Origin of the sequence: Bacteroides neonati, from assembly GCF_000499785.1 — a bacterium.
Classification (GTDB): Bacteria; Bacteroidota; Bacteroidia; order Bacteroidales; family Bacteroidaceae; genus Bacteroides; species Bacteroides neonati.
This window is the reverse complement of the sequence record NZ_HG726027.1, coordinates 1-115,343: the sequence shown is the minus strand read 5'-3', so window position 1 is coordinate 115,343 and position 115,343 is coordinate 1. Positions and strand designations below refer to the sequence as shown.

Sequence of the window (115,343 nt, the reverse complement as noted above, 5' to 3'; positions counted from 1 at the left end):
GTATCGGCATTCCAACGAATGAGCAGAAAAAGCTATTTAAAATTCACTTCAGGGGAAGCAATGCGATCAACTCAATGGTGACCGGCAGCGGAATCGGACTTATGCTGGTTTGGAAACTAGTTCGTTTGCATAGAGGTAAGATTACGATGAATAGTATTGAACACCAAGGATCTGTTGCTAAAATTGTTTTCCATAAAGACAGTAAATACTACCATAAAGCTCGATTAGCAAATAAAAAGAGTAGTTCGATGCTACCTACTCAATCACCGATTACAAGCACTTCGGCTACCTTTTATAAGGAGGTCAAAAAGGAAAACACAGAGAGTAACCAACGCATCCTGATTGTAGAAGACAATGATGAGTTGCGTAATTATTTGAGTCATACCTTATCAGATAAATATAATGTAAAAACTTGCAGTAACGGCAAAAAAGCTTTAGTGATTGTCAAGGAATACAAGCCTGAGTTGATTATTTCGGATATCATGATGCCGGAAATGAGAGGAGACGAGTTATGTAGTATACTTAAAAGTGATATTGAGACCTCGCATATCCCAATTATCCTACTCACTGCCCTCAATGATGAAAACAACATTTTGGCAGGATTGAATACCGGTGCTGACGAGTATGTAGTAAAGCCATTCAATATTGGTATTCTAAAAGCAACCATTGCAAGTTTACTTACCAATAGAGCCTTACTAAGAAATCGATACGCCAATCCGGAAGCTGTATCTTTGGGAAATGATTGCATCAATTGTTCCACCGATCTTGACTGGAAGTTTATTGCTACCGTAAAGAAGAGTGTAGAGGATAATTTAGATAACTCAGCGTTCACAGTTGATGTTCTTTGCAACTTAATGAGTATGAGCCGCACAAGCTTTTACAATAAAATAAAGGCACTGACCGATCAGGCTCCGGGCGACTATATACGAATTATTAGATTAACACGCGCCGCACAACTACTCAAAGAGGGTAAGCATAATATCACAGAAGTAGCGGAGTTGACCGGATTTAACGATGCGAAATACTTCCGGGAGGTATTTAAGAAACATTTTAAAGTTAGCCCTAGTAAGTATGGCAAGGGAGAAACAGCCCCCGAAGCCACTGAAGACAAACCACAGCCGGAGCAAGAAACCTAGATATAACAATATCATGAATATATACATTGAGGCATTTGGTATCTTCTTTAAAATAGGAGCTTTCACCATTGGTGGGGGATATGCTATGGTACCACTAATAGAGAATGAGATTGTGACCAAACGTAAATGGATTTCGCAAAGTGATTTCATCGATCTGCTTGCCATATCTCAATCAGCACCAGGTATTTTGGCAGTCAATATTTCTATCTTTATCGGATACAAACTTCGCGGTATTTTCGGTAGTATCATCACAGCATTGGGTACTGTATTACCCTCATTTCTGATTATACTCTCTATTGCTTTATTCTTTCATCGCTTTCAAGATAATCATACGGTCGAGTGTATTTTCAAAGGTATCCGTCCGGCTGTTGTAGCTTTGATAGCAGCACCAACATTCGGCATGGCAAAGTCGGCTCGGATTAATCGTTATACGCTTTGGATTCCGGTAGTATCGGCTCTTCTTATTTGGCTTATGGGCTTCTCGCCTATCTGGATTATCATAGGTGCAGGCGTTGGAGGCTTTCTTTGGGGAAAAATCAGTTCATACTTTTCGTAACCTATAACCTTTAACTCATCTACCTCATGCTTTATCTTCAACTCTTCTATACTTTCTTCAAAATAGGGCTCTTTGGCTTCGGAGGCGGATATGCTATGCTTTCCATGATTCAGGGCGAGGTGGTAACACAATACGGGTGGCTCAGTTCGCAAGAGTTTACCGACATCGTGGCCATTAGCCAAATGACACCGGGACCTATCGGTATCAATGCAGCAACCTATGTAGGCTATACAGCCAGTGGGAATGTATGGGGATCTGTCATCGCTACTTTTGCGGTGATACTTCCTTCCTTTATCTTAATGCTGACAATCAGTAAATTCTTTTTAAAGTATCAAAAACATCCCACAGTTGAGTCTGTTTTCAAAGGACTACGACCGGCAGTTGTAGGCCTACTCGCATCGGCTGCTTTGGTATTAATGAATACGGAAAACTTTGGTTCACCCTCGACCGATATGTACTCATTCGTTGTGAGTGTTATCCTCTTTTTGATTGCATTTATTGGTACACGCAAATTTCGCATCAATCCTATTCTCATCATCGTCGCTTGTGGTATAGCCGGTCTATTGCTTTACTAACAAAAGTTACCTTATACAAGAAAGAGCTTAAAAACGAGTGGTTATTACCCGTTTTTAAGCTCCTTCTTTTTAATGGCTATTGTTATAAAGTTTACAACTTTATCTTCTTGCTAACCGATTTTGATTCATTGTGTATTCTATCAAGTGCCGTTACTACATACCGATATTTCTTCTTTCCATCTTGATAAGGAAGCTTATAGAAGGTATCACGGGTAATGGCTACAATGTGCGAAGGATCTTCGACATTCACTTTCTCTCCGGAATCAAAACGATAAACAACGTATTGCACCGCTTTATCCATCTCATCCTTAGCTTTGGGAGCCGTCCAGAAGAGCATATAGCCATCAGCTGTCCAAACACCTTTCACTTTTCGAACCTTATCGGGAGCTTCATTGTCCATAAAGTCAAATACCGGAACCAACGCCGGATATTTGTGATACTCCTGCACCAAAGCGTCACGATATTTACCGGCATTCTCGACCACAGCACTGGCAGGCCATTGGCAACTACCTCCAATCGTCTGATAAGCACGCTGCAAAGCCATCTTGCGAGGCAACTGGTTCATCGACGGATAGATAGGATCGGCATGTTCCACCGTATTCATCACTGACTGTCCAATAAAGAGTGGACGATTCTCAGAGTTCTTTGCCCACCACTTGACCAAGGTCTCATAATCGGCACGCGAATGTCCAATCTCCCAGTAGATTTGTGGAATATTGTAGTCAATCCACCCCTCACGTGCCCAAAGAAGCACATCGGCGTATAGATCATCGTAATTTTGGAGCCCATTGGTTTTGCTTCCCAACGGATCTGTTTTTTCATTACGATAGATACCGAAAGGAGAGATTCCGAACTTCACCCAAGGCTTTGCCTCACGAATGGTTTCATGAATCTTCTTAATAAGAATATTCACATTGCTTCTGCGCCAATCGGCTTTGTTGCTGAATCCGCCGCCGTAACGAGCAAAGCTGGCATCATCCGGAAAATCTTTGCCCGGTGCCGGATAAGGATAGAAATAATCATCCATATGGATTGCATCCACATCATAACGAGAAAGAATATCGGTAATGACAGTGCAGATATGGCGACGGCTCTCGGGAAGAGCCGGGTCAAAGTAAAGCTGGTTGTTGTACGTCACAAACCATTCGGGATGCGTATTGTACAGATGATCGGGAGACAGGGTGCTACTCAAATTCGTCTTCACACGATATGGATTGATCCAGGCGTGAAACTCCATTCCCCGTTTATGACACTCGTCGATCATAAACTGCATCGGATCCCAGTAAGGCGAAGGTGCCTGACCCTGTGTGCCGGTTAAGAAACGACTCCAAGGCTCTATCGACGAAGCATAAAGCGCATCTGCCTCCGGCCGTACCTGAAAAATAATGGCATTGATACCGGCACCTTGCAGTGAATTTAACTGTTCAATCAGTGTTTGCTTTAGCTTTTCGGTAGGCATTCCTCGAAATTGTCCGTTTACCGCCTGTATCCATGCAGCGCGAAACTCACGCTTAGGTGCCAATTGACTAGGCATGGTCTGTGCTCCTACCCCTATGCTAAAGAGGAGAGACAGCAAGAAAATAAAGTTTTTCAGATTCATAAGTATTTGTTCGCAATCTATAATATTGGCCACAAAGATAATACAAATAAAATTGTTACCTTTGCCGACTATCATAAAAAAGGAGCATATTTATGTCAGAAAGCAACCATATATCAATCAAAGGAGCCCGGGTGAACAACCTTAAGAATATTGACGTAGACATTCCCCGCAACAAACTTGTCGTGATTACCGGACTCTCCGGTTCGGGCAAGTCGTCACTAGCCTTTGATACTCTTTACGCCGAAGGGCAACGACGCTACGTAGAGAGCCTCAGTAGTTATGCCCGCCAGTTCTTGGGGCGAATGAGTAAACCCGAATGCGATTTTATCAAAGGAATTCCCCCGGCTATCGCCATTGAGCAAAAGGTAAACAGCCGTAATCCCCGTTCTACCGTCGGTACCTCAACCGAGATTTACGAATACCTACGCTTACTGTATGCGCGGGTAGGCAAAACATTCAGCCCCATAAGCGGGTTGGAAGTTCGCAAGCACTCCACAGAAGACATCGTCAACACCATGCTTTCCTACCCGGAAGGGACACGCTATACCGTATTAACGCCGATCTTACTACACGAAGACAGAAACCTGCAGCAGCAGTTGGAGATTGACCTGAAACAAGGATTCAACCGGCTCGAAGTCAATGGAGAGATGGTTCGCATCGACGAATACAAGCCGGGCAAAAACGATGTGGTCTACCTTCTGGTTGACCGTATGACGGTGGGGACGAGCAAAGATGCCATCAGTCGTCTTACCGATTCGGCCGAAACAGCCATGTACGAAGGCGCGGGTACCTGCATGCTTCGCTTTTACGAAACAGACGGTACTACAAAACTCTATACCTTTAGCAATAAGTTTGAGGCCGATGGCATGGTTTTCGAGGAACCGAGCGATCAGATGTTCTCGTTCAACTCTCCCATCGGGGCGTGCCCTGCATGCGAAGGATTCGGTAAGGTCATTGGTATTGATGAACACCTGGTGGTACCCAACCGTTCGCTCTCCATCTACGATGGTGCAGTGGTTTGCTGGCGCGGTGAAAAGATGGGCGAATGGAAAGACATGGTAATACGAGGAGCCGAAAAAGCCGGTTTACCTATCTTTACACCTTACTTTGAGCTCACCGAAGAACAGCGGCAGATGCTGTGGAAAGGAACTAAATATTTCGAAGGAATCAACCAGTTCTTCAAAATGCTGGAAGAGGGGCAGTACAAGATACAGAACCGGGTAATGCTGGCACGTTATCGTGGCAAAACCCTTTGCCCGGTCTGTCACGGAACCCGGTTAAAGCCCGAAGCGAGTTATGTACGCGTAGGCGGACGAAGCATATCCGAACTGGTCGACCTACCCATCACCGAACTGCAACGCTTCTTTCAGGCACTGGAGCTGGACGCACACGACACCGCAGTGGCTCGACGTATTCTGCTCGAACTAAATAGCCGCATACAGTTTCTGCTCGACGTGGGTCTGGGATATCTCACACTGAACCGTCTAAGCAACTCTCTTTCGGGTGGAGAGAGTCAACGTATCAACCTGGCTACCTCATTGGGTAGTAGTTTGGTAGGTAGTCTGTATATTCTCGACGAACCGAGTATCGGATTGCACAGCCGCGATACCGATCGGTTGATACACGTACTGCGCCAGCTACAATCGTTGGGCAATACCGTAGTCGTGGTAGAACATGATGAGGAGATTATTCGTGCGGCCGATTATATTATCGATATCGGCCCCAATGCAGGACGTCTTGGCGGAGAGGTAGTGTATCAGGGTGATATGAAAGACCTGAGTAAAGGAAGCAACAGCCACACAGTACGTTATCTGTTGGGCGAGGAAGAAATTCCCGTACCTCTGCACAGACGCCCTTGGAACAATTATATCGAACTGACCGGAGCCCGGGAAAACAACCTCAAAGGAGTCGATGTACGGATCCCCCTCAACGTAATGACCGTAGTAACCGGCGTTTCCGGATCGGGCAAAAGTACCCTGGTACGCGATATCTTCTATCGGGCACTGAAGCGGGAGCTGGACGAATGTAGTGATCGCCCGGGAGAATTTGTATCCATCGGTGGAGATATCCGCAACCTGCGCAATGTAGAGTTTGTCGATCAGAACCCCATTGGTAAATCATCCCGTTCGAACCCCGTGACCTATATCAAAGCGTACGACGAAATTCGTAAGTTATGGGCCGAACAACCTCTGGCCAAGCAGATGGGCTACACGGCCGGACACTTCAGCTTCAATAGCGAAGGCGGACGCTGTGAAGAGTGTAAGGGCGATGGAACCATCACTGTCGAGATGCAGTTCATGGCCGATCTGGTATTGGAGTGTGAATCGTGCCACGGCAAACGCTTTAAAGCAGATACCCTGGAGGTAAAGTTCCACGATAAGAATATCTACGATGTATTGGAGATGACCGTTAATCAAGCAGTCGAGTTCTTCACCGAACACGGGCAAAAGAAAATCATCAAGAAACTGATTCCACTACAGGATGTCGGGTTGGGATACATTAAACTAGGACAATCCTCGTCTACACTCTCCGGTGGTGAGAATCAACGGGTAAAGCTGGCCTTCTATCTTAGCCAAGAGAAAGCAGACCCTACCTTATTTATCTTTGATGAACCCACCACAGGGCTTCATTTTCATGATATCCGTAAGCTACAGGATGCTTTTGATGCCCTGTTACGACGCGGACACACCATCGTGATCATCGAACATAATATGGATGTGATTAAATGTGCCGACCACATCATTGATCTGGGTCCCGACGGAGGCGACAAAGGAGGATATATCGTAGCAACGGGCACACCCGAAGAGGTGGCTCAGTGCAAAGAAAGCTATACCGGCCAATTCTTGAAAGAGAAGCTATAAATTGGGGATTCACCACAGAGTACACAGAGGGCACAGAGGGTCTATTAACTAACTTAATAACCTCTGTGCCCTCTGTGTACTCTGCGGTGAATAAAACCTGATATGGTGACTTAGAAGTAAAACCCGAAACCGATCTTTACACCGAACTTCGACAGGTCGCTATCATTGAAACGCCATTTATAATACACTGCCGGCTCCACAGTCACTGTCCGGGATAGAAAATAAGCATATCCTGCTTCGATTCCCAATCCCCATTCGGTTAAATGCTCGCCACCTTTCCAGCGAAAGCGGTTCAGATCGAGACCTCCACCCAGATATACGCCCGTGCTATTGAAGTAGTAACGCACACCGGTTCCCAGCGTATACGCATCGACCGGCTTGCTCCAGTCCGCACCGGCTTCTACCATCAAGGCAACGCCGTCTACCAGGAATGTACCGGCTTTGGCTGCAATCCCAAATTTCACTTTATTATCTTTGCTATACGAAAAGTCGAGCCCTGTCAGCGAGGGATTAATGATCCATTTGCCTTGCTCAAACTGTGCCTTTGCAGCCAATGAAGCTACTAACAGGCAAATTACTAATGCTACTTTTTTCATACGTTTATTTCTTTAATTGACGATAATGATCCTCTTCTTTGCGCTTACGCTGCATCTGTTCCTTCTTTCTCAACACGAGCCAAAGCAGAAACACAATGACATAAGATACACCCAATGTCAGGTATTTCTCCGTGTTGCCCATCTCCATATTACGTGGCAGCAGATACGCTCCGGTAGCCGTAACATAGATAAATAAGGCAGTACAAACCCAGGTTGATTTCTTTACTTTCTTCATTCAACTTTCTTTATTTTGATAATAGATAATTAGCCACACGCTTTTTCCAGACGATAAACCAGACAATGGCAATCAAGGTACACACCCCACCAATACTATAAGCTGTTATTTGCGAAAGAGCCAACCCTTCGGGAGCAATGCAAATATACGTAGAGCAAACAGCAGTCATGAACAGAGCCGGAACCAGTGTCAGCATGTATGGTTTGCGAGCAAGTGTCAGAAAAACGGTAAGCGCCCAAAGCGTAAATACAGCCAGTGTCTGATTCACCCACGCAAAATAACGCCATATCATATTGAACCCCTCTGCATCGCGCAAACTATACAGCAGTAAACCGATAGCCGCCAAAAACATAGGAATACAAATATACAAACGACGGCGAATACTCTTTTGTTCTACCCCAAGAAAATCGGCTACGATCAAGCGAGCCGAACGGAAAGCCGTATCGCCCGACGTGATCGGTGCAGCAATCACACCCAGCACAGCCAGTACTCCTCCTACCGTACCCAACCACTCTTTGGTGATCGAATCGACAATGACAGAGGCATTGTTCTCACCCATTCCGTTCTCATGAAAAAAGTAAGTAGCCGCAGCCGCCCATATCAGTGCCACAATGCCTTCGGTAATCATAGAGCCATAAAACACAGGACGACCGTAACGCTCGGAAGTCATGCAACGAGCCATCAGCGGACTCTGCGTAGCATGAAACCCCGAAATAGCTCCGCAAGCTATGCTTACAAACATAATCGGAAAGATCGGCAATACCGCTGCCTGAGGGTTGGTATTCTGCAAACCGTCCCACAACTCGGGTAATGGCGGATGGTGCACATACAGCATGACAACAATACCCACAGCCATAAACAACAAAGCGACAGCAAACAGCGGATATATCTTACCGATAATCTTGTCGATAGGTAGCATCGTGGCCAGTATGTAGTAAATGAAAACGACAATAATCCAGAAAGTAGCATCGAGAGCCTGCGGCGTTAACTTGGCAAGCAATCCCGCCGGTCCGGCTACAAAGACAGCTCCTACCAATATCATCAACAACACGGTAAAGCCACGCATCACCTGCTTGGTCGTCACTCCCAGGTAGCGGCCGATGATCTCCGGAAGGCTCTCGCCACCATGCCGCAACGACAACATTCCTGCCAGATAATCGTGTACTGCTCCCGCAAAGATGCTTCCCAACACAATCCAGAGATACGAAGAAACTCCGAACTTAGCTCCCATAATGGCACCGAAAATAGGACCCAATCCTGCTATGTTAAGGAACTGAATCATAAAGATCTTCCAGGTAGGAAGGGGTATATAGTCTACTCCGTCGGCCTTTGTCAAGGCAGGAGTCTGCCGATCGTCGGGACCAAAGATGCGTTCGATCAAACGTCCATAGGTAAAGTAACCTATAATAAGTGCCACCAGACACAAAGTAAATGTAATCATAGCGTGTTTCTTGTCTACCAATAACTGCCACAAATGTAACATAATCTCACGAAACAGCGCAACAATACCGCCACTTTTGCTAACTTTGCCGCAATTTAAAACAAAACTAAAGAAGCCATGCGCCACACTATACTCTTTTCTTTACTTCTCTTTTTTCTGTGTGCCTCTGCGCAGGCACAACCTAAGTACGAAGTTCGTGCTGCTTGGGTAACAGCAGTCTACGGACTCGACTGGCCCCAGACCAAAGCAATCACTCCTGCAAGCATTCGCAAACAGCAGGCGGAACTCATAGAGATACTCGACAAACTCAAGGAAGCCAACTTTAACACCGTTCTGTTTCAGACGCGCACCCGGGGCGATGTGCTCTATCCTTCGGCTATCGAGCCTTTCAACTCCATCCTCACAGGCAAGGTAAACGGCAATCCCGGTTATGATCCCTTGGCTTTTGCCATCGAAGAGTGCCACAAACGGGGTATGGAATGTCATGCTTGGATGGTAGCCATCCCACTGGGCAATAAGAAACACGTTGCCTCCTTGGGTTCTCAATCGGTTACGAAGCGTCAGCGCGATATCTGTGTGCCTTATAAAAACGAATACTTCCTCAATCCCGCGCATCCGGGAACCAAAGAGTACTTGATGAAACTTGTCCGTGAGGTAGTGAGCCGTTACGATATCGATGGGGTACACTTCGACTACCTGCGCTATCCCGAGCATGCACCTCGCTTCCCGGATAGTTACGACTTCCGCCGTTACGGTAAGGGACGGTCACTGGCAGAGTTTCGGCGAGACAACCTCACTGAAATCGTTCGCTATATATATAAAGGAGTAAAAAGCCTGAAACCTTGGGTGAAGGTTAGCACCTGCCCCGTAGGGAAATACCGCGATACATCCCGCTATTCATCGCGTGGGTGGAATGCGTTTCATACCGTCTACCAAGATCCGCAAGGATGGATGGGCGAAGGAATACAGGATCAGATCTATCCGATGATGTACTTTCAGGGCAACAGCTTCTATCCCTTCGCCTTGGATTGGCAAGAGCAGAGCAACGGCCGGCAGGTGATTCCCGGTCTGGGCATCTACTTTCTCGATCCGAGAGAAGGCAACTGGACACGCGATGAGATAGACCGGCAGATGTACTTCACCCGCAAGCACCAGCTGGCGGGTCAGGGCCATTACCGAATGAAATACCTGATGGACGATACACAAGGCATCTACACCGAACTGGCGGATAACTTCTACGCTTATCCTGCCTTGCAGCCTGCCATGCCTTGGTTGGACAAGGTAGCACCCAGTGCCCCTTCGCAACTCACGGCAACCACCGCCAACGGATACACCGAACTAAGCTGGACGGCGGCAACGGACAATGATCCGAAAAATGCACCGCTCTATGTTATTTATGCCTCAAACACTTATCCGGTAGATACCACCCTGCCCGAGAATATTGTGGCACAAAGCATCCGAGGCACCGGTTATACGTATGCAAGCCTCTACCCGTGGAGGAACAAACGCTACTTCGCCGTTACGGCCATCGACCGCTACGGCAATGAAGGACCTGCCGTACAAGCGGTCAAATAGGCGGGTCGATACGTATCCAAGCCGTATATAAACTGCGAGCCGTAACGGGCACCAACGGCAGATAGCCCGAAAGTACTCTTCCCCCGCCAATGCGTAAAGGATATTCTGTTGCCATGCGTTCATGCTCCGTCAACGCTTCTCCGGGTGTAGCATGATAGGCGACCCGAAACACACCTTCTCCGCCCGGTACTACATAACGATCGTAGAGGCAACGGGCAACCATGCCCATGTTCATACGCAAATTGATCTCGACACACGGATGTATCCGATACAAAGGATCCGCATCGGCAAAGCGACAAATCATCATATCTACTCCCAGAAATCCAACGTAATCGAAACCGATCAAAGCGGCCAACTCTTGTTCCAACCGCTGCCTCAATTGCTTGATATCGGATAGAGGCACATAAGCCGACAACCGCTGCTCAATCGCCTCATCGGACAGAAGCAGATTGCCTTCGTAAGCTCCGCTTGCCGTGGTGGCAAAGAGCGAATAACCAGCAAAGCACACAGTACCCTTTCCATCGGCTCGAAACTCCATGGCGAAATCTTCGACCTTGTCATACACCGGTTCTGCCACTACCCCACCCTGCGTATGCGCCACTCGCGCACACCAGCCCGACACAAAGGAGCTAAACACCCCACGACAGCGGTTCAGCCCCTTGCCACTTCCCGACAAAGGGGCTTTGAGCAACGAATGATCGTGCGTTTCAACAAAATGTTTCCACGCCTCTGCATCGGTTAGATAGGCCGATTGGCCGCAGAAGCCGGGGCTCATTTGCAACCGTGGCAACAGCTCGACTGCCCGTTGGCGGTGTGATAGGTAGCGGAGCTTCACGATTGCTTCGGGCGCAGGCAGTTCGTTGTCCGATATACCTCCCTGCCCCAACTGTTTGCGCAAGGCTGCGTTCCACCCCCAAGGCATCGGGTGAAGAGAGGGCGTAGTAGCCAGTTCGCTGGCGGTCATCAAGGTAACGGGGAGTGGCAAAGCAGCCTGCATCTCCTTTAAAAAAGCTTGATTATAAGCCGAAGGGGCGAGAACGAAACTCTCCGCCTCGGCATACCAAACGGGTAGAAGAGCCAAATCGGCCACCATCTGCCTAGCCGAAGCAGGGGGCATGTAGTTGGTATCGCCATTGGCCAGAGCCAAGTCATTGTCGGGGTTGAAGAGGTAGAGTCGCTGAGAGGACATAGCATGTTTGTTTACTCGGGTGAATATTATTCGGCAAACTTACTTATTTTTTCAGTACCAAGATCTCTATCGCGACGTTTTTCCATTACACAGAGGTGCGTTCTTCATCGGTTTGCTCGGGGGAAGTTGCGCATTTCGACGGTAGATAACGCCTGTTTGCTCTGCTCATTTTTGCTTTCTCACCTAGGTGGGGAGATATTCTCACCCGTGTGGGGAAGTCTACCCACCTAGGTGAGAAGACTTCCCCACATAGGTGAGAAGGTGGTTTACTCGGCATCAAAAAGGAAAAAGGAAAGGTATCAATCAGCTTTTTGAGTACTTCTTTTGAAAAAAGCCCTTATTGTTATCACCGTAATCACCCCATACAACCCAATCAGCAGGTGAACGGCTACGGGTGCTTCGGTGCTTCCATAAGAGTGCAGCCCCGCCAGGTAGTAATTCACTCCAAAGTAGGTCATCAACACAGACGATAGCGCATATACGGAAAGGACGGAGAATGCCAGCATGGTGCGGAAGCGCTTCACCAAACGGGCATGCAGCACCAGCGCATAGACAATCATTGTAATCAGTGCCCAAGTCTCTTTCGGGTCCCATCCCCAATAGCGCCCCCAGGATTCGTTCGCCCAAATGGCACCGATGAACGTGCCTGCCGTAAGCAGGCACAACCCGATGGTGATACACATCTCATTGATGATGCGCAGCTCTTGCAATTTCGGTTCCAACGCTTGCAGGCGTTTGCTGAAAGCCAACGTACCGATCGTGAGCGAACCGATAAGAAAGCTGATACCGAAGAAGCCATAACTGGCTGTAATCACGGCTACGTGAATCATCAGCCAATACGATTGCAGTACAGGTACCAAGGGTGTAATCTCGGGATCCATCGAATTGAGGTTCGCCACAAAGAGAATGACACCCGCCAGAATGGTTGCCAGCGACAACGTAATGGGTGAGCGACGAATGAAAAGCAGTCCGCCCAATGCCGAAGCCCAAGCCACATAGATCATCGACTCGTAAGCATTGCTCCAGGGAGCCTGTCCAGAGATGTACCACCGCATACCGATTCCGGCCGTATGTGCCAGAAAGACGAGAACGGGCAGACCGATAAAGAAGTATCCTGCCAGCCTCCATTTGCGTTGTTGGGGGTAGAGAATACCAAAGATAAGCAAAATAAGTAGTACGACCCCACTCATCAGATAGGCTTTGGAAGCGTGTGCAAAAAGATTAAGACGGTTGTAGCAGAGCTCTGCCCGGATGCGCCCTTCGTTAATCAGCGATTGATGTGCCTGTGCATGCTGATAGGTATTGATCATCCCGATCACCTCTTTGGCTGGCGCATAGTTGCCCGTATGCTGCGCTTCGACCAGTTCTTGGACGTACCAACCGAATATCTTGGCGGCAAACAGAGAGTCGCGTCCCGAAAATGCAGAGAGGTCTTCGCCGGGCGAATACCACTTATGTGCAGCATCGTCCTTGAGTGGAAGTATATTCATCATTTCTCCTTGCTGAAGAGCATAGAAGATATTGACCCGTTCGTCGAGCTTCACAAGGTCTTTTTCTAATTTTGTTCGTTGTGCCGAGGGGCGTTCGTAAAGTTTCTGCAAGGGAAGAGTGAGTTTATAATTCCCCTCTTCGTCGAACAGGGAGTGAAAGGTGACATACTTACCCGAAGTAGCACCACCCAAGAGCGTATGTATCTCTTCGTTGCCCAAACGAATGAGCGGTTCGTTTTGCCATTGTTCGGGGTTGGCAATGATGCCCAGTATGACTTGTGTTCCGCTCAGTCCGCGGTATGTATCGTCTCTGTAGAGTTTGCGCAGTAGTTTGGTAGCATAGGTATCAACCGGTTCAATTCGCCCGCTGGCACATTGAACGAGTAGTTTACCGTATTCGCGAGCATGATCGGCATTGATCACTGTTTGGGGTGCATCGGTCGGTTCGGCAACGGAAGGGTTGACCGTAGCGGCAGAAAGAGCGGGAGCCGAGCACAAGGCAAACAGCATCCATATCATAGCTTTCGAATGCTTATCCGTCAGCTCCTTCAGCTGGCGGTTGAGCATGGCAAAGCGGGAAGAACGTCCTAACAGTATCCACAGAATACCGATAAGCAGTATGAAATAGCCGGTATAGGTAATGGTGCTACCTACCGTATCGTGGTTCACGGTGAGCACCGTACCTTGTTCGTCCTTATCGAACGAAGATTGATACAAGCGGTAACCATCTTGTTGCACCACATTGTTCATGGATATTACTTCAGCGCGTTGACCGTCGGTGCCGGTAATCACGACATGACTTTCGTAGGCCGATGGGCTTTGCGAACCCGGATAGCGCATCAGTTTAAAGTCGTTGAGTTTGATTTGAAAAGGAAGAACAGCCGTCTGTGACTGATCGGCACCGGGCTGTGTACCCGGTTTGACCACCCACATGGTAGTGGTTGCTTCGCCTTCGCGTAAGTGTATCACTCCTTCGGTAGAGAAGGTAGCGGTGACCCATGCACCAACAAGAATAACGATGAGTGCCAGATGAAAAATCAGCATGCCCGTCTTTCGGTTCTTCTGTTGCGCAGGTTGTCTTAATTGCTTCACTGCCACTGCAATGAAGTTGACAGCCATCAGCCCTTGCAGCAGATAGAAAACATAGTTGTTGTAAATCAATTCGCGAGCGGTGGTGCTCCCTTGGTATTTTTCGATAAACGTAGCCACTGCCAGCAGAAAGGCATAAAGCAGTAACAACCAGAGGGTAGTAGCGAAGGAGGATATTATTTTCATTTAGGTTAGGGTATGACCGTTAAAAACAGAGGAGGGTATGTACCTTGTGTGTACATATCCTCCTCTTCTATTACATATTAGTCTTCGATGATAAGCCTTACGCCTACATTGAATACCGATTGCCAGGGATAGAATGCCTTTCGGGCTGCGGCAATGGCGTGTTTGGGATGATCGATGTACGAACCTCCACGCACCACTTTACGATCGCCCGTGCCTTGCAGCTTCTCCTTATACGGATAAGGCAAGTAGTCGCTTCGTGTCCATTCTGCCACGTTTCCGTGCATATCGTACAGGCCGAATGCATTGGCGGTATATCCTCCGCACTTGATCGGAAGCATAGCACCATCATCTACATTCTCTTCTTTGGGATGCCAGGTATAATAAGGATAAACCCAACTCTTCTCTGAAACCGGTTGCGGATTAACACCCGAAACAGCTAGCTTATTGAGTTGTTTATCGCCCATATTCTCCTTATCGCCAAAGTCGGTGTTGAGCGAACCGTACCAGAAGTCGGTATCAGCACCTGCACGACAAGCCCACTCCCACTGCACCTCGGTAGGCAGGGTGATGTTGAGTCCGGTTTTAGCCGATGCCTTCTTGCAATACTCCATCGCTTCGTCGTAGCTAATGCGGATGGCAGGTTGCTCGGGATTGTTGGCCGGATAACCTTCGTTCACGTGATCTTTCCATTGCTGATCGTAGAAGCGGGAGTTGTGCTCGGGCAAGAAAGCTCTTACCTGCTCGTTGGTCAACTCGGTTTCGCTCATCCAGAAAGCCTTTTTCACTTCGGCTTTGTGTTGCGGAGCATAGTTGCTATTGGCCTTGTTCTTACCCATGGCAAACTTGCCGGCAGGAACACGCACAAAGGTTACTTTCACACCGGGAGCTACTTCGACTACTTTCTTTTCGGGAGTCGGTACAACCGATGCAAAGGGGAAGCCTTTGACCGAAACCGTTTTGTATTTAGTCGGTTTCTGTTCGGGTTTTACCGCTTCTTGTTTAGGCTGTTTCTCCAAGTAGGCAGCGTAGTCTTTCAACTCTTTTTTCCAGTCTACTGCCGTACCGTTGCCGTATTTATCGGCCAACTGCATGCGTCGGGCATACTGGTCGTTGCCTTCCCACTCGCTCAGGTTCTCGAACACACCTTTATCGGGTGCATTGAAATCGATCCAGTTGTAGAGTGTTTTCCACTCCTTATCTGTCAGCTTCACTCCGTAGTGTCCGTTGCGCAGCAATTGCAGCAAGGGGCTCACTTCGGCAAAGTATTCGTAAGGCTTCAATACCTTCATACCAGCCTCCGGACCCTGACGGTGCACATAAGGATGAAGAGCCAGGTAACTGCGGCTATACAGCTTGGGATTCTTCTTATCATCGTTGTCGCGACGACCTCCTCGGAAGTCGATCTTCGCCTTTTCGTTGTGGCAGGCAACACAAGCGCGGTCAAGCACCGGCTGTATCTCCAGATCGAACGTAAAGGAGCGCACACCGCCTTCGGGTGTTTGCAACTTATGAGGTGCCATAGTCGAAGCCATCACCCGTTTAGGGATAGGAATCTGATTCTGGTCTTCGTGACAACCTACACACGATACGGTTTCGCCGGGCATACCGGTAAACCAGCTACGCATCCACTGAATGGCGCGACCTTCGCTATCTAACGGCTGCACCGAGATAGGCATATTGGCAGGCACTTTGAAGAGTACCGAACCATCTTCCTCTACGGGTACTTCGCCCAGGTTACGTTTCAAGTCCCAACCACTTTGCACGCCTTGTGCCGTATGATCCGAAGGAGACTTGATATAGGAGTATTCATAGGTGAGCACACGAAGTTTCTTCACGGTTCCACGAGGTACATTGGGCAACCCTTCGCCTTCGTAGATATCTTGGATAAAGACAGTGGCTTCTTTGTTGGCCATGTTCGTCTTATCGGGGATGGCAGGAGGCGTTTTTGTTTTACGCAAAGGAATGGCGTGAATCAATCCTTCGTCTTCGTACTGCGCAATCAACGTCATGTTATCGTATACATCGACCAAATATAGCCCCCACAAAGATTTAGGACTTAGCTTGACCGATACCAGGAAGTAATCGTTATCTACCGGATAGGGTTTTACAAACTGTGGCCATACACCATCTACCAATCCATCTTTTACCAAAGGGATAATGGGACGGTTGCGGTAAGGAATTTCCTGCACCATACCCTTCTCTTCCTTGCGGCTTTTGGCAGGATCGAAGATAATCAAACGGCCGGCACGTACCACACCATGATGACCCGATATCACTCCGACAAAGCGGGTTGAATGATTGGGCAATGGCTGCATATCGAAGATGGAATTGGGGAACACAGAGCCGCTACCATAGAGTGCTTTCTGTTCGGTTCCGTCGGGATTCATGTGCATAACGAAACGCGAAAAATAGTGCGTCAAGTCTTCGTACTCCCAACGAGTGTACATCACCTTACCGTTGTGCATCATCACAGGACCCCAGTTGGCATCCTGATCGAAGGTAAGGCGGCGCATCTCTTTGGTTTTGGGGTCGAAAAGACAAAGGTTACCTACCTGGTCGCTTCCGTTCACACAGGGCACTCCCTGTCCGCCTACGTTAGACAGTACCATAATCTTTCCGTTGGGCAGATAGCAGGCATCAAAATAGTCCAAATCTTCTTTTGATCCGTTGGTGATTTGCTTCAGGTTCTTTCCGTCGATCCCTACTTCGTATACTTGCCAGTGATGGTCGCCGGGCTCGTTCATGGTAAACATGACACGATCGGCATCCCAGTGCAGGCGTAAATCAGGCACAGACGACCCGTTGGTCGGTTTAAAGATGGTGCGGATAGTCGGTTCGCCTGTCAAGTTGCTCATCTCGATAATATCCGCATCGAATTTATCTCTGCGTGCCGAGGTCTGGTTGCTCCAGTTATTGGGAGGCGTTCCCAACTGTCCCGGATTGATCGAACGTGCTTTCTCACCTACCTTGTAGCGGGCAAGGATAATACGATCGAGTTCCGGATGCGAAAGGAGTATCTGGCGCTTTAACAAAAGAGCTCTTTGAGCCGAAGCAACAGCCGATGGTTGAGCAGCATCAATGCCGTCGAACCCTTTATTGACAAGCGACTTTAGTTCGTTTATCTTACTTTGATTACCAACTGCATCATATCCTTTCAGGGTTTTAAGGTGCTGATAGGATTCGTCAATAGCACGCAGGTTAATGAGTGATATCTGTTCTTTCAGGTTGACAAGTCCGATAGAGTCAATCTTGCTCTCCCGGTTACCGGGAGGACTGACAGATGGTTTCTTACTTTGAGCAGATAGCATCATCGGTACTATGCACAGAAGCATGAATATCTTATTTCTCATGATTAATTAGATTGTTTAATTCGTTTTTCAACTTCTTAGCGAAAGGATAGCTGGCTACTGCCGATATCTTTCCTATTTCTTTATTCTCTTTTAGTTTCCAAACCACTTGGTTGTTCGAGTCGACCTCTAGTAAAGAGGGTTGAATGGTTTGGTTGCTCTTGAGGTGACCGTTCCAGTTACACACAAGAAGGTTCTTGTTGCGAAGCTTCTCTATTTGTGCCACAAAATTGAATTCGCATCCCGACGACGCAATCTGTTCGTTGGTTACCTCTCGTACAATGGTTCCGTTTTTGCGATCTATCTCTACATAGATATGTGCATCACCACAAGCCACTATCAAGTTACCATTCGGTTGTTCGAGCACAGAAAAGGGATTTCCTTTCACACTCCACCGGTTCAGCTCTTTCCCTTGCTTGTCTAGTTCGACCACTGCACTCTTTCCCATCAACGGAACGATATAGGTTCCTTTCTTCGATTTAATCGCCTGACGAAACTGCCCGTGCACAGAAGGAATGCCTGTTTCAAATTCAACTTCGTTTTTCACAGCTCCTTTCGCATTTAATTCAATAAGACGAGCCGGATGCCCACAGTAGCCCAGCAGGAAACCACCTCCCGGAAGATTCGTAGCCGTGAACAGTTCGGTGCCTTTAGGGGCGGGATAGTCCCACAGCACGTTGTGATTCAAATCAATCAACTTGGCTCCGTTCTTGTACGAATAAAGTATATGACCGTTGGGAGCAGCGGCTACCGCATTGTTCTCTTCCGCAGGGCCAAGATCGTGGGTCCAAACAATATCCGCACTTGATTTCTCAATAAGGGCTATCTTATTCCAGCCCGAGCCGCCTACCAGGAGATAACTCTCCTGAGCAGACAGCATCGTAGCTACCAGTAATCCAAATGAAATGAGTATTTTCTTCATTGGGGAATGTCTAAAAGCGTTTTTATTTCTTCAGGTCATTGAACAGTTCAAAAGCCTTGTGAGGATCTAAACCTTCGTGCACCACAGCATGAACGGCTTGAATCATTGCAATGGGCGATTCGCTTTGGAATACATTGCGTCCCATATCCACACCGGCTGCACCGTCGTTGATGGCACGGTAGCAAAGATCCAACGCTTCGAGTTCGGGCAGTTTCTTCCCGCCTGCTATAACCACAGGCACAGGGCAAGCTGCTACCACATTAGAGAATCCATCGCAATAATAGGTCTTCACGATGTTGGCGCCATTCTCGGCGGCTACACGTGAAGCTAAACCGAAGTAGCGTGCATCGCGTGCCATCTCTTTACCCACAGCCGTTACTCCCATCACCGGAATACCATACTTGGCACCCTGATTGGCAGCGTGATAAAGGTTGGCAACGGTTTTGGCTTCCATTTTCGGATCGCCGATGGCCAACATCACTGCCATAGCCGATACATTCATGCGTACGGCATCTTCAATATCGATCACTACATTGTCGTTCAATTCGGTAAGAATGGTCGAACCGGCATCGGCACGCAGACAGATCGGTTTATTGATGTTGGCGGGTACGGATGTTTGCAAAATACCGCGACTGCACATCAAGCAATCAGCATACTCCATCAACGGAGTGATCGTTAGGTCAATGCGCTCCAATCCGGAAGTGGGTCCCATGATAAAACCATGGTCAAACGCCAACATAACGGATTTTCCTGTTTTTGCATTGAAGATACGGGTCAAACGGTCCTTCATTCCCCAACCCAGGTGACTGGCACCTTTGATGTGAAATGCCTGGTTTTGTACGGCAATATCGGTATTGAACTTACTGCCTTCTCTTAAATCATCTAAATCTGCCATTTGTTTTTTTATTTAGTGTGATACGTTCTTAATTGATTAAAGTTCCGAAGCAAATGATTGAAACATACAAGCCCAAGAGGTAGCACCTGCATCGGGATGCCCAATGGTTTTATCGCCCAGATTGCGTGCTCTACCGAAATTGGCTTTCATCGGAATGGTGTCTTCGACTCCTTGCAAGGCTGCTTGAGCTGCAACATTGAATAACTCTTTGACATCGTTCGAGTCGGTTGCCTCCATTGCCTCTATGGCAGGAATCAAAGCATCCATCATGGTTTTATCTCCACGCTTGGCCTTAGTGTTTTTAACAACACCTTCGAGTCCGCCACGAAACATGGCTTTGACTTGTTGTGCATCGATCTCTGTTGCAGCAGGTACACAGTCGCTCATGCCCAACAGAAAACCACCCAAGAGTGTCGAAGTAGATCCACTTGTTTCGAGCATAACGCCAAAGCCCATATCGCCCAAAAGGGTTTTGAAATCTTTGCTGCCGGTAGCCGATTTAGCTATCACTTGAAAAGCCGTCGAGATGGCTTCGCCATGATCGCCATCACCGAGAACGGCATCCAGTTGCGAAAACTCATCTGCCCGTTCGGTTATGTTCTTTGCGGCACTTTCAATCATTCGCTGAAAATAGTCGGTTGTTAGTTTTTCCATAAAATTTAGTTTAATAATGTAATTAACGTGTCCAATAGGGTGCTTTTGAGGGATAGTTCTTCAGGTAATCTACGTGATCGGCATCCAGTTTGGCCAGAATCATCTGGAAACCGGCTTGTTCCTGCACAGTAAGTAGTTCGCCTGCATATCCGTCAACAATCTCAATACCGGCAGCTTCTATCTGCTTAGCGGCCGCACGATATACGATCAGTTGTTCCATCAAGGTAGAAGCTCCTACCCCATTGATATACAGCAACACCTTATCGCCTTTGGCTACTTGCAGTTTCTTCATCAGTTGGGCAACCATGAATTCGGCTGTTTCATCCGCCGACACCAAGGGTTGTGATCCGCCTGCACCGGCTTCACCGTGTTGTCCCATACCGATCTGCATCATTCCTTCGGGAAGCGAAGTAATAACAGCACCGTTTTGAGGATGTGTACAGCTGCGCATAGCAACGGCAAGTGTCGCAATGTTCTCATTGAGTCTCTCGCCTATCTCGACAATCTCTTCGAGTGATTTGCCGGCTTCGGCAGCAGCACCCAAGATCTTGTACATGGCAACGGCACCTGCTAAACCGCGTCTGTCGTCGTTGGCAGCATCCAGTCCGGCCGAAATATCATCGTGAGTCATGATAGAGGCTACCTTGATGCCCACACGTTCGGCCAGTTGCTTGGCCATATTGCCACTCATTACGTCGCCCGAGTGGTTGAGGACTAACAACAGAATACCCGCTTCGCGCTTCATCAATTGCAGTCCTTGAAAAAGGCGTTGAGCACCGGGAGCAGCAAAGATATCTCCTACCACCGAGCAGTCCAACATACCTTCGCCTACAAATCCGCTTACGGCAGGTTCGTGACCCGATCCACCGAAAGCAACAATGGCTACTTTCTTCTCGTCTTTGGGTTGTGCCCGCACCACAATATTCTCGGAAGCCAATTTTACTTTATCCTTAAAAGCCATTACGTAACCTTCAAGTAGTTCGGCAGTAATATTCTCGGTATCGTTTATAAATTTTGTTTTCATACGTGTTGTTCTTTATTATTGGTTCCACATTAATTCAATAGCAATGCCTTCTTCTTCAATAAAGGCAATCCAAGCTCCTCCACCCAGATCGGTAGGAGGAAGCAATATGTTTTTTCCCTCCATCTCAGCTTCGGGATCGGTAACCTGATACGCAATGTGCGTACGCTCCTGAATCAGTTTAGGCATCCAGCTATCGCTCTCAAACCGCAACCATTCGATGCGGTTCGTACTGTCGGCATAGTTGGTCAGAAAAACTTTCATTCCTTCTACATACACTTCTCCGGCCTTAGGCTCGGTAGTAGGTATGCCAATGTGGTCTATTGTTCTCATAATTCGATAAGGTATAAATGATTGATTTAAAGTTTCGCTGCAGACTGAGTGAAACGAAGTCCCGCATTATCGTGATAGTTTGCATATTCGTGTACAATTGCTCCCTGATTACCGGCATATAAGAAGTGCCAGGTTCCGATAGCAGGCAAGTGGATTACTTCACCTACATGCTGCTCTACGCAGTGTTTGCAAATAGTTGTTGCCTGCTGAGAGGTGGGAACAACGGGTGCATTGGCAGTAGGTTCGCCTACTTCGCTAAAATTATAACACATACCGTTGCGTACCATCCAGCTTTCCATCTTAGCAGGGAACTTGGTTTTTACATGCGAGTGTTCGGGAATCATCTGACACGGCAACAAATAAATGTCGTGTGAGAAGTACTGGTTTACCGAGTCGTTTACCCAAAAGATACCGCCCATACCACAATGCTCAAAATCGCCTAAACCGAAATCGGTGTACCAGGCTTCTTTCTCGATTAATTCTGTGACCGGATATCCGTAGTATTCAAACATTTCATAATACGCTTTTTTAGCAACCTCTGGTTGAAATACGCCGTCTTTATAGAAATCGGCATTGGTGTACTTTTTCTGGAACATAGCTTTTGTTTTAGTTTTAGTTTCTACTTTGGTATTACAATTAGTATTACAACTTGCCAGCATGATGCACATTGCGGCGATAAATAAGTGTTTAATAGTCATAAAAACTGATATTTAATTAATTAGTGATAATGGATATTCCTTCAATTTCTATTAAAAGCTCTTCACGACATACATCGGCCTGCAAGTAAATGGCGGGCAGATTAGGGTAGAGTTGTTCAATAATACTTCGGGCACCTTCAAGTTCGCCAGTATTTTTCAAGTAAACACGAATAACTGCCAAAGGCTGGTTACCGGTTAGCACATTGATATTCTCAATCGTAATGCGTGTTTGCTCTTCGATACCTACTTGTTCTAAACTAAGCTCTCCACGTATAGCAGCTGTTCCGGAGACGTATAGCACACCATTGCCTCCTTGAAGCACCTGTTTGGCACGTTCAAACTTAGGGGTTGTTTTATGCGATAAACGTTCGTCGGCTTTGCCCAAGAGTTGTGTTTGCGAATAAGCATGGGCAGCTACCTGCAAGGGATTATCGATCGCCGTAATATGAGTTTGATCATTGTAGGCAAGCGTTGCATTGAGATCAATCATCACCCCTCCCCATTGTGTACCGATACCTGTTGCAGCAGGAAAACCGTGCTCCCAGGTAGACTGATCATAATAAACAGAGCGGGCATCGTTAAAGGCCTGGTAGTTCTGTCTGCCTTGGTTGTATTCGGTAATTTTCTCTATGTAGTTCCATTGTCTCACAATCGAGTAAATAGGCATCGATTCGGCCTCCATGATGGTTCGAATGGTATCGAACACCTCTTCGGATTGTTTTGCAATGGGTTGGTACAGGTCTTTCGAGATAACTCCTCCCAAAAAGAGACGTTTGGTAGAGTCGTCCTGTAACATAATGTAAGGCGTGTTGTTTTGTTGTTTGTATTGCAACGATTCGTTAGAAAGAATTTCCATTTCATGTACCTCGACTGCCAAACCAACCTTGTTCAATGTGTTTTGTGCTACAAGGCTAATGACCGGTGCTTGTGAGCCGAACATATTGCGTACTTTTTCTTGAATAAGTGCCAGACATTCATTGTAGTGCTTATTGGAAGAAATCGTAGCAAAAAAGACCAGTCGTATGGGAGTATACGTACAAGTCAGTTCTGTAAGCAGCTGATTCAGCATCTCCTCAAACGATTGAGGAGAAACGGTAATGTATTTGTAGTGCAGTTCTCTGTACATAATTAATATAAGTGTATTTTAGATCGTATTAAAGCGAATTAACGTATTCTGTGAGTTCTTCAATTTCCTTTTTTGATATTTTTTTCTCAATGCCATGCTTGTGCGTTTCAAACACATCCTGCAAGGTAGCGGCTCTGCCATCGAACAAGTAAGGAGCAGTTCGCCATACTTCGATCAGCGTAGGGGTATCCCATCCTTTCTCGAACTCAACATTTTCGCCTATCCGATACGTTTTCATATCGGTAAACAAAGGACCGGAGTGGCAACTGCTGCAATTATATTTCTCAAATACCTTTTGTCCTCTCTGTGCCTTTTCGCTCAACTTGCCATCGACCAGATAGGGGCTGACGACGGGGCGCAATGACTTCAGGTAAGCATCTACGCATTGGGCATATTCTTCGGGCATTTCGACAAACTGAATGAAAGCAAATCCTTTTCTGACAGCCAACTCTGCCGTAGCACGTATGCCCGAGATCATACTGGGAGGGGTTACGTGAGAATAGAGCATACTCTTACAGTTCTTGGGGTTGCCAATGCCATCATTCATCAAATCCCAATTCATACCGTCCGTGCGTGCATCGCCGGGGTGGCAACCATTGCACGACTGCCATTGCTGAAAACAATAGGTGGCATCGTTGAAGTACTTTTCGCCTTTGAGTTCGGCTGTCTCCATGCGGTTGGTTAGTAGCGGATAGTCTTTACTTGTTTTTTCACTTAAGTCGAAACAGTGCACCACATCCGAGAAAAAGGTAGGAATGATCACCTGATTATTATTCAGGATAAAGTCTCTGGGCGAATTGCCACGAAGCGGATAGCGCGTACGAAGACCATATAAGAAGCGAAGGTCGTAGGCTAGCGACATTTTATTGACATAGCTTTTATAAGCTTCGAGAAATCTCGGATAATCGATCAGGCTTAACTCGTGCGTACCCGAATGCGACACAATGATATACTCGGGTGTACACTGTATACCCCATATACCGGCTGCCCCTTGTTCGGGTTCGTCCAGTAAGACACTGCCACTAAACGATTGGGTCTGCGTGTCAATCACACTCATGGCACTGGTGTTCATCCACCCCTGTTGTAACTGGCTGGTAGGTACTTGAAAGCGGCCTAAGTTATGCGTAACAAAGACATAGTTGCCATCCGGGCTTAAAGCGATTCCGCGCAAGGCATTGCTCCCATTGTACAATTGAATATCTTTAACCCGCTCTCCACTTATTAAGTCGATGACAGAAACGCAGGCAGATACCGTATCTACATCGGCTCTTTGCGCAGGCAAGAAGTTGTTGACGTACATATAACGTCCCTCTTTATCAATGACCGCAGCTTTGGGCTCACGCAATACCTGAAAGGTTCGCCGGCAACGCAAAGAGGCCACGTCAATCTCCGAAACGGTATTGGCAAATTGATTGAGTACATAGAGCTTCTTATGATCGCTCGAAAAGAGAGGAGCTCTTGCTCCGGAACCGACGGGTATGGTCGCCTTTATTTGCTTACTTTGCGGGTCGACAACAAGCAACTGTCCTTTGGCGTTATCGAATGTAGTGACATAGCACAGCCCATTGTTCGTGGCCAAGCCTGTAGGCGAAGCCGGCAATTTGATAACCGACAAGGGGGTCTTGAATGCACGATCATAAACGCGAATACTCGACTCTTCACGAGAGGTCAGTGCGAAAGTCTGATCCGTAAGTTGTTTTAAGTCCGTAACGCATAAAGCGTTGCATTCCTCTTGCGCAGAAAGCGAACAGAAACAGGTAAAAAGTATCGTCAGTGTAATGTAGAATGAATTTTTCATGGTCCTTTGTATGATCAATTAGTTAACTTGGTTCATAGCCCAGTTCATATGATATAGTTTGCGTTGTATCCAATAACATCGCCGCATATTTATCAATAACGGCATCACTCAACCTGCTTCGTGGACCCGAAAGCCAGATAGCCCCGACAGGAATACCGTGGCAATTAATAATGGGTGCCCCTAAACACACCACCCCGATCATCTCTTCCTCCCTGTCAAGCGCGTAACCACATTGAGCCACTTGAACGAGCTCTTTCAACAAATCAGCTTCGTTGGTAATTGTGTTTTCGTTGAACTTTTCGTAAGTGATTGTCTTCAGGTAAGTTTCTCTTATCGAGGGATCCATAAAAGCCAATACAGCTTTGCCCGGTGCCGAACAGTGCAGATCGATCACCTTTCCGGGGGTAAGAACAAAACAGAAAGGATGCGTTCCGATGGCTTGCTCAATGAAAAGAATTTTCTCACTGCCTATCACTCCGTAACATACCGTCTCTTTGACTTGGTTGCGAAGATCGCGTATATGCGGCAGAACCGATTCAAAAATATCATGCTCTTCTATTGCCCGCAACCCCATAGCAAGTAATTTCTTACTCACCCGGTATTTCTTCACCTTATCGCTATAAAGCAAATAGCCCAAACGAACCATGGTGTTGAGTATGCGGTAAGCAGTAGTCTGAGATATCTCCAATTCGATTTTAATCTCCTGAAGCGTCATCCCACTGTGCGAATAGGAAAGCAATTCAAGCACAGCCAATCCTTTTTCTAAATTGGGTACTTTATATTGTTCTTCAATGATCGGATTCAATTCTTTCTTTTCCATATTTGGAATATGTTTTCATATATGGAACAAAAGTAATTGTTTTGGAAAGAAAACAAATAAGAATATAGTTAATATACCATAACAAAAGAAATATTCAAAACAATTTAAAGCATCGGTAAACATCTCTACTGCATCACTCTTTAACGATGCAGACAATTTACATGCGCCTCACCATACGCGCTTTATTTTAACACTGTTAACTACTTTTCATTTGTCGAAACAAGCTATATAATAAGAGTACGTACTTTAAGCATGAATGAATACGTATTCTTGAATCAAAACATTACGTAGTTAACACAACGTTAATATACTAGTTCTTTAAACCAAGAAAAGCAGGATGGTAAAGCATCGAAAAAAATATTTTTAATCTATTAATATGCAACCACTTAATCACTTTATTTTTCTATTCTCTCCTAACTACAATCCCGACATCCGACCCTTCCTTTTAGCTAAGTCCACAACTCTTCCCTGCAAGGATAGTTATGTATTGATCAACTTCATGCCTCTCACCACCCGCCCTTCAATTCTTTTAAAGAAATGCTTTGCTACACCTTATATATATGATCAGCAAAATTACACCCACCCCTTATTTATAGGTTCTAAACGCAGGGCTTCATCGTTTAATAAATAAAAAAAGAACGCCCACTCCGTTAATATACGTAAAAACAATCCCCATATCTGAGCCTTCCGGACAATTTACAATATATTTGCAGACAGTTTTCATCAAAGGTACAAAAGTATTTTTGTTAGATAAAACAGGTAAATCCGCCTCTACCCACACCGACCCATGCACCGACAGCCAAAGTCCGGGCATTGAAAAATAGCATTTTAATATACCGGCAAGAGCAATATCCCCCCGTCTGCTACGGACTTAAATCAAGTGACGAATAATACAATTTTGCAATCTCTACTTTGCAAATTACAAATAAATACGTATCTTTGCGATTCGAAAACCAAGAGATAAAGAAATGGAATCATTCTACCGCACACACGCTTATCTGCTGGAGCACACCAATGCGCCTGTCCGTCGAGACTTGATGGACGAAATTGACTGGAGCGACCGCTTGATTGGTATAAAAGGTACACGTGGCGTTGGAAAAACTACTTTCCTGCTTCAATATGCCAAAGAGAAATTCGGCACTGATCGCTCTTGCCTTTTCATTAATATGAATAACTTCTACTTCTCGGGACACAGTCTGGTTGATTTTGCCTACGAGTTTCAGAAGAGAGGCGGCAAGGTTCTACTCATCGATCAAGTTTTCAAACATACCGATTGGAGCCGTGAACTTCGTTCATGCTACGATCGCTTTCCCAATCTAAAAATCGTCTTTACCGGATCGTCAGTAATGCGACTCAAGGAAGAAAATCTGGAGTTGCGCGATATCGTTAAGAGCTATAATCTACGTGGATTTTCTTTCCGCGAGTTCTTAAATTTGCATACCGGTATGAAGTTTCGAGCCTATTCGCTCGAAGAGATCCTGAGCAACCACGAACAGATAGCCAAAGGGATCCTATCCAAAGTACGTCCACTCGATCATTTTCAAGATTATCTGCACCACGGATTTTATCCGTTCTTTCTCGAAAAGCGTAATTTCTCCGAGAATTTACTCAAAACCATGAACATGATGGTAGAGGTCGATATCTTGTTGATCAAACAAATAGAACTGAAATACCTTACCAAGATAAAAAAACTGCTATATTTGCTCGCGCTTGACGGGCCTACAGCTCCCAATGTGAGCCAGCTGGCAACTGATATACAAACCTCGCGTGCTACCGTAATGAATTATATCAAATACCTGGCCGATGCACGATTGATTAATTTGGTTTACCCCAAAGGAGAGGAGTTTCCGAAGAAGCCCTCGAAAATCATGATGCACAACTCCAATTTGATGTATTCCATTTATCCTGTAAAGGTAGAAGAGCAAGACGTGCTCGAGACTTTCTTCGTCAATACTTTGTGGAAAGACCACAAAGTACATAAAGGCGATAAAAACGTCTCGTTTATGGTAGATGGGGTAATGCCTTTCAAAATATGTGCGGAAGGTACAAAAATTAAAAACAATGCAGGCGTAACCTACGCTTTGCACAAAGCAGAAATAGGGCGAAACAACCAGATTCCACTCTGGATGTTCGGCTTTCTATATTGAGATTTTATTTACTTAAATATTTATTTTAGTTATGACTAAACAGAAGAAATTCATCACTTGTGATGGTAACCAAGCTGCAGCACATATCTCGTATATGTTCTCTGAAGTAGCAGCTATCTACCCCATCACCCCTTCTTCGACTATGGCCGAGTACGTAGACGAATGGGCTGCCGCAGGACGTAAGAACATCTTCGGCGAAACGGTATTGGTACAAGAAATGCAATCGGAAGGTGGCGCCGCAGGTGCTCTTCACGGTTCTCTTCAGGCAGGTGCTTTGACAACCACCTATACAGCTTCTCAGGGTCTGCTCCTGATGATTCCTAATATGTACAAGATTGCCGGTGAATTCTTGCCTTGCGTATTCCACGTATCGGCTCGTACACTTGCTAGTCACGCTCTTTGTATCTTCGGCGACCACCAAGACGTAATGTCTGCCCGTCAGACTGGTTTTGCTATGTTGGCAGAAGGTTCCGTACAAGAGGTGATGGACCTTTCGGGTGTAGCTCACTTGGCTACCTTGAAGTCTCGTGTACCGTTCATGAACTTCTTCGACGGTTTCCGTACTTCACATGAGATCCAGAAGATTGAGACATTAGAGAACGACGACTTGGCTCCATTGATCGATCAGGAAGCATTGGCCGAGTTCCGTGCCCGCGCATTGAACCCCGGTGCACCGGTAGCTCGTGGTATGGCTGAAAACCCAGACCACTTCTTCCAACACCGCGAATCGTGCAACAACTACTACGATCAGGTTCCTGCTATCGTAGAAGAATATATGAACGAAATCTCTAAATTGACCGGTCGTAAATACGGCTTGTTCGATTACTATGGTGCCGATGACGCAGAACGTGTTATCATCGCCATGGGTTCAGTTACAGAAGCTGCCCGCGAAGCTATCGATCACTTAGTGGCCGAAGGCGAAAAGGTAGGTATGGTTGCTGTACACTTGTATCGTCCATTCTCTGCAAAACACTTCTTGGCTGCTGTGCCTAAGACTTGCAAAACAATTGCCGTACTTGACCGTACCAAAGAACCGGGTGCTACCGGCGAACCATTGTATCTTGACGTAAAAGACTGTTTCTACGGCGAAGCCAATGCTCCGGTTATCGTAGGCGGTCGTTATGGTTTGGGTTCGAAAGATACCACTCCTGCTCAGATTCTTTCTGTATTCGAAAACCTTGCGTTGCCAATGCCGAAAAATCACTTTACAGTAGGTATCGTAGACGATGTAACCTTTACTTCACTTCCTCAAAAAGAAGAAATTGCATTGGGCGGCGCAGGCATGTTCGAAGCTAAGTTCTACGGATTGGGAGCTGACGGTACAGTAGGTGCAAACAAGAACTCAGTAAAGATCATTGGTGATAACACCGATAAATATTGTCAGGCATACTTCTCTTATGACTCTAAGAAGTCGGGAGGTTTCACTTGCTCGCACTTGCGTTTTGGCGACACAGCTATCCGCTCAACTTATTTGGTAAATACACCTAACTTCGTTGCTTGCCACGTTCAGGCGTACCTTCACATGTACGATGTAACTCGTGGTCTGCGTCAAAACGGTACATTCCTGTTGAACACCATCTGGGAAGGCGAAGACTTGGCTAAGAATCTGCCTAACAAGGTGAAGAAATATCTTGCACAAAAGAACGTAACCGTATACTACATCAACGCTACACAGATTGCTATGGAGATTGGTTTAGGTAACCGTACCAACACCATCCTTCAATCGGCATTCTTCCGCATCACAGGCGTTATCCCTGTTGATCTGGCAGTAGAGCAGATGAAGAAATTCATCCAGAAGTCTTATGGCAAGAAGGGTGAAGATATCGTAAACAAGAACTACGCAGCCGTAGACCGTGGTGGCGAATACAAACAACTTCCTGTTGATCCGGCTTGGGCTAACCTTCCTGACGAGAAAGCTGTTGAGAACAACGATCCTGCTTTCATCAACGAGGTAGTTCGTCCGATCAATGCACAAGACGGCGATTTATTGCCTGTATCTGCATTTAAAGGCATCGAAGACGGTACTTGGTATCAAGGAACAGCCAAATACGAAAAACGTGGTGTGGCTGCCTTCGTTCCCGAATGGAACCCTGAGAACTGTATTCAATGTAACAAATGTGCGTATGTTTGTCCTCACGCTTCTATCCGTCCGTTCGTACTCGATGCCGAAGAGCAGAAGGGTGCTAACTTCGACATGCTGAAAACCGTAGGTAAGGCATTCGACGGTACTACTTTCCGCATTCAGGTATCTGTACTTGACTGTTTGGGTTGTAGCAACTGTGCCGACATCTGTCCGGGCAATCCGAAGAAGGGTGGCAAGGCATTGACCATGAAGCCTCTTGAAAGCCAATTGGGCGAAGCTGCCAACTGGACTTACTGCGTAGACAACGTGAAGAGCAAACAACACTTGGTTGACATCAAGGCTAACGTGAAGAATTCTCAATTCGCTACTCCATTGTTCGAGTTCTCGGGTGCTTGCTCGGGTTGCGGTGAGACTCCTTATGTGAAACTGATTACACAACTCTTCGGAGATCGTGAGATGGTGGCTAACGCAACCGGTTGTTCTTCTATCTATTCAGGTTCGGTACCTGCTACTCCTTATACAACCAACGAAGAAGGAAACGGTCCGGCTTGGGCTAACTCACTGTTCGAGGACTTCTGTGAGTTCGGTTTGGGTATGGAACTTGCTAACGAGAAAATGCGTGAGCGTTTGGTGAAGATCATGAACGAAGCAATTGCTTCTGACTGCACTCCTGCCGACGTAAAAGAACTGTTTGCCGAATGGATCAATAACATGATGAACGCAGACAAGACCAAAGAATTGGCTGCTAAGATCATCCCAATTGTAGAAGCTGCGCAAGACAAGTGCGATCACTGCAAGCAAATCGCTTCACTGAAACACTTCCTGGTGAAACGTAGCCAATGGATTATCGGTGGTGACGGTGCTTCTTACGATATCGGTTACGGTGGTCTTGACCACGTAATTGCTTCGGGCAAGGACGTTAACATTCTGGTACTCGACACTGAGGTTTATTCAAACACCGGTGGACAGTCATCGAAAGCAACTCCGGTAGGTGCTATCGCTAAGTTTGCTGCATCGGGTAAGAGAATTCGCAAGAAAGATCTTGGTTTGATGGCAACGACTTACGGTTATGTATATGTAGCTCAAATTGCCATGGGTGCCGATCAGGCTCAGACCCTTAAGGCTATCCGCGAGGCAGAAGCTTATCCGGGACCATCATTGATCATTGCTTACTCTCCTTGTATCAACCACGGCCTGAAATCGGGTATGGGTAAGAGCCAAGAAGAGATGGAAAAAGCAGTTGCTTGTGGTTACTGGCACTTGTGGCGTTACAACCCAGCTTTGGAAGCAGAAGGAAAGAATCCATTCACACTCGACTCTAAAGAGCCGGAATGGGAGAAATTCAATGCCTTCCTGAAAGGTGAGGTTCGTTACGCTTCTATGTTGAAACAATATCCGGCAGAAGCTGAAGAGTTGTTCCAAGCTGCTGAAGCAAATGCTAAATGGAGATTAAACAACTACAAACGTCTGGCCGCTCAGGCTTGGGGTACAGCTGAATAATCACATTCCTCATAATTAAAAAACAGGCAGGACTCCGAAAGGTTTCCTGCCTGTTTTATTATAAAATAGCCTCTGCAGAGGCTTATCTCTCATTATTACAATGTACCCTTCTCCATTCCGTTTTTATTCTCCCGAATAACCAACATCGACGGTAATTGCTCCCATAAAGACTCGTCTTCATACAGCTGCGTGTAAACCGTATGACTTATTACCAGTAATTCACTTTCAGCATCTTGAGGAATCAACTGCTGAACTGCGGTAAAAGGTTGTACTATTAGCCAACCGACGTGTCGGGACAACAGTTGCTCAGCTTGCAAAGCAAACTCTTCATCGGCAGCATCAAAAAGAAATAAATTCACTTTTCTTCCACTTGAAACAATCTGCTCTATATAAGGGAACAGAAATTGATCCATTATACCGCCCAACACAAAACCGATGGAAAGATCCTCGCGATAATTGCGGTCAATGAGCACAGCTACCGTACAAGGTACTTGTGTCATCACCTCGTCTACTTTATCTCGAAACAGAGAAAGCCACGAGAGCGTTCCCATACTCATCGTTTCGGGCTTGTATCTGTTGCCTGCTCCTAGCAACAGCATATCCGGCTGTTCTTTACGAATCAGCTGAATCATCTCCTGTACCAGTTTATCAGTGACCCGATAACGATTTTCAACACTTACCCCCAATTCGGAAGCTCGTTGGTTAAGCAGGGAAAAACTATCGCGTGCATACTGTTCGGCATTCATCGGATTGACATCAGTTCCTACCGTATAATGCGCCCCAATCACTTGCTCCTTTTTCAATCGTTTACCGTACAATAATGAATAGATTGAAAGTAGATTTCGTCCCGATTCGGGACGACCAAAGCAGAATAGTAATTTATGCTTTTGAAGGAGCTTCTCTTCCCGACGGGCAAAGAAGCGCTCAACTAAATCAAGTAACGGTGTGGTCATAAACGTAGTAACCAACGCCATAATAACCAATATGACAAAAATTGAAGGTGGCAGTACCCCCATTTCATATCCTATATTCAAGGCAACCAACTCCATTAGTCCACGGGTATTCATCATCGTACCTATCGTCAAACTATCTTTCCACGATTCGCCTACCAAACGAGCAGCAATAGCGCATCCTCCCAATTTACCGGCAATGGCTACTGTAATAAGCAGCAAACAAACACCCCACAAAGCAGGACTGTTGATCAATCCGATCTCTGTTCTCAATCCGGTAAAAGCGAAAAACAACGGAAGAAAGAAAACGAGTGCTATGTCTTCGACCTTTTCCATCATTACCTTACGGAAACCCATATTGGGGGGCATGATAACACCAGCCATGAACGCACCGAACAAGGCATGAATACCAATTACCTCTGTCAACGTAGCAGAGATTATTAGAATCAATAAAATAAAGGCTACAAACGACTTGTTGATCACTTCTTTATTTGCATACACCGCACCTACCTTCTTTAAAAACGGACGCACCACGGCAAACATCACCACAATGTAAATCACCGTTAGCCCGATGGAGTAAAGTGCGCTTGCAAATGTACCTGCCTGAGCAATCGCAATAACGACCGCCAATAAACACCATGCCGTTACATCATCATTGGCAGCCGAAGCAATAGAAAGTATACCGACGGGAGTCTTGGTGAGGTTTCGCTCCTGAATGATACGAGCAAGAACAGGAAAAGCGGTAATACTCATCGAGATACCGATAAACAGAGCAAAGGGAATAAAAGAGGTGTACGAAGAGGCATATTCCTCGTAGATCCAAAAGGAGGATACAACACCCAAAAAGAACGGAACAAGAATACCGGCATGACTGATAACGAGTGTTTCATTGATTTTATTTTTCAATACACTGAAATCGAGTTCCATACCGATCACAAACATAAACAGAACCAATCCTACCTGACTCACTAACTCTAAATTGGTCAATGATTCGGGAGGAAACAGAAATAAAAATGCATCCGGAAAGAAATAGCCCAACAACGAAGGCCCCAGTACAATACCTGCCACAATCTCTCCAATAACACCGGGCTGTCCGATATATTTAAATAAGAAGCCGAACAAGCGAACTGTAATCAATACCGCTATCACCTGAATCAACAACGTACTAAGGGGATGATGCAGATTGTTACTGATAAATTGACTAAACATCTCAAAAGGAGTACTCTGTACGGCAATCTCGTTAGGTGAATAATGAGCGAAACGGCTACCGGACTCAATGGCAAGATAAATCAACGCTCCGAAAAGGAGCAACATCATAGCGTATATGATATAATTCTTTTTGGCTCTCTGCATATAGTATGCGGGGATTTGATAGATTAATGTACAAATATAACAAATGGAATTAACAATTAGTTTATTCTCCCAACAGATTTTGCACAAACATAGAGATTATTTACTCATTGCATACTTGATTTGAAAAGATATGTCTATTTTATTTTTTTTTGAATAATATTATGAGCTATTTTCCATACATTTGCACCAAACCTAAAACATACTTACACATAGTAACCTAGGGTAGAAAACCCCAATAAATAAAATGAAAACAAAATGAAATTACTGACAGCATTAGCCGCTGCAATGTTCTTATGCAGCAACCTATCGGGCCAGGAACAAGGGTTCGACCTAACAACACAACGATCAGAAAATCAAGACATTTATTCCGTTCCGGGGAATGTACTGAATCACGGAGGACTACTTATCAACCCTACCCCACATACTCTTCGGGTAGCAGAAAAGGGACAGCTGGACATATCCAAAGGTTTACACTTGAAGGATATAAAAAAGAGATTTTCTGAAGACTTCAGCTTTATCACTCTCACTAAAAAAGGAGTTAAACTAACCATCGATTACGGCAGCAAAGCAGCAGCAAAGCATGGGGTGAAGAATATATCCGGAGCCTATGCCATGAACATCGACGATAAAGGAATATCCATCATCGGATACGATGAGAAAGGTGCTTTTTACGGTATTCAAACACTGAGACAGATTGTTGAAAGCCCCATTAGTGCGGAAAAGAAACTTCCGTACCTGACAATTAACGACTACCCCGACCTTTCGTACAGAGGCGTTGTCGAAGGCTTTTACGGCACTCCTTGGTCTCACCAAGTCAGAATGTCATTGATCGACCTATACGGTAAGTTCAAAATGAACTATTATTTGTACGGACCCAAAGACGATCATTACCACAGTTGCCCCAACTGGAGACTTCCATACCCGGAGAAAGAGGCAAAAAACATCAAAGAACTAGTCGAAGCCTGCAACCGCAACAGGGTTGACTTTGTATGGGCTATTCACCCGGGACAAGACATTAAATGGAACAACGAAGACTACACCAACCTGGTGAATAAATTCAATATGATGTACGATCTGGGAGTACGCTCGTTTGCCATTTTCTTTGATGATATCGACGGAGAAGGTACCAACCCCAGAAAACAAACCGAACTGCTCAATAGGCTCAATGAAGACTTTGTCAAAGTAAAGGAGGGCGTAGCTCCCTTGATTGTATGCCCTACAGACTATTCCAAGCTTTGGGCCAACCCAACTCCTCAGGGAAGCCTCAGCATCTATGGCAATACACTCGACCCTTCTATCAATGTATTCTGGACAGGAGATGTAGTTTGCAGCGACCTGACAAAAGAAACCATGGATTGGGTAAACTCCAGAATTAAAAGACCTGCTTTGTATTGGTGGAACTTCCCCGTTACAGACTATGTTCGTCATATCATCATGCAAGGGCCTGTGTACGGACTTGAAACCTCACTCACCTCCAACGACCTTTGCGGACTGATAAGCAACCCGATGGAGCACGGAGAAGCATCTAAACTGGCGCTTTACGGAGTAGCCGACTATTCGTGGAACATGGCCGATTACAACCCGATAGACAATTGGGAGCGCGGACTTGCCGAACTAACTCCCGAAGCAAAAGAGGCTTACAGAACCTTTGCCATTCACTCGTGCGATACGGAAACCGGTTATCGCAGAGCAGAATCATGGGAGACAAAAACGTTTAGCATCCACAACTATACAGAGGCAGATTTTAACGCCCTACGCAAAGAGTTTGAGAAAATAGAGCAAACACCGGCAGAATTACAGAGTAAATGTGCCAATAAAGCACTGCTTAACGAGTTGCAACCGTGGCTTGTTGAGTTTGGTAAACTGGGTACAAGAGGCAAACGTGCGCTAGAGGTTCTAAAGACTTACCAAACAGCAGATGATGCGACATTCTGGGCAGCATACGTCAATAACCTGATGAGCGAAGAGGACAGAAAAGCCTTCAATGCCCATAAATCAGGTACCATGAAGCTTCAACCGTTTTACGAGAATACAATGAACGATCTTGCCTATGAGTTTCTTAAGAAACTGACAGGAGAGATGCCATCGGTATACAAAGGAATAGGTTCATTCAATAACCTTGGAACTACTTTGAGCAAACTAATGCTCGATAATGATTCGACTACTTTTTATACCTCGGGAACTTCACAAAACAATCAAAGCTGGATTGGTGTCGACCTCGGTTGCGTAAGAACCGTTTCCGAAGTCTCTATTCTGCAAGGAAGAAACTCAATCAACGACGTTGATTACTTCGACCATACTGTATTGGAATACTCGGAAGAAGGCAAAGTTTGGAAAGCACTCACCGACAGCCTCAAGAACCAATACGTAATAGCGTGGAAGGAAACGCCCGTTAAAGCCAGATACGTCAGACTTAAGAAGCTTCCTTCCGCCAAAACCAATTGGGCTGCCATTCGTTCGTTCGAAGTAAACCCTATTCGCTTGGAGAGCCTTCCTTTTCAAGTCGAAGCCAAAGACCGGGAGAAAGCCTTGTTCGCATTCGACAAACATCCGGATACTTCCTACGCCAATAGCGGCACCCTTTCTTTCACCCTTCCGGAGAAAGCAACCGAATGTACCCTGCTGATGAAGCCTGACGCATCAAAAAGCCCCGTTCAACTTCGACAATTGGCTGCTGACGGTAAGGTACTATCGACAACAACCATCGACACTCCTTTTGTGAAAGTAAACTTCGTGAAGGGAGCAACCAAGGTAGAGGTAGAAGGCAAAGTAGAAATTTTTGAGATTATTCTCAATTGACACAACCAAGCACCTGAATAGATAGATATACCTATCTTTAAATCATCATAACTGCAAGGTTACGTAAGTGTTCTTACGAATCTTGCAGTTACTTTTTGAAACAAGTTCGACATATTTCGGGCGAATTAATTATCTTTGTCCACATAAATATCCTAATTAACAATAAAATAATAATGAAAAAGGTACTACTCCTCGCAGCACTTAGTGTTTGCAGTCTAAGCCTACTGGCACAAGACAACAAAGAAGAAGGTTTCGTATTCACTACCGTCAAGGAAGCCCCGATTACATCTGTTAAGAACCAAAATCGTTCAAGCACTTGCTGGAGCTTTTCCAGCCTTGGTTTCCTTGAATCAGAGTTGCTACGCCAAGGCAAAGGCACGTATGATCTATCCGAAATGTTTGTGGTTCATCACACCATGGTCGATCGTGCCGAGCGTTATGTTCGTCTGCATGGCGATGCTTCATTCTCGCCCGGAGGGAGCTTCTACGACATTATTTATTGCTTGAAGCACTATGGTTTAGTTCCTCAAACAGCTATGGAGGGTATTATGTATGGCGATACACTCCCCGTACACAATGAGCTCGATGCTGTAGCCGGTGCTTATGTCGATGCAATTGCCAAAGGCAAACTAACCAAACTCTCTCCGGTATGGAAGAAAGGAGTAAGCGCGATTTATGACACTTACCTCGGACAATGCCCCGAAAAGTTCACTTACAACGGTAAGGAGTATACCCCAAAGAGTTTTGCACAATCATTGGGACTGAACCCCGACGACTATGTTTCGCTGACTTCATACACGCACCATCCTTTCTACACAGAGTTTCCCCTCGAGATACAAGATAACTGGAGAGGTGGCAATTCATGGAATCTACCAATCGACGAACTGATGGCTGTAATGGATAATGCCGTAAAGAATGGCTATACCTTTGCATGGGGTAGCGATGTAAGCGAACAAGGTTTTACCCGTGATGGTATTGCCGTTATGCCCGAAGCCAATCGTACAGACCTTTCCGGTTCGGATATGGCTCGTTGGACAGGGTTGACTGCTGCCGATAAACGCAAAGAGTTAACCTCTAAACCTATGCCCGAAATGAACATCACACAAGAGATGCGTCAAAAAGCTTTCGACAACTGGGAAACGACCGATGACCACGGCATGGTGATCTATGGTATTGCCAAAGACCAAAACGGAAAAGAATATTTCATGGTGAAAAACTCTTGGGGAGATAACAGCAAGTACAAAGGTACCTGGTATGCATCCAAGCCATTTGTAGCCTATAAAACCATGAATATTTTGGTTCATAAAGATGCATTGCCTAAAGAGATCGCTAAAAAACTTGGTTTAAAGTAATCTAATTAAATACCATAAGCACAATGAAAACACTTTATTTATACCTTACCCTATTACTTATAGGAATACTTCCGGCACAGAGTGCCTATCAACCTACTTACTCCGTGGCCGGTTTCTATCCGATAGAAAATACCGGCCGCGAGGTATACTCCATGAACCCTGCCTGGCGATTCTACAAAGGAGCACAACCCGAAGCTTGGCAACCCAACTTCGATGACAGCACCTGGACAGTGGTTTCGCTGCCCGATGGTATGGAGTATCTGCCTACCGAAGCCAGCGGATGCGTCAACTATCAAGGCGAGGCATGGTATCGCAAACACTTTACTCCCGACAATCAATTGAAAGGAAAGAAACTGTTCCTGCATTTCGAAGCCATCATGGGCAAATCGAAAGTATGGATCAACGGCAAGCTGGTCAACGAACATTTCGGTGGTTTCTTGCCCGTCATTGCAGATATCACTCCTTACATTCAGTTTGGGCAAGACAACGTGATAGCGGTTTGTGCCGACAATAGCGACGATCCCTCGTACCCTCCGGGTAAACCACAGGATGTGTTAGACTTCTCCTACTTTGGAGGTATCTACCGCGATTGTTGGCTGATTGCTCATAACAATGTATTCATCACCGACCCTAATTACGAGGACTCAACAGCCGGTGGCGGACTATTCGTTGCCTACGATCGTGTCAGCGAACAATCGGCCGATGTACTGCTCAAGCTGCACGTTCGCAACGAACAGCCCACTTCATTCTCGGGCAAGGTGATTTATGAACTTCACGATGCCAACGGACAGAAAGTGGCCGGTACTACCCAATCGATCAGCATAGGCAAGCAAAAAGCAACCCATGCTTCTCAGAAACTGAAACTGTCGAACCCACATTTGTGGTCGCCCGACGCTCCTTATTTATATCAATTGCATGTATTGATCAAAGATAATAAAGGAAACATCGTCGACGGCTACCGTCGCAGAATAGGTGTACGCAGCATCGAATTCAAAGGGAAAGACGGCTTCTGGCTCAACGGTAAGCCCTACGAAACGCCATTGATCGGCGCCAATCGCCACCAAGACTTTGCCGTAGTAGGCAATGCGCTTTCCAACAGTTTGCACTGGCGAGATGCTAAAAAGCTTCGCGATGCAGGTTTAAAGGTAATCCGTAATGCACACTATCCGCAAGACCCTGCTTTCATGGATGCTTGTGATGAGCTTGGTCTTTTCGTGATTGTTAATACCCCCGGCTGGCAGTTCTGGAACGAAGCTCCCATCTTTGCCCAACGTGTCTATTCGGACATCCGCAACATGGTGCGTCGCGACCGTAATCATCCTTCGGTGTGGATGTGGGAACCGATCTTGAACGAAACCTGGTATCCTGCCGATTTTGCCAAGAAGGTACAAGACATCGTCAACGAAGAGTATCCATACCCCTATTGCTATACAGCCTGCGATGCCACTGCAAAAGGAAGCGAACACTATCCCATACTTTTTACACACCCGCAAACAGGTGATAAAGGTTGGGGAGTCGATGTGCTCGATCCGAAGATTACCTATTTCACCCGCGAATGGGGCGATAACGTAGACGATTGGAATTCGCATAACTCACCCAGCCGTGTGAATAGGGCTTGGGGCGAAACACCGATGTTGATTCAAGCCGAAGGTTATGCCAAACCCACCTATCCGTATACTTGCTACGAGTCTCTCTACCTCACCACACGCCAACACGTGGGAGGATGTTTGTGGCATTCGTTCGACCATCAACGCGGTTATCATCCCGATCCTTTCTACGGTGGACTGATGGATGTATTCCGCCAACCGAAATATTCGTATCAAATGTTCAAGGCACAACGCAGCCCGGAGAAAAGTGATTTGATAGCCGAAACCGGTCCGATGGTCTACATTGCTCACGAAATGACTCCTTTCTCACCGAAAGACGTAACAGTATACTCGAATTGCGACGAGGTACGCCTCACCATGTTTCAAGGTGGCAAGCAGTATCTCTATAAGAAAGAGGTACGCGAAAAAGGAATGCCCTCGCCTACGATCATCTTTAAAGATGTGTTCAATGTGATGGATGACAAAAACCTGTCGCGCAAGAAGAGACAAAGCGAAGTATTCATGCTGGCCGAGGGAATCATCGACGGTAAGGTAGTGGCTACCCATAAGGTAACACCCGCACGTCGTCCGTCGAAAGTGATATTGTGGGCTGACAATGAAGGTATGAATTTCGAGGCGAATGGCTCTGACCTCGTTACTGTTGTAGCAGCCATAGCCGATGGCAATGGCAACATCAAGCGATTGAACAACTACTTCATCCGCTTCGAGATAGAAGGAGAAGGAACCATCTTGGGAGACGAAAGCATTATGGCCAATCCGCACCCGATACAGTGGGGAACGGCACCTATTCTGGTTAAGTCGACCACTCGCCCCGGTAAGATACGTATCAAAGCATCCGTACTACTCGATGGAAAGCAAATGCCGGTTGCCGGAACCCTCGAATTGGAAAGCACTCCAACCACTCGTCCGTTAGTCTTTAGCGAACAAGAAGAGGCTCAGACCAATTTGCATTCGACCAAGCAGGAAAGCACACTCAAGCAAAAGGAAAACTGTGCCGACGAGATCAAGAAGCTACAAATGGAGCTTAACCGCTATAAACTCAAAGAAGTAGAAAAGCAACAAACCGAGTTTGGCGAAGGAATCTAGCATAAAGCAGCTCAATATGTAACCATTTATCCCATCCATTCCGGATGATATAAAGAGCAGAAACAAGAGTACGTATTTAACAGTGTGTTAAATACGTACTTTTTGTTAGAATAAGTACGTACTCTTGGATGTAAAGAGTACGTACTTTTTCATTGTAACAAATACACATCTGTTAATTGCTCAATAATCAACCTATTGTGCATTTTTAGGCCGGATTTCTTGTCAGAACCAACTGTTTGCGTAAATTTGCAACTTTGTAGAAAATACTAATACTAAAATTAATAGCATGAGTTTGAAAATTGTTGTATTGGCAAAACAAGTTCCCGACACACGTAATGTTGGGAAAGATGCCATGAAAGCCGACGGAACTATTAACCGCGCGGCACTTCCTGCCATCTTCAACCCCGAAGATCTTAATGCTCTTGAGCAAGCTCTTCGACTGAAAGATGAACATCCCGGTTCTACTGTTACCATCCTGACGATGGGACCCGGTCGCGCAGCCGATATTATTCGTGAAGGACTTTTCCGTGGTGCCGATAACGGCTATCTGCTAACCGATCGTGCCTTTGCAGGTGCCGATACCTTAGCAACGTCGTATGCGCTGGCAATGGCCATCCGCAAAATAGGTGAGTGTGATGTAATTATCGGTGGTCGTCAGGCAATCGATGGTGATACGGCGCAAGTAGGTCCTCAGGTGGCCGAAAAGCTGGGACTCACTCAAATTACGTATGCCGAAGAGATTTTGAAAGTAGCCGATGGCCGTATTACTGTGAAACGCCATATCGATGGTGGTATCGAAACAGTAGAAGGTCCGTTGCCTATCGTGATTACCGTCAATGGTTCGGCAGCCCCCTGTCGTCCTCGCAATGCGCGACTCATCCAGAAGTTCAAGCACGCCAAAACCATTACCGAGAAGCAGCAAGGCAATTTGGATTATACCGATCTGTATGACCAACGCGATTACCTTAACCTGGCCGAATGGAGTGTATCGGACGTAAACGGTGACTTGGCACAGTGTGGCCTCAGCGGTTCGCCTACCAAAGTGAAAGCCATTCAGAACATCGTGTTCCAGGCTAAAGAGAGTAAAAACATCAGCGGTTCAGACCGTGAGGTGGAAGATCTGATTGTTGAACTATTAGCTAACCACACCATTGGATAATCACATGAATAACTTATTTGTATATTGCGAAATAGAAGAAGGCAACGTCTTAGATGTAAGCCTTGAGCTACTTACCAAAGGTCGTTCACTAGCCAATCAGCTAGGGTGTCAACTCGAAGCGGTAGTAGCCGGAAGCGGTTTAAAGAATATTGAGAAACAAGTACTTCCGTATGGGGTAGACAAGCTACACGTATTCGACAGCGAAGGGCTTTATCCCTATACCTCCTTGCCTCATACAGCGATTCTGGTCAACCTCTTCAAGGAAGAAAAGCCTCAAATCTGCCTCATGGGTGCAACGGTAATCGGTCGCGATCTGGGTCCACGTGTTTCTTCTGCTTTAACCAGCGGATTAACAGCCGACTGTACCTCGCTCGAAATCGGAGATCACGAGGATAAGAAGGAAGGAAAAACATACAAAAACCTGCTGTATCAAATTCGTCCTGCTTTTGGCGGCAACATTGTGGCTACCATTGTAAACCCTGAACACCGCCCTCAAATGGCAACCGTTCGCGAAGGTGTTATGAAGAAAGCCATCCTATCGGCCGATTATAAAGGAAAAGTGATTCGTCACGAAGTAGCAAACTATGTAGCCGACAGCGACTATGTGGTAAGTGTCATCGAACGCCACATTGAGAAAGCGAAACACAACCTGAAAGGTTCGCCTATCGTTATTGCAGGTGGCTATGGAGTAGGTTCAAGAGATAATTTCAACTTACTGTTCGATCTTGCCAAGGTATTGAATGCCGAAGTAGGTGCCAGCCGTGCTGCCGTAGATGCAGGGTTTGCTGACCACGACAGACAGATCGGTCAAACCGGTGTAACGGTTCGCCCGAAACTCTACATCGCTTGCGGTATCTCCGGACAAATTCAACACATTGCCGGTATGCAAGAGAGTGGCATTATCATCTCTATCAACAACGACCCCGAAGCGCCGATCAATACGATTGCAGATTATGTAGTCAACGGAAGCATCGAAGAAGTAGTACCTAAGATGATTAAATTCTATAAACAAAACAGTAAGTAACATATGGCTAACTTTTATTTAGATACCCCGGAACTCAAGCATCACTTGAACCATCCGTTGATGAAAAGAATTGTTGAGCTTAAAGAGCGCAACTATACCGACAAAGATACTTTCGAATATGCACCCATCGACTTCGAAGATGCAATGGACAGCTACGACAAAGTATTGGAAATTGTAGGTGAAATCTGTGGAGACATCATTGCTCCCAACTCCGAAGAGGTAGATCATGAAGGTCCTCAGGTTATTAATAACCGAGTGAAATATGCCGGCGGAACAGCAGCCAATCTCGAAGCTACGACGAAAGCCGGGCTGATGGGTATGGCTATGCCACGTCGCTACGGTGGATTGAATTTCCCCATTGTACCTTATATCATGGCTGCCGATATTGTAAGCCGTAGCGATGCCGGGTTTGAGAACCTTTGGGGATTGCAGGATTGTGCCGAAACCATCTACGAATTTGCCAACGAAGACCAGAAGCAACGCTACATCACCCGTGTATGTCAAGGCGATACCATGTCGATGGACTTGACCGAACCCGATGCAGGTTCGGATCTGCAAGCAGTGATGTTGAAAGCAACCTATAGCGAAAAAGACCAGTGCTGGTACCTGAACGGCGTGAAGCGTTTCATCACCAATGGCGACGCCGACATTCACCTTGTACTGGCTCGCTCGGAAGAAGGAACACACGACGGACGTGGCCTATCAATGTTCATCTACGACAAGCGCAACGGTGGTGTCAATGTACGCCGCATCGAAAACAAGATGGGTATCAAAGGCTCCCCTACCTGCGAGTTGGTATACAAAAATGCCAAAGCCGAGCTTTGTGGCGATCGTAAGTTGGGTCTTATCAAATACGTAATGGCGTTGATGAACGGTGCTCGTTTGGGTATTGCTGCTCAATCGGTAGGTATCTCTCAGGCTGCTTACAATGAGGCATTGGCTTATGCCAAAGACCGCAAACAGTTCGGCAAAGCCATCATAGACTTTCCTGCCGTAGCCGAGATTTTATCGGTGATGAAAGCCAAATTGGATGCTACCCGTGCTTTGCTATATGAAACTGCCCGCTTTGTCGATGTATACAAAGCACTCGACGACGTAGCCAAAGAACGCAAGCTGACTCCCGAAGAGCGTACCGAACAGAAGGTATTCTCGAAACTGGCCGATAGTTTCACACCACTGGCCAAAGGTATTGGCAGTGAATTTGCCAATCAGAACGCCTATGACTGTATTCAGATTCACGGTGGTTCGGGCTTCATGAAAGATTATGCCTGCGAACGCATTTATCGTGATGCACGTATTACTTCCATCTACGAAGGTACTACTCAGTTGCAAGTAGTAGCTGCCATCCGTTACGTGACGAATGGTGCTTACCTGGCACGCATTAAAGAGTACGAGGCCATGCCGGTAGCTCCCGAATTCGAAGGTTTACAGAACCGTTTGAAAGAGATGGCGGCCAAATATGCGGCTTGTGTAACTCAAATCACCGAAGCAAAAGACCAAGAGTTGCTCGACTTCTGTGCCCGTAGATTGGTAGAAATGGCTGCTTACACGATCATGGGACACCTGATGGTACAAGACGCTTCGAAGAGCGATCTATTCTCAGAATCGGCACAAGTATATGTGCGTTATGCCGAAGCCGAAGTAGAAAAACATATCAACTTTATCCGCAAGTTCGATAAGGACGATCTGGCTTATTACAGAAAGTAACCGCATAAAATAATAATGATATTAAAAAAGAGAACTCTGGAATTCCAAAGTTCTCTTTTTTAATATCATTTATAACAGAAATACCTGTTTCAATACCCAATTAATGTCAAAAAGTTTGGCAATATCACTGCTTTTCACGAATATTGCACTAAAATTGAAGAAATAAAAGTCACAATTAAAACTGAACACAAAATTTCAACAAATAATCTAATCAAAAGAAAAGCAAATGATGCGAAAACTTACATTAAGTCTGGTATTATGCAGTATGGTTAGTCTGTGTTTTGCACAGAAAAAACCATTGGATGGATTTAACTATGCCTCCATCACCAGTCCAACAGGAAACGAGTGGGAGTCTCCCCAAAGCCTGGCTCTCAACAAAGAGCAACCTCGAGCTTGGTTCTTTAGCTTCCAAGATGCAGCAAGTGCACGAAAAGTGTTGCCCGAAAACAGTAAATACTGGCTTTCACTAAACGGTAACTGGAAATTTAATTGGGCTCCCGATCCCGATTCACGTCCCAAAGATTTTTATCAAACCACATTCGACGTTTCAAACTGGGATAACATCCCCGTTCCTTCCAGTTGGAACATTTACGGCATTCAGAAAGACGGTAGTCTGAAGTATGGTGTGCCTATTTACGTCAACCAACCGGTCATCTTTCAACATAAGGTGCAAGTAGACGATTGGCGTGGAGGGGTGATGCGTACCCCACCAACAAACTGGACCACCTACAAGCATCGCAACGAAGTAGGTTCCTACCGTCGTGACTTCGATATTCCACAAGATTGGGACGGACGTGAAGTCTTTATCAGCTTCGACGGTGTCGACTCGTTCTTCTATTTATGGATCAACGGTCAATACGTTGGCTTCTCGAAAAACTCGCGCAATACAGCCAATTTCAATATTACCCCGTATCTGCAAAAAGGAAAAAATACCATCGCTGCCGAGGTATATCGCAGTTCGGATGCCTCTTTCCTCGAAGCGCAAGATATGTTCCGCCTGCCGGGTATCTTCCGTACCGTGGCTCTTTACAGCACACCCAAAGTACAAGTGAGTGATTTGGTAGTCATCCCCGACTTGGACGAAACATATACCAATGGTTCGCTTGCCATCACTGCCGACGTCCGCAACTTCGGCAAGAAAGCAGCCAAGGGATACCGAATCGATTACACTCTGTATGCCAATAAACTGTATTCGGACGAGAACACACCTGTAACCAATGCCGTAGCTTCGGCCAGTGTTCAGTTGGTAAACCCGAAAATGACAGTAACAACAGAGAAAACGATAGTGAATGTACAGGCTCCCCATAAATGGTCGGCCGAATATCCTTACCTTTATACACTGCTAGCTGAGCTAAAAGATAAGAAAGGAAGAACCTTGGAAGCTGTTTCGACTACCGTGGGTTTCCGCAAGGTAGAAATCAAAGATACACCTGCCTCGGCAGATGAATTCGGATTGGCAGGTCGTTATTATTATGTAAATGGCAAAACAGTAAAACTCAAAGGAGTCAACCGCCATGAAACCAATCCGGGAGTAGGCCATGCCATTACACGAGAGATGATGGAGAAAGAAGTCATGCTGATGAAGCGTGCCAACATCAATCACGTACGTAACTCACACTACCCCGATGATCCGTATTGGTATTACCTATGCAATAAATACGGGCTTTATCTGGAAGATGAAGCCAACATCGAATCGCATCAATACTACTACGGTGCAGCTTCGTTGTCACACCCCATTGAGTGGAAAGAGGCACACGTAGCTCGTGTGATGGAGATGGTTCATGCCAATGTAAACAATCCATCGATTGTAATCTGGTCGTTGGGCAACGAAGCAGGTCCGGGCAAGAACTTCGTAGCTGCCTACGATGCATTGAAAGCCTTTGATACCTCGCGCCCTGTTCAGTACGAACGCAACAACGATATCGTCGACATGGGTTCTAATCAGTATCCATCGATCGGTTGGATGCGTGGTGCAGTCAAAGGTGGCTATAACATCAAATATCCTTTCCACGTTTCGGAATACGCACACTCTATGGGTAATGCTTGTGGCAATCTGGTCGATTATTGGGAAGCCATCGAGTCAACGAACTTCTTCTGCGGAGGGGCTATTTGGGACTGGGTAGACCAAGCCATGTACAACTACGACAAGAAAACCGGCGAACGCTACCTAGCGTATGGAGGTGATTTTGGTGATACTCCAAACGACGGACAGTTCGTTATGAACGGTATTGTGTTTGCCGATCTGGAACCCAAACCTCAATATTACGAGGTCAAAAAAGTATATCAACACATTGCCGTCAAAGCAATCGATGTACAGAAAGGTTTGTTCGAGGTATTTAATAAATACTATTTCAAAGACCTTTCGGAGTATGAGGTAAGATGGGCACTATACGAAAACGGCAAAGAGGTGCAAGCGGGAATCGCTCCTATTAATAAGGTTGCTCCACGCCAACGCACCACCATCAGCCTCCCCTATTCATTCGGTCAATTAAAGAACGAATCAGAATATTTCGTTAAAGTTCAATTCTTATTGAAAGAGAATATGCCATGGGCAGACAAACAGTTTGCACAGGCAGAGGAGCAAATACTTATCAAAGAGGCAAGCGATCGTCCTTCAATCAGCACGGTGAGCGGTTCCAAAGCAGAAGTAACCACGAGCAACGATTTAGTGACCATCAAAGGCAACGGATCTGAGGCCACATTCGATAAGAAGACAGGAACCATCTATCGCCTGACATACGGCAATGAAACCATCATCAGTGACGGTAATGGTCCGAAGCTCGATGCGTTGCGTGCATTTACCAATAACGATAACTGGTTCTACTCTCCATGGTTCGAAAATGGATTGCACAACCTGAAGCACGTAGCCACAGGATACAGCATGATGACCAAAGAAGATGGCACCGTTGTTCTCTCTTTCAGCGTAGAGTCTCAGGCTCCCAACGCTGCCAAAATACTGGGCGGAACCAGCAGTGGTAAAAGCAGTATTCAGGAGTTGACGGACAAGAAATTCGGCAATGCCGACTTTAAGTTCACCACCAACCAAGTATGGACAGTCTACAAAGACGGCTCTATTGAACTTCAATCAAGCATCACCTCCAACCAACCGAGCCTTGTATTGCCTCGCCTGGGATATGTGATGCGCGTGCCTCAACAATACGAGAACTTCACATACTACGGACGCGGCCCTATCGACAACTATGCCGACCGTAAGACCGGACAGTTCATTGAGCAGCATAAAAACACAGTGACGGGAGAGTTTGTGAACTTCCCCAAGCCACAAGATATGGCTAATCATGAAGATGTGCGCTGGTGTGCACTGACCAATAAAGCCGGCAACGGAGCTGTATTCGTAGCCACCGACCGTTTATCAGTTTCGGCACTCCCCTACTCTGCGCTCGACCTGATCTTGGCTTCGCACCCTTACCAGTTACCCGCCGTAGGCGATACGTATCTGCATCTGGATGCTGCTGTAACCGGATTGGGAGGCAATAGCTGCGGACAAGGCGGACCATTGGAACAAGACCGTGTATTTGCCAACCACCACAACATGGGCTTTATCATCCGTCCGGCAACGAAAGACCTTGCTGCTACAGCCAACGTAGCTCCTGCCGGAGAGATGCCGCTTTCCATCACTCGCAACCGTGCCGGAGCCGTATCGATTACGTCGCCCAAGGCAGGTGCCGTCATCTGTTATACGATAGACAAGAGCAAGATGAAAACATACGATGCTCCCATCGCTTTACGCAACGGTGGCACAATCACTGCCTGGTTCAAAGATGCACCCTATATCAAAGCAAATATTACTTTCGAAAAGATAGAGAGTATTCAAACAGAGGTTATCTATGCCAGCAGCGAAGAGTCGGACGGAGGAGAAGCGAAGAACCTGACAGATGGTGATCCGAATACCATTTGGCACACGATGTTCTCCGTAACCGTAGCCAAACATCCCCACTGGGTCGATCTGGATGCAGGAGAAGTGAAGAGCATCAAAGGCTTCACCTATCTGCCCCGTCAGAACAGCAGCAATGGTAATGTAAAAGACTATACCATCCACATCAGCCAAGATGGCAAAGAGTGGGGTGAACCGATAGCCAAAGGCACTTTCAAAGGAGACTTGAAAGAGAAGAAAGTCGTATTCGACCAACCGGTTAAAGCGCGTTACATCCGCTTCACTGCTTTGAGCGAACAACGCGGACAAGACTATGCTTCGGGTGCTGAAATTACCATTCTGGCAGAATAATTCTTAGTAAGCTCAACACATAGTTTACCCAATAGTTAAGCCTTCGTATTCTTGATACAAGATCCTAACGATCAAATCAAGAATACGAAGGCTTAACTTATATTGCCCGACAACTGTTTACTATCAAAAGCAGTCTTGGCGGTCACTTATCTGTCTTGGAACCCGGTTGCAGTTTCAAACACTCCATTCGATATGGTTTCTCCGCTCTTTACAGACATCAAAGACAACACGGAGTTATCATTGGCTCTGTTAGCATCAAAAGCGACTACTTTATCTCCGGTAGATGTTATTTTAAACCAAATAGTTCGGGCATTTTGATAGGTTGATGGTATGGATGATGAAATTCCGGTATATGACCTTAAATAAAGATCATTGGTACTTTCAAAACAGACATACAACGGATTAGTATCAGATAGTACTGCCCCATTAAGGCGTGTTGACGGAGGGATAGAAAAACGAAGATTAAACGTTTCCCAATATGCAACCGCCGACAATGACACCGGTGTATCTGAATTTTTGATGGTCAATACCGGACGATTTTCATATCCCGGAACATTGCTGCCAAAAGTAAACTTTCCCGGAATTACATTCTTAGCAAAGTAATCTTTGAAGTTGGCACTTGATATTTTAATCGTTTCCGCTTCTCCGACCGGCAAGTCTTTGTTAAGAATAAAGCTCGCCGTTTTAACGCCTCCGGATGATACGGACATCTTATACTCATTGGCAATTCCCGTTGATACCATACCACTTCCTACAGCGGGTGTAAGATACTGGGTATTGAAATACACATCACCTCCACCTGCTATATAGCGCGTACCTGCCTCATCAACTGATAAGGTGATATTTGCCGCACTTCCTGCTGTTTTTCCCGAAACATCAACCGATACATCTTTAAACTCGCCTAGTAAAGTCGTTCGCCTAACGGTTATTGCAGCAAACCGATCACCATCTATGCGTACGTACCCGCTACTCTCCGGCTGCTTTGTCTTAAATGATATCCGTTGATTGCCTGTCGTATTGGTGGTGTAGATGTATACTCCCAACTCTTCATCCCAAACACAATCCAAACCGGTAGCCGTTGAAACATATGCCAAATAATCCGTATGGATACGTATATGATATGGCAGTGTGTTATCCGCCACCACGGGGATATCAAAGGTCAATTGTACCGGCTCATCTTTCAGTTTGAAAACCGGATTAGGATTAAAGCTTACGTTGCTTAACGCAGGAATACTGGCCGACCTCAGGTTAATTGTTACATCATTGAAGTAATCGGAAGTAAGAATGACATCTTCATTAGAGGAAGTCGTAGAACTGACAAGATAGATCGTATGTGTATGAGGTACGTCATTTGCATCGTTGCCCTTGTACGGAGCCATATATACATACCGGAATGTATTATTTGGCAGAGGATCTATCGAAAGCGCATCAACTCCCATCTTGGTAGGATCGGGTGATAGCTTTTTGGAATAGACATATACCGGTAGAGGAAATACGGCCGGCGAAATGTCAGGTGGGAAAGCAAAGGTAATCGTAACGGGTTGTCCCACCATATTAGCCACTACGCAGTCGGTAGATCCGTTGTTCGGTGTCGATGACACATTAACAAAATTCATAGGCTTTCTTAGACGCACGGTAATTCTACGAGATAGATTACTGTTATTGGCCGCTACAATAAAGGTTGCCTGATAGATATCGTTATTCACCGGAATAGCAGCAGTACGAGCCGAAATAACTCCATTTTGAGTATCGGTAAACGAACCGTCTGCTATCACCTTCATTGCCGCATCTTGCTCCAGCGTAACGGTCACTTTACTATTGTCTACCGTACCTGTAGAAACATCGTAGTAAGAATAGTTTATCTGAAAGTCCTGACCCGGCTTTACAAACGAGAAAACAGTCTTTTCGACCTGGAGTACATACGTACCATCTGATACAGAGGTGTACTCGGCAACCTGAATGGCTGCATTGATATTGTTCGATGCCGGATTATCAATAGCCTCCTGTAAGGTTGGATATCCCTCCATCGCCACATTGTTCACCTGTATAATATAGTGATAGTTACGTTCAATATCTAACAGTTCTTTGGCCGCATGACTATCGACAAGATCTATCTTATAGTACGACACCCGTGTGCTATTACTCGGAATGGAAGTTTTTTGATAATATCCTTTTAAAATTACATAAGTTTGGTCGCGAGCCGTAGAATTCTTTCGTTCATATATGTTTTTTGCAACAGACTGGCTACCGATAGAACCATTCTGTGCAGATACAAAATCACTTTCGTCGGTAATAGAGACAGTATGCCCATCCAAAGCCTCCGTTATGGCACCTTTTATAAAGCTATAGTGCGAAGTCGAATACGGAGCAACCGTACCTCGATTCAGGTAACCACCCACTGCAAATGAAACATCAGTCAGATAACTATTCTCCACCGGTTCGTTGGTTAGGTTCGTCACAGTAATTTTGGCTATATTTCTGAGTAAACTCACATCGTCTTTCAGGGTTATAGTACTGTTCTTTGCTCCAACTAATCCGCCGGGCAACTCAATACGTTGCCAATAAGCCACAGTACCGCTCGTTACGCTAAGCGTGTTCATGACCTCGGCTTCGCTCTTACCCACATTGCCTGCATCCGGAAAGCTCGTCCAATCATAGTTAGCAACAAAATGGAGAATAAGCAATTCGCCCTCTTTAGTGGTAGGAATGCTTCCGAATTTATAATTTGCCGTTGTCGTCGTACTCGAAACAAGCTCTCCGTTATGCTTGGACAGATATAGCCCGTTCTTGTCAAAGACTAACACATACAAAGACGACAACTCGTCGGTAATACCCGCTCTTGTTTTCGCTACCACAGGTGCAGGAATATCAAGATGCACCATCAGCTCCGATCTACCGTTGCTATATGGAACATCGACATCGAATGTCTGGCACCCCAATAGTACGAGTGCAGAAAGTATAACTAATATAATTTTATTTTTCATTTTCATTCAAATTAATCTCTCCATACATCGCGTACACAACGTACAGAATTGCTCTGTTGCGGTTGATTGATTCGTATGGCATTCTCCTCATTGGGTTCGCCCAATATGATTGAAGAGCCGTACTCTGCCGTCCACCAACCAAAATCGGCTCCGCCTGTTGTCTTGGATTGGAACAACTCCTTAATTGCACTATTCGGATCGAGTTGAATGCGGCGTACCAGTTTGAGTTCTGAGAGCGTGGGCATACGCCATGATCCGGCAGCATATTGCGACTCCCGATAAGTGGCACATCGCTGCTGGGCTACCTCCCAAGACTTTGTCGAAAGCGTGATACCACGCTGCGTAGCAATAACAAATTGCGGAGATACCATCTTGTTATGAAGCATATCCGTCTGCGTCTGAAAATACGGAGACACCACACTCCAATCGCTTAGATTTTGACCTGTGACCACCGCATCTCTATTATCAATGCTACCACTCGTACTACCCTTATGATTTAATGGATTAGTGGGATCTCCGATCGTCATTCCATTGTGTTCATCTTCGATATCGAGCGAAGTGACGTGTACGGTGAAGAAATTAAAATTCTTCTGTGGAATAATGTCTGCTACATTGCCATTGGGATTATTGCTCCCTGCATCGGGAAGCGTTCCGCTTGGCGTGGTATATGAACCTGCCAACCAGATTCTCTCTCCGTTTATATCTTGGTATGCTCTATTGGCGGGAATAATACCCCGGTCGTCCGGATTAACCACCTGATTAGCATATCCTCCATAAGAGTACGAAGCGGTAACGTATATTTTAGGATAAATCGTAAGCGACACATTGGCAGACAATCCTGTTCCATTGGTTACCGTAGCCTTAATATACAACGGAACGTAGTTGATAGGAATCATTGACTGAAAAGTGAAATACGTTCTATCTCCAATCTTCGATTCCGTGACTGTTGGATATTGCGGATCTCCACTTGTATATATTCTTTCATTGATTCCACCATCGGTATCATACTCATTGCAATATACTTTGGTCATCGTTACGGTTATGGGGTGTTTGGACGACTTATATTCCCACACATTGGCATAACGATTGTAAATCTCTACGTTTGGGTTATAGACAAACAAGAAATGATATTCGAGAATCGAAACTTCCACCTTTTTTGTCGACCAATCTAATAAATCAAAATTAGCCGAAACATCTACTGCCTCTGCCGGATCAAGACCACCCAAACGAGTTACATTGACCGCAAACTGGTATACATAGTTGCGCCTTATTTTATCTCTGTTGGCAGCTACATCTCCTGTTGCCCGAATATACGAGAAAGGTATTCGATAATAATAGGTTTTCGTTATCCCATCGGTTCGCTTGCGCCAATCAATGGCTATCAAGAGGTATGTCTCGTTACCGCTATCGGTTGCCCAGTTATTGGCGTAAGTGTAAATCGGATTCCGGGCATCAATCGAAAAAGAGTTTGCAGCATCATTATTGGCAATCAGTGTTTTGGTTGCCGATTTATAGTCTCCTTCTTGGGCAGCATACAGATATTCACTGCCAAGTTTCGTTTGATCTAAATAATTGACCACCATCACGCGAGCCTCCATAGGAGTATATCCGGTTATCTTCGCACCCGTAATATCTACCACTACTTTGGCTGCTGCACGTCTAAGACTAACCTTACCCAAGTTTGACGGCGGATTAGCTGCATTGAATGTAACATCGAGCTCTTCACTATCCATCAGGAAGTCAACCGGAGGAGTATTCAAATTAAACTTTTTAGCATCAACATTATTCATGGAAAGTTGCTTTATACCATCGAGCGTTTTGCCCTCGAGCAAAGTTCTTTCCAACTGGCAATTTGCCAACACATAGACCTTACAGGCACCCGTGCTATATAGTGTTTCCATCACATCCTCGGGCACTCTGACAGTTACTTTATCATTATCAATCGTAATTTGGCTTGTATCGGGATAAAAAACTACGTTTCCACCGGTAGCGTCAAAAAAGAAAATATCGATACGATTAATCACCTTCTCATTGTCAAGCATATCATCCGCTGCACGAGTAGCCCTTGTTGCCTCGGCAGGTGCAGATGAGTTGAAGATAGTGAATGTGATTACATTTTTGGTTTGCGGATGCAAATCAGTTACCGGTTCTTCTACGCAAGAATTCAGTAAAACCACACATAGTGCTATATAGAATAATGATATACGTTTCATTGGCTTAATTTGGATTTTGTTTGATAATAAACCGGTTACCTTCTCCTACCGTACCGTTGTTGGTCAAATCTAATTCAACGGTTTCAAAACCGTTGAAGACAGTGATATAAAACTCGGTTGTCACATCATTGGTAGACACCACGGTGCGGGGCCTGACTTTTATTCGTTTTACAACCCCCTCTTCGGTAACTCCACTGCGTACTCCATTGTTATGTAAGTCAAAGTCAAAATCACGGATATTGGTCAGTTGAGCCGTCCACGTTGCTCCGGGAGGGAAACTGAGTGTAAACTCATACGTTACCGATGTGTTGTTTGACACCTCGATGATCCGGTCATTCATAGATGTACCGTATTCCCAAGCACCCGTAAAAGTAACAGCACCTACTTCAAAACTTCCATCACCCGCACTTTGCCATTTAAGCACTTCATACTCGACGATGATTGGTGTTATCAATTCAGCCGACTTTGTTATGGTGGCTGTGATATTATAATGACAATTTCGCGTAAGGCTATAATCGGCCGCATTCCATCCTAATACCGGAACTGTATAGACAACCTCGCGTGCTGTTCCGCCCAACTTAGTATAATCGGCAGTAATGACCAATGTTGCCGCATTGTTGGCAGAGGCAGGTGTCGATAAGATATATTCGGGCACAATGTAGTCGCTGAATAGTAGTTGACTCTCACCATTGGTCGAAAATGATATCCGCGGACCGCTAAAAGGCAGTTGAGTTTGCAGCACCCCCGTATATGCCATTGAAGAGGTCAGATAACTATCCGCAGGAATATTGATCAACTCAACCTTTTTAATAGTGAATACGTCTGTGGGTACAGCCGTCTCTTTTTTAATGGCAAACGAGATTTTTGCTGCCACTCTCTTCAACTCCACATTGACTATGGGAGGCGATACCCAGGTAGTACCCCCATTGACCGATACCTCCGCCTGCTGTGAATCGGAAGCCAACGGGCGAAGCATGATGTCTACCGATTGGTATAAAACCAATTGGCTCTCCATTGCAGGAGTGACTACCTGTATGGCATTCAAGTCCGACAGTTTGCCGGCGGCATCGAATGAAGCCGTCATTGCTGCCGTTTCATTGGCTACTACACAGATTTTATACCCACCTTGTTGAAGTTTGAACACATAATCGCCCGACTGAGTGTTAATCAACCTGTTCTCTACTATTATATTCCCCCAATTCGGGTTTACGATTAAGATTCTGAGCGAACTGATTGTTACCCCTTCCTCCGTATCTCCGATAAGGGCTTTCGTGCTGATTCTGAAAGCCATTTTCGTATTGCCGCCAGTGTGTTGCTGAACTTCCTCCTTCGTACAGCCAAGAAGATACATCAGCACCCATACAAAAGCCAAAAGCAGAGATGGTACATATAAGATTTTTCTCATAATTATTGTAATAACAGTTTCTAAACCTCAGGAATCACCGGGGTAATTTCCCATCCTTTGACAAATACAGTCACATTCAGATCGGTATCTATCTTTATTTCTATCGGATGTTCATATTCGCGGTCGAAGTCCGCCTGATTATTGTAGATATAATTTCCGCGTACATCTTTCGCCTGCATCAAGGTATTGACTATATCAATCGGTTTGCCCGGAAACTTTTTCAGTGTAACAGGATCTTCGATGGTCAGATACATGGGTTGTGCCGTATGCTTTTCGACATCTATTCGCAACATCTTTATATCAACCATTATCCGGTTTGCTTCCAACTGCTCGGTATGTGGCACATATCGGATAGAGCGTGCCCACTCGCCGATTGAATTATCAAGTTTGTATCGACCGTTTACCGCTGTAACCCATACGTTAAGTGGCAACGAAGCGTTGGTTCTTTGCGATGCAGCGAGTATGTTCTCGTAACCGGTAATGGTTACTTTGAGCACGTTCGTATTCTTAATCAGATCGATCTTCTCTTCTGTAACCGTACCATTCTTAACAATGACCTCTTTCATTGTATATTTGCTGGTAATCTCGTTTCGAGTACCACATGCACCATACCACAAATCATCAATTTCGGTAACCGTCGGTACAATATCTTCGGGCAGATCCGGTGCCAAATTGTATCTGATGAACATTCGAAAATCTTCCATCCGAGTCTGCCCGATGATTACCCCTTCAGAATAATCATGTGTCATCGGATTGTTCATATGAGCATGAAAGAACGTGCTCTCCGTATCTTTTGCACTACCTCCCCATGCCACCACTTTATACTTACCGGGTGCAACATCCAGTTGCATCATGTAATCCTCAGGCAGCGCTCCCACGAGATTGGCTTTTGTTACAGTTCTGAGCTGACCGTTTTGCATATAACTGTACTCAATGGTTCTACTATCATCCAACGCATAGAGCTGCAACACCCCCTGTTCATCGAACAGATAAACACGTACCCGGTTAACTTCCTCGCCAAACAGGCTACCGCCATTATTGTGAAGCGTAAAGCTAAACTTAAGCCTGAGTCCCGAAAAACAATCATCCGTATTCTCTTTGGTACAGCCACTTACCAGAGTAACCAATACAAATAGAATGAGAGATAGGAAGTGCTTTTTAAAAAACATAATTCAATTTTATTATCTTATTACTATTTTCCGGTAGCACAGACTACGGAAGTACAGGAGTTACCTGAATGATGGTCCATTTATTGACCGTTACATTGGCTACCAAGTCATAATAAACGGTGTTATCATAAGGCTCATCACCGATCTTATCGTAAGTAAGAGCAAGTGCTCCCAAATCTACGTCATAAATCTTTCCTTTTTCGACAGCTAAATCACCTGCCGTTACCGAACCGTAGGTAAACTTCTGAATGGTAACAAAACCTGTATGAGAAGCCTTAGCAGCACCATCTACACTTGTGTTATAGGTTATTTTTACAATCACGTGGGGTTTGCTTCTATCGAAAATCTGATAACCGAAACCGGTACCGCTATCTTGCATTGAGAATAACGCACCTCCGGTTTGAAACTCACCGGTATCTTCCCAATCATTCGTTCCATTTCCACGAGGTGATACTAAAATATCATTGCTGACAACATTGTTGATGAACACGTTTTGAACCACAACATCGGAGACTGTGATTACACTTGTTCCCACTGTTTTTTCCTCACCGGTCGGTGTACCTTTTACCTGCACACGCCCCAGTTCGGGAGTAATACTTACATTCGCATTCAAAAGGATATGTGAGTCTGCATTAATGCCGCTTTGAACAATAGGAGCTTCGCCATAGTAAGGTACATTCAAAAAACCTCCGTTTGCTTGGTCTTTTTGCCATAGGTTAATGTTTTTTTGAGCTGTAGCAAGTGCAGGCAGCACTTGGGGAGCTACAGAGGTTAAAGTACCCCAGCCATTACCCACAGTTACTCCATATATGGTAACTTTACCACCAATAAGATTTGCATTATCCGTTTTCTCGATCAGCTCAACATTGATCGTAGTAGCATCTAACCCTGAGGATATCAACTTCTCCGTAACATAACTACCACTTTTGTCTGTTACCACAAGTAGCATGGAGCCTAATTCAGGGGCTGCCGTTACATTGGCATCACCACCCCTTGTAAATGGAGACATATCTATTTTTACTGAAAGACTTGATTTTCCACCAAGATTAGCGTTATCGTATTCTTCTTTCGAACAAGACATGATTGTCAAGGCCACAAGAGCCATTAAAAGAATTTTCTTCATCGTTTTGTTTTTAAATTATTCACTATTTATTTTATCTATTCTCTCTATTTATTGATTCAATTTCGTAGCTATTTGCTCTCTTGCGGGTTAGCTCTTCCTTATTCTGCTTTGCCGCTGCCAGCCCCATGACTGAAGCTTTATCAAGCAATATCTCGGCCTCATCGTAATTGCCACGAAGCATTTGCAACACACCGGCAGCATTGTAATATTCGGCAGAGCCCGTTCTTCCCTTTACCTTCGACAGATACCGTTGGGCTGAAGGCACATCTTTGCGGGCAAGTGCTGCTGATGCTGCATTTACGTTGGCCGTAACATCATCAGGAAATAATCTGACTGCAGTTTCGAATAGGTCGATAAACTCCCGAGAGCCTTCCTTATACGTATTTGCCAACAAAAATATTTCATTCAGGCTGAGGTTCTGAGGACGTCTTTTCATCACCTCTTTCGCCTGTTCTATATCGAAATTCCGAACCTCGAAATCAATCTTACATATCGCTTTACGCAACGAAGGAAAAATTTCTTTGAGCATATATCGGTATGGCACCCCACCCTGCAAATCCATCAATGCCTTTTTACGACTACTCTTTTGAGCATAATTTATTTCGGCCGGAATAGTATCTATGATTGCCAACACCTGATCACGATATGGCAATGAAGAGCTTTCTACACGCTCACGCAACCCACTCCAATTCTCGCCTCCAAAAACAACTTTATATAAATCTCTCGGATAATCGAATCTTGTAGAGAGATACTCGGCCAATGCATTTGCACGTCCCTCAGAGAGCCGTCTGTTAGCCTCAAGAGTCCCCTCGGGCGAGGCATAACCCATTACATTGATTGCACGCAAGGTGATGTCTTTATCTCTTTTCACCTCAGCTATCAAGTCGGTAATTTTCTTCAATTCACGCGGATTATTCATATAGTCGGGACGAATATCCACCCTGTTTACAACGAAGTCTAAGAATGCTTCGCCTATAACTTCGCGATGCTTAACCGTTTCGACAGCCGGTTGAACATACGCTAAATGAGGAGTGATGCTATATGCCTCCAACACCCGAACCTTCTCCAACGTTATCAGGTTTACCAATTGAGATACACCCATACGGCGCGGAGCATTGCCACAGCCACACAAATCCTCGTACATATCCAGTTTGGCTTGAGCCATCCATGGTTCATACTTGATTGCCACCTGATAGGCTATCTGTTTATTGTTTGTAGATTTGAATCCCTCCAAAACAACATAAGGCGGGTTCTTCTCATAATCATCCCTTTCGCGTTTGCTCATCAGGGCAAGCTCCCGCCGATAAACATTGTAATTCTCTCGTCCCTTGACCATTACTTCCGGAAGATTGAGCCTCTTATCAGGTGCAACCAACGTAGGAATAAGGCTGATCGAACGGCGCGAATCAACATTAATTCCCGCAATATCGAAATTCAATTTTACATAAACAGAATCTCCCTTTTGCTCCAAAGAGAGCGGTGTGATATGCATCTTTCCGGCATACTCCTTTTGCTGTGCAAAGACGCCAGTAGCCCCCAATATAAAAATGACAGATATAAATACTAATTTCATGTTTTGCAGTTATTTAATAATGTATACCAATGAGATACCTGCCTTTGTAGGGCCGAAGTAGTTTTTTACGTCAGCCCCCATCTTTTCTCCACATTTCACACAATCGTACTTATCATAGTGCAAACGTGCATACCCCATCCCTATGGTAGCTTCAAGCCCCCATCGCTTGCCCAAAAAGAAATTGTAACCGTAAGAGATGCCACCACCATAGCCATAGCCCTGATAACGATAATTCTTTGATCCCTTCTCCAGAAGCAACGGCAATTCGTGTCCGGCAATATTAAATTGCGTACCCAAGGCGTGCACACCAAAGAAATGTCCGGTAAACCTCTGGCACAACCAATGGCGATACTCCACCTGGCCGAGCCAATGAACTAGTTTTTTATTATTGGCTGTGCTCCCATTGAGGTTCCACGGGTTATATCCTACTCCGATATCGAGAGTACTTGCTTTGGCTAAACGAATCTCCAACCCCATATTAGGAGTGGCAGTATACGCCCCATATAGCAAATTTGTTTTTACGGCCACCTGCTGGCTCTTGCCGGATATGGTAACGCAAAACACTAAAAATAATAGTGCAAAAATCTTCTTCATATTCATTTAGCTAGTTATTACCTTGCATCCCATTGCACACTCCTCACATCCTCCCCTATGCATTTGGCAGGCATAGAGTGGAATATACAGGTTTCCGAGAATTCCCGGCGAGTATTGAAGCATCATCTTAGCAAAAACGCCACATAGCTTATAATAAGCTCTCTTATTATATTGACAGCATACCTTCATGCGATCAATCAGCCATTGGCACCATTCATGCACACGTTCATCAAAAGGCACCAAATCGGAATAAGGAGCATGAAAGCTTTCTGTGAAAAGTTTCATATATTTAAACATCTTTGCAAGAGGTATATACTCCATAATTACCGTATTCTTATCGCAGGTACATTGTTGCAACTGATCCTTATCAAACGCCAGCATTTTGCCGACTCTTACCGGATAAACGGCTCCTCTAAAATAACAACGAACAGAACCTTGCAATACCAATAGAAATGTATATTGCCCCTCAGCCAATAAGTTTACCTCTCCAGCCTTTTCGTATGCTGAAAACACAAGTGAACCTTTTCCGAGCTTATCACGTCCATTCATTAACGAGATATAATCCATAATTTCAAGTCGTTTAGTTAGTTATATACATATATGACTAATTATGAATGCAAAGTTACAGGGTATTAAGGCATTCCACACAATAATCAGTGTGGTATAATTCTTGCAAAATATGGAATAAAACAAAATTTATTTAGCTAAAAGAATATTTTTTTGCTACTATTTACAAGAATAAACTGTCTTTTTGGTTTCATTAAAGAATTCATGTGAGTTACCATACGAGTACTTTTGACCGGTATGGTATGAGGAAAGAAAGAGAAAAGAAAAAGCGATTATGATACCTTCTTTTTAGAGCGGCCTCTCAACTCGCTGGGCGATGCTCCAAACATCGTTTTGCAATATCTATTGAAATGTGAAGCATCAGAAAAATTAAATTCGCGCATAATATTAGCAATGGATTGATCTCTTGCCAAAATAGCATGCAGAACATGCTTTGATTTTTGGTTAATCATCCACTGATAAGGACTCGTGCCGAAGAGGGTTTTAAACTTTCGATTGAAAGCACTCAACGACAAGCCCGATAGGTGAACAAACTCTTGGACTCCTTTTACGGTGCGATAGTTCTTCATAACAAATAACTGAAAACCATCTCGATTCTTTATCTCGGGCATAAAGAAGCGAGTCAGCTCATTAACCGAGTAATATGCACGTATCAAAATAGCCAGTTCATTTTCCTTAATATAATGAAAAACGGGACAAGTACCCCCATCGTTAAGGTAAGAAAGTATTGAGTTTAGAAAGCCAATTAAAGCTGGCTTAATGGGCAACCCGGTAAATTCCGGTTCCAAACCTTTTACATAGTCCAGATGCTCAACCCCGGATTCTCTCATACAAATATCTCCCTGAGGTGTTGTACGGAGGATAATAGCAGAAGAATCTTCTATTATCTTCCAGGTACAATCGGCAGCTATCGGTAAAAAACACATTTCATGTGATTGAAACAACACATCATGAAATTCATTACAAGAAACAAGAGCCTGTCCGGATAATATAAAAACCAACAAAGGAACATCATAATTTTCAAATATAATATTTTCGCCAGCTTTGCTTTCTATATACTTAAAGAGTTCTATCTTGGGCTCTTTACAATTAATACATTGAGAATTCTCCTCATGATACAATTTACTTCCCATCTCATTTTACCTTTTCTCTAAATCAAAAAACGTATCTATACGCTATATACCTTGATATTTGTTTGCAAAAGTAATTTATCCCCCTTGTATCTTCTACAGTCAAGATTTGAATAAAACATCCAATTTCTGGAATAAAAGGAAAAGGCATCAATACTCTCAAGCGAACAGTCTATTCACTTGAGCGCATCATGAAGCAGCAATTGCTTACGAAGCATACTCATTTCGTGCCGCATTAATTCTATCCGTTGCAACAAATGTCGGATGGCATCAATTCCTTCAATGTTAATCGATAGGTCATAATACATCCGACTATACTTCTCTAAATCAGGAAGCTGAGACACCATCAGGCAACGTTCATTTTCCTCTATTTGCGTTTCGATCAAACCCGCATCTTCTAGTAATTCAATGAATGAGGGTTCGATATGGCATTTGTAGCAGTATTCACTGACAATAATAAATTCGGTCTGCATAGCTTTCACTCTTTTTTAGTTCATACTTTGTAACTCCCTAAACAACTCTTTCTGTCGTTCACTCAGATTGGTTGGAATCTTAACCGTATAGGTCACAATCAAATCGCCAGCTTCGCCCTCTTTCTTATATACGGGGAAACCTTTTCCTTTGAGTTTAACCTTGGTACCGTTCTGTGTTTCGGGTTTTACTTTCAATTTCACATCTCCATTCAATGTCTGTACCATTTGTTCTCCTCCCAATACAGCGGTATAGAGATCAAGCGGTATATCAATATGCAAATTATCGCCAAAGCGTTTAAATACGGGATCATCGGCTATAACGAACGTGATATACAAGTCGCCGGCAGGCCCACCGTTGACTCCTTCACTACCGTATCCTTTCAACTTAATCACCTGCCCATCGGCTACACCGGCCGGAATGGTTATACGTACATTCTTGCCATTTACCGTCAGTACCTGCTTGTGCGTATGAGCTGCATCGCGAAGCGAAAGATGCAATTCTGCATTAAAATCCTGACCGCGGAAAGCAGCCGTACGACCACCTCCTCCACGACGTTGTCCGAACATGGACTCAAAGAAATCAGAGAAATCTTCGCCCGAGCCACCACCATAGAATCCCTGCCCGCCTTGTCCGGCCGAGTAAGACTGTTGTCGCGACTGCTTCTGCGCTTCAAATTCATCGGCATGCTTCCAATGCTCGCCATATTCATCGTACTTCTTACGCTTCTCGGGGTCACTAAGCACTTCGTTGGCTTCATTTATTTCTTGAAACAAATCTTTAGCCTTGGGATCATTCGGATTTAAGTCCGGATGGTGCTTCCGAGCCAACTTACGATAAGCTTTCTTGATATCATCTTGTGAGGCTTTCTTATCCACACCAAGAATCTGGTAATAATCTATATATGCCATTCTCTTCTCTATTATTAGTAAACAGATAACAAATTAATCTTGTCTTTAGATTCTGATTTTAGCACAATTTATTAAATGCCACCGATATAACTCTAAATATTTGTAAACGACATATAATATCAGCTAATTAGTAACGATAATAGTTCGGAAAGTAAATAGAATGCGCTTCCTTTGTAAAAGAAGAACTTAACACATTTGTTCAACCTTAATTTCTATACCCCATGATTAAATACAATGGTTGGCTGTTTTTTTTCATATTCATTTTCAGCGCGTTGAATAGCAGAGCAGACGAATGGATACGTATCAATCAATTGGGCTATCTGCCCCAATCAAAAAAAGTAGCAGTGTTCATGAGCGAAACCCCTATCGACATGCAGGAGTTTGCTCTGATCGATGTTTTTACGGGAGAAACCAAACGTACCTTTCGCACCCTTCGAGCGGGTGGTAGCATCGGAAAGATGTTATGTACGTATCGACTAAACTTCAGCGATTTTGAAGAACCCGGCACCTACTGTATCAAGGCCGGAAATACTGTTTCGCCACACTTCCCCATCAACCATCGGGTCTATCACGGCACTGCCGACTTCTTACTCCATTATATGCGTCAGCAACGTTGTGGCTATAACCCGTTTCTCAAAGACAGTTGCCACACACACGATGGATACATTGTTTATCACCCTACTAAAACCGGACAACACATTGATGTACGCGGTGGTTGGCACGATGCAACCGATTATTTGCAATACACCACCACAACAGCCAATGCAATCTATCAACTCCTGTTCGCCTATCAGCAAAATCCCGAAGCTTTTGCCGATGCATATAATGCCGACGGACACCAAGGAGCCAATGGTATCCCCGATATCATAGACGAAGCCAAATGGGGGCTCGATTGGCTGAACCGAATGAACCCGGCTAAGGGAGAGTTATACAACCAGATTGCCGATGATCGAGATCATGCAGGAATGCGTTTGCCCAATAAAGACCTCGTAGATTATGGCTACGGTCCGGGCAAAGGCCGGCCGGTTTACTTCTGCAGCGGCGAACCGCAAGTAAGAGGCACTTATATGAACGCCACCACCGGTGTGGCAAGCACAGCCGGCAAGTTTGCCTCTTGCTTTGCTCTAGGTGCCGAGGTACTCAAACCTTTCTATCCCGGGTTTGCACAAGAAATCGGAGCCAAAGCCGATGATGCTTACCAGGAAGGAGTCAAGAAACCGGGTGCCTGCCAAACCGCTTCAGTAAAATCGCCCTATATTTATGAAGAAGACAATTGGACAGATGATATGGAATTGGGAGCCATAGAGCTATACCGCACCACTAAAAACACGAACTATTTAACCCAAGCCATCGAATATGGCCGACGTGAACCAGTCACCCCATGGATGGGAGCCGATAGTGCCCGCCATTATCAATGGTATCCGTTTATGAACATGGGACACTACCGATTGGCGCAAACCGATAATCAACGGCTCAGTAACGAATTCATCCGTAATATGCGAAGCGGCATACAACGAACCTACGAAAAAGCCGTGGCAAGCCCTTTTCTACACGGCATACCTTATATATGGTGCTCGAATAACTTAACAACCGCCATGCTTACTCAATGCCGTCTGTATCGCGAAACAACGGGCGACTCTACCTACGAAGAGATGGAGGCTGCTTTGCGCGATTGGCTTTTTGGTTGTAATCCGTGGGGAACGAGCATGGTGGTAGAATTGCCCCTATCGGGCGACTATCCGATACAGCCTCACTCATCTTTACTGAATGCAGGGGTGGGCAACACAACAGGCGGATTGGTCGATGGCCCCGTATACCGAAGTATTTTTGAGAACCTACGTGGTGTAAACATGGATGGTATTCCCGGCAGACCGGGAGAAGACTATAAGCGTTTTCAGCCCGACCAGATGGTTTATCACGATGCCATCAGTGATTATTCGACCAACGAACCAACCATGGATGGTACTGCCTGCCTGACCTATTATCTGTCATCACTCCAAAAAGAGGGTATGAAGCAGGCTAATGGTGAGCCCGATCGTAATATCTATCAGGACGGAGGTATCATCCGAACCGATCCTTCGAAGAAGCAAATCACATTGGTATTCACCGCAGCCGACAAAGCCGACGGAGCAGATCCCATTCTTCGCATATTAAAGAAGCACGGCATCAAAGGCGGCTTCTTCTTTACCGGAGAGTTTTACGAACGTTTTCCACAGGTAATACAACGGTTAAAAGCCGACGGACATTATGTAGGCGGACATAGCTACGGACATTTGCTATATGCCGCATGGGAAAACCGGGACTCGTTACTGGTTACACGCGAAGCTTTTGAGAAAGACTTACTGAAAAGCTACGAAACCATGCGAAAAGCCGGCATCGCCTATAAAGACGCATCGGTGTATATACCTCCATACGAATACTACAATAAGCAAATAGCTGCATGGGCACGCAATATGGGCGTACAGGTAATCAATTTCACACCGGGCACACTGACCAATGCCGACTATACCACTCCCGACATGAAAAACTACCGAAGCAACCGGGAGATTTACAACAAAGTAATGGAAGTAGAGGCACGGGAGGGCTTGAATGGGCACATCATGCTGATACATTTTGGTACGGCAGACAGCCGAACAGATAAGTTTTATGATAAACCCATGGAGAAGCTGATAAAGACGTTGAAAAAGAAGGGGTATACGTTTGTCTTTCCTTTTTAACAGTGTTAATCATTCTCTGTTCTCCTAACTACCCGCTCAGCAAAAGTATATAGTTTTGGTATCAAAAAGTACGTACTCTTTGATACCAAAACTACGTAGTTAACGCATCGTTAAAATGGTTCTGTTGCATACAAGGAAAAGGAGAAGGATACACGCCCATAGCAAACAACACACATCACTAATAATCAATCACTTGATTAGTAATTAGCAATATATAATATTTGCCTATAGTCGTTTTAAATTCCTATAGCCCTTGCACTCTATTTGATCTAAATTGATCGGATACTTATCTATTATGCAACTTCACACCTATGCAATGGTTACGAAATTCGCTTGTTTACAACAGAATCTTTCGCGTGGCAAATGCCGTTATGCCGTAAGCAAAGCAATAAATGCATCAATATCCTCCTGCGTGGTATCAAACGAAGTAACCAGACGAATTTCATCCGCCTCTTCGTTCCAGAAATAAAAGAAATAAGATTGCAGTAAATAGTCGATCTGTGGGCGTGGCATCGTTAAAAAGAGCTGATTGCTCTCCACCTTCTGCGTAAATCGTACACCCGGGAGTCCCTTCAATGCATCATACAAGCGATATGCCATGGCATTGGCATGTGTCGCATTCTTTAGCCAGAGTTCATCTGTCAAATAAGCTGTAAACTGACAAGAAAGATACCGCATTTTAGAGGCCAGTTGTGCCGACTGCTTACGTATAAAACGTGCTTCCTCTTTCAAAGACGGATCAAAAACAACGACACACTCACCCATCATCAAACCGTTTTTGGTTCCGCCGAAGCTGAGTATATCGATACCACAATCGACCGTTAGCTCTTTGAGGGACAGGCGAAGCGCAGCACAGGCATTGGCTATACGGGCACCATCCATATGAACACGCATACCGTATTGATGGGCCAACGAAGTAATGGCTTTCAGTTCGGTGGGGGTATAAATAGTTCCCAGTTCGGTGCATTGCGACAGGTAAATAGCTCCCGGCTGCGAATGATGATGATCGCCGAATCCATGCAAGTAAGGACGAATCAGTTCGGGGGTCAGTTTACCATCGGGGGTGGCAATGGGGCGAATCTGACAACCGGTCATTCGAACCGGAGCGCCACATTCGTCGGCATAGATATGCGCTGTTTCGGCACAAAAAATGGAGTTATATGAGCGGGTAATCAGCTGTAGGGCTACCACGTTGCTTCCTGTACCATTAAACACAAACAAGGGTTCACAGTCGGGCGTGAACGCTTCTCGCAATTTAGCCGTGGCTTCTTCGGTCCATCGGTCGTCGCCATAACCAAGTGCATGGTTGTTATTGGCTTCATTGAGCGCTTCCATCACTTGCGGATGCACGCCCGAATTATTGTCGGATGCAAAACTTCTCATAATCTTCTTTACCATTTAGTAGGTGCAAAGAAAGAGAATTCTTTTTGAAAAAGTCTCTTTTTGTCTATGATTTCTGCTTTTTCTTTCGTAGCCAATAGTCGCCACCCAACAAGAGCAAAGCCAATCCGGCAATATAGACATAAAAGCTCCAGAGAGGCGAAGCAGAATCGGTCAGCTTCAACTTTGGAAGAGCCTGCGACCATTGGATATCCGAATAAAGAATAAAATAGCCGATCAGTAAACCAATCATCACAACGAGCACTCCAATCATGGAGAACAGCAATACCCGCTCTCTGTGTCGCTGTTGTTTCAACGCTTCGTGGCGTACCCGCTCCATCATCCGAAAAGAGAAGTTGGAAGGTAAGCCTCCCACTTGTCTCCGTTCGAGTGCCTGCCTGAGTACATTATCCGGTTCTTTTTTTCTTTCCATGTTTACTTTTCATTCATTAGTACGTACAACTTTTTGCGCGTGCGATGCAACCGCACCTTTACATTGGCTTGCGACAAATTGAGAATTTCGCCTGTCTCCTCTATAGATTTCTCTTCGTAATAGAAAAGAGTGATCAGTGCCTTCTCCTCCACCGTAAGCCGATCAATAGCCTGAGTCAGCAGGATGATCCGTCCCTCATCCTCTGTAATGCCAAATACCGAATCGGCAACTTCGTCGGGTACATTATAAATCGTACTTTCTTCGATATAAAGAAACTCGTGCTTCCGTTTGCGTGTGGCAGATACAGCCGTGTTGTAGGCAATACGATACAGCCAGGTCGAAAAACGGCAATCACCTTTGTAAGTATGCAGGGAACGAAAGGCTTTGAGAAAAACATCTTGTACCAGCTCTTCGGCATCTTCGGCACAGCCGACCATCTGTACAATCAATGCATACAGCGGACGACTATAACGATCGAGAAATACAGAAAAGTATTCCGTATCTCCCTCCAAAATCCGTTGGATGTATTGTGTTTCGTCTTTCTGTTCCATACTATTAGCGTTAGACGCAACATCGAACAAAAGGTTACAGTATAGGAGCTCATTAACAAGCAACATACAATAGGGAATACTATTTTCAGTTACTTTGCCATCAAGGTGTAACCTTTTGAGTGCTTATGCGTCAAACAGTACAAAGAACGAAAATATTCACTTAAATACCTCACGATTATGATGGATTTTATTTCTGTGCCTGTAATAGTAGGCATTGTTTTTCTGGGAGTTTATAAACTGTTCGAACTCTTTGTGTGCAAAAGCGAGCGTCTGAAGGTTATCGATAAACTGAATGACAGACTTTATTCGGCCGATATCACAGAAAAATTGACCTTACCAAACTATCAGCAACCGCGGTTCTCTTTCGGGGCATTGAAGGCAGGTTGCCTCATGGTAGGGATAGGGTTAGGACTACTCATTGGCTTCTTTATTTGTCTCAACGCCTTTCCCGATTATCAAACAAGCATCAGTGACTGGAGAGGTAGAGAGGTTTCGAGTATCATCTACGGTTCGTGTGTACTGCTCTTCGGTGGGCTGGGCTTACTCATTGCTTTTCTAATCGAACTAAAAACAAGTAAGAAAAGAGAAGTCGAATAAAAACAATAATTCCCGTAGAGAGATGTTAGAAAGCACTCACTGCGGGAATTGCACATTAAAAAAACCAGTTATCCAATATAGACATTGACACAGAGGTAAAGATACAAATCTTCTTCGCGCTGTTCAAACTCTATTTTGTTTTCCCGGGCCAACCAGCCCAATGCTGCGCCCAACTCCTTGTCCTTCAAGCCCGATTTTCTTTTCAGGCTTTGGTAGCTCCACTTGGCGTTATCATTCAGCAAGTGCCATACCATTCCGGCGTGTAAGCCAATCTCTTGTTTATCCATTTTTGACTACATTTTGGTTTAACAATATATTCAGCCTCTTCTTACTACTCGAAAAATAACAAATTAAATTGATATGGTAGATAGGAAACCATGCTTTTTCTGCTTTTATATTACATTTTAACGCTATGGGATATAAATTACGAAACAGGTTTGTATTTTGAAGCGTATAGCATCTCATTTTGAACAATTTGGAAACATTTAGGTAAAGCTGGCTGTTACTTCTTTAACTTAACTATTAATAGACAACTTGTATGGCAAAAAAGGTAGCACAGCAGCTTGTAGAAACATTGGTCGAAGCAGGCATTAAGCGCATTTATGCGGTAACAGGCGATAGCCTCAACGAAGTAAACGAGGCTGTCAGACAGAATAAAGAGATACAATGGATACATGTGCGGCACGAAGAAACAGGTGCCTATGCCGCAGGAGCAGAAGCACAACTAACCGGACAGCCCGGATGTTGTGCCGGCAGTAGCGGACCGGGGCATGTACATTTATTAAACGGACTATACGATGCCCATCGCTCGGGAGCACCGGTTGTTGCCATAGCTTCGACCATACCGACCTGCGAGTTTGGTACGGAATATTTTCAGGAAACCAATACAATTAAGTTATTCAATGATTGTAGTTACTACAACGAACTAGCCACTACCCCCACGCAGCTACCTCGTATGCTGCAAGCGGCCATTCAAACCGCTACTTCGCGCAAGGGAGTATCGGTAATAGGTCTACCCGGCGATCTGGCCAAGAAAGAGGCGGTAGGTGTGGGATCGTCGGTTCATACGTATCCGGTAGATTCGTCCGTTTGTCCGGCTTTGGAAGATTTGAAGCTATTGGCCGATCTGTTGAACCGCTCACGCCGCATCACCCTCTTCTGTGGCATCGGTTGCCGGGGAGCACACGCCGAAGTGATGGAACTCTCGAAACAGCTCAATGCACCGGTAGCTTATACCTTTAAAGGAAAAATGGAGATTCAGTATGATAACCCCAACGAAGTGGGCATGACCGGCCTGCTCGGTATGCCGTCGGGGTATTACAGCATGCACGAAGCAGACGTGCTGGTGATGCTGGGAACGGATTTTCCGTACTCCGCCTTCTTACCCAAAGACATCAAAATAGTACAAATAGATATCAAGCCCGAAAGGTTGGGCAGACGTGCCAAGGTAGACATCGGCTTATGTGGCGATATAAAAACGACGATTCAGGCTTTACTGATGTTGTTGAAACCCAAAACAGACAATACCTTTTTGCGAAAACAGCTCAAGCATTACGAGGAAGTAAAGCGTGATTTGGCAGACTATATACAGAACAAAGGGAAGGAGAATGAAATTCACCCCGAATACGTAATGGCCGAAATAGACAAGCTGGCCGATAATGATGCTATCTTTAGCGTAGATACGGGAATGACTTGTGTATGGGGTGCACGCTATCTGCATGCAACCGGAAAGCGACACATGCTGGGTTCATTCAACCATGGTTCGATGGCCAATGCCCTACCGCAATCGATTGGGGCTGCATTGGCTTGTCCCGAAAGACAGGTCATCGCTCTGTGTGGCGATGGAGGATTATCAATGACATTGGGCGATCTACAGACGATCGTACAATACCGCCTCCCCATCAAAGTGGTTGTATTCAATAACCGTTCGCTGGGTATGGTTAAACTCGAGATGGAAGTAGACGGACTGCCCGATTGGCAAACGGATATGCTGAATCCTGACTTTGCACAGGTAGCCGAAGCAATGGGCATGAAAGGGGTCACGGTGCACAATCCTGAGCATGTTAGTAGCGCACTCATGCAAGCGTTCGAGCACGGCGGCCCGGTAGTGGTCAATATCATGACCGACCCGAATGCACTGGCCATGCCTCCGAAAGTAGAGTTTAGTCAGATGGTGGGTTTCGCCAAATCAATGTACAAACTAGTATTAAGCGGGCGGTCGCAAGAGGTAGTCGACACGGTTCAGGCTAATTTAAAACATCTCAAAGAGATGCTTTGATAGCGGTAGCAAACAGATAAAAAAGAAACGAGCTACCACCCGACCTTACGGTCGGTGGGTAGCTCGTCGCTTATCAAGTATAGCTTAGTAGTCTGCGAATTACATCATTCCGCCCATGCCACCCATTCCGGGAGCACCCATCGGCATATCAGACTTTTCTTCTTTCTTTTCTACAATCACACATTCGGTAGTAAGGAACATACCTGCAATCGAAGCAGCATTCTCCAAAGCTACACGAGTTACCTTAGCAGGATCAACCACACCGGCGGCAAACATGTTTTCGTATACATCTGTACGGGCATTGTAACCGAAGTCGGCTTTGCCTTCGCGTACTTTCTGAACCACAACTGCACCTTCTTTGCCTGCATTGGCTACAATCTGGCGAAGAGGTTCTTCAATGGCACGTCTGATGATAGCAGCACCGGTTGTTTCGTCTTCGTTGTCGCCTTTGAAACCTTCCAGAGAATCGATAGCGCGGATATAAGCTACTCCACCACCTGCTACGATACCTTCTTCGATGGCTGCACGAGTGGCACGAAGTGCATCGTCTACGCGGTCTTTCTTCTCTTTCATCTCTACTTCCGAAGCAGCACCTACATAAAGTACAGCTACACCACCCGAAAGTTTGGCCAAACGTTCCTGCAATTTCTCGCGGTCATAGTCAGACTTAGTTGAAAGGATTTGAGCCTTGATTTGCTCGCAACGTTCCTTGATGCTTTCTTTCGCACCGGCACCGTTTACGATGGTTGTATTGTCTTTTGATACGGTAATCTTATCGGCAGTACCCAACATTTCGAGTGTAGCTTGCTCCAATGACAAACCTTTCTCTTCGCTGATCACCAAACCACCTGTCAGGATAGCGATATCTTCGAGCATCTCTTTGCGACGATCGCCAAAGCCCGGAGCCTTTACAGCACAGATCTTCAATTGAGAACGCAGACGGTTTACAACCAACGTAGTCAACGCTTCGCTGTCTACATCTTCGGCAATGACCAACAATGGACGACCCGATTGTACGGCAGGTTCAAGGATAGGCAAGAAATCTTTCAGGTTCGAAATCTTCTTGTCGTAGATCAGAATGTAAGGTTTCTCCATCTCACACTCCATTTTCTCTGTGTTGGTTACAAAGTAAGCCGACAGATAACCGCGGTCGAACTGCATACCTTCTACCACACCGATCGTTGTGTCGGTACCTTTGGCCTCTTCGATGGTGATAACACCGTCTTTAGATACTTTGCGCATAGCGTCGGCAATCAATTTACCGATTACAGGATCGTTGTTGGCCGATACGGTAGCTACTTGCTCAATCTTATCGTAGTTATCGCCTACTTTTTCCGATTGTGCTTTGATCGAAGCCACCACTTTGCTTACTGCCTTGTCGATACCGCGTTTGATATCTACCGGGCTTGCACCTGCGGTTACATTCTTCAATCCTTCGCCAATGATCGATTGCGCCAATACGGTTGCGGTAGTAGTACCATCACCTGCATCGTCGCCTGTTTTAGAGGCTACCTCTTTCACCAGTTGTGCACCGGTATTCTGGTAAGCGTCGGGCAATTCAATTTCTTTAGCCACCGTTACACCGTCTTTGGTGATGTGGGGAGCACCGAATTTCTTTTCGAGAATAACGTTGCGACCCTTCGGTCCGAGTGTTACTTTTACTGCATTGGCCAAAGCATCTACTCCTTTTTTCAATTGATCGCGTGCTTCAATATTGAATAATATTTCTTTTGACATAACTTTATACTTTTATGATTTAACGATATTATGATTCAAATTAACCCAAGATAGCGAGTACATCACTTTGACGCATCACTAAGTATTTGGCACCTTCTACTTCGAGTTCGGTACCTGCATACTTACCGTAAAGCACGGTATCGCCTACTTTAAGTACCATCTCTTCGTCTTTGGTACCGTGACCAACTGCCACAACTTCACCTTTCAAAGGTTTCTCTTTCGCCGTATCGGGAATAATGATACCGCCAATTGTTTTTTCTTCTGCCGGTGCAGGGAGTATCAGCACTCTGTCTGCTAATGGTTTAATGTTCATAGTTCTTTTCTATTTTTAATTTGTTTATTGTAATAGTATATTCGTCCTCAAGGACGAGAAACAGATTGCGAAAAGCGTGCCAAACAGCTAATGGCAAATATTGGCAGAAAATTGGCTGACAAAAAGTCATATCCCATCAAAACTTTTTGAGACGATGGGTTGTTGCTAAAATAAAACAGAGGTTGTATGATAAAGATTCAATTAAAAAGAGTGTATCAGGCTCCTGAGGCGAGTGATGGGTTTCGGGTATTCGTTGATCGTTTGTGGCCGCGCGGGATGCGTAAAGCAGCCTTCTCGTACGATCTTTGGGCGAAGGAGATTACGCCCTCTTCCTCCTTGAGGCAATGGTTTCATGAAGACCCCGATAATCATTGGGATTTATTTAGTGCGCTCTACAAAAAGGAGCTGAATAGCTCGCCGGCCGTAAGCCAATTCTTAGCCACAATCAAGTCCTATCCGGTCGTTACGCTCTTATATGCCTCTAAGAGTCCCGATCATAATCATGCTATGTTGTTGAAAGAGTTTCTGGACGAAAAGCTCAAGGCAGAGACCGCTTCTTAAACGTGCCGACAATGCGTTTCATTCCCAAATTCGGGTGATGCTGTGCACCTGCTGATGAAACCTTTTGGTCGAATAAGACAATGAAAGGCCTACATAGAACAGAAAGATCAGGCCGATGATGATCATGATCATGCTGATGCGGGTATAATGGTTTCGTTGTTTTAACTCTATTTCGTTCATAAGGCTATTCTTCATTTATAATTAGTATACGCTAAAATGCATCGCAAAGATAAAGGCAGAAACGTTGCAATACGCTTACAGCCAAATGACAATCCGTTTACGTTTTAACTTTGCGGTATCTCGCTATTATAACCACATACAGACTCAAATAGTTCGCTACAAATTGAGCGGAATATGCAATCTGTTTCTCAAGAATTGGGTAATAAGCAAATAGTTCACTATCTTTGCGCCCCCTAACTATCCAAAAAGACAATATGGCATTCACTAACAACGTAATGATTGTCCGCCACAAGCTATTGGCGGACCTGGTAAGACTCTGGAAAAACGAACAACTGGTAGAACAAATCGACCGGCTCCCTATCGAGCTGAGTCCGCGCAAATCGAAACCATTGGGACGATGCTGCGTGCATAAAGAGCGTGCAGTATGGAAATATAAATCTCTTCCGCTTTTGGGAATGGATATGAAAGACGAACACGACGAACTCACCCCTCTTTCCGACTATGCTCGCCAGGCAATGGAACGTACGGAGGTTACAAAAGACAATATACTCTGTGTCATTGACGAAGCTTGCTCTTCGTGTGTACAGATCAACTATGAGGTAACAAGTCTTTGCCGCGGATGCGTGGCACGCAGCTGCTATATGAACTGCCCCAAAGATGCCATCCGCTTCAAAAAAGACGGTAAGGCCAGTATCGATCACGACACCTGCATCAGTTGTGGCATCTGCCACCGCAGCTGTCCGTATCACGCTATTATCTATATGCCTATTCCTTGCGAAGAGGCTTGTCCGGTCAAAGCCATCAGCAAAGACGAATACGGTGTGGAACATATCGATGAGAGTCGCTGCATCTATTGCGGCAAGTGTATCAACGCTTGTCCGTTCGGTGCAATTTTCGAGGTATCGCAAACATTCGATGTATTGCAACGCATTCGCCGTGGCGACAAAGTGGTGGCTATCATCGCCCCTTCCATTCTGGGACAATTTAAAACGACGATCGAAAACGTATACGGAGCTTTCAAGGAGATCGGATTCGCCGATGTTATTGAGGTGGCACAAGGAGCCATGGACACGGTAAGCAACGAAGCAGCCGAGTTGATCGAAAAGCTCGAGGAGGGACAACCCTTTATGACAACCTCGTGCTGTCCTTCGTATATCGAACTGGTAGAAAAGCACATACCCGACATGAAGGAGTATGTATCGTCGACCGGATCGCCCATGTATTATGCCGCCCGCATAGCCAAAGCAAAGCATCCCGATGCCACCATTGTGTTCGTAGGTCCTTGTGTGGCGAAACGCAAAGAAGTGCGTCGCGATGATTGTGTCGACTTCATCTTAACTTTCGAAGAGGTAGGTTCGATTGTCGACGGACTCGGTATTGAGATTGAGCGCGCCGAACCGTTCTCTGTTCTGTATACTTCGGTACGCGAAGCACACGGATTTGCGCAGGCAGGTGGTGTGGCAGGAGCGGTGAAAGCTTACCTGAAAGAGGAGGCCGACAAGATGAACATTCTGCAAGTGTCGGACATTAATAAAAAGAATATAGCGGTGCTGCGCGCCTGTGCCAAGACAGGAAAAGCAGCGGGAAACTTCATCGAAGTAATGGCTTGCGAGGGCGGATGCATCACCGGACCGAGCACGCACAACGATATTGTTTCCGGTCGCAGACAGTTGGCACAAGAGCTGATAAAGCGAAAGGATACGTATGAAAACCGTAGTTGATCGGTTAAGAACAGAGCGCACGTTGTCCGTCGAGGAGCTTCGTGCGCTGCTCACTCACTGCGATGCCGAAACGTTGGAGTACATCAACCGGCAGGCACGTGAGGTAGCACAGGCGCATTTCGGAAACAACGTCTACATTCGCGGACTGATCGAAGTGAGCAATTGTTGCCGCAACGACTGCTATTATTGCGGCATACGCAAATCAAACCGAAAGGTGGCACGCTACCGGCTATCCAAAGAGAGCATTCTGGGTTGTTGCGAAGAGGGGTATCAATTAGGATTCCGAACCTTTGTGATGCAAGGAGGCGAAGATGCCGCTTTCTCCGACGAACAACTCCTGGAGATAGTCGAGGCCATCAGAAGCCGTTATCCCGATTGTGCCATCACCCTATCGCTGGGCGAGAAATCGCGCCAAACCTACGAACGTCTTTTCCGAGCGGGAGCCAATCGGTACCTGTTGCGTCACGAAACCTACAACGCCGCCCACTACGAACAACTGCATCCGGGCAAAATGTCGTGGGAGAACAGAATTCAATGCCTCAGAACGCTCAAAGAGATCGGCTTCCAAACCGGAACCGGCATCATGGTAGGCAGTCCCGGGCAAACCATCGAACACCTGATAGCCGATGTGCAGTTCATCGAAGAGCTGCAACCGCAAATGATCGGTATCGGCCCGTTCCTACCGCATCACGACACCCCGTTTGCCACCATGCCTGCCGGCAATATGGAGCGAACGTTGCTGCTGCTCTCTATTTTCAGACTGATGCACCCAACGGCACTCATACCCTCGACTACCGCACTCGCCACACTGGCACCCGGCGGACGAGAACGAGGCATCTTGGCAGGTGCCAACGTGGTAATGCCCAACTTATCGCCTCGCGAAGAGCGAAAGAAATACGAATTATACAACAACAAAGCCTCGCTCGGTGCCGAAGCAGCCGAAGGTTTGCAATTGCTCGACAAGCAACTGGCAGCCATCGGATACCGGATTTCGAAAGACAGAGGAGACTTTAACCCTTAACGATTATGTATCAACCTCATTCGCCTCATGCAACCGACTTCATCGATCACCAGGAGATACTGGACACGCTGGAGTATGCAAACAACCATAAAAGCAACCGCGCCCTCATCGAGCAACTCATCGAGAAGGCAGCCGAGTGCAAGGGACTGACACATCGCGAAGCAGCCCTGCTGCTCGAATGCGATCAGCCCGATCTGGTCGAAAGAATCTTTCGGCTGGCCAAAGAGATTAAACAGAAGTTCTACGGCAACCGCATCGTGATGTTTGCCCCGCTTTACCTGTCGAACTATTGTGTGAACGGGTGCACCTACTGCCCCTATCACCTCAAGAACAAAACCATCCGACGCAAAAAGCTGACGCAGGAGGAGATCCGGAACGAGGTCATCGCCCTGCAAGACATGGGGCACAAGCGTCTGGCACTCGAGGCGGGCGAAGATCCGCTGCGCAATCCGTTGGATTACATTCTCGAATCGATCCGCACCATCTACAGCATCAAGCACAAGAACGGAGCCATCCGACGGGTCAACGTAAACATTGCCGCCACCACCGTCGAGAACTATCGCCGCCTCAAAGAGGCCGGCATCGGCACCTACATCCTGTTTCAGGAAACGTATCACAAAGAGAACTACGAAGCGTTGCACCCCACCGGCCCCAAAAGCAATTACACCTACCATACCGAGGCCATGGACCGCGCCATGGAGGCGGGCATCGATGATGTGGGCATCGGTGTGCTCTTCGGGCTCAACACGTACCGATACGATTTTGCCGGACTGCTGATGCACGCCGAACACCTCGAAGCGCGCTTCGGTGTAGGTCCGCATACGATCAGTGTGCCGCGCATCTGCTCGGCCGATGATATTGATGCAGGAGAATTTCCCGATGCCATTTCGGACGATATCTTCCGTCGCATCGTAGCCGTGATACGCATCACAGTGCCCTATACGGGGATGATTATCTCCACCCGCGAATCGCAGGAGTCGCGCGAGAAGGTATTGGATATCGGCATCTCACAAATAAGCGGTGGTTCGCGCACCAGCGTGGGCGGCTATGCCGAGGCGGAGACGAAGGAGGAGAATACCTCGCAGTTCGACGTCAGCGACCGCCGCACACTCGACGAGATAGTGGCCTGGCTGCTCGACAAGGGATACGTTCCGAGCTTCTGCACCGCCTGCTATCGCGAAGGGCGCACGGGCGATCGGTTCATGGCGCTGGTCAAAAGCGGAAAGATAGCCAACTGCTGCGGCCCCAACGCGCTCATGACCTTGAAGGAGTATCTTCAGGACTACGCCTCCGCCACCACCCGGCAGAAGGGAGAAAGACTGATCGAACAAGAAGTGCCCCACATTCCGAGTGCGAAGATCAGAGAAATAGCCATCCGAAATTTAAAAGAGATAGCCGATGGCAAACGAGACTTCCGCTTCTAAGAAAGGGAGTCGAGAAACAGCGTTGGCAAGCCCATCCGAAAGATGGAGAGCAAAGAAACCGAGTTTCTAAAGCCTTTCGGAAACAAAAGAGCTTAGAAACGCGGTTTCTGAATCCGCCGAAAATAAAAAAGCATCAGAAACACGGTTTTTGATACCAAACGAAAAAAAAGAGATGAGAAGCAGCTGTTTCTAAGGCTGCAAAAAAATAAACGAGCTTAGAAACACCGTTTTTAGCATCAACAGAAAAAGAAAGAGATGAGAAACAATGTATCTGCTGCCAACCGCCTGCACATTGCCCTATTGGGGCGACGCAACAGTGGCAAATCTTCGCTGATCAATGCACTGACCGGACAAGACACCGCGCTGGTGTCCGACACGCCGGGCACCACCACCGATCCGGTTCAGAAAGCGATGGAGATACACGGCATCGGTCCGTGTCTGTTCATCGATACGCCGGGGTTCGATGATGAAGGTGCGCTGGGCTCCATGCGCATCGAACGCACCTTGAAGGCAACCGCGAAAACCGATATCGCCCTGCTGCTCTGCCAGCCCGATATGGAGGAAGAGTTGCCGTGGATAGCCTTGCTCGAAGAGAAGAACATCCCCGTGGTGCTGATACTCAACAAAACAGATTTGCCGGGCGACGCGCAGGCTGCTGCCAAACGGATCGAAGAGGTGTCGGGCAAACGTCCACTTCTGGTCAGTGCACACCGCCGGGAGGGTATCGAAGAGATCCGCCAAGCGATTATCGAAAAACTACCGTCGGATTTTGGCGAACAAACCATACTGGGCGATTTGGTTAGCGAAGGAGACCTCGTGTTATTGGTCATGCCACAAGACACACAAGCACCCAAAGGGCGGCTCATCCTTCCGCAGGTACAAACCCTGCGCGAACTGCTCGACAGGCGATGCCTTGCCATGAGCTGTACCACCGATCAGTTGCCCGCCACATTGCAAGCCCTTTCGCGCGCACCGAAGCTGATCATTACCGATTCGCAGGTTTTTAAAACCGTTTACGAGCAGAAGCCCGAGGAGAGCCTGCTCACCTCGTTCTCCGTTCTTTTTGCGGCCTATAAGGGCGATATTCATTACTATACGGCAAGCGCATCGGTTATTGCTCGGCTCACTCCCGCATCGCGCGTGCTCATAGCCGAGGCCTGTACGCACGCTCCCCTTTCCGAAGATATCGGAAGAGTCAAACTGCCCCGCCTGTTGCGCCAGCGAGTAGGCGAAGCGTTGCAGGTCGATTTGGTGGCAGGTACCGATTTCCCCAAAGACCTGACACCGTACGATCTGGTTATTCAATGCGGTGCCTGTATGTTTAATCGCAAGCATGTACTGACCCGCATCGAACAAGCCCGCAAGCAAGGCGTAGCCATGACCAATTACGGCATAGCGATTGCTTATCTGAGCGGTATTCTCGACAAAATAAGCATTTCATCAACTTAATTTTATAGTAACACACATGACCCTAAAACTAATCACCCTGAGCCTGTCGCTGCTCCTATCAGCAGGAGCTTCCTTGCAGGCACAAGAGAAATTCACACAGTTCAACGTCAGCCCCGCCATGACGGTACGCACACCGATTATGAACGACAGTATCAACCCCAAAGGCGAGAAGCATACGGCCAAGCTCCTATTGCAAACCCCGGCCATGCGAACCGGAGGGCAGACAACCAGCACCGTACTACAGAGCGATACGGCGGGCTACATCCATTTCGCCAAAGCCGATAAGGACAACTCGCTCTACCGCGTAGAGACACAGCTTCGTGCCGAGCAGTTCGCCAAAGGAAAGCTGAAAGTAAGCTCTCCCGTCCGCTTTGAAATCTTTATCAACGGCGAATCAAAAGCAGTTAAAGAGGTAGCCGAAGACAGCCTCTCGAAGGCAGGCTACAAAGAAGTTGAACTTCGGCTGGAGCCGGAGATGGATTATGAGATCATGATCAAACTCCTTTCGACCGCCGGCGACAAGGCAGCACCCGCACTGAAATGCGAATGGACAAAGAATGATGCATTCAAAAACGTAGCCTGCCACATGCTTCCCAACCAGAAGAAGCGATTCGCTTTGAGCAATACGGTCTATGGCAACCGTACGGTGGCAGTCTCTATTTCGCCCGATGGCAAATACCTGCTCACCCGCTTCTGGAACAATTATGCCGCCAACCGCTCGCGCACCTACAACGAGCTGACCGATCTCAAAACCGGCAAAGTGATACTATCGAACCTCAGAGACGGTATGACGTGGATGCCTCGAAGCAGCAAACTGTACTATACGGTGCAGGCCGAGACCGGAAACGATGTCATGGCACTCAATCCCGCTACCCTGCAAGAAGAGGTATTGCTCCGGGGAGTTCCCGAGGAGAGCTTCGCATGGTCGCCCAACGAAGACTACCTCATCTACTACCCCAAAGAAGAAGGTGCCAAAGAGGACGGTCCGCTCAAACGCATCATTAACCCGGCCGACCGCATACCCAATACGCGCGGACGCAGCTTTCTGGCTCGCTATAACGTAGCCAACGGCATCTCCGAACGGCTCACCTTCGGCAATCACAGCACCTATCTGCAAGACATCTCGCCCGATGGCAAGCACCTGCTGTACAGCAGTTCGAAACCGAACTATACACAACGCCCCTTCTCACTGGGATCACTGTATCAGGTTAACCTCGAAACACTGGCAGTCGATACGCTCTTCTTTGAAGAACGTTTTCTGGGCAGTGCCAGTTACTCGCCCGACGGCAAACAGTTATTGCTAACCTCGAGCCCCGAAGCCTTCGGGGGTATTGGCAAGAATTGCGGAGATCACCCCATTGCCAACGACTTCGACTCGCAAGCCTTTATCATGGATCTGGCCACGCGCCACATTCAGCCCATCACGAAGGACTTCAACCCATCGGTCAATTTCCTGCAATGGAACCGGGGCGACGGCTGCATCTACTTCAGTACGGCCGACAAGGATTGCCGCAACATCTACCGCTACTCGCCTCAACGCAAAACATTCGACAAGCTGAACCTGCTGACCGACGTAACCAGTGCCTTTGCACTTTCAAACAACAACCCTTCGCTGGCAGCCTATATCGGCCAAACGAACGATAACAGCGGCATAGCTTACCTATACGATATGAAAAAGGGCACTTCGCGCCTACTTGCCGACCCGATGAAACCAACCTTAGCCACCATTGAACTGGGCAAGATGGATTCGTGGAGCTTTACAGCCTCGGACGGAACAAAGATTGACGGCATGATTTGCCTGCCACCCGCCTTCGATCCCACTAAAAAATATCCGCTGATTGTGTACTATTACGGAGGAACGACACCGACCGAGCGCGGTATCGGCTCGCCCTACTGTGCACAGCTGTTCGCCTCGCGCGATTACGTGGTTTATGTGATTCAGCCCAGCGGAACGATTGGTTACGGGCAGGAGTTTTCGGCACGCCACGTCAATGCCTGGGGCAAACGCACAGCCGATGATATCATCGAAGGCACGAAAGCCTTCTGCGAAGCACATCCGTTTGTGAACGATAAAAAGATCGGTTGCGTAGGTGCCTCTTACGGTGGATTCATGACGCAATACCTGCAAACACAAACCGACCTCTTTGCTGCTGCCGTATCGCATGCAGGCATCAGCAACGTAACCAGCTACTGGGGCGAAGGGTATTGGGGAGTAGGCTACAACGGAATCGCCGCCGCCGAGAGCTATCCGTGGAACAATGCGGAACTGTTTACTCAACAAGGCTCGCTCTTCAACGCGGATAAGATCAACACACCGCTCTTGCTGCTACACGGAACGGTAGACACCAATGTGCCTATCGGCGAAAGTATTCAGCTGTTTAATGCCTTGAAGGTATTGGGCAAGCCTGTCGAATTTATCACCGTAGAAGGAGAAAACCATTTCGTAGCCGACTACTCTAAACGCGTGCTATGGCAAAACTCAATCATGGCATGGTTTGCCCGCTGGTTGCAGGATAGTCCCGAATGGTGGAACGATATGTATCCCGAACGCCATTTGTAAACTGAACATCACTTATAAACCAAACAAGGAAGTGTGCTAAAACGAAGCGACCTGCTATTTTCTTTCTCTTACTGAAAGAAAATAGCAGGTCGCTGTGGTATATAAAAGGATTGAAGAGATTGTATACCGTCGATAAGTGATCCTTCGTTAGCAGGGAAAGCTTTTATAGAATCTCTGCAATCAGTTCGTCGGTCGAAACAAGACGTTGCTCGCCCGTTTCCATATTCTTCAGCATGGCTTTGCCTTCTTTCATTTCGTTTTCGCCGATGATCGCTACAAACAGAATGTTCTTTGCGTTGGCATAGCTCATTTGCTTTTTCATCTTAGCTGCATCGGGAAATAGTTCGGCACGAATACCCGCTGCACGTACCTTTGCCAACATATTCATGGCGCATGCGGCTTCTTGTTCGCCAAAATTGATAAAGAGCAGTTGGGTTCCGTTCACAGCTTCCTTCGGATAGAGTTCGAGCTGATTGAGCACATCAAAGATACGATCTGCACCAAACGAGATACCTACACCCGACACTCCCGACATGCCAAACACACCGGTCAGGTTATCGTATCGTCCGCCTCCGGTGATGCTGCCGATCTGTACATCAAGTGCCTTTACCTCGAAGATGGCTCCGGTATAATAGTTCAAGCCGCGAGCCAAGGTCAAGTCGAGTTCAATCTCGTTCTTTAGTCCCATGCCGGCAAGGCTGGTCAAGATAAACTCGCTCTCCTCTACCCCCTTGATGCCTGTTTCGCTTCCGGCCAGTACCTCTTTCAGCGTAGCCAGCTTCTCGATATTTGTTCCGCTCAGCAGAATGATGGGTTGCAGCTTGGCAATAGCCTCTTCACTGATTCCCTTCTCGGCCAGCTCTTTGTTTACGTTCTCCAGACCGATCTTATCGAGCTTGTCTATCGCAACGGTGATATCGACAATCTTGTCGGCCTCACCAATAATCTCGGCAATACCGCTCAATATCTTACGGTTATTGATTTTAATACATACGCGGATGTTGAAGCGAGTAAATACGGTGTCGATAATCTGCATCAACTCCACCTCGTTGAGCAACGAGTCGCTGCCTACCACATCGGCATCGCATTGATAAAACTCACGGTAGCGTCCCTTCTGAGGGCGATCGGCACGCCATACGGGCTGAATCTGGTAGCGTTTGAAGGGGAACGTAATTTCATCGCGATGCATCACCACATAGCGGGCAAATGGTACGGTGAGATCATAGCGCAACCCTTTTTCGCAGAACTTGCTTGCCATTTTGGCAGCATTGCGGCTCAACAACTCTTCGTCTGTAATACCCGAGAAGTAATCGCCCGAGTTTTGAATCTTAAATAACAGCTTATCACCCTCATCTCCATATTTGCCCATCAGGGTAGAGAGCATCTCCATCGAAGGGGTCTCTATCTGCTCGAAACCATATAGATGGTAAACGTCACGAATGGTATTGAATATATAGTTACGTTTCGCCATTTCAACGGGCGAAAAATCACGGGTTCCTTTGGGAATACTGGGTTTTGCTGCCATAGTTCTAATTATTTTTTTATTCGATTTGCAAAGTTAGGGTAAATAATTGATTCCGAAAACAGAATGAAGTACTTTTATAGGCGAACGCTGTCAAAAGGAAACAGCATGCAAGTTGTTGATATAAATATAAAACAATAAAAAGGCTCCCGCCGACGGAACTACAGAACCGAAGGAGGGAGCCATTATCGTGCGTAATTGAAAACCCATTGAGCTTTCAACCCATAACTTTCGTATTAATCTCTGCGACCCATGAAGATCATGATGTAATAAATCAACGTAGCCAATGAGCTGAGTGCAGCCACTACATACGTATAAGCTGCCGAGCGAAGTGCATCTTCGGCCTGAGCATGATTGTATGAATTCGTAATGCCCGAACCGCTCAACCACACCAAAGCGCGCTTACTTGCATCAATCTCTACCGGAAGGGTGATGAAGCTGAACAAGGTAGTCAAGGCAAACAAGATAATACCTGCCAGCAATAACTGTGGGAACGAATGGAGCAATAAGATACCACCCAGTAGCAACCAGGTCATCCATTGCGAAGCAAAGCTCACCACAGGTACCAGCTTACTACGCATTGTTAATGGAGCATAGGCACGTGCATGTTGCACGGCGTGTCCGCATTCATGAGCTGCTACGGCAGCAGCCATAATACTATTACTTTCGTAGACCCCTTCGCTTAAGTTTACGGTTTTGGTGGCAGGATTATAATGGTCGGTCAATGTACCGGGTGTATGCGTTACCTTTACATCATTGATTCCATTGTCGTGTAACATTTTCATAGCTACATCGCGTCCCGTCATTCCGTTTCCTGTGGGGATCTTCGAGTATTTCTTAAACTTGCGCTGTAAATTTGCTTGCACCAACCAGCTGGCTACTGCAATACCAATAAACAATATCCAATAAGACATCATATTCTTTTTCGTTTTTTAATGATTACTATAATTGATCATACAAATTGTTTGCCAAAAATAAGCGAAAAGCAGAGACATCTCCCTATAAATGTCTTGCATTTAGGAAGAATTAGCTAAAATCAGCCAAGAGTCAGCTCTACAACACAATCAATATCGGTAGGCACTGCCTTTAGCTCCAATAATATTCCCTCTTTACTGCGGGTAAAACGCAACGGCGACTTGTCTTTGAAAAGCGTTGCTTTCTTTACTTTTCGTTCGGTAATCGGCAAGAAGAGTGCTTTATCTTGCAGGTTAAGAATGTGCACATAGAGTGTATCACCCTTTTGCGTAGTCACTCCCCAGTCGTGCGGAGGAATCATACCTCCACGCGTGCCTTGTATGGTTTCTCCGTAATCTGCCATCCATGCTCCCATCTCCCGAAGTCGTTGCACGGCCACCTCAGGCAGTTCGCCATCCGGCTGAGGGCCGATATTCATCAGTAGATTGGCATTCTTCCCGGCAGCCTTCACCAGATAATGTATCAAGGTTTGGGCTGATTTATAATTAGCATCGGTTATTTTGTAGCCCCACATACCGTTCATGGTTTCGCAAGTTTCAAGTGGCAATGGACTGACATCTTGTCCAGACAGTCCCGAAGCATTTTCGCCGGGCAAATCGCGCTCAAAGATTTGAATATCTTCGCCTTCGAAAGGTGTACGATGATGATTATTCCCAATCAGACAAGCAGGTTGTAAGCGATGTATCAGTTCGTACTGTGCCGGAAGTTGCCAATTGAAATCGGGATTCTGATCCCACCAACCATCAAACCAGATGGCACCTACCGAACCATATTTGGTCAATAACTCCGTGAGCTGATTATTCATAAACTGATAATAGCTTGGCCAGTTGCCTTTTGGGTCGGGGCGACCTGTACCACGGCCTGTTCGTCCCCAAGGGTAATCTTCGCGCCCCCAATCAAGATGTGAGTAGTAGAAGTGAAGCTTAATGCCTTGTTTAGCACATTCGTCTGCCAACTCTTTGACAATGTCGCGTTTGAAAGGTGTAGCTTTGATTATGTTATAGTCAGAGTAACGGGTATCGAACATCGAAAATCCCTCGTGATGGCGAGTCGTAAAGCAAATGTATTTGGCACCCGAAGCCTTGATAGCAGCCACCCATTTGGCAGCATCGAACTTAGAAGGATAGAATCCACCAGCCAATTTGGCATATTCCTTATAGTTCAGGTTGTTGTTGGTCATTGTCCACTCGCCCGTAGCCAACATACTGTACAACCCCCAATGAAGGAAGACACCCAGTTTGCTGTCTTGAAACTCGCTTCGAGCTTTCAGGTTAGCCTCGGAAGGCTGATAGTGGGGTTGAGCTAACGAGGTCGTTGCAAAGCAAAGAAGCAACCCAAAAAGAATACTTTGTTTTTTCATACATACGTTTTTCATCTCATTTCTATTTAAAAAAGACAAAGAGAGAAAGTGCCCGCACATCAATGCTCAGACAACTTCCTCTCTTTGGGTAAAACACGAATCGGTTCGTTATTCTTCCATGTATCTTTCGATCGTTTGATCTCTATCCGGACCTACGGAAACAATCTTAATAGCTACGCCCAATTGTTCTTCGAGGAAGTCGAGATACGCATTGAACTCTTCGGGGAATTCATCTTCGCTCTGCATCTTCGTCATATCTGTTTCCCAACCCGGGAGCTCTACATATACGGGCTCAACGGCTTCGGTAATATCATAAGGGAAGTAATCGATCTCTTCGCCATTGATTTTATAAGCCACACAGGCTTTAATGGTGTTGAATGAATCGAGCACATCACTCTTCATCATAATCAGTTTGGTTACACCATTGATCATGATCGAATATCTCAAGGCTACCAGATCAATCCATCCGCAACGGCGTCTGCGACCGGTTACCGAGCCAAATTCATGTCCCAACGTACAGATCTGATCGCCTGTTTCGTCGAACAGTTCGGTTGGGAACGGACCCGAACCCACACGAGTACAGTATGCTTTGAAAATACCATATACATCGCCGATTTTATTGGGTGCCACGCCCAAACCGGTACATGCACCTGCACATACGGTATTGGAAGAAGTAACGAAAGGATACGATCCGAAGTCAATATCGAGCATGGTTCCTTGTGCACCTTCGCAAAGCACAGATTTGCCGGAAGTCAACAGGTTGTTTATTTCGTGCTCGCTATCTACGAGCTGAAATTGTTTCAGATATTCAATTCCTTCCATCCACTCTTTCTCGAGTGCGGTAAGGTCGTATTGGTAATTCATGCCCTTCAGAATTTGCTCATGACGTGCTTTCGCAGCAGCATATTTCTGATCGAAGTTCTCCAGAATATCTCCTACACGCACACCATTTCGGCTTACTTTATCCGTATAGGTAGGCCCGATACCCTTACCGGTAGTACCCACTTTGGCATCTCCTTTGGCGGCTTCGTAAGCAGCATCGAGTACGCGGTGAGTCGGCAGAATAAGGTGTGCCTTCTTTGAGATGTGCAATCTTTCTTTCAGTGCATGTCCCGATGCTTCCAATGCTTCGGCCTCTGCCTTAAATAAAGCGGGATCAAGTACAACACCATTCCCTATGATATTGACCTTATCACCCTGAAAAATTCCCGAAGGAATGGAACGAAGTATATACTTCTGTCCTTCAAACTCCAGCGTATGACCCGCATTGGGACCACCCTGAAAACGTGCTACGACATCGTATCTTGGAGTTAATACATCGACTACTTTTCCTTTTCCTTCGTCGCCCCATTGTAATCCTAAAAGAACATCTACTTTCATTTTTCTTTTTTATTGTTGTTACTTATTTTTTTCCGTTTGTTGGCTCGGTCGCACTTGCTACAGATTCCATAAATATATAAAGAGTAGTGTGATAGCTGAAACTTGCTCAGCCGGGTGCTTCCGATGGCATTTTGTAATGCTTCATTCTGAAACTCAGTGACCGATCCACACTGTGTGCAGATTTGGTGATGATGGGTTTCGCGGTTATATGATTTCTCGTACTGGGAAGAGTTGCCAAACTGATGCTTGATGACCAGCCGGGAATGAATGAGCAGAATGATGGTGTTGTAAAGAGTAGCGCGGCTTACGCGGAAGTTCTCCTGGTTCATCATTTGCGAATAAAGCATGTCTATATCGAAGTGCCCATCTATGGAGTATATGGTGTCGAGTATCGCATAACGTTCGGGTGTCTTTCGATGCCCGTTCGCGTTGAGATATTCAGTGAATATCTGTCTTACCGTATCTTTCACGTTCTGAATTTCCATAATCGGCACAAAATTAGCGCCAACAAAGTTAATAGTTTTTTGCGGAAAGCAAATGATAAAAAGAAGTTTTTTACTCGATTGATTCGTCTTTGACCATATTATACAAAATCTGCTCGGCCTCGACAGTCGAATCGGCCAGCCCTTCTACCAAGCGGCAAACACGAAAGGCATGACTCGTATCATGCTGCATATATCGACGTAATGCCAACAATGAAGCATTGCGTACGTGGTAGCTACCCGATAGTGCAGCACATATGGCTTGATCCAGAAACTCATCAGTCGGACGATCGTCCATCTCGCCTTTTTTCATCAGCAAGCGGGCAATGGTCAGAAATCCACATACCTGGGTGTATTCTTCTTCGGCAGCAATCCAGTGAAACGATTTCGCCGGTGCATAAGGAAGATGTTGAAAAAGATTCATACAGGTGAGTTCGGCTATTTCCATATTGGGCATGTTTTCTACCCAGATATCGGCTATTTCGGGATAGAAAGTATCGACAGGTTGCAATAGCCCCGCCAGAATCTTACATTCGCGGATATTCTCCTTCCACAAGGTTTGGGCCAATTCATGATTCTTCTCGTACATGCCGGCAATCACCTTGATACGGGGAAGTTCTACACCAAAGTTGAGTTTATAGTTCAACCCTTTTTCGCGCATGCTGTGAGACACAACTCCGTTCATTGATAAACGGAGTTGTGTCTTTATATCTTTCAGTTGTTCTTTGATATCCATACTGATTAGTTGTTTTGAGTAGGAAGCGGGGAGTAATCTTTGCTGTAACGCAACATCTGCTCTGCGTATCCCTCATCGTAGGTCACTTTGACATCGGTAATCGTTCCATTGGCATCGGTGATTGCCTCGTAGGTCGGATTAACAAATCCTTTGTAGGGTGCCAGATTTAATTTTTTATAACGCTCAAGAATCTCGGCATGCAAGGTAGGGTCTACTTTCACTGCATAGTTCTCTACCAACGCACGAGCACTTTCGAAATCTCCGGTCGACTTTATACGTTGAATCTCGGCAAGAAGTTCTCCAAAGAGGTGGCGCAGCTTCTCGTAATCGTTGACTACGACATAGGTTTTACCATCTTTCTGCTTCAGTTCGACAGTCTTATCGGCAGCACCTTTTTCAAACACCCATCGGGCAATGAGTTGGCGATTACGCATATGTGCTTCTTCTACGTTGTTGCCCGGTTCGATACGCACCAACTGTGTCATCAACCCGTTCATTAAGAAAGTGTAATACTCTGCTTTGTAAGCTTCCTTATCGGGGGTAAGGCCCAGCTCGACCAATTTTGGATCGGCTACATAGTAAAGTCCGAACAAATCGGCTCGAGCTTCTTCAATCGTAGATCCATAAGCCTTTAGCGCGTCCGGGTCTACTCCCGGTAGCAATTTGCCCGAGCCATGTCCCAAACATTCGTGCAGATCGGTATGCAGGTTTCCGGTCAGATCTCCGTACTTATCCATCAGTTCGCGCTCGGTTTGGCTGTACACGAACTCTTCATTAAAGCCATTACCATGAGCAGCTTTTGCATAAGCATCGGTGATATTTCCAATCGAAACCGACTTGGAACCGTGTTCATTACGAATCCAGTTAGAGTTAGGCAGATTGATACCGATAGCAGTAGCCGGATACAAATCACCAGCCAGAATAGCCGCCGTAATGACCTTTGCGGAAACACCTTTTACCTTCTCTTTCTTGTACCGCGCATCCACCGGTGAGTGGTCTTCGAACCATTGCGCATTTTGACTAATCAATTCCGCCCGTTTAGTGGCTTCTACATCCTTGAAGTTGACTAAGGACTCCCAACTGGCTTTCATACCCAATGGGTCGCCGTAGCTCTCTGTAAATCCATTCACGAAATCGATACGCGAATCAAGGTCTTTCACCCACAAGATAGCGTATTCATCGAATGTTCTCAAATCGCCTGTTTCGTAATAAGCGATTAATTTACTGATGACTGCTTTCTGAGCCTCATTCTCGGCTACTCCCTCAGCTTTCTTCAGCCAATACACAATCTTCTCGATGGCTTGTGTATAGAGCCCACCCACTTTCCAAACTTTCTCTCGAACCTCTCCGTTCTCCTTAACCAATCGGCTGTTAAGGCCATACGAGATCGGGGTTGCATCGTTCGGATTCTTCATGTTGGTGTAAAAAGCTTCGGCTTCGGCTTGCGTTACTCCATCGTAATAATTGCTGGCCGAAGTCAAAACCAAATCTTCACCATCGGCTTGATTCACTCGCTTCGCCATAATTTTCGGATCGAAGATAACAGGAAAAAGTTCGTCACACAATTGCTCGGCAGTTTGTCCCTCGGCCAATGGCAATTGAGAAGCATCGACACTCAACACCAACTGGCGAAGATACTCGGGTGTGAAAGCCGGAACAAATTTTTCGGACCCATAATGATGATGGATGCCGTTGGAGAACCATACACGTTTTAGGTATGTTTCCATATTTTTAAAGTCGGAAGTTGTTTTGTCTCCCTGATATTGGGTATAAACAGTTTCGAGCATCCGACGGATAGCCAAGTTGTACTTTCCGTTTTGATCAAACAGAATATCTCTTCCTTCTAACGCAGCTTGCGATAGGTAATAGACCAGCTCTTTTTGTTTAAGCGACAGGTCTTCGAATCCGGGTACCCGGTAACGTAATATTTGTAAATCTGCAAATTGTTCCACCGTATAATCTATTTGGTCTGCCTCGGCAGTTGTTGTTTTAGTGCCGCCACACGCAGTGACGAGCATGGCTGCAACAGCCATCGAAATTAGTTGTTTCTTCATGATCAAACATTAGAGCGTTATAAAAAGACGAAAAGGAAATATTCCGGATTTGTTGCGGAATAATTCCTTTTATTCAGTTCTTAAGAAGTGCGTTTACTTCTTCTTATCGAGGTTTTTTTTACGATAACCGTTAGGAGTTTCTCCCACGTTCTTATAAAATGCAGCATAGAAAGATTGACGGTTGGCGAATCCCACCATGGCACTAATTTCTTCTACATTCTTATCTGCATATCTTTTATCCGTCAGCAGATGCAAAGCATCTTTCACTCTATACTCGTTTAGCAAGCAAGAGTAGTTCTGACCAAAGCGAGAGTTTACAACAGCAGAAAGATAGCGGGTATTGGTTTTCAATTCCTTTGCTAAATCCTTTGCTGAATAATCAGCGTCTCTGTACTTCTTCTGAACTACAATAATATTCAGGATCTTGTCGTACAGTTCATCGGCCAATTCTGGTCTGATTAATGATCGGTAAGCAGCCTTTTTCTCCTTCTTCTCCCTCAGATTGTAAGGGCGTTTTTTGGGAGTTTCTTCCTGTTTTTTGTTTTCTAAATCACTCATTGAATTAACTGGTTAGGGTTTGTTTTTAAATATCACTATTTGATAGTAACTTTATACGTTACAAATTTCATACATTATTTTCAGATATACAACTATTTCGTATATATTTTTTCTAGTACAACAATCAAACGGAAAAATATTCTCATTCGCATAGCGTATAATAAGAAACTTTAACTTTTCAAGTACTATTTTCTCACATCATAAGCAATCATTTCTCCTTTCTCCTACAAAATGTTACCTTTGCAGTAAAGACTAAACAGTTGATTATGATTCAAACGCTAAAGACTTACTTCGGGTATGATAGCTTTCGTCCTCTGCAAGAGGATATTATACGTAATATCATGCAAGGAAAGGATGCACTGGTACTGATGCCAACGGGTGGTGGAAAATCAATTTGTTACCAGCTTCCTGCACTGCTTAGCGAGGGAATCGCAGTAGTTGTTTCTCCCCTTATCTCGTTAATGAAAGATCAGGTAGAGTCGCTGCGTTCCAATGGAATAGCTGCAGGAGCACTCAATAGTAACAATGACGAAACAGAAAACGCAAACATACGCCGAGCATGCATTGAAGGGAAAATAAAATTGCTATATATATCACCTGAGAAACTAATTGCAGAAGCAGACTATCTACTACGTGATATGCATATCTCTTTGTTCGCAATCGATGAAGCCCATTGTATTTCGCAATGGGGACATGATTTCCGTCCAGAATATACACAAATGGGAATACTACACGAACGTTTCGCGCGCGTACCTATTATTGCACTTACAGCTACGGCTGATAAAATCACTCGTCAAGACATCATCCGACAGCTTCATTTAGTAGATCCTGAGGTATACGTTTCATCCTTTGACCGACCCAATTTAAGCCTCACCGTAAAACGGGGATATCAACAGAAGGAAAAAAGCAAGGCCATACTGGATTTCATCGCCAAACATGCCCGAGAAAGCGGTATAATCTATTGTATGAGCCGAAGTAAGACCGAAACAGTAGCCCAAATGCTAAAGAAGCAAGGCATTCGAAGCGAAGCTTATCATGCCGGATTATCACCTCAGACACGTAGTAAAGTACAGGATGATTTTATCAACGATCGGCTGCAAATCGTCTGTGCAACCATTGCTTTCGGAATGGGAATTGATAAATCAAATGTTCGTTGGATAATTCATTACAATCTGCCAAAGAGTATAGAGAGCTTCTACCAAGAGATTGGACGTGCTGGACGCGATGGTTTACCAAGCGATACAATACTATTCTACTCTTTGAGTGATTTAATTTTATTAACCAAATTTGCCACAGAAAGTAAACAACAAACAATCAATCTCGAAAAGCTTCAACGAATACAACAATATGCAGAATCCGACATATGCAGACGGCGCATATTGTTAAATTATTTCGGCGAGACATCAACCAAAGACTGCGGCAATTGCGATGTGTGCAAGAACCCTCCAGCACGCTTCGACGGAACGACTATCGTACAAAAAGCACTAAGTGCTATTGCCAGAACAGAGCAACAAATCGGAACCGGCCTTTTAATTGATATTCTTCGAGGATCATTTACGGCGGAAGTCAGAGAAAAAGGTTACGAGCAATTAAAAACATTTGGCGTGGGACGTGATATTCCTGCACGCGATTGGCAGGACTATTTATTGCAAATGCTACAATTAGGCTACTTTGAAATTGCCTATAATGAAAGCAACCACCTCAAAATAACCGAAAGCGGAAGCAACGTATTATTTGGAAGGGAGCAAGTCAAGCTAGTTACTATACGCAAGGAAGAAGTATTGACTCTCAAAAAGAAAATAACCGTAAGCAAGGAATTACCTCTGGGAATACCCGAAACGGCTAGTGAAGAACTTTTTCAAGCCATGCGAGAATTACGCATGCGCCTGGCAGAACAAGATCAGATACCACCCTACATCGTCTTATCGGATAAGGTGCTGCATCAACTTAGTTTGTCACGCCCCACTACGCTGGAGGCTTTTGGTAACATCAGCGGCATCACCGAATACAAGAAGAAAATGTACGGGAAAGAGTTCGTAAAGCTTATAAAACAGTACGTTTAGCGAGTGAAAGCACATCAAACAATACTTTTCTATTAAACAATGTTACAGAACACCTTTTTATTGACAAAAAAGTGATATCTTTCCAGCCTGATTTACTTTTAAACACACAAATCAATACATTCAATGAAAAAGCAACTACTGCAAGAGAACCGAATGATGCTTCTCATCCTATTGTTTCTAATCGTTCCCCTGACAGGTAAAGTCAATGTCCTGATTGCCTCCACAAACAAGAGCGAGGCAAAGCCACAAACAACGAACACAAAGCCTTTTGTCATCCCCGAACTCAAAGAGTGGAAAGGTGCCAAAGGAACCTTTACCCCAAGTAGCACCATGCGCATCGTATGCACAGGTGCACAACCCGAATTGCTACGTGTGGCAGGTCTGTTTGCCGACGATTATGCAATCATGTTCGGTTATAAACCGACAGTGGTGCAGGGCAAAGGACAAGCAGGCGACATCGTGCTGACGCTACGCCCCGACAAGAAACTGGGCAAAGAGGGCTATGCGGTGAAAATAGCCGACCGCCTCACCCTGAGCGCACCCGAATCGGTAGGCGTTTATTGGGGCACACGCACACTGCTCCAAATAGCCGAGCAAAGCAAAAACCAATCGTTTCCTAAAGGAGAATTAAGAGACTTCCCCGACTATGCGATACGTGGCTTTATGATCGATTGCGGACGTAAGTTTATCCCAATGGCTTTTCTCGAGGATTACGTTAAAACGATGGCGTATTATAAGATGAACACCCTACAGATTCACCTCAACGACAACGGATTTAAACAATACTTCGAGCACAACTGGGACAAGACCTATGCAGCCTTTCGCCTCGAGAGCGACACCTACCCCGGCTTAGCCGCGGCCGATGGTCATTATACCAAACGACAGTTTATTGACTTGCAAGTGCTGGCCGAGAACAACTTCGTAGAGATTATCCCCGAGATAGATGCACCGGCGCACACACTCGCCTTTACGCACTACAAACCCGAAATCGGCAGTAAGGAATACGGTATGGATCACCTCGATCTGTTCAATCCGGAGACTTATACGTTTCTCGACGGGCTATTTAAAGAGTATCTTGAGGGGGATGAACCGGTATTTCGCGGCAAACGCGTACACATCGGTACCGATGAATATTCGAACAAGAAAAAAGACGTAGTCGAGAAGTTCCGTTACTTCACCGACTATTACATTAAATACGTGGAGAGTTTTGGCAAACAAGCCTGCGTATGGGGAGCGCTGACGCATGCCAAGGGCGACACTCCGGTGAAATCAGAGAACGTAGTCATGAGCGCCTGGTACAACGGTTATGCTAACCCGAAAGAGATGGTCAAACAAGGATATAAGCTCATCAGTATCCCCGACGGACTGCTCTACATTGTTCCGGCTGCGGGTTACTATTACGACTACCTGAACACCGAAAAGCTATACAACGAGTGGACTCCCGCACACATCGGAAAGGTAGTGTTCGATGAGAAAGATCCTGCCATTCTGGGCGGTATGTTTGCCGTATGGAACGACCATGCCGGAAACGGTATTTCGACCAAAGACATTCACCACCGCACCTTCCCCGCCCTGCAAACACTGGCCGTAAAGATGTGGGCAGGCCCCAATACTTCGATTCCTTATGCCGACTTCGACAAAGCACGGCAATTGCTCAGCGAAGCACCCGGAGTCAACCAAATGGGAAAAATTACAAACACACCCGGACTGGTTTATGAACAAACTACCGTAGCTCCCAACAGCAGCACGCCACACCGCGAAATCGGGTACAACTACTTGGTCAACTTCGACCTCGAAGGAGCCAATGAAACCCCTGGAACTGAGCTATTCCGCTCGCCAACAGCTGTATTCTACCTCTCAGATCCGATCAGCGGCATGCTCGGCTTTGCGCGCGACGGGTATCTGAACACCTTTAACTACCGTGTACGAAAAGGCGAAAACGTGAGAATCGGCATCAGCGGTGACAATTCTTCGACCCGCCTTCTCATTAACGACAAAGTTGTGGAAGAGTTAAACACCCAGAAACGCTTCTATAATGGTGGAAAAGATTCGATGAAATACGTACGCACGCTGGTCTTCCCATTGGAGAAAAGCGGCACGTTCAACAGCCGCATCACCAATCTGAAAGTTTACAACACAAATAAAGAGTAATCTCATCACTTATTTAACCAAAATGACATGAAGCGAACAACAACCTTTCTTATGCTCGCCGCCGCATGGCCAATAGCCATGTGGGCGCAACAAGGAGTCACACAATGCGGAACACCGACCGGACAAGCACCCTTCCCGACAGGTACGTACCTCGAGTTGCCCAACCCGCAGCCCCCCACTCCCAGCCAATGGGCCAAGTTGAAAGAGACTCAGGCCGCTTGGGGAAGCAGCAACGAGCGATACGGGCAAACCACCGTACCCACACAGCTAACCAATCGCGCTCAGTTAACAGCCTGGCGCGGCGAAAAGGTGCACACCCAAGCCGTATTATACACCCCCGTTGGTGTGGAGAAGCTAACCTATACGCTATCGCCCCTCACCAATGCGAAAGGCGAAGCACTGCCGACCGAGGCATTCGAAACCGGATTCGTACGCTACGTCATGACCGACGAGCTTAACAAAGACGGAAAAGGAGGATGCGGTTACCGCCCCGACCATTCCATCTACGACTCTACACTCGTGGCCGATCCGATTGACCACAGCACCCTGCAACTGCAAGTAAAACCCATGAACACGCAAGCCATCTGGGTGAGTTGCACCGTTCCCGCCAATACCTCTGCGGGCAAGTATAAAGGCACATTGGCATTGAAGAACGAAGGACAAACCCTTCGCACCCTTCCGCTCGAGATAGAGGTGCTCAACCGCACCCTGCCTGCTCCTGCCGAATGGGCTTACCACCTCGACCTGTGGCAAAACCCCTTTGCCGTAGCACGCTACTACCAAGTACCGCTGTGGAGCAAGGAGCACTTCGACGCCATGCGCCCCACCATGGAGCGACTGGCTGCAGCCGGACAGAAGATCATCACCGCCAGCATCATGCACAAACCCTGGGGCGGACAAACGCACGACTACTTCGAGACCATGGTAAGCTGGACGAAGAAGGCCGACGGAACATGGGCTTTCGACTACACCGTCTTCGACCAATGGATATCGTTTATGATGAAAGCCGGTATTGACCAGCAGATCAACTGCTACTCGATGATACCCTGGAAACTATCGTTCAAGTATTTCGATCAGGCCACCAACTCGATGAAGTCGATCGATACCGCTCCCGGCAAACCCGAATACAACGAGATGTGGACAGCCATGCTCGCCTCCTTCTCCAAGCACCTGCGCGAGAAGGGATGGTTCAACAAAGCCGTCATCGCCATGGACGAACGTCCCATGGAAGCCATGCAGAAGGTAATCTCCCTGATTCGTCAGGTAGACCCCGAGTTCAAGATCGCATTGGCAGGCAACTACCACGGAGAGATCGAAAAGGACTTGTACGATTACAGCATCGCCTGGGGACAGACCTATCCCGCCAACGTATTGAAGCGTCGTCAGGCAGCCGGACAGCGTAGCACGTACTACACCTGTTGCACCGAGGTGTGGCCCAATATGTTCACCTTCTCGCAACCCGCCGAAGCCGCCTATATCAGCCTCTTTGTGGCCAAAGACAACGTAGACGGTTACCTGCGCTGGGCCTTCAACAGCTGGCCGCTCGAACCATTGCTAGACTCACGCTTCAGTGCCTGGGCAGCAGGCGATACCTACCTCGTATACCCCGGCAACCGCTCATCGATCCGCTTCGAGAAACTGATCGAAGGCATCCAGGCCTACGAGAAAGTACGGGTGCTGAAAGCCGAATTCGAGGCCAACGGCAATACACGCGGCACGAAGAAAATCGAAGCATTGCTCGCTCCCTTCAAAGGCTCCTTTGCTCCGGCAGACGTAACCAAACAACGCGTAGAACGCGCCATGAAGGAGCTTAATACGCTGTAACGAAGAAAAAAGTGTTTGAAGCTTACTTTCATGCTTCAAACAATTGACTTTCAATGATCAATGTAGTATATTTGTAAGTATCATTCTGCATTAGATTCAGATGAAACGACTAAAATGGGAGAGAGCCTCGGCTTTCTCCCATTTTTTTGTATGCACGGTTCGTTTCACAACCATACCCGTTCACAAGTAGCTCTTGCACGGTTTCCTATCTGCAAACGAACAATTGGAAGGACAATAAACGAGTACTTTGTGTTGATATAGTCATACCGACAGCAAACTGGTGAGGGGTGGAGATTACTTGCACTGCTGCAACTGCTCGCGCAAATCGGCCGGGGGCACCCCCAACGAAATGGCCTTCTCGAAATCCTGACGGGCTTGGCTTTTCTTCTTTTGTGCGAGGTACAGTTCGCCGCGCATCAGGTATGCCTCGACCGAAGTGGGTTGTAAGCGAAGCGCCTCTTCGAGATCGACCATCGCCAGATCGGCATGCCCCATCTCTTGCTCTACACCGGCGCGGGCCACGTAGAGTGTTGCATCATCGGGCTTCTCGTTCAGCAGCCTATTGAGCAGATCGAGTGCTTCGCGAAACTTGCCTTCTTTCTGCTCGATAGTCGCCAACCCCAGCCTGCCGCTATAGCTTTGCGAATCGAGTTCGAGCAGACGGTTGTAATCCATGCGGGCAGCCTTATAGTCGCGCCGCAAGGTATAGATGTAGGCGCGCATCAACAGGGCTTCGGCATTCACCTTGTCTTTGTCGAGCACTTGGCAGTAGTCGACATAGGCCTGATCGGTCATTCCTTTTTCGAGATAAATAGCACCGCGATCAAGCAAGATGGGCACAGCCAGCGGGGCAATGTTGAGGGCAAAGGAGTACGAGTCGATGGCATCGTTGTAACGACCCATGCGGCGCTGCACCAGCCCCAGGTTTGAGAACAGGAGGGCGTTGTGCGGATTCTTCGGCTCCAGCTTCAGGGCTTCGAGCAGATAGGTTTCGGCTTGTTTCAAGCTATCACTCTCGATACAGGCCACGGCACGTTGGGAGAGTTCGGTATAGGCCGGTGTCGAAGCAACCGGAGTTTGTGCCCAAGCAGCCGAAGCAGACAGGCAGAGAAAAGAGAGAGTATAGAAGAGTTTCATAAGATGTATGTGTAGGGGATTAATCGATTGGATAGGCATCGAAGGCATAGAGCTCGGTCGAAAGATAGCGTTCGCCCGTATCGGGTAGCAAGGCGACGATGGTTTTGCCCTTAAACTCGGGTCGCTCTGCCAACAGGCGCGCTGCATAGACCACTGCTCCCGAGGAGATACCGGCCAGCAGCCCTTCGGTAGATGCCAACTCGCGACCGGTGCGAATGGCCTCTTCGTCGGGCACCCCGATCACTTCGTCGACCACCGATGCATCGTATAGCGCGGGAACGAAGTTTGCACCGATGCCCTGAATGCGATGCGGTGTCCACGCTCCACCCTCCAACACGGGCGATGCAGCCGGCTCAACCGCCACGATGTGTACCTGCGGACGGTGTTTTTTCAAGGCACGCGCCACTCCGCAGATGGTTCCGCCGGTGCCTACTCCGGCCACAAACACATCGACAGTGCCGTCGGTATCGTGCCATATCTCTTCGCCGGTGGTCTCTTCGTGCACGCGGGCATTGGCCGCGTTTTCGAACTGTTGCAGGATCACCGATCCGTGAATCAAAGCCTTCAGCTCCTGCGCGCGGGCGATAGAGCCGGCCATACCTGCCAGTCCGTCGGTCAGTACAATCTGTGCGCCCAAGGCTTTGAGGAGGTTTCTTCGCTCGATGCTCATCGTCTCGGGCATGGTCAGTATCAACCGATAGCCTTTGATCGTGGCCACCATCGCCAGTCCTACGCCTGTATTGCCGCTGGTGGGTTCGATAATCGTAGCACCGGGCTGTAGCGTTCCGCTTGCTTCGGCGTCTTCGATCATCGCCAGTGCTACCCGGTCCTTGACGCTTCCGGCAGGGTTAAATGCTTCCAGTTTAGCAACGATATTCTTCGCAAGGTGATGTCTGCGACTGTATCCTGCAAGCTCCATGAGCGGTGTGTGACCGATCAATTGGGTTAAATTCTTAGCTATTTTTGCCATATACTACCTCTGTTTTATCGGGTGAATGCGCAAAGATAAAGAAAAGTATTGTACCTTTGCCGACACGTTCAATCTTTTTAAGTGTATCGATATGAAGAAAAGACTTATACAATTTATCACGACCTATTTCCTATTTGTATGCATCTTTATCCTCCAGAAACCTATTTTCATGGCTTATTACCACCGTCTTTTCGAAAAGGCCTCGTGGGGCGAATGGCTATCGGTAATCTGGCACGGACTTCCACTCGATCTCTCTCTGGCGGGATACCTGACCATCCTGCCGGGACTACTACTGATAGCAAGTGCGTGGACAAAGACGAACATGCTCCGAAAAATCCGTAATGTCTACTTTCTCATCATATCCATTGTGCTATCCTGCATTTTCATCGGCGACCTCGGGCTGTACGGCTACTGGAACTTTCGCCTCGATACCACTCCCCTCTTTTACTTGGCTTCATCCCCAAAAGATGCCTTGGCAAGTGCGGGTGCAGGTGTATTGCTGGCAGGGTTGGTAGCGGTGGCGGTTTATGCCGCTTTATTGTACACGGTATGTTACTTCGTGCTGGTAAAACAGAAACAGGAGTTGAAGATTCCGTTCAAACGCCTAAGTGTTTCGGGTGCGCTGCTGCTCGCTACCGCACTACTGTTCATCCCCATTCGGGGCAGCTTCGGCACGTCGACCATGAATGTGGGCAAAGCCTACTTCAGCAGCAATCAACGCTTGAACCATGCAGCCATCAACCCTTGCTTCAGCCTGCTCGAATCGTTCTCGCGCGAGACGGATTTTGCCAATCAGTACCGGTTCTTCCCAGCTGCAGAAGCCGAACAGCTTTTTGCGCAGATCACCGATAAGCCGGCAACGGATTCTATACCGCAACTCTTCCAAACCGCACGTCCCAACGTAGTATTCATCGTTCTCGAAGGTTTCTCATCGCACCTGATGACAAGTCTGGGTGGCAAGCCCAATCTGGCCGTTCATCTGGACCGGCTCTCGAACGAAGGAGTGCTCTTTACACACCTCTTTGCCAACAGCTTTCGCACCGACCGTGGCCTGGTATCGATTCTGGGCGGCTATCCGGCACAGCCCACCACGAGCCTGATGAAGTATCCGCGCAAGACACAGAGTCTTCCCTCGATTCCCGCCAGTCTCAAGAAGGCAGGCTACGGATTACAGTATTACTACGGAGGTGATGCCGACTTTACCAATATGCGTTCGTATCTCATCTCGACGGGCTTTGAGAACATTGTATCGGATAAAGACTTTCCACTCTCCGAGCGTTTGAGCAAATGGGGGGCACACGATCATGTCTTATTCGACCGTGTGCTGAGAGACCTGAAAGAGACGCCCACCCCCGAACCTTACTTCAAGGTGATACAAACCTCGAGCAGTCACGAACCGTTCGAGGTGCCCTACGAGCGGTTGAAGAATCCGGCTGCCAACTCCTTTGCCTATGCCGACAGCTGTCTGGGCGACTTTATAGAGCGATACAAACAGCTCCCCGAGTGGAAGAACACGGTGGTGGTACTCGTTCCCGATCACATGGGGGCTTATCCCGAGAACATCGATACCGACAGCCCGGAACGATACAAGATTCCCTTGCTGCTCATTGGCGGTGCAGTGAAGCAGCCGCTACGGATTGATACCTACGGGTCGCAGGTCGATATAGCCGCTACCCTGCTCTATCAGTTGGGCTTACCGCACGAGGCGTTCACGTTCAGCAAAAACCTCTTGAACCCGGCTTCGCCACACTTCGGATACTTCACCCATCCCAACTTTTTCGGCATGGTAACACCCGATAATGAAGTGGTGTTCAACTGCGAATCGAACAGTGTAGTGCTCGACCGAGGCAGCCAACCGGGTAGAAATCTGCCACTGGGCAAAGCCTACCTGCAAAAGCTCTACGACGATATAGCCAAACGATAACATACACGGATAAACGAATACTCACCCTTAAAGACGAACGATATGACCAGCGAACTCTTTCAAAGCCTGATGGAAACCGATCAAAGCGTGTTTCTTTACCTGAACGGACTCTACACCGATTTCGGCGATTACTTCATGAGTACCTTCTCGGGCAAAATCATCTGGGTGCCGATGTACGCCAGTGTATTGTATGTACTGCTTAAAAATGCCAATTGGAAGGAGACGCTCTGTTGCCTGATCGCCATTGCGCTGACAATTACGTTTGCCGACCAAATGTGTGCGACTGTAATTCGCCCTGTTGTGGCACGTCTGCGCCCTTGCAGTCCCGACAATCCGATTTCGGAGCTGGTGCATCTGGTCAACGGTAAGCGAAGCGGTTCGTTTAGTTTCCCTTCATGCCACGCCTCCAATTCGTTCGGGCTGGCGTTTATGCTGATGTATCTGTTCCGCAATCGTCGGCTTACTCTCTTCATTATGCTATGGGCAGTAGTGAACTCCTACTCGCGCATCTATCTGGGTGTACATTATCCGACCGATCTGTTGGCAGGTGCCATCATAGGTGCTGTGGGTGCTACGCTGATGTATTTCCTTCTGCGCCAGCTAACCGGTATCAAACGGGTGAGCGACAAACAAGCCTCGGTCATCATCTATACCGGATTGCTCACCATACTGGGCATATCGGTCTATGCCCTTATTTACGGATAGTAAGAAGAATGTATCTATTTCTGTAATTTGAGAAGATAAAAGATTGAATATCAAAATAATTTCTTATTTTTGTGTATTCTATATTCTAATTACTCATTTAAAACAGACGTTATGCAAGAATGGTGGCTCTCTTTAGACGTATTCATGAAAACACTCTGGTGCATTACAATCTTTGCCAGCTTAGTGTTTATCATACAAAGTGTAATGACATTTATCGGTATGGATTCCGACACGGGCATGGATCTCGACGTCGACAGCAATGCTTCGGATTCGGGCGAACCGTTTCAACTCTATACTTTCCGTAACTTTATCAACTTTTTTCTCGGATTCGGCTGGACGGCAATCACCTTGCGCCCGTATATAGACAATACGTTTCTGCTGATACTTCCTTCCCTGGTGGTAGGTGTGTTATTGGTAGGCGCGGTGATGTCTCTGTTCAAATGGTTAAGCGGTATGAAGCAATCGGGCAATATAGAAGCCGACTCGGCAGTGAACTGCACAGGCGAGGTGTACCTCACCATTCCCGCTGCACAAAATGGAGAGGGCAAAGTACAGATACGCGTACAGGGAGCTGTGCGCGAATACGATGCCATGACTCCGGGCGAGCAATTGGGCAATGGAACTCCCATCCGGGTGATACGCACCATCAACTCGCACACCGTTCTGGTAGAAAGAGCCTAACAGAAAAAGAATTCAATCAATACCATTTTATTCATTAATCAACTAACACATTATGATTGTACCCAGTTTGTATCTTATCGTGGGTATTGTAGCTGTGCTGTTTATCTCCTTTGCAGCCATTCTTTCGCGCTACAAGCGATGCCCATCCGACAAAATTTTGGTCGTTTACGGTCGTACCGGCAAAAACAAAGAAGGTGGCACCAGTTCTGCCCGCTGTATTCACGGTGGAGCCGATTTTATCTGGCCCGTCTTTCAAAGCTATGCATTTCTCGATCTCACCCCGATCTCTATCGAGTGTAACCTGACCAACGCACTGAGCAAGCAGAACATACGTGTCGATGTGCCTTGCCGCTTTACCGTAGGTATCTCTACCGAGCCCGAAAGCATGACCAATGCCGCCGAGCGCTTACTGGGACAACGTACAGAAAGCATTCAGAACCTGGCTACCGATATCCTGTTTGGACAGCTTCGTCTGGTGATCGCCACCATGGACATTGAAGAAATAAACTCCGACCGCGATAAATTCTTAGCCAATGTAAGTGCCAACGTAGAGGCGGAACTCCGCAAAATCGGTTTGAAGTTGATCAACGTCAACGTAACCGACCTGCGCGACGAATCGGGCTACATCGAAGCATTGGGTAAAGAGGCAGCTGCCAAAGCCATCAACGACGCCAAGAAGAGCGTAGCCGAACAAAACCGTTTCGGTGAGATTGGTAAGGCAGAGGCCGACAGAGACAAAGACATCCGTATTGCCGAAACCGTGCGTGATACACGTATCCGCACCTCCGAAGCCAATGCAACTGCCGTTGAAGGTGAAAATACAGCCAAGATTGCCATTGCCAACTCCGATGCTATCCGTCGCGAACGCGAGGCCGAAGCCTCACGTCGTGCCATTGCCGCCGAAAAGGTGCAAACGGCCAAAGCCTTAGAGGAGGCGTACGAATCGGAACGTACCGCCGAGTTGGTGCGTGCCGAGAAGGAAAAAGCGACGCAGACCGCCAACGTTGTAGTACCGGCACAAATCGAGAAAGAGAAAATGATTATCGATGCCGAAGCCGAAGCCGAACGCTTACGCCGATTGGCCAAGGGAGAGGCAGATGCCATCTTCGCCAAGATGGATGCCGAAGCACGGGGTATCTACGAGCTGCTCACCAAGCAAGCGCAAGGTTACGATCGCATTGTGCAGGCTGCGGGTGGCAACCCCGACAAGGCAGTCATGCTGCTCATCACCGAAAAGCTACCCGAATTGGTACGCACACAGGTAGAAGCCGTGAAGAACATCAAGATAGACAAGGTAACCGTATGGGATGGAAACACCGGACAAGAGGGAAATACCTCGACGGCCAACTTCATATCGGGTATGATGAAATCGGTTCCTCCGTTGAACGATCTCTTTAACATGGCCGGCCTGAACCTGCCTTCGTATCTGAAAGGAACGGAAGAGACCACTGCTCCTACCACCGCTACGGTAGTAGAAGAGGAGAATAAGTAAAAAAGGGTCGGACGATCCACATAAAAGGGTCGGATCATCTGCTACGGATGATCCGACCCTTTTGTTCGTTTGATCTGGCTATACTAATATTTCCTTATATTCCATCATCCAATCATAGAAACGCCTGATGCCCTCTTCGACAGTTGTTTCGGGCTTGTAACCAAAGTCATTTTGCAGACGGGTGGTATCAGCAACGGTACACACCACATCGCCGGGTTGCATCTCGAGCATCTCCTTCACCGCCTTTCGTCCTGTTACCTGCTCAATAACCGAAATGAAATGCATCAGTTCGACCGGAGCCGAGTTGCCGATGTTATAAATGCGATAAGGTCTGCCCTCGACTGTTGGGTGCTCGGCTACTTGCATAACCCCTTCTACAATATCGTCGATATAAGTAAAGTCTCGTCGCATCTGTCCGTGGTTGAATACCTTAATCGGCTCTTCATTGAGCACCGCCTTCATGAATAGGTATGGTGCCATATCGGGGCGTCCCCAAGGACCATATACAGTGAAGAAGCGTAAGCCCGTCGTATGAATACCGTACAGCGTACTATAAGCATGCGCCATGAGCTCATCGCTCTTTTTGGTGGCTGCATACAAACTCACGGGCGTATCTACCTGATCGTCTTCGGCATAAGGAACCTTGGTGTTGGTTCCGTAAATACTACTCGAACTGGCATACACCAAGTGCTTGACCGGATGATGGCGACAGTTCTCCAATAAGTTGAGAAAACCGATCACGTTCGACTCGATGTAGGCATACGGATCTTCGATCGAATGGCGAACGCCTGCCTGAGCAGCCAGATTAATCACCACATCGAATCCTTCGGTGTCGAACAGTCGGGTGAGCGATGCACGTGCCGTTAAGTCGAGTTTGATGAATCGGTAAGCGGCATAGAGTTTGCTCGTTACAAATACATTCTCTGCAATGCTTTCTCGCTCAATACCCGCCTCCGCCAGACGGGCATATTTTAATCGTACGTCGTAATAGGCGTTTATTGTATCCAGTCCCACAACCTCATGTCCACGCAGCAGCAATGCTTTCGCGACATAAGAACCGATAAATCCGGCAGCTCCTGTTACCAATACTTTCATAAGTACGTTCTTTTATTTGTTATAAGGCCACTACCATGTAGTCGCCCACGTTATATTTCTCTTTTCCCTCAATGAGCGCACGCACGGTGCTACTTCTCTTCACTGCCCTGGTCGATAACAGCAGCACGTTACCCGCATAGTCGTTGGTAAGCAGCCCCAAGATGGTAACCGGTTTCACGTCTTGATGCAAGAAAACATCCATGCTTTCGGGGCGGCTTATGCCATAGGTGATATAGCCCGAAAGTTGTTTCTCCTGAGCCACCTGCATGGCTTTGTGGCACAGATCGGCAAATCCCATCCGGCTGTTGAGCGCAGGAAGCCCCCAGCCTCCGGCAAAGACAGCTATAAACAAGCCAATGGCGATGGTATGGATAGACCGATGGAAGTTTTTCCGACGGTAGAGGTAGAATAGCGCAAGCAATCCGGTTAGAGTCAATACCCCTGCTGCCACATAAAAGGAGGGCTGAGCCAAAAACTGCGTAGCGGGTTGCCCTCCCAACCAGACAAGCACCGGAGTACTTGCCACAAACACCGCGGCAGGAACCGCGAGTGCCAATGCCAACCAACGGTTCCACCGGAAACGTGCCAACAGCAACACCGCTAAGTACACAAAGAACGGAAAGGCAGGTGTCAGGTAAACAGCTATTTTCGAACTGATGCAAGAGAGCATCAGCACAATCACGACCAAGGTGGTCAGGAAGAATCGTTCCAACTCGGTGCGTATCCATCCGCGACGGATACTTACTACGATGATGCCGATAAGCAACAGCGACCAAGGTGCCAGCGAATACCAGACGGATATAAAATAATAATAGAAAGGCTCGTCGTGATGAAACGAGTTGACAGCTCTATCTACCGTTTGATGAAAAAGCAGATTATTCAGGTATTCGGGGCCACCTTCGAGGTAGACACCGGCAAACCACAATGCACAACCCACCAGAAGCACCACCCAGGTAGTCCACCCCCAATAACGACTGAGGGTGCGAATACGACCGGTAACCAACAGAAAGGCAACACTCACCAACAAAGGCACCAAAATGCCGACAGGTCCTTTGGAAAAGACAGCCAAAAAGACGTAGACCGGAAACAATATCGCATTCCGCCGATGGTTTCCTTCGCCTCGCTGCATCCGATAAAACGTATAGAGGGAGAGTACGATAAACATACACATCAGCATATCCATTCGCAGAATAATAGCCAAACCCAGAAACAAACCGCAAGTCATCAACATCAGCCTACCGGTAAAACGATTATCGGCCGATACCTCTCCCCGTACCCAACGATCCATCACACCCATCACTACCAAGGCGGGTACAAGCGAGAACAATCCGAGAAACCACATATAGTGACCGCCCAATAGCCAACGGCTAAAAATCAACAACCAGAAGTAAAGGGGTGGTTTATCGGCATAAGGCAACCCCTGATTGGTAAAGGTAAGGAAGTGTCCGCTACGCAACGCTTCATCGACAATACTCAGGTAGCGCAGCTCGTTCGAGGGCGTATAATCCCGAAAAATCAATACCGGCAACAAGGCCAGCAGTATAAACAGAGACAGTAGGTAGTTGTTTCTCATGATTTTATTTCCTTTTGATTGTCATTGCGGCGTCCGATAATCAGGTTGCGCGTATAGGCTACGAAGCCCACCGATTGTCCAAGTACCAACACCGGATCGAGACGAATGATACCGTAGATCACAATCACCGATGAGCCCACCAGACTGATTATCCAGAAACCACTGGGCAACAACGATTGTTTGTAGTGGAACGAATAAGCCCACTGATACACAAAACGCAGTGTAAAGATGACTTGTCCCATCGAACCAAAGACAAGCAACCATAACGGCACCTTCTCGTTCTGGAAAAAGTTATGGATAAACTCGCCCGCATCGTGCAACATAAACAGGGCAGCAAGTATCGGTGTAACGATAAGCAGAGCTTTGAGCAAAAACGGAACCCGTTTCCAGATACCTTTCTCATTCAGGTTCCACAAATAAATATAGTACGAAATAAACTGTCCGAGAATAATGGAAAAATCATGCCGGAACCAACCATACAAGCATAACAGATATGAACCCATGATGCTTAACACCCAAAAGATTGCAGGCGATACCACTTGTTTGGCTCGTTCGGAGAGTATCCATTGAAACAAGATACGTGCCGAGAAGAGTGCCTGTGCCAGAAATCCGACAACAAAGACGAGTGTATTTTCCATCAACGGGCTAAGCTGTTAAGTTCGTATCACCTACACGATAATTAATATAGCGTTTCTTCATCCACCGATAAGCGAAGCAATCGAGAAAAGGCGAAATCAATCGGTTCCACAGATGATACTTCGATACGCCTGCCACACGTGGAAAATGCCTTACGGGCGTCTGCTTCACCCGCCCTTCTTGCAAAAGAATCAAGGCAGGCAGAAAACGGTGCATACCCGTAAAGAACGGTATGCGTTTGGCGTAACTTGTGTGCATCACTTTCAGCGGGCAACCGGTATCCTCGACCCCATCATGTGTCATGGCACGCCGAAAGCCATTGGCTATCTTCGACTGTAGCTTTTTAAAGGGCGAATCCTTGCGGTTGGCACGGATGCCCATCACCAATTCGTAGTGAGTAATGTCTTTGAGCAGCAGGTTAAAATCTTCGGGAGTAGTTTGCAGATCGGCATCCATATAACCCACATAGATTGAGTCGGCATAATCGATGCCGGCCTTCATAGCAGCACTCAGACCGGAGTTACGAGCCAGATTGAGATAAAAAAAATGAGGATTACGGGCACACACCTCGAGAATACGATCGCCACTGGCATCACGCGAACCATCGTTCACAAATAAAACACAAGTGGGAACAAGGGCAGAGGGTAAATATTCGGCTAACTTTGTTTCAAGCGAATATATATTATCTTCTTCATTATAAACCGGTACCACAATTGTCAACTGGTAGTTTGCGGATTTATTCATTGAATAGGTGTATTTATTGTTGGTATACTATTATAGGATACAAAATTAACAAAAAATACAGACACAATGTTCGCCGAATGTATAAAAACTGTTATTGAATAGCAGATATATATACACAGAAAATCCTAATACTTATAGAATCTTCTGTGTATAAAAAAGATAGAACTTATTTAGAGAGATAATCGAGAATCCATTGTCCTACTTCGGAAGTGCTATAAGCCGGCCGGTTGTCTGCCTGAATATCCTGTGTGCGTACGTAAGCATCCATGGATGCATCGACCGCACGACGAATGAGAGCCGCCTCTTCCTTCAAACCAAAAGCATAGTCGAACATCATCGCTGCCGAAAGAATGGTAGCCAGCGGATTGGCTATGTTCTGTCCGGCGGCCTGCGGCCACGAGCCGTGAATCGGTTCAAATACCGAAGTATGTGTACCGATAGAAGCCGATGGCAGTAGCCCCATCGATCCTGTAATCACCGAGCCCTCGTCTGTCAGAATATCACCGAACATATTTTCAGTCACCATCACATCAAAAGCTGTAGGCCATTGAATCATACGCATGGCGGCATTATCGACAAACATAAACTCGGTTTCGACCTCGGGATAGAGCGGAGCAATCTCCTTGGAAACCTCACGCCACAAACGAGAAGTGGCCAATACGTTCGCCTTATCGACAATGGTCAATTTCTTCCGGCGCTTCATGGCATACTCATAGGCCAGGGTAACGATACGGGTAATCTCTTCGCGAGTGTACACACAGGTATCATAGGCGGTGTTGCCATCTTCGCTGCGTCCTTGCGGACGCCCGAAATACATGCCACCGGTCAGCTCGCGAATACACATAAAATCGGCACCACGAACCAAATCGGCACGCAAGGGAGATTTATGAATCAAACTCTCGAACGTAGTAACCGGACGGATATTAGCATAGAGCCCCAACCGCTTACGCATGGCCAATAATCCTTGTTCCGGACGCACCTTAGCCGACGGATCATTGTCAAATCGGGGATGGCCCACGGCACCAAAAAGAACGGCATCACTGCGCATACAGAGTTCATGCGTTTCTTCGGGATAAGGGTTGCCCACTTTATCAATAGCATCGGCACCACAGATACCATATTCGTAGTGCAACTCGTGGCCAAATTTATCGCAGACAGCTTGGGTAGCATCCAGTGCTACGCGTATTATTTCGGGACCGATTCCATCGCCCGGAAGGACAGCAATATTCAATTTCATTTTCTTATTCTTCTATTATATTCAACATTTTAATGGTCGCTTTGATAGCCGCTTCTGTCTGGTCGGCATCCAGTCCGCGGGTACGGAACACTTTATCATTGAAACTCCAGGTAATCACCGTTTGCACGAAAGCATCCGTACGGCCACCGGGAGGAATGGAAACGGCATAATTGAGCAACATCGGGAATTTGCGCCCCAGCGTGATCTTGTAAATTTTGCGGAGGGCACGTACAAAAGCATCATACTGTCCATCTCCCGAAGAACTCTCCTCATAGAGCTTCCCATCAATTTCAATACTGAGCGTTGCCATCGGTTTGAGTCCATTGGCAAGCGTTACGAAGTAGCTTTTCAACTTCACCTTATTATTAACACCGTCGTGCTTCAAGACATCGGATATAATGTAGGGCAGGTCTTCCTGTGTCACCAATTCTTTCTTATCGCCCAGTTCGATAATCCGTTCAGTTACTTTACGCATCGACTCTTCGTCGAGCTGTAGTCCCAATGATTCGAGATTTTTCCGGATATTGGCTTTGCCCGAAGTTTTGCCCAAAGCATATTCGCGCACACGCCCGAAACGCTCCGGAAGCAAATCGTTACAGTAAAGATTACTTTTATTATCGCCATCAGCATGTACACCGGCGACTTGTGTAAACACATTTTCGCCGACCAACGGCTGATTGGCAGGGATGGTAATACCCGAATAAGACTCCACCACCCGGCTCACATCGTTCAGGCGGCTCTCTACCACATTGGTGATGGCATTGAAATGATCTTTCAATATAGCCTGAACGCTGGCCAGTGGTGCATTTCCAGCTCGCTCGCCTAGTCCGTTGATGGTGGTATGCAACCCTTGTGCACCGCTTAGAACGGCTGCCAACACGTTGCTCACCGCCAGATCGTAATCGTTATGCGCATGAAAATCAAAGTGTGCGTCGGGGTAGCGTTTTCTCATCTTACGCATGAACTCAATTACTTGCAAGGGATTCAATATGCCCAAGGTATCGGGCAGCATAAATCGTTTGATCGATGTTTGCCGCAAGGCATCGACCAACTGAAACACATACTCGGGCGAGTCCTTCATGCCGTTACTCCAATCTTCCAGATAGACGTTGACTTCGATATCTAGTTCGTTCGCATAACTCACTACATCGAGTATATCGGATAGGTGCTCGTCGACCGTCTTCTTTAACTGGTAAGTGCAATGTTTCAACGAGCCTTTGCAAAGCAAGTTGATGACCCGGCATCCGGTGTCGTGAATCCAGTCGAGCGATAAGTGCCCATCGACAAATCCCAGTACCTCTACCTTTTGCAGTAGGTTGCGGCGCGCTGCCCAGTCGCAGATCATCTTTACGGCATCGAACTCACCCTCCGATACACGTGCCGAAGCCACCTCTACCCGGTCGACATTCAGTTCTTCGAGCAGTAGCCTCGCTATCATGAGTTTCTCATGAGGAACGAAAGAAACCCCGCTGGTCTGTTCACCATCGCGAAGCGTGGTGTCCATGATCTCTATTTTGACGCATTTTCCCATGCTGTGATTTTATCTTTGTTAGATAATAGAAAGTCGATGTCGTCGAGCCCGTTTTCCAGACAGAGCTTCTTATACGAGTTGATTTCGAACGATTCGCTCTTGCCGGTCGCCTTATTGGTGATGGTCTGTGCGGGTAGATTTACCTCGACCTCCATCTTTGGGTTCTGTGCTATCGACTCGAATAGTTCTGCCAGAAACCCCTCGGTAACCACCACAGGCAACACGAAGTTATTCAGCTCGTTATTTTTGTGAATATCTGCAAAGAAGCTCGATACAACCACTCTAAACCCATAGTCGGCAATAGCCCATGCCGCATGCTCACGGCTCGAACCTGAACCGAAGTTTTTGCCTGCAACCAGTATTTGTCCGCCATAGGTTGGGTCGTTCAGTACAAACGATTCGATTTTATGGCCTTGCTTATCGTAACGCCAGTCGCGAAACAGGTTCTCGCCAAACCCCTCTTTGGTGGTTGCTTTCAGAAAGCGGGCGGGAATAATCTGATCGGTATCTACATTTTCTAACGGAAGGGGTACACACGTACTGGTAAGTATATTGAATTTTGTTTTCATCGGTTGGGTCATATTAAAGAAATGTTCTTGGATCGGTTATCACTCCTGTTACGGCAGCAGCAGCAGCTACCAGCGGGCTGGCTAGCAGCGTACGCGCTCCGGGGCCTTGACGGCCTTCAAAGTTACGGTTACTGGTCGATACGGCATATTTGCCAGCAGGAATTTTATCATCGTTCATCGCCAGGCAGGCCGAACATCCCGGTTGTCGAATCTCAAAACCTGCTTCGATAAAGAGTGCATCCAATCCCTCTTCGCGCAACTGCCTGTCTACCTCCCACGAGCCGGGCACAATCCAGGCCACTACGTGATCGGCCTTCTGTTTGCCCTTCACAATCGAAGCAAAATCGCGGAAATCTTCTATACGCCCATTGGTGCATGAGCCGATAAATACATAATCGATTTTCTTACCCAACAACGATTCGCCGGGGGCAAAGCCCATATATTCGAGCGACTTGATAAAAGACGTTTTTCCGGCCTCACTCATCTGCTCGGTAGTGGGTATGTGCTGTGTGATGCCCATACCCATGCCCGGATTCGTGCCATAGGTAATCATCGGCTCAATCTCTTCGGCACAGAACGTTACTTCACAATCGAATACGGCATCCTCGTCGCTCTTAAGTGTTTTCCAATACGCCAAAGCAGTGTCCCAATCATCACCCGCCGGTGCATTTTCTCTACCACGAATGTAAGCGAAGGTCGTCTCATCGGGAGCAATCATACCACCGCGCGCCCCCATCTCAATCGAGAGGTTACACAGGGTCAGGCGACCCTCCATCGACAAACTGCGAATGGCTTCGCCGGCGTATTCTACAAAATAGCCCGTCGCACCACTGGTTGTCATCTTAGCAATAATATAAAGAGCCACATCCTTGGCGGTAACTCCTTTGTCCAACTTCCCATCGATGGTGATACGCATGGTTTGGGGTTTCGACTGCAAGATACATTGCGATGCCAGTACCATCTCTACCTCACTGGTTCCGATGCCAAAAGCCACTGCCCCCATCGCTCCGTGGGTCGACGTATGCGAATCACCACAAACAATGGTCATGCCGGGCAGGGTGAGGCCACGCTCAGGTCCAACAACGTGGATGATACCGTTTTTCGGATGCATCATTCCATAATGGGTCAATCCGAAATCGGCGGCATTTTTCGTCAGTGTATCTACCTGCGTTTTCGATACCTCATCCTCAATCGGTTTATCCTGATCGTGAGTGGGAGTATTGTGATCGGGCATACAAATAATCTTTTCGGGACGCAGGCATCCGATGCCACGAGCACGCAATCCGGCAAATGCCTGCGGACTGGTTACTTCATGACAGTATAAACGATCGATATACAACTGTGTAGGCCCGTCTTCGACCGTCGTAACCACATGTGCATCCCATATTTTATCAAATAATGTATTCATTTTCTTTTTTATGATTTAGCAATTTATACTTGAACTTATTTCACAAATTTGTTGATACAGTCAATATACGCCTCGACTGAAGCCGCTATAATATCGGTATTGGCACCAAAGCCATAGTATATCTGGTTGTCGTATTCTACCTGCATATGCACCTTACCTACATCATCGCTTCCTTTGCTGATGGCTTGAATAGTAAACTCCTTCAGTGTCATGTGGCGGTCTATGATTCGTTTCAGTGCTTTGATGGCTGCGTCTACCGGACCGTTTCCGCTGGCAGCAGCCTCGAACTTCTCACCCGCAATACTGAGCCCCAAACTGGCTACCGAACGTACACCCACACCACTCGTTACCTGTAAAAAGTCTAACTTGATACGCCGATTCTGGCTTCGTTCTGCTCCTGCCAATACTAGAATATCATCATCGTGAATGTCTTTCTTGCGGTCGGCCAATTTCAAAAACTCTTCATATACAGAATCCAATTTATCTTGCGACAACTCTACTCCCAATATAGAGAACCGGTGCTTCAAAGCGGCACGTCCACTACGTGCAGTCAGCACGATAGAGTTATCGTCAATACCCACATCGTGCGGATTGATGATCTCGTAAGTCTCCATATTTTTCAGTACACCGTCTTGATGGATACCCGAAGAATGAGCAAACGCATTCCGGCCTACAATCGCCTTATTGGGCTGTACGGGCATATTCATTAAACTCGAAACTAGGCGACTGGTCGGATAAATCTTTTGTGTGTTTATATTCGTATGGATATCTATTTCGTGATGACTCTTCATGATCATAGCGATCTCTTCGAGTGCTGTATTTCCAGCTCTCTCACCAATACCATTAATAGTTACTTCTACCTGACGGGCACCGTTCAACACACCGCTGATCGTATTGGCAGTGGCCATTCCCAAGTCATTGTGGCAGTGAGTCGACAGTATCGCATTCTCTATCCCATTCACATGCTCAATCAGATATTTAATCTTCGCCCCATATTCGCTCGGCAAGCAATATCCCGTAGTATCGGGAATGTTCACAACCGTTGCTCCCGCCTTGATAACCGCTTCAACCACACGTGCCAGATAAGCATTATCGGTGCGACCTGCATCTTCGGCGTAAAACTCTACTTCGTCGACGAAACGACGAGCATATTGTACGGCAGCCACCGCACGTTCAATAATTTCCTCCCGATTGGAATTAAACTTGTACTTAATGTGCGAATCGGAAGTACCAATACCGGTATGAATACGTTTATGCTTGGCAAACTTGAGCGACTCTACAGCTACATCAATATCTTTCTGTACGGCACGTGTCAACGCGCAAATTGTCGGCCATGTCACCGCTTTCGAGATTTCAATTACCGAATGAAAGTCTCCGGGGCTCGAGATAGGAAACCCTGCCTCAATCACATCAACTCCCAATGCTTCCAATGCCTTGGCAACCTGAATCTTCTCCACCGTATTCAACTGACATCCTGGCACTTGTTCGCCATCCCGAAGGGTAGTATCAAAAATAAATAATCGATTGTCCATGTTCTTCTTTTATATGATTATCGTAATTTACAGTCAATAAAAAAAAGCCTTTCGCACTGGGAAGTGAGAAAGGCTTTCGTATATTTTAAACATCATACACATCTACGCACAGCACTCACTTCCCCCGACATTTGCCAGCAGAATAATAATACCAGAGAGTAGAATATGTATAAATGATTGATTCATCTTTTGTTGCTTCTTTGTTTCAATGTTGCAAAGGTAAGGCTTTTTTTGATTATACAAAATAAAACGTAATCTTTTTGCCTGTTATCACGTCATTTTATAACATAATCAGGCAATTTTCTTATAGACACATTACTAGTCACACCTTTTTTCACTCCATTTGTTCATAGAGGATACAGAGAGCGCGAAGGAAGAGAAAAGAAAGGAAGAAGAGAAATTATCTTAGCGTTCCTTCGTACCTTCTATATTTCTCCATGTATTCCGCTGTGGTGAGCTATGGCTATAACGCAAAACGTCCCGTCAGTCTGATCGACTAACGGGACGTTTCTAAAAATGGCGGCTACCTACTCTCCCACTGTTACGCAGTACCATCGGCGTGATCAGGCTTAACTTCTCTGTTCGGAATGGGAAGAGGTGGAACCCTGATGCTATAGCCACCTAAATAAGGTTGACATGACAAAAACCAAAAAAGAATCATTCTAGCAAAGCTAAAGGGATATACCAACCATACACCTATAAGAAGAAAGTGTACGGGCAATTAGTAAGGCTCGGCTTTGATGTTACCATCTTTACACCTGCCTCCTATCAACGTTGTCGTCTTCAACG

The 115,343-nt window shown here is 46.4% G+C and carries 84 protein-coding genes and 2 rRNA genes (1 of these 86 running past the window's edge); 30 read left to right on the top strand and 56 right to left on the bottom strand.

The window, feature by feature from the left end:
* The 3 genes in view from TY03_RS19090 to TY03_RS19080 are tightly spaced (at most 26 nt apart) and all read left to right on the top strand, a layout consistent with a single transcriptional unit that may run on beyond the window.
* Positions 1–1,136 carry the 3' end of a hybrid sensor histidine kinase/response regulator transcription factor gene (locus TY03_RS19090; RefSeq protein ID WP_042372899.1) on the top strand. Its footprint begins 2,881 nt before the window's first position, so the window shows 1,136 of its 4,017 coding nt (coding positions 2,882–4,017); the start codon falls outside the window, past its left edge; the stop codon is at positions 1,134–1,136.
* Between the two features lie 13 nt (positions 1,137–1,149).
* The gene (locus TY03_RS19085) at positions 1,150–1,692 is read left to right on the top strand and encodes a chromate transporter (RefSeq protein ID WP_042372897.1); all 543 of its coding nucleotides are present in this window, start codon (positions 1,150–1,152) and stop codon (positions 1,690–1,692) included.
* Between the two features lie 26 nt (positions 1,693–1,718).
* Positions 1,719–2,267 carry a chromate transporter gene (locus TY03_RS19080; RefSeq protein ID WP_042372896.1) on the top strand — a complete coding sequence of 183 codons (549 nt, stop codon included), beginning with the start codon at positions 1,719–1,721 and terminating at the stop codon, positions 2,265–2,267.
* Between the two features lie 91 nt (positions 2,268–2,358).
* Here the strand turns inward: TY03_RS19080 and TY03_RS19075 are convergent, their stop codons facing one another.
* Positions 2,359–3,867 carry a glycoside hydrolase family 10 protein gene (locus tag TY03_RS19075; protein ID WP_042373073.1) on the bottom strand — a complete coding sequence of 503 codons (1,509 nt, stop codon included), beginning with the start codon at positions 3,865–3,867 and terminating at the stop codon, positions 2,359–2,361.
* A gap of 92 nt (positions 3,868–3,959) precedes the next feature.
* Here TY03_RS19075 and uvrA point away from each other — a divergent pair, with 92 nt between their 5' ends.
* Entirely contained in the window at positions 3,960–6,728 is a 2,769-nt protein-coding gene (gene uvrA / locus TY03_RS19070; protein ID WP_042372893.1) for an excinuclease ABC subunit UvrA, read from the top strand.
* Between the two features lie 110 nt (positions 6,729–6,838).
* Here uvrA and TY03_RS19065 read toward each other — a convergent pair whose 3' ends face one another.
* From TY03_RS19065 to TY03_RS19055, 3 genes are read right to left on the bottom strand one after another with little or no spacing between them, the layout of a single operon-like run.
* Positions 6,839–7,324 carry a porin family protein gene (locus TY03_RS19065; RefSeq protein WP_042372892.1) on the bottom strand — a complete coding sequence of 162 codons (486 nt, stop codon included), beginning with the start codon at positions 7,322–7,324 and terminating at the stop codon, positions 6,839–6,841.
* Positions 7,325–7,328: 4 nt separating this feature from the next.
* Positions 7,329–7,559, bottom strand: a complete 231-nt coding sequence (locus TY03_RS19060) for a hypothetical protein (protein WP_042372891.1) — start codon at positions 7,557–7,559, stop codon at positions 7,329–7,331.
* Positions 7,560–7,569: 10 nt separating this feature from the next.
* On the bottom strand, positions 7,570–9,000 hold the full coding sequence (locus TY03_RS19055; protein WP_042372890.1) for a carbon starvation CstA family protein: 1,431 nt from the start codon (positions 8,998–9,000) through the stop codon (positions 7,570–7,572).
* Positions 9,001–9,117: 117 nt separating this feature from the next.
* Between TY03_RS19055 and TY03_RS19050 the strand changes: the two genes are divergently transcribed.
* Positions 9,118–10,575, top strand: coding sequence for a glycoside hydrolase family 10 protein (locus tag TY03_RS19050; RefSeq protein ID WP_042372888.1), 1,458 nt, complete (start codon positions 9,118–9,120; stop codon positions 10,573–10,575).
* On the opposite strand, the gene TY03_RS19045 is transcribed toward TY03_RS19050, so the two are convergent.
* From TY03_RS19045 to TY03_RS18990, 12 genes are all read right to left on the bottom strand, one after another.
* Complete coding sequence (locus TY03_RS19045) at positions 10,568–11,764, bottom strand: hypothetical protein (RefSeq protein WP_042372885.1); 1,197 nt, start codon at positions 11,762–11,764, stop codon at positions 10,568–10,570. The two genes, TY03_RS19050 and TY03_RS19045, sit on opposite strands and share 8 nt — an antisense overlap.
* 299 nt (positions 11,765–12,063) lie before the next feature.
* Positions 12,064–14,529, bottom strand: coding sequence for a cytochrome c biogenesis protein CcsA (ccsA, locus tag TY03_RS19040; RefSeq protein WP_042372883.1), 2,466 nt, complete (start codon positions 14,527–14,529; stop codon positions 12,064–12,066).
* A 77-nt stretch (positions 14,530–14,606) separates the two neighbouring features.
* Positions 14,607–17,879 (bottom strand): SUMF1/EgtB/PvdO family nonheme iron enzyme, encoded by a 3,273-nt coding sequence (locus tag TY03_RS19035; RefSeq protein WP_052332562.1) that lies wholly within the window; start codon positions 17,877–17,879, stop codon positions 14,607–14,609.
* Positions 17,869–18,798, bottom strand: a complete 930-nt coding sequence (locus TY03_RS19030; RefSeq protein ID WP_042372881.1) for a beta-propeller domain-containing protein — start codon at positions 18,796–18,798, stop codon at positions 17,869–17,871. Before TY03_RS19030 ends, TY03_RS19035 begins: the two co-directional genes overlap by 11 nt.
* A 22-nt stretch (positions 18,799–18,820) precedes the next feature.
* The gene (lsrF, locus tag TY03_RS19025; RefSeq protein ID WP_042372879.1) at positions 18,821–19,693 is read right to left on the bottom strand and encodes a 3-hydroxy-5-phosphonooxypentane-2,4-dione thiolase; all 873 of its coding nucleotides are present in this window, start codon (positions 19,691–19,693) and stop codon (positions 18,821–18,823) included.
* Between the two features lie 36 nt (positions 19,694–19,729).
* A complete protein-coding gene (locus TY03_RS19020) occupies positions 19,730–20,347 on the bottom strand; it encodes a dihydroxyacetone kinase family protein (protein ID WP_042372877.1) in 618 nt (205 codons plus the stop codon).
* Between the two features lie 22 nt (positions 20,348–20,369).
* A complete protein-coding gene (locus TY03_RS19015; protein WP_042372875.1) occupies positions 20,370–21,371 on the bottom strand; it encodes a dihydroxyacetone kinase subunit DhaK in 1,002 nt (333 codons plus the stop codon).
* A 15-nt stretch (positions 21,372–21,386) separates the two neighbouring features.
* Positions 21,387–21,701 (bottom strand): VOC family protein, encoded by a 315-nt coding sequence (locus TY03_RS19010; RefSeq protein ID WP_042372873.1) that lies wholly within the window; start codon positions 21,699–21,701, stop codon positions 21,387–21,389.
* A 26-nt stretch (positions 21,702–21,727) separates the two neighbouring features.
* Positions 21,728–22,297, bottom strand: a complete 570-nt coding sequence (locus TY03_RS19005) for a cupin domain-containing protein (protein ID WP_187374014.1) — start codon at positions 22,295–22,297, stop codon at positions 21,728–21,730.
* Positions 22,298–22,415: 118 nt separating this feature from the next.
* Positions 22,416–23,525 carry a chorismate transformation enzyme, FkbO/Hyg5 family gene (locus TY03_RS19000; RefSeq protein ID WP_042372868.1) on the bottom strand — a complete coding sequence of 370 codons (1,110 nt, stop codon included), beginning with the start codon at positions 23,523–23,525 and terminating at the stop codon, positions 22,416–22,418.
* A gap of 28 nt (positions 23,526–23,553) precedes the next feature.
* On the bottom strand, positions 23,554–25,323 hold the full coding sequence (locus TY03_RS18995) for a hypothetical protein (RefSeq protein WP_042372866.1): 1,770 nt from the start codon (positions 25,321–25,323) through the stop codon (positions 23,554–23,556).
* 22 nt (positions 25,324–25,345) lie between these two features.
* A complete protein-coding gene (locus tag TY03_RS18990; protein WP_042372864.1) occupies positions 25,346–26,143 on the bottom strand; it encodes an IclR family transcriptional regulator in 798 nt (265 codons plus the stop codon).
* Between the two features lie 968 nt (positions 26,144–27,111).
* Here TY03_RS18990 and TY03_RS18980 point away from each other — a divergent pair.
* Together TY03_RS18980 and nifJ are read left to right on the top strand one after the other, a co-directional pair.
* Positions 27,112–28,290 (top strand): ATP-binding protein, encoded by a 1,179-nt coding sequence (locus tag TY03_RS18980; RefSeq protein WP_042372861.1) that lies wholly within the window; start codon positions 27,112–27,114, stop codon positions 28,288–28,290.
* Positions 28,291–28,321: 31 nt separating this feature from the next.
* Complete coding sequence (gene nifJ / locus TY03_RS18975) at positions 28,322–31,873, top strand: pyruvate:ferredoxin (flavodoxin) oxidoreductase (RefSeq protein WP_042372859.1); 3,552 nt, start codon at positions 28,322–28,324, stop codon at positions 31,871–31,873.
* A 95-nt stretch (positions 31,874–31,968) separates the two neighbouring features.
* On the opposite strand, the gene TY03_RS18970 is transcribed toward nifJ, so the two are convergent.
* Positions 31,969–34,176 (bottom strand): cation:proton antiporter, encoded by a 2,208-nt coding sequence (locus tag TY03_RS18970; protein ID WP_042372858.1) that lies wholly within the window; start codon positions 34,174–34,176, stop codon positions 31,969–31,971.
* A 255-nt stretch (positions 34,177–34,431) separates the two neighbouring features.
* Here TY03_RS18970 and TY03_RS18965 point away from each other — a divergent pair, with 255 nt between their 5' ends.
* The 7 genes from TY03_RS18965 (at position 34,432) to TY03_RS18935 (ending at position 49,153) form a co-directional block, all read left to right on the top strand.
* Entirely contained in the window at positions 34,432–36,975 is a 2,544-nt protein-coding gene (locus TY03_RS18965) for a beta-N-acetylglucosaminidase domain-containing protein (RefSeq protein WP_042372856.1), read from the top strand.
* A 173-nt stretch (positions 36,976–37,148) separates the two neighbouring features.
* Complete coding sequence (locus tag TY03_RS18960; RefSeq protein ID WP_042372854.1) at positions 37,149–38,327, top strand: C1 family peptidase; 1,179 nt, start codon at positions 37,149–37,151, stop codon at positions 38,325–38,327.
* 23 nt (positions 38,328–38,350) lie between these two features.
* Positions 38,351–41,020, top strand: a complete 2,670-nt coding sequence (locus TY03_RS18955) for a glycoside hydrolase family 2 protein (protein ID WP_042372852.1) — start codon at positions 38,351–38,353, stop codon at positions 41,018–41,020.
* 286 nt (positions 41,021–41,306) lie between these two features.
* On the top strand, positions 41,307–42,179 hold the full coding sequence (locus TY03_RS18950) for an electron transfer flavoprotein subunit beta/FixA family protein (RefSeq protein WP_042372849.1): 873 nt from the start codon (positions 41,307–41,309) through the stop codon (positions 42,177–42,179).
* A gap of 4 nt (positions 42,180–42,183) precedes the next feature.
* Positions 42,184–43,203, top strand: coding sequence for an electron transfer flavoprotein subunit alpha/FixB family protein (locus TY03_RS18945; protein ID WP_042372848.1), 1,020 nt, complete (start codon positions 42,184–42,186; stop codon positions 43,201–43,203).
* A gap of 3 nt (positions 43,204–43,206) precedes the next feature.
* The gene (locus tag TY03_RS18940) at positions 43,207–44,910 is read left to right on the top strand and encodes an acyl-CoA dehydrogenase family protein (protein WP_042372845.1); all 1,704 of its coding nucleotides are present in this window, start codon (positions 43,207–43,209) and stop codon (positions 44,908–44,910) included.
* A 265-nt stretch (positions 44,911–45,175) separates the two neighbouring features.
* Complete coding sequence (locus TY03_RS18935; RefSeq protein ID WP_449374814.1) at positions 45,176–49,153, top strand: glycoside hydrolase family 2 TIM barrel-domain containing protein; 3,978 nt, start codon at positions 45,176–45,178, stop codon at positions 49,151–49,153.
* A 146-nt stretch (positions 49,154–49,299) separates the two neighbouring features.
* Here TY03_RS18935 and TY03_RS18930 read toward each other — a convergent pair whose 3' ends face one another.
* The 11 genes from TY03_RS18930 to TY03_RS18880 all read right to left on the bottom strand — a co-directional run bounded on the left by TY03_RS18930 (position 49,300) and on the right by TY03_RS18880 (position 63,293).
* A complete protein-coding gene (locus tag TY03_RS18930; protein WP_042372844.1) occupies positions 49,300–52,137 on the bottom strand; it encodes a hypothetical protein in 2,838 nt (945 codons plus the stop codon).
* A gap of 11 nt (positions 52,138–52,148) precedes the next feature.
* Positions 52,149–54,350, bottom strand: coding sequence for a fimbrial tip adhesin FimD (gene fimD, locus TY03_RS18925; protein ID WP_042372842.1), 2,202 nt, complete (start codon positions 54,348–54,350; stop codon positions 52,149–52,151).
* A gap of 4 nt (positions 54,351–54,354) precedes the next feature.
* Positions 54,355–55,755 carry a DUF4906 domain-containing protein gene (locus tag TY03_RS18920; protein WP_148335724.1) on the bottom strand — a complete coding sequence of 467 codons (1,401 nt, stop codon included), beginning with the start codon at positions 55,753–55,755 and terminating at the stop codon, positions 54,355–54,357.
* Between the two features lie 20 nt (positions 55,756–55,775).
* Entirely contained in the window at positions 55,776–56,924 is a 1,149-nt protein-coding gene (locus TY03_RS18915) for a FimB/Mfa2 family fimbrial subunit (protein ID WP_042372838.1), read from the bottom strand.
* A 43-nt stretch (positions 56,925–56,967) separates the two neighbouring features.
* A complete protein-coding gene (locus TY03_RS18910; RefSeq protein ID WP_148335723.1) occupies positions 56,968–58,047 on the bottom strand; it encodes a hypothetical protein in 1,080 nt (359 codons plus the stop codon).
* A 31-nt stretch (positions 58,048–58,078) separates the two neighbouring features.
* Positions 58,079–59,620, bottom strand: a complete 1,542-nt coding sequence (locus tag TY03_RS18905; RefSeq protein ID WP_042372835.1) for a DUF3868 domain-containing protein — start codon at positions 59,618–59,620, stop codon at positions 58,079–58,081.
* Between the two features lie 9 nt (positions 59,621–59,629).
* Positions 59,630–60,220, bottom strand: a complete 591-nt coding sequence (locus TY03_RS18900; RefSeq protein WP_081713131.1) for a DUF3575 domain-containing protein — start codon at positions 60,218–60,220, stop codon at positions 59,630–59,632.
* Entirely contained in the window at positions 60,221–60,781 is a 561-nt protein-coding gene (locus TY03_RS18895) for a hypothetical protein (protein WP_042372833.1), read from the bottom strand.
* Between the two features lie 272 nt (positions 60,782–61,053).
* Complete coding sequence (locus TY03_RS21640; RefSeq protein ID WP_052332561.1) at positions 61,054–61,914, bottom strand: helix-turn-helix domain-containing protein; 861 nt, start codon at positions 61,912–61,914, stop codon at positions 61,054–61,056.
* Between the two features lie 173 nt (positions 61,915–62,087).
* A complete protein-coding gene (locus TY03_RS18885) occupies positions 62,088–62,384 on the bottom strand; it encodes a chaperone modulator CbpM (RefSeq protein ID WP_042372831.1) in 297 nt (98 codons plus the stop codon).
* 15 nt (positions 62,385–62,399) lie between these two features.
* Complete coding sequence (locus tag TY03_RS18880; protein ID WP_042372829.1) at positions 62,400–63,293, bottom strand: DnaJ C-terminal domain-containing protein; 894 nt, start codon at positions 63,291–63,293, stop codon at positions 62,400–62,402.
* 224 nt (positions 63,294–63,517) lie between these two features.
* Here TY03_RS18880 and TY03_RS18875 point away from each other — a divergent pair, with 224 nt between their 5' ends.
* Positions 63,518–66,010 carry a glycoside hydrolase family 9 protein gene (locus tag TY03_RS18875; RefSeq protein ID WP_042373063.1) on the top strand — a complete coding sequence of 831 codons (2,493 nt, stop codon included), beginning with the start codon at positions 63,518–63,520 and terminating at the stop codon, positions 66,008–66,010.
* Positions 66,011–66,379: 369 nt separating this feature from the next.
* Here the strand turns inward: TY03_RS18875 and TY03_RS18870 are convergent, their stop codons facing one another.
* The 3 genes from TY03_RS18870 to TY03_RS18860 form a co-directional block, all read right to left on the bottom strand.
* A complete protein-coding gene (locus TY03_RS18870) occupies positions 66,380–67,393 on the bottom strand; it encodes a threonine aldolase family protein (RefSeq protein WP_042373061.1) in 1,014 nt (337 codons plus the stop codon).
* 64 nt (positions 67,394–67,457) lie between these two features.
* Positions 67,458–67,823, bottom strand: a complete 366-nt coding sequence (locus TY03_RS18865) for a hypothetical protein (RefSeq protein WP_042372827.1) — start codon at positions 67,821–67,823, stop codon at positions 67,458–67,460.
* Between the two features lie 2 nt (positions 67,824–67,825).
* Positions 67,826–68,374, bottom strand: coding sequence for an RNA polymerase sigma factor (locus TY03_RS18860; RefSeq protein WP_042372825.1), 549 nt, complete (start codon positions 68,372–68,374; stop codon positions 67,826–67,828).
* Between the two features lie 177 nt (positions 68,375–68,551).
* Here TY03_RS18860 and TY03_RS18855 point away from each other — a divergent pair, with 177 nt between their 5' ends.
* Positions 68,552–68,971 (top strand): DUF6249 domain-containing protein, encoded by a 420-nt coding sequence (locus TY03_RS18855; RefSeq protein ID WP_148335721.1) that lies wholly within the window; start codon positions 68,552–68,554, stop codon positions 68,969–68,971.
* A 68-nt stretch (positions 68,972–69,039) separates the two neighbouring features.
* Here the strand turns inward: TY03_RS18855 and TY03_RS18850 are convergent, their stop codons facing one another.
* Complete coding sequence (locus tag TY03_RS18850; protein WP_042372821.1) at positions 69,040–69,258, bottom strand: winged helix-turn-helix domain-containing protein; 219 nt, start codon at positions 69,256–69,258, stop codon at positions 69,040–69,042.
* A gap of 251 nt (positions 69,259–69,509) precedes the next feature.
* On the opposite strand from TY03_RS18850, the gene TY03_RS18845 reads away from it, so the two are divergent.
* Positions 69,510–71,249: a thiamine pyrophosphate-dependent enzyme gene (locus TY03_RS18845; protein WP_042372819.1), complete on the top strand. Its 1,740-nt coding sequence runs from the start codon at positions 69,510–69,512 to the stop codon at positions 71,247–71,249.
* A gap of 99 nt (positions 71,250–71,348) precedes the next feature.
* Here TY03_RS18845 and groL read toward each other — a convergent pair whose 3' ends face one another.
* Both groL and TY03_RS18835 read right to left on the bottom strand, forming a co-directional pair.
* Positions 71,349–72,986, bottom strand: a complete 1,638-nt coding sequence (groL, locus tag TY03_RS18840; protein WP_042372816.1) for a chaperonin GroEL — start codon at positions 72,984–72,986, stop codon at positions 71,349–71,351.
* 40 nt (positions 72,987–73,026) lie between these two features.
* Positions 73,027–73,299 (bottom strand): co-chaperone GroES, encoded by a 273-nt coding sequence (locus tag TY03_RS18835; protein ID WP_042372814.1) that lies wholly within the window; start codon positions 73,297–73,299, stop codon positions 73,027–73,029.
* A gap of 186 nt (positions 73,300–73,485) precedes the next feature.
* Between TY03_RS18835 and TY03_RS18830 the strand changes: the two genes are divergently transcribed.
* Positions 73,486–73,860: a DUF488 domain-containing protein gene (locus TY03_RS18830; protein ID WP_042372812.1), complete on the top strand. Its 375-nt coding sequence runs from the start codon at positions 73,486–73,488 to the stop codon at positions 73,858–73,860.
* An 18-nt stretch (positions 73,861–73,878) separates the two neighbouring features.
* Here TY03_RS18830 and TY03_RS22585 read toward each other — a convergent pair whose 3' ends face one another.
* The gene (locus TY03_RS22585) at positions 73,879–74,040 is read right to left on the bottom strand and encodes a hypothetical protein (RefSeq protein ID WP_154663609.1); all 162 of its coding nucleotides are present in this window, start codon (positions 74,038–74,040) and stop codon (positions 73,879–73,881) included.
* A 254-nt stretch (positions 74,041–74,294) separates the two neighbouring features.
* Between TY03_RS22585 and TY03_RS18825 the strand changes: the two genes are divergently transcribed.
* The 5 genes from TY03_RS18825 to TY03_RS18805 all read left to right on the top strand — a co-directional run bounded on the left by TY03_RS18825 (position 74,295) and on the right by TY03_RS18805 (position 82,215).
* The gene (locus TY03_RS18825) at positions 74,295–75,761 is read left to right on the top strand and encodes a monomeric [FeFe] hydrogenase (protein ID WP_042372810.1); all 1,467 of its coding nucleotides are present in this window, start codon (positions 74,295–74,297) and stop codon (positions 75,759–75,761) included.
* Positions 75,745–76,782, top strand: coding sequence for a [FeFe] hydrogenase H-cluster radical SAM maturase HydE (hydE, locus tag TY03_RS18820; RefSeq protein WP_042372808.1), 1,038 nt, complete (start codon positions 75,745–75,747; stop codon positions 76,780–76,782). Before TY03_RS18825 ends, hydE begins: the two co-directional genes overlap by 17 nt.
* A 5-nt stretch (positions 76,783–76,787) precedes the next feature.
* Entirely contained in the window at positions 76,788–78,206 is a 1,419-nt protein-coding gene (gene hydG, locus TY03_RS18815) for a [FeFe] hydrogenase H-cluster radical SAM maturase HydG (RefSeq protein ID WP_042372806.1), read from the top strand.
* A gap of 255 nt (positions 78,207–78,461) precedes the next feature.
* Positions 78,462–79,655: a [FeFe] hydrogenase H-cluster maturation GTPase HydF gene (gene hydF / locus TY03_RS18810; protein WP_042372804.1), complete on the top strand. Its 1,194-nt coding sequence runs from the start codon at positions 78,462–78,464 to the stop codon at positions 79,653–79,655.
* Between the two features lie 16 nt (positions 79,656–79,671).
* Positions 79,672–82,215, top strand: a complete 2,544-nt coding sequence (locus TY03_RS18805) for a S9 family peptidase (RefSeq protein ID WP_042372802.1) — start codon at positions 79,672–79,674, stop codon at positions 82,213–82,215.
* 163 nt (positions 82,216–82,378) lie between these two features.
* Here TY03_RS18805 and hisS read toward each other — a convergent pair whose 3' ends face one another.
* The 8 genes from hisS to TY03_RS18765 all read right to left on the bottom strand — a co-directional run bounded on the left by hisS (position 82,379) and on the right by TY03_RS18765 (position 91,282).
* Positions 82,379–83,740 carry a histidine--tRNA ligase gene (hisS, locus tag TY03_RS18800; protein WP_042372800.1) on the bottom strand — a complete coding sequence of 454 codons (1,362 nt, stop codon included), beginning with the start codon at positions 83,738–83,740 and terminating at the stop codon, positions 82,379–82,381.
* Between the two features lie 233 nt (positions 83,741–83,973).
* Positions 83,974–84,654: a zinc metallopeptidase gene (locus TY03_RS18795; RefSeq protein ID WP_042372798.1), complete on the bottom strand. Its 681-nt coding sequence runs from the start codon at positions 84,652–84,654 to the stop codon at positions 83,974–83,976.
* 119 nt (positions 84,655–84,773) lie between these two features.
* Entirely contained in the window at positions 84,774–86,072 is a 1,299-nt protein-coding gene (locus tag TY03_RS18790) for an alpha-L-fucosidase (protein ID WP_042373059.1), read from the bottom strand.
* Positions 86,073–86,180: 108 nt separating this feature from the next.
* Positions 86,181–87,452 carry an adenylosuccinate synthase gene (locus TY03_RS18785; RefSeq protein WP_042372797.1) on the bottom strand — a complete coding sequence of 424 codons (1,272 nt, stop codon included), beginning with the start codon at positions 87,450–87,452 and terminating at the stop codon, positions 86,181–86,183.
* Positions 87,449–87,937: a Fur family transcriptional regulator gene (locus TY03_RS18780; protein ID WP_042372796.1), complete on the bottom strand. Its 489-nt coding sequence runs from the start codon at positions 87,935–87,937 to the stop codon at positions 87,449–87,451. The genes TY03_RS18785 and TY03_RS18780 overlap by 4 nt, the downstream gene beginning before the upstream one ends.
* 70 nt (positions 87,938–88,007) lie before the next feature.
* Positions 88,008–88,670 carry a DNA alkylation repair protein gene (locus TY03_RS18775; protein ID WP_042372795.1) on the bottom strand — a complete coding sequence of 221 codons (663 nt, stop codon included), beginning with the start codon at positions 88,668–88,670 and terminating at the stop codon, positions 88,008–88,010.
* 5 nt (positions 88,671–88,675) lie between these two features.
* Positions 88,676–90,724, bottom strand: coding sequence for a dipeptidyl-peptidase 3 family protein (locus TY03_RS18770; protein WP_042372793.1), 2,049 nt, complete (start codon positions 90,722–90,724; stop codon positions 88,676–88,678).
* A gap of 93 nt (positions 90,725–90,817) precedes the next feature.
* Positions 90,818–91,282, bottom strand: a complete 465-nt coding sequence (locus TY03_RS18765) for a helix-turn-helix domain-containing protein (RefSeq protein WP_042372790.1) — start codon at positions 91,280–91,282, stop codon at positions 90,818–90,820.
* A gap of 266 nt (positions 91,283–91,548) precedes the next feature.
* On the opposite strand from TY03_RS18765, the gene recQ reads away from it, so the two are divergent.
* The 3 genes from recQ (at position 91,549) to TY03_RS18750 (ending at position 97,320) form a co-directional block, all read left to right on the top strand.
* Positions 91,549–93,345, top strand: a complete 1,797-nt coding sequence (gene recQ / locus TY03_RS18760; RefSeq protein WP_042372788.1) for a DNA helicase RecQ — start codon at positions 91,549–91,551, stop codon at positions 93,343–93,345.
* Positions 93,346–93,468: 123 nt separating this feature from the next.
* Positions 93,469–95,496 (top strand): family 20 glycosylhydrolase, encoded by a 2,028-nt coding sequence (locus TY03_RS18755; RefSeq protein ID WP_230202005.1) that lies wholly within the window; start codon positions 93,469–93,471, stop codon positions 95,494–95,496.
* Between the two features lie 27 nt (positions 95,497–95,523).
* Positions 95,524–97,320: a DUF4091 domain-containing protein gene (locus TY03_RS18750; protein WP_042372786.1), complete on the top strand. Its 1,797-nt coding sequence runs from the start codon at positions 95,524–95,526 to the stop codon at positions 97,318–97,320.
* A gap of 294 nt (positions 97,321–97,614) precedes the next feature.
* Here the strand turns inward: TY03_RS18750 and TY03_RS18745 are convergent, their stop codons facing one another.
* Positions 97,615–98,457, bottom strand: a complete 843-nt coding sequence (locus tag TY03_RS18745; protein WP_042372784.1) for a tetratricopeptide repeat protein — start codon at positions 98,455–98,457, stop codon at positions 97,615–97,617.
* Between the two features lie 19 nt (positions 98,458–98,476).
* Positions 98,477–99,427 carry a cysteine synthase A gene (cysK, locus tag TY03_RS18740; protein WP_042372782.1) on the bottom strand — a complete coding sequence of 317 codons (951 nt, stop codon included), beginning with the start codon at positions 99,425–99,427 and terminating at the stop codon, positions 98,477–98,479.
* A gap of 91 nt (positions 99,428–99,518) precedes the next feature.
* Between cysK and TY03_RS18735 the strand changes: the two genes are divergently transcribed.
* The 4 genes from TY03_RS18735 to TY03_RS18720 all read left to right on the top strand — a co-directional run bounded on the left by TY03_RS18735 (position 99,519) and on the right by TY03_RS18720 (position 104,229).
* Positions 99,519–101,351, top strand: coding sequence for an LTA synthase family protein (locus tag TY03_RS18735; RefSeq protein ID WP_148335720.1), 1,833 nt, complete (start codon positions 99,519–99,521; stop codon positions 101,349–101,351).
* 42 nt (positions 101,352–101,393) lie between these two features.
* Positions 101,394–102,056: a phosphatase PAP2 family protein gene (locus TY03_RS18730; RefSeq protein WP_042372780.1), complete on the top strand. Its 663-nt coding sequence runs from the start codon at positions 101,394–101,396 to the stop codon at positions 102,054–102,056.
* A gap of 111 nt (positions 102,057–102,167) precedes the next feature.
* Complete coding sequence (locus TY03_RS18725) at positions 102,168–102,737, top strand: hypothetical protein (RefSeq protein WP_042372778.1); 570 nt, start codon at positions 102,168–102,170, stop codon at positions 102,735–102,737.
* A 52-nt stretch (positions 102,738–102,789) separates the two neighbouring features.
* Entirely contained in the window at positions 102,790–104,229 is a 1,440-nt protein-coding gene (locus tag TY03_RS18720) for a flotillin family protein (RefSeq protein ID WP_042372777.1), read from the top strand.
* A gap of 78 nt (positions 104,230–104,307) precedes the next feature.
* Here the strand turns inward: TY03_RS18720 and TY03_RS18715 are convergent, their stop codons facing one another.
* The 11 genes from TY03_RS18715 to TY03_RS18665 form a co-directional block, all read right to left on the bottom strand.
* A complete protein-coding gene (locus TY03_RS18715; RefSeq protein ID WP_042372776.1) occupies positions 104,308–105,324 on the bottom strand; it encodes an NAD-dependent epimerase/dehydratase family protein in 1,017 nt (338 codons plus the stop codon).
* 19 nt (positions 105,325–105,343) lie between these two features.
* On the bottom strand, positions 105,344–106,897 hold the full coding sequence (locus TY03_RS18710; RefSeq protein WP_042372774.1) for an ArnT family glycosyltransferase: 1,554 nt from the start codon (positions 106,895–106,897) through the stop codon (positions 105,344–105,346).
* The gene (locus tag TY03_RS18705) at positions 106,894–107,535 is read right to left on the bottom strand and encodes a lipid-A-disaccharide synthase N-terminal domain-containing protein (RefSeq protein WP_042372771.1); all 642 of its coding nucleotides are present in this window, start codon (positions 107,533–107,535) and stop codon (positions 106,894–106,896) included. Before TY03_RS18705 ends, TY03_RS18710 begins: the two co-directional genes overlap by 4 nt.
* Positions 107,536–107,542: 7 nt before the next feature.
* Positions 107,543–108,277 carry a glycosyltransferase gene (locus TY03_RS18700; protein ID WP_042372768.1) on the bottom strand — a complete coding sequence of 245 codons (735 nt, stop codon included), beginning with the start codon at positions 108,275–108,277 and terminating at the stop codon, positions 107,543–107,545.
* A gap of 166 nt (positions 108,278–108,443) precedes the next feature.
* Positions 108,444–109,514, bottom strand: a complete 1,071-nt coding sequence (leuB, locus tag TY03_RS18695) for a 3-isopropylmalate dehydrogenase (RefSeq protein ID WP_042372766.1) — start codon at positions 109,512–109,514, stop codon at positions 108,444–108,446.
* Between the two features lie 4 nt (positions 109,515–109,518).
* The gene (locus TY03_RS18690; protein ID WP_042372763.1) at positions 109,519–111,045 is read right to left on the bottom strand and encodes an alpha-isopropylmalate synthase regulatory domain-containing protein; all 1,527 of its coding nucleotides are present in this window, start codon (positions 111,043–111,045) and stop codon (positions 109,519–109,521) included.
* Positions 111,024–111,614, bottom strand: coding sequence for a 3-isopropylmalate dehydratase small subunit (leuD, locus tag TY03_RS18685; RefSeq protein ID WP_042373053.1), 591 nt, complete (start codon positions 111,612–111,614; stop codon positions 111,024–111,026). Before leuD ends, TY03_RS18690 begins: the two co-directional genes overlap by 22 nt.
* Before the next feature lie 13 nt (positions 111,615–111,627).
* Positions 111,628–113,022 (bottom strand): 3-isopropylmalate dehydratase large subunit, encoded by a 1,395-nt coding sequence (gene leuC, locus TY03_RS18680; RefSeq protein ID WP_042372761.1) that lies wholly within the window; start codon positions 113,020–113,022, stop codon positions 111,628–111,630.
* Positions 113,023–113,057: 35 nt separating this feature from the next.
* The gene (locus TY03_RS18675) at positions 113,058–114,554 is read right to left on the bottom strand and encodes a 2-isopropylmalate synthase (RefSeq protein ID WP_042372758.1); all 1,497 of its coding nucleotides are present in this window, start codon (positions 114,552–114,554) and stop codon (positions 113,058–113,060) included.
* A 514-nt stretch (positions 114,555–115,068) separates the two neighbouring features.
* Positions 115,069–115,179 (bottom strand): 5S ribosomal RNA (rrf, locus tag TY03_RS18670).
* Positions 115,180–115,254: 75 nt separating this feature from the next.
* Positions 115,255–115,343, bottom strand: a 23S ribosomal RNA gene (locus TY03_RS18665); the annotation flags it as partial.

Excerpts from the sequence above, each read along its gene's own strand:
- TY03_RS19085 (WP_042372897.1), top strand. The coding sequence starts at position 1,150 with ATGAATATATACATTGAGGCATTTGGTATCTTCTTTAAAATAGGAGCT.
- TY03_RS19080 (WP_042372896.1), top strand. The coding sequence starts at position 1,719 with ATGCTTTATCTTCAACTCTTCTATACTTTCTTCAAAATAGGGCTCTTT.
- TY03_RS19075 (WP_042373073.1), bottom strand. The coding sequence starts at position 3,867 with ATGAATCTGAAAAACTTTATTTTCTTGCTGTCTCTCCTCTTTAGCATA.
- uvrA (WP_042372893.1), top strand. The coding sequence starts at position 3,960 with ATGTCAGAAAGCAACCATATATCAATCAAAGGAGCCCGGGTGAACAAC.
- TY03_RS19065 (WP_042372892.1), bottom strand. The coding sequence starts at position 7,324 with ATGAAAAAAGTAGCATTAGTAATTTGCCTGTTAGTAGCTTCATTGGCT.
- TY03_RS19060 (WP_042372891.1), bottom strand. The coding sequence starts at position 7,559 with ATGAAGAAAGTAAAGAAATCAACCTGGGTTTGTACTGCCTTATTTATC.
- TY03_RS19055 (WP_042372890.1), bottom strand. The coding sequence starts at position 9,000 with ATGATTACATTTACTTTGTGTCTGGTGGCACTTATTATAGGTTACTTT.
- TY03_RS19050 (WP_042372888.1), top strand. The coding sequence starts at position 9,118 with ATGCGCCACACTATACTCTTTTCTTTACTTCTCTTTTTTCTGTGTGCC.
- TY03_RS19045 (WP_042372885.1), bottom strand. The coding sequence starts at position 11,764 with ATGTCCTCTCAGCGACTCTACCTCTTCAACCCCGACAATGACTTGGCT.
- ccsA (WP_042372883.1), bottom strand. The coding sequence starts at position 14,529 with ATGAAAATAATATCCTCCTTCGCTACTACCCTCTGGTTGTTACTGCTT.
- TY03_RS19035 (WP_052332562.1), bottom strand. The coding sequence starts at position 17,879 with ATGAGAAATAAGATATTCATGCTTCTGTGCATAGTACCGATGATGCTA.
- TY03_RS19030 (WP_042372881.1), bottom strand. The coding sequence starts at position 18,798 with ATGAAGAAAATACTCATTTCATTTGGATTACTGGTAGCTACGATGCTG.
- lsrF (WP_042372879.1), bottom strand. The coding sequence starts at position 19,693 with ATGGCAGATTTAGATGATTTAAGAGAAGGCAGTAAGTTCAATACCGAT.
- TY03_RS19020 (WP_042372877.1), bottom strand. The coding sequence starts at position 20,347 with ATGGAAAAACTAACAACCGACTATTTTCAGCGAATGATTGAAAGTGCC.
- TY03_RS19015 (WP_042372875.1), bottom strand. The coding sequence starts at position 21,371 with ATGAAAACAAAATTTATAAACGATACCGAGAATATTACTGCCGAACTA.
- TY03_RS19010 (WP_042372873.1), bottom strand. The coding sequence starts at position 21,701 with ATGAGAACAATAGACCACATTGGCATACCTACTACCGAGCCTAAGGCC.
- TY03_RS19005 (WP_187374014.1), bottom strand. The coding sequence starts at position 22,297 with ATGTTCCAGAAAAAGTACACCAATGCCGATTTCTATAAAGACGGCGTA.
- TY03_RS19000 (WP_042372868.1), bottom strand. The coding sequence starts at position 23,525 with ATGTACAGAGAACTGCACTACAAATACATTACCGTTTCTCCTCAATCG.
- TY03_RS18995 (WP_042372866.1), bottom strand. The coding sequence starts at position 25,323 with ATGAAAAATTCATTCTACATTACACTGACGATACTTTTTACCTGTTTC.
- TY03_RS18990 (WP_042372864.1), bottom strand. The coding sequence starts at position 26,143 with ATGGAAAAGAAAGAATTGAATCCGATCATTGAAGAACAATATAAAGTA.
- TY03_RS18980 (WP_042372861.1), top strand. The coding sequence starts at position 27,112 with ATGGAATCATTCTACCGCACACACGCTTATCTGCTGGAGCACACCAAT.
- nifJ (WP_042372859.1), top strand. The coding sequence starts at position 28,322 with ATGACTAAACAGAAGAAATTCATCACTTGTGATGGTAACCAAGCTGCA.
- TY03_RS18970 (WP_042372858.1), bottom strand. The coding sequence starts at position 34,176 with ATGCAGAGAGCCAAAAAGAATTATATCATATACGCTATGATGTTGCTC.
- TY03_RS18965 (WP_042372856.1), top strand. The coding sequence starts at position 34,432 with ATGAAATTACTGACAGCATTAGCCGCTGCAATGTTCTTATGCAGCAAC.
- TY03_RS18960 (WP_042372854.1), top strand. The coding sequence starts at position 37,149 with ATGAAAAAGGTACTACTCCTCGCAGCACTTAGTGTTTGCAGTCTAAGC.
- TY03_RS18955 (WP_042372852.1), top strand. The coding sequence starts at position 38,351 with ATGAAAACACTTTATTTATACCTTACCCTATTACTTATAGGAATACTT.
- TY03_RS18950 (WP_042372849.1), top strand. The coding sequence starts at position 41,307 with ATGAGTTTGAAAATTGTTGTATTGGCAAAACAAGTTCCCGACACACGT.
- TY03_RS18945 (WP_042372848.1), top strand. The coding sequence starts at position 42,184 with ATGAATAACTTATTTGTATATTGCGAAATAGAAGAAGGCAACGTCTTA.
- TY03_RS18940 (WP_042372845.1), top strand. The coding sequence starts at position 43,207 with ATGGCTAACTTTTATTTAGATACCCCGGAACTCAAGCATCACTTGAAC.
- TY03_RS18935 (WP_449374814.1), top strand. The coding sequence starts at position 45,176 with ATGGTTAGTCTGTGTTTTGCACAGAAAAAACCATTGGATGGATTTAAC.
- TY03_RS18930 (WP_042372844.1), bottom strand. The coding sequence starts at position 52,137 with ATGAAAAATAAAATTATATTAGTTATACTTTCTGCACTCGTACTATTG.
- fimD (WP_042372842.1), bottom strand. The coding sequence starts at position 54,350 with ATGAAACGTATATCATTATTCTATATAGCACTATGTGTGGTTTTACTG.
- TY03_RS18920 (WP_148335724.1), bottom strand. The coding sequence starts at position 55,755 with ATGAGAAAAATCTTATATGTACCATCTCTGCTTTTGGCTTTTGTATGG.
- TY03_RS18915 (WP_042372838.1), bottom strand. The coding sequence starts at position 56,924 with ATGTTTTTTAAAAAGCACTTCCTATCTCTCATTCTATTTGTATTGGTT.
- TY03_RS18910 (WP_148335723.1), bottom strand. The coding sequence starts at position 58,047 with ATGAAGAAAATTCTTTTAATGGCTCTTGTGGCCTTGACAATCATGTCT.
- TY03_RS18905 (WP_042372835.1), bottom strand. The coding sequence starts at position 59,620 with ATGAAATTAGTATTTATATCTGTCATTTTTATATTGGGGGCTACTGGC.
- TY03_RS18900 (WP_081713131.1), bottom strand. The coding sequence starts at position 60,220 with ATGAATATGAAGAAGATTTTTGCACTATTATTTTTAGTGTTTTGCGTT.
- TY03_RS18895 (WP_042372833.1), bottom strand. The coding sequence starts at position 60,781 with ATGGATTATATCTCGTTAATGAATGGACGTGATAAGCTCGGAAAAGGT.
- TY03_RS21640 (WP_052332561.1), bottom strand. The coding sequence starts at position 61,914 with ATGGGAAGTAAATTGTATCATGAGGAGAATTCTCAATGTATTAATTGT.
- TY03_RS18885 (WP_042372831.1), bottom strand. The coding sequence starts at position 62,384 with ATGCAGACCGAATTTATTATTGTCAGTGAATACTGCTACAAATGCCAT.
- TY03_RS18880 (WP_042372829.1), bottom strand. The coding sequence starts at position 63,293 with ATGGCATATATAGATTATTACCAGATTCTTGGTGTGGATAAGAAAGCC.
- TY03_RS18870 (WP_042373061.1), bottom strand. The coding sequence starts at position 67,393 with ATGAGAAGTTTTGCATCCGACAATAATTCGGGCGTGCATCCGCAAGTG.
- TY03_RS18865 (WP_042372827.1), bottom strand. The coding sequence starts at position 67,823 with ATGGAAAGAAAAAAAGAACCGGATAATGTACTCAGGCAGGCACTCGAA.
- TY03_RS18860 (WP_042372825.1), bottom strand. The coding sequence starts at position 68,374 with ATGGAACAGAAAGACGAAACACAATACATCCAACGGATTTTGGAGGGA.
- TY03_RS18855 (WP_148335721.1), top strand. The coding sequence starts at position 68,552 with ATGATGGATTTTATTTCTGTGCCTGTAATAGTAGGCATTGTTTTTCTG.
- TY03_RS18850 (WP_042372821.1), bottom strand. The coding sequence starts at position 69,258 with ATGGATAAACAAGAGATTGGCTTACACGCCGGAATGGTATGGCACTTG.
- TY03_RS18845 (WP_042372819.1), top strand. The coding sequence starts at position 69,510 with ATGGCAAAAAAGGTAGCACAGCAGCTTGTAGAAACATTGGTCGAAGCA.
- groL (WP_042372816.1), bottom strand. The coding sequence starts at position 72,986 with ATGTCAAAAGAAATATTATTCAATATTGAAGCACGCGATCAATTGAAA.
- TY03_RS18835 (WP_042372814.1), bottom strand. The coding sequence starts at position 73,299 with ATGAACATTAAACCATTAGCAGACAGAGTGCTGATACTCCCTGCACCG.
- TY03_RS18830 (WP_042372812.1), top strand. The coding sequence starts at position 73,486 with ATGATAAAGATTCAATTAAAAAGAGTGTATCAGGCTCCTGAGGCGAGT.
- TY03_RS22585 (WP_154663609.1), bottom strand. The coding sequence starts at position 74,040 with ATGAACGAAATAGAGTTAAAACAACGAAACCATTATACCCGCATCAGC.
- TY03_RS18825 (WP_042372810.1), top strand. The coding sequence starts at position 74,295 with ATGGCATTCACTAACAACGTAATGATTGTCCGCCACAAGCTATTGGCG.
- hydE (WP_042372808.1), top strand. The coding sequence starts at position 75,745 with ATGAAAACCGTAGTTGATCGGTTAAGAACAGAGCGCACGTTGTCCGTC.
- hydG (WP_042372806.1), top strand. The coding sequence starts at position 76,788 with ATGTATCAACCTCATTCGCCTCATGCAACCGACTTCATCGATCACCAG.
- hydF (WP_042372804.1), top strand. The coding sequence starts at position 78,462 with ATGAGAAACAATGTATCTGCTGCCAACCGCCTGCACATTGCCCTATTG.
- TY03_RS18805 (WP_042372802.1), top strand. The coding sequence starts at position 79,672 with ATGACCCTAAAACTAATCACCCTGAGCCTGTCGCTGCTCCTATCAGCA.
- hisS (WP_042372800.1), bottom strand. The coding sequence starts at position 83,740 with ATGGCAGCAAAACCCAGTATTCCCAAAGGAACCCGTGATTTTTCGCCC.
- TY03_RS18795 (WP_042372798.1), bottom strand. The coding sequence starts at position 84,654 with ATGATGTCTTATTGGATATTGTTTATTGGTATTGCAGTAGCCAGCTGG.
- TY03_RS18790 (WP_042373059.1), bottom strand. The coding sequence starts at position 86,072 with ATGAAAAAACAAAGTATTCTTTTTGGGTTGCTTCTTTGCTTTGCAACG.
- TY03_RS18785 (WP_042372797.1), bottom strand. The coding sequence starts at position 87,452 with ATGAAAGTAGATGTTCTTTTAGGATTACAATGGGGCGACGAAGGAAAA.
- TY03_RS18780 (WP_042372796.1), bottom strand. The coding sequence starts at position 87,937 with ATGGAAATTCAGAACGTGAAAGATACGGTAAGACAGATATTCACTGAA.
- TY03_RS18775 (WP_042372795.1), bottom strand. The coding sequence starts at position 88,670 with ATGGATATCAAAGAACAACTGAAAGATATAAAGACACAACTCCGTTTA.
- TY03_RS18770 (WP_042372793.1), bottom strand. The coding sequence starts at position 90,724 with ATGAAGAAACAACTAATTTCGATGGCTGTTGCAGCCATGCTCGTCACT.
- TY03_RS18765 (WP_042372790.1), bottom strand. The coding sequence starts at position 91,282 with ATGAGTGATTTAGAAAACAAAAAACAGGAAGAAACTCCCAAAAAACGC.
- recQ (WP_042372788.1), top strand. The coding sequence starts at position 91,549 with ATGATTCAAACGCTAAAGACTTACTTCGGGTATGATAGCTTTCGTCCT.
- TY03_RS18755 (WP_230202005.1), top strand. The coding sequence starts at position 93,469 with ATGAAAAAGCAACTACTGCAAGAGAACCGAATGATGCTTCTCATCCTA.
- TY03_RS18750 (WP_042372786.1), top strand. The coding sequence starts at position 95,524 with ATGAAGCGAACAACAACCTTTCTTATGCTCGCCGCCGCATGGCCAATA.
- TY03_RS18745 (WP_042372784.1), bottom strand. The coding sequence starts at position 98,457 with ATGAAACTCTTCTATACTCTCTCTTTTCTCTGCCTGTCTGCTTCGGCT.
- cysK (WP_042372782.1), bottom strand. The coding sequence starts at position 99,427 with ATGGCAAAAATAGCTAAGAATTTAACCCAATTGATCGGTCACACACCG.
- TY03_RS18735 (WP_148335720.1), top strand. The coding sequence starts at position 99,519 with ATGAAGAAAAGACTTATACAATTTATCACGACCTATTTCCTATTTGTA.
- TY03_RS18730 (WP_042372780.1), top strand. The coding sequence starts at position 101,394 with ATGACCAGCGAACTCTTTCAAAGCCTGATGGAAACCGATCAAAGCGTG.
- TY03_RS18725 (WP_042372778.1), top strand. The coding sequence starts at position 102,168 with ATGCAAGAATGGTGGCTCTCTTTAGACGTATTCATGAAAACACTCTGG.
- TY03_RS18720 (WP_042372777.1), top strand. The coding sequence starts at position 102,790 with ATGATTGTACCCAGTTTGTATCTTATCGTGGGTATTGTAGCTGTGCTG.
- TY03_RS18715 (WP_042372776.1), bottom strand. The coding sequence starts at position 105,324 with ATGAAAGTATTGGTAACAGGAGCTGCCGGATTTATCGGTTCTTATGTC.
- TY03_RS18710 (WP_042372774.1), bottom strand. The coding sequence starts at position 106,897 with ATGAGAAACAACTACCTACTGTCTCTGTTTATACTGCTGGCCTTGTTG.
- TY03_RS18705 (WP_042372771.1), bottom strand. The coding sequence starts at position 107,535 with ATGGAAAATACACTCGTCTTTGTTGTCGGATTTCTGGCACAGGCACTC.
- TY03_RS18700 (WP_042372768.1), bottom strand. The coding sequence starts at position 108,277 with ATGAATAAATCCGCAAACTACCAGTTGACAATTGTGGTACCGGTTTAT.
- leuB (WP_042372766.1), bottom strand. The coding sequence starts at position 109,514 with ATGAAATTGAATATTGCTGTCCTTCCGGGCGATGGAATCGGTCCCGAA.
- TY03_RS18690 (WP_042372763.1), bottom strand. The coding sequence starts at position 111,045 with ATGGGAAAATGCGTCAAAATAGAGATCATGGACACCACGCTTCGCGAT.
- leuD (WP_042373053.1), bottom strand. The coding sequence starts at position 111,614 with ATGAAAACAAAATTCAATATACTTACCAGTACGTGTGTACCCCTTCCG.
- leuC (WP_042372761.1), bottom strand. The coding sequence starts at position 113,022 with ATGAATACATTATTTGATAAAATATGGGATGCACATGTGGTTACGACG.
- TY03_RS18675 (WP_042372758.1), bottom strand. The coding sequence starts at position 114,554 with ATGGACAATCGATTATTTATTTTTGATACTACCCTTCGGGATGGCGAA.